Here is an 84,582-nt window from a genome sequence, read left to right as displayed (position 1 = left end):
CAAAGAATTTAAAGTTTGCTTTAAGATAATGTTATCTTGTTGAACTTTGTCTTTTTCTTGGGATAGTTTCTGGATTTGCTCTTGTAGTGAAGAAAATTTTTTAGGATCCATTATCATACAATATTCATCAATAATCTCTTTATACCATTCTACTGGAGGTATTAAATGATTAAAATCACATCCTTTTTTAATATTTATAATCAAATTATCAATATTTTCAACACACTCTTTTTCTTCTATTTCATCTCTATTATTGTATAATAAAAAACCAATTAAATCACAATACTCCAATTCTTTTTGAGAATTATTTGATTTTCCAATCTTAATTTGTAAATTTTCATCTATGTTAACCCCTCTAATATTCCATACTGTATTATCAAGACAAGGCTCAATAGATTTTGATATTTTTTTGTTTTCAAACGTAATTTCACTTTTTATTGAACGACGAGATAACCAATCTTAGGAAATTTTAAATTGTGATTTTCTATGGTCCAACAGTGAACCGCCAAGACATCAAAACCTTTATATTTAGTTGGAAATTTTAATATCGAGCCGTTATATATTCTTAAAATTTTTTCATTATACATGGAATTTGCATGAAAAGATTCTTCTATGTTTCCAATTATTAACAATAATTCACTTGCAGTACATGTATAAAGTCTATCTATGCAAGAAATCTGATTTTCATTTTTAGTAAACTTTTCAATATTTTTAACAATATTTTTTCCTAACTCACTGTTTATAACATCCAATTGATGAGATCCATCATCTCTTGTATATGAAAAAAAATTAAACTATTTTTTTATAGTATTCATACATATCTATAATGTTAAAATTAAATTTGCTCGAAAAATAACGATGAAAAGCACTACTTTTTCGTGGTTGTAAGAAAAAAATGGTAAAATTATAACTAAAATTTTACAAAATCTTAAAGAGCTTAACTCTTGATAATATTTTTTTAAATTATCAAACAATATTCTATCATCCATAACCCAAGAGTCATTTACATTAGACTCTGTGATAATTAAATCGGCTTTATTTATAATTTGTTGGTTTCTTTTCCGTTTTAATTCATATAAATTTTGTATTGAATCTGTAGCACCTAAAGCTAAATTTATTAAATTTACATTTTCTTGGCGTAATCCTTTTTGTAAACCATTAACTATCACAGAATTACTACCACCAAGCAACACTACATTATATTTTTTCATTATTTACCAACCTATATCTATTTTATATATTTTTACCATATCAAATCAATCTTAATTTTTATATTAAATTTATAATATGTTTCATTATGAAATATATTATAGTATTTTATACTTTTTTATTAATTTAATATTTATTTTTTCTACTTTATATTTAAATAATATTATAACTACATTGTAATAAACATCCAAAAAGGAGCTAACATGTTTACGCCTAAAACAAAATGTGAATTAGTTGCTCTTGTTAGAGAAGAGCTTATTGCCTTAGATGAAATCGATGTAAGCTTAATCACGGATATGTCTTATTTATTCTACTATTCTACTAGGACTAATTTTAATGGTATAGAAAAATGGGATGTATCAAATGTTAAAGATACTAAGTATATGTTTTGTAATTGTCTTAAATTTAATCATAAAGTAGAAAATTGGGATGTGCATAATGCCATTACAATGGCACATATGTTTGAAAACTGCAAACAATTTGATCAAGATTTATCAAGATGGGATGTATACAATGCTAAAACAATGGCGTTTTTATTGCACAATTGTACTAATTTTCACTATGATGTTAAAAAATTAGATATTGACAAAAACTGCAATGTTCAAAAAATACTAGGACATGAAGAAATACAAAATAAATATACTATAAACATTGATCGCAAGGTAAGCTATTGCTTACCTGCTTGGTTGATCCAAAGTCCCATAGCAATCACAACAATAACCTGCCCTAAAAACCCTTGAAATACGCTAAATAATCTTAACAAAGAACTAATAGGTGTTACATCGCCAAAACCTATCGTTAGCATAGTAACTCCGCTAAAATAATAACAATCAACCAAACCTTTTATTCTATTTTGAATTTGAGGTTTTAAATCATCATCTAAAGACCAAAAATTATGAATTCCTCTTATAGGGGTTTGAAACTGCACCTTTATAACTTTTTCTTGTAAATCTACAATATCTAAATTTTCATTTTTTTGAGTAGCAATTAACATTCTATTATAATTATCTACATCACAAGAAAAATAATACAAATTCCCATACGCAAACCATATCAAAATATAAGCATATAAAATAATAAAAAATTTTTCTTTAATATTAATCTTACTACTAAAAGCAGCCCAAATGCTAATAAGCAAAAACATCATCAATGCTATAGCTACCATAATAGGAATAATATTTAAAATTAAAAATAAAATTTCAGAAGTAATTTTACCTGTTGCATAAATAGCAAGCTCATCAAATAAAAAACTACAAAATAAAGGCACTACAGCAAGCAAAGTCCAAACAAAAAGAAATCGTTTGGTGCTTTTATGATAAATGCTAATATAATGATTTAAAAGTCTATGATGTAGCATTAGCGAATCAGCAATAAAGGTTTTTTAGCCTTAGTTAAAATATCATTTGTCAAACTACCAAATAAAATACTTTTTAACCAATGATGTGAATAAACCCCCATGATCAATAAATCTATATCATTTTGCTCACCAAAATCAAATAAAGCCTGAGTAATCTCTCCACTTAAATGCTGAGTTTGTACATTTAAATTTGCTTCTTTAAAAATTTGACTTACTTGAGCTAATAACTCACAAGAAGCTTTTTCATCTTTAGATACATTTACCACATAACGCTTTGCTTCTTTAAAAATAGGTCTTTTAATGGCTTGTTCTATGGCCTTTTTAGCTAAATTACTCCCATCATAAGCCATCATCACACTTTTAATCTCTTTAAAAGCAGAATTTACAAGCAAAATAGGCACATTTAAAGCTCTTACTAATTCTTCTGTATGAATGCCTATTTTATTTTTCTTACCTCCGCCTTTTAAACCTGCTATGGCTAATCTTATTTGATCATTGTATTCTTTTAAAACTTCTTCTAAATCTCCATCTCTTTGCACACTAAAGCATTCTTTTACGCCTTGTTCTTTTGCATAAGCACAAAATTCTTCTAAAATTCTTTGCCCTTTTTTGCAAAGATTTTCATTTTTTTGGCTTTGCTCTTCTACTAAATCTTCAATCACACACCCACTAGCACCTATGCCAAAACTACAAGCTAATTCAGCATTAGTAAAATTTGGTTCTATAGTGTATAAAAACATTAAAGGTAAATCTAGCTTTTTAGCTAAATACACCCCATAATGCAAACTTTCCCTACAAGGCTCTAAAACATCCACACAAACTAGAATTTTTTCCATTTAATATCCTTTTGTAGTATTAATCTTGTGCTTTTTGTGCTATTAAAACACCTTCTATGATTTTTTTAATATCCCCATCTAAGATATTATCAACCTGCGAAAAAGCTTCATTTGAGCGTGTATCTTTAACTTGTTGATAAGGAAAAAGCACATAAGAGCGGATTTGATGCCCCCAACCTATCTCACTTTTTTCACTTAAATTTGCTTCATCTTGTTGTTTCATAAGCTCAAGCTCATAAAGGCGTGATTTTAGCATTTTAAAAGCTGTGGCTTTGTTTTTATGTTGGCTTCTATCATTTTGACATTGCACTACTATACCACTTGGCATATGAGTTATACGCACTGCTGATTCAGTTTTATTAACATGTTGTCCACCTGCCCCGCTTGCTCTATAATAATCAATCCTTATATCTTTTTCTTCAATTTCTATTTCTATATCATCATCAAGTTCAGGATAAACCATCACACTAGAAAAACTCGTATGGCGGCGTCCTGCACTATCAAATGGAGAAGTTCTTACTAAACGATGAATGCCATTTTCAGCTTTTAAATACCCATAAGCATTTTCACCTTTTACTAAAAAGCTAACATCTTTAAGTCCTGCTTCTTCGCCTTCTTGAAAGTCGAGTGTTTCTACTTTAAAACCTTCTCTTTCACAAAATCTCAAATACATCCTATAAAGCATACTAGCCCAGTCATTACTCTCCGTTCCGCCCGCTCCTGGATGAATGGAAACTATAGCGTTTTTACCATCATTTTCCCCACTTAAAAGCATAGAAATTTCAAGATTTACAATAAGATCTTCTAGCTTGTTTGCATCTTCAAATAAAGCTTCTATAGTATCTAAGTCATTTTCACTATTAGCAAGATCAAAAAGCTCACTTGCATCATTTAAAGCATTATTTGCATTTTCATAATTTTTAAGTAAATTTGAAATTTTAGTTTTTTCTTTACCTATCACTCCTGCTTGTTTTACATCACTCCAAAAAGAAGGAGAATTTTCTAAATTTTCTATTTCTTTTAATCTTGCTTTTATCTCTTCAGGCTTGATGATAGAAGCGATATTTCCAACTTTATTTTTTAATTTTTTTAAAAGTTCGCTGTATTCGTAATTATCCATAAAAATTTTCTTTCTAATTTTGATATAATTTAATCTTATAATTTTAGCAAAAAAATAAAACATTTAAAGTGAGAAATATGCCAAAACTTTTTTTAATGTCTTTAGGTTGTAATAAAAATTTAGTTGATAGTGAAATCATGCTTGGAAGATTGAATGATTATGAAATTTGTGATGAGCCAAGCATAGCTGATGTTTTGATTGTAAATACCTGTGGCTTTATAGATAGTGCTAAAAAAGAAAGCATAAATGCAATTTTAGACTTACACGAGCAAAGAAAAAAGGACTCGTTGCTGGTTGTAACAGGTTGTTTAATGCAACGCTACCGCGAGGAATTAATGAAAGAACTACCTGAAGTTGATCTTTTTACCGGTGTGGGAGATTATGAAAAAATTGATGAAATGATACTTAAAAAAACTAATCTATTTTCAAATTCTACTTACTTGCAAGATAAAAATACCAATCGTGTGATCACAGGATCAAATTATCATGCTTTTATTAAAATAGCTGAAGGGTGCAATCAAAAATGTTCATTTTGCGCCATACCAAGTTTTAAAGGTAAGCTTAAATCAAGAAGTTTAGAAAGTATTGTAAATGAAGTAAAAGAGCTTGTTAAAAAAGGCTATAAAGACTTTTCTTTTATCGCTCAAGATACAAGTTCGTATTTATTTGATCAAGGTCAAAAAGATGGACTTTTAAAGCTTATTGAGGCTATAGAAAATATCCAAGGTGTAAAGGCTGCTAGAATTTTATATCTATATCCAACAAGCATTAGCAAAGAAGTGATAAAAAAAATCATTCAATCAAAAGTTTTTGTAAATTATTTTGATATGCCTTTGCAACACATCAGTGATAATATGCTTAAAATCATGAAACGCGGAGCTAATAAAGCTAAATTAATCGAGCTTTTAAATTTAATGAAACAAGCTCCAAATTCATTTTTACGCACAGGTTTTATAGTAGGACACCCTGGAGAGAGCGATGAGGACTTTGAAGAATTATGCACTTTTATCAAAGAATTTGGTTTTGATAGAATTAGTGTTTTTGCTTATTCTAAAGAAGAAGATACCGCAGCTTTTGACATGGAACAAATTCCTAGTAAAACCATCAATGCAAGATTAAAAGTGATAGAAAAAATCGTCGATGAATGTATAGAAAAAAGTTTTAATCAACAAGTTGGTAAAAAAACTTTAGCATTTTGTGAAGGTCAAAGCTCTGAAGGAGAATTTTTCATCGGCGCAAAAGATTTGCGTTGGGATAGAAATATTGATGGAGAAATTCTCATCAATGAAAGTGATTGTAGAGATTTAGAAATGGGTAAACTTTATGAGTGTGAAATCACACAGAGCTTAGATAAAAAACTCATTGCAAAAGCCTTAAGAAAGTTTGATGATTGATAGCAAATATTTAAATCATTTAAAGCAAGGGAAAAATCTTTTAGCATTTTCTCACGGGAGTGATTCTAGTGCTTTATTTTTCATGCTTTTAGAAAAAAATATAAATTTTGACCTTGCTTTTATAAACTACAAAACTCGTGAAAATAGCGATAAAGAAGAACAAAGCGCCAAAGAATTAGCCAAGCGTTTTCATAAAAAAATTTACATCAAAACCGCACCCAAGATAACAAAAAATTTCGAAGCTTGCGCAAGAACTTTGCGTTATGAATTTTTTGAAGAACTTTGCAAAAATCACTCTTATGATAATCTTTTACTAGCTCATCATTTAAATGATAAACTAGAATGGTTTTTAATGCAATTTTCTAAAGGTGCAGGACTTAGAGAATTGCTTGGCTTTAAAGATATTGAAAAAAGAAAACATTTTACTATCATAAGACCCATACTTGAAATTCCAAAAGAAGAAATTTCAAATTACTTAAAAGAAAACAATATTACTTATTTTCATGATGAGAGTAATAATGATGAAAAATATTTTAGAAATTTCATACGCAAAAATTTTGCCAATGAGTTTTTAAAGCTTTATCCAAATGGAGTAAAAAAGAGCTTTAAATACCTAGAAAAAGACTTAAAAGAAGAAAATATTTGTGAATTTAAAAATATTTACATTACTCATAAAGATGAAAGTTTAATCGCAAAATGCTTTAAAAAACTTGGAGTACTTTTAAGTGCTAAACAAAGACAAGAAGCTTTAAAAAGCGATGGAGTGATTTCGCATAAAATAGGCATTGTTTATATGCAAGAAAAAGTTTTGATTTTTCCTTTTGTAAGTTGTGAGAAAATGCCAAAAGAATTTAAAGAAATTTATAGAAAAGCAAAAATCCCTAAACTCTTAAGAGCATATTTATACACAAAAAATATTGATATAAAAGAACTTATGCAAGCTCTTTTATGATTTCTTCAAAAAGTTCTTTTACCCTTGCTTCTAAAAAGTCTTTAAATTCAGCACTTGTAGCTTCGGTGCGCATGATAAGATATGGACTTGTATTAGAAGCACGCAAAAGTGTCCAGCCTTCTTTAAAGGTGATTCTAACTCCGTCAATTTCATTACAATCAAGCACATTTTCAAAAGCGTTTGCTTTTACTTTTTCTTTAAATTTTTCTATGATTTGAAATTTATTTTCCTCACTAACCTTAAGCTTAATCTCTTCACTTGCATAAAGTTTTGGTAATTCTTTAACTAATTTTTCTATATCAAAACCATTTACTAAAAGCTCTAAGGTTCTTAAAAATGCATAAATTCCATCATCATAACCAAAATATCTATCTTTAAAGAAAATATGCCCGCTAAGCTCTGCTGCTATGTCGATATTTTGCTCTTTCATCATTTTTTTAATATTAGAATGTCCAGTCTTACCCATCATGATAAAACCAAATTTAGCTACCTCATCAAAAAGATTTTTAGAGCATTTTACTTCACCTAAAACTCTAGGATTTTTTATATTTTTAGCAAATAAATAGCAAAGTTCATCGCCCTTAAATACATAATCTTTACTTGCTACTACTAAACGATCTCCATCTCCATCAAAAGCAAAGCCCATTTTTGCATTTTCATTTTCTTTTAGCGCAACTTGCAATGCGTGTAAATTTTCAAGCTCTGTTGGATCGGGCGCGTGATTTGGGAAATTTCCATCAGGATTTTCAAATAAAATTTGTGCATTAAGATTTAATTTTTCCACCAAAGGTTTTATAATCACTCCAGTAGCTCCATTTGCACAATCAATAATGATTTTTTCTTTATAATCCTTAAGATGTGAAAAATGCTTAGCTAAAAAGTCTATATATAAGCTTTGAACATCATAATTTTCATATCTTAAATCATCATTGATTTCAAGTTCTAAATACTCTTGCACTTTTAAAGAAAGTTTTTTCAAATCAGCACCAAAAAAACTTTCTTTATTAATCGTGATTTTAAAGCCATTGTATTCTTTTGGGTTGTGTGAGCCTGTTATCATGATATTTGCATCAAAAATTTCATCGAAAAACAAGCTAAAATACCCCATAGGAGTTGGTGCTAAGCCTATATTAAAAACTTGCATATTAACTTTATTTAAACCACTGATTAAATAGTTAAAAAGTTCATTTGCACTATACCTTGCATCATAGCCCACACTTACTTTCTCACAACCCCTTGCTCTCATTTCTAAACCCAAGGCATAGCCTATGGCTTTTACACTTTTTTCATTTAACTCACTTGGGTAAAGCCCTCTTATATCATACTCTCTAAAAATTAAATCTAGCATTTTAATCCTTTTGTCTTCTAAGTTCTAATTTTGCTTGTTTTAAACTTTCTTCTATGTTTTCATTTTTGCTTGATAAACAAAGTTTAATTTCTAATTTTGCATTTTGATCTTTCAATTCAAAACTATATTTTTGCATAAAATTTTCAAGCATTTGAAGCTTGCTTTGCACAAAAGCTGTATTTTCATTTTCAAATACAATAATAAAATAATCCTTATCATCTTTAAAAACCCTAGTATGTAAGGCTTTTTTTAAAATCCTAGCAAATTCATGCATTATAAACTCGCCCATTTTTGAGCCTTTTTGATGATAAATTTCATTGATATTTTTTATTTCAATCAAGGCTAAATGAAAATTTTCAAGCCCTTGTGCATATCTTCTTAAGGCTTTTAAATTTGGTAAATTGGTTAAAGTGTCAAAAAAGGCTATTTTATAAGCTTTATACGCTAAAAATCCTATCAACACTAAAGAAGCAAATTCATAATAACCCAAATCAACACTATTGTAAAATAAAAATTGCATGCTCAAGCCTATATAAGCTAGTAAAAAATGAAAATCATTATTTTTAAAATATGAAAATAATAAAAATATCATTCCCACCCAAAACACACAAAAGCTTAACTCGCTAATAGGCTTAAAAAATTGTGTTGAAAGGCCAAAAATCTCACTTGTAATGCTTGCATTAAAATTAGTACTTGTGCTAAGTATTAACGCTACAAAACCCATAAAGGCCAAATACGCAAATTTAATGAGATTAATTCTTTCAAAAACAAGTTTGCTATCTTGCAAAAATACAAAAAGCACAAAAGAAAAAGGCAAAAACACCGAGATAAATAAATGCGCTTGATACTCACTTGCTACTAAAGATAAAGCTCTAGCACATAAAATCAACAAAAGTAAGAAAAAAATCTTATTTTGCTTAAAAAAATAAGCTAAAAATAAAGCTAAGATATTAAAAACCAAAGTCATACTAGGCAATGTTTTTAACAATAAATACGAAAAATCCAAAATAATAAACCTTTTTTTGTTAAAATTATAGCAAAAATATTTTAAGGATATTAATGGTAGAAGTAAAAAATCTCACTATGCGTTTTGCAAATCAACTTTTATTTGAAGATGTAAATTTAAAATTAAACCGTGGTGAAAGATATGGACTTATAGGTGCAAATGGTGCAGGAAAATCAACCTTTTTAAAAATTCTCTCAGGTGAAATAGAATCAAGTAGTGGAGAAATTTGCATAGATCCAAATTTAAAAATCGCAGTGTTAGGACAAGATCAATTTGCTTTTGAAAACTACACTATCAAAGATGCGGTAATGTGCGCAAATAAAAGATTATATGATGCACTAAAAGAAAAAGAAAAACTTTATATGAGTGAAGAATTTACCGATAAAATTAATGATAGATTAAGCGAACTTGAAATCATAACAGCAGAAGAAGATCCAAACTATGATTGTGAGCTTAGATGTGAAAAAATTCTTAGCTCTTTAAATATTAAAGATTTTAATGCTCTTATGAGCACTTTACAAAGTGCGGATAAATTTAAAGTTTTATTAGCACAAGTATTGTTTTTGGGTGCTGATGTGTTATTTTTAGATGAACCTACAAACAACCTTGACTTAGAAGCTATTTCTTGGCTTGAAAATGAGCTTTTAAGACATGAGGGAACTTTAGTAGTAATTAGCCATGATAGACATTTTCTAAATAAAGTTTGTACAAGAATTTTAGATGTGGATTTTAAACAAATACGCGATTTTGCTGGAAATTATGATGATTGGTATATGGCTTCAACCTTACTTGCTAAGCAAGCTGAACTCAAACGCGATAAAACTTTAAAAGAAAGAGAAGAATTAGAAAATTTCATACGTCGTTTTAGCGCTAATGCTTCAAAAGCCAAACAAGCTACAAGCAGAGCTAAAGCTTTAGAAAAACTTGAACTAGAAGAAATTAAAACTTCAAGCAGGCGCGATCCTAGCATAGTTTTTAGAACAAATAGAGAAATAGGAAATGAAGTTTTAGAATTAAAAGGTATTAGCAAGGCTTATGATAAAATTTTATTTGAAAATTTAGAATTAAAATTAGAAAAAGGTGATAAAATAGCCCTAATCGGTGCAAATGGTGTTGGAAAAAGCACTTTAGCTAAAATCATTGCTTCAAAATTAGAACCTGATAGTGGTCATATTCACCTTGGTGCTACCATAGAAATGGGATATTTTTCACAAGATACAACGAATTTAATTAATGAAGATTTGAAACTTTATGAATGGCTAATGAGTGAAAAATTCAAAGATTTGGATGAAATTCGCAAATGTCTTGGTAGAATGCTCTTTAGCGGAAGCGATCAAGAAAAAATGGCTTCTAGTTTAAGTGGAGGTGAAAAACACCGCTTAATGCTTTCAAAATTAATGTTAGAGCGTGGAAATTTCTTACTTTTAGATGAACCGGATAATCATTTAGATCTTGAAAGTATCATTGCATTAGGTGAAGCCTTGTATAATTTCAAAGGTTGTGTGATATGCATAAGCCACGATAGAGAACTAATTAGCGCTTTTGCTAATCGTATATGGTTTTTAGAAGATGGAAAATTAACAGACTTTAAAGGAAGTTATGACGAATTTTTAGGAGGTTTAGAATGAATTCGTTTAAGATAAAATATGCAGCTGGTTTTGGACATTTTACTCAAAATCACAGAGGTTTTGGCCCAACTATTTATGTAGAAGAAAGTATTGATTTTCAAAGTGAAAAAGATTATTTTGACTATGTTGAATTTTATGAAAAATTCAGCAAAGAAGATGATACTTATTTTCACATTTCATTTTTAGAAGATCGCCCTTTAACTTCTCAAGAATTAGAAAGTAGAAATGCTTATAGAAAACTAAGAGATGAACGCTGTAACAAAGCTAGAGAAGAGTTTATCAAAAACAATGAAATAGAAGCTGAATACTACCCAACTCATGGTGATTAAGGAATGATTTTTGCTTGTTTTTTCCTTGTAATATTTTGAAAGGAGAAAACATGCAAGTTAACCATGATAATTTATCGGTTAAAGAGTATGGATATGGTCAAAGTAGTGCCTATAAAAGCACTCAAGGAGCTAATGAAGACTTTATGTCTTTACTTAGTCAAAACAATAGCGAAAATTTAAACGAGCAAAGTATAAAACTTGATGAGCTTTTTTCAAAAGCCATGAGTCAAGATCAATTTAGCACAGAAATTTTTAGCTCAAATATGTCAAATATTTATAATTATCGTTTTAGAGGACAAAACGAAACTCCTATGCAAACTAATATAGAAGAAAAACAAGAGCCACAAAAAGATATGGTAAAAGATCTTTTAAATTCTTTATGAAAATGAAGTAAGCAAACGCTTACTTCCAAATAAGTCCACTAAATTCAAACTCTTTTGCAAATTTTTTAAATTCCTCTTCTTCTTTTGCATTAACACTTAAAATCAATTCAACATTTTCTTGAAATTTTTTTTCATATGAAATGTTATTTTTATTTAAAAAATGCTCAAATCTTGCATAAAGATAAAAAGGAATGTTTAAACTTAAAATATTTTTAGCTTCAAATTCTAAAAGCATTGCATTTAAAATAGCTTCATTTGTAGCTTCACTATAAGCTCTTACAAGACCACCTGTACCAAGTTTAATCCCTCCAAAATAACGCACTACAATCACCGCACAATTAATAAGCAAAGCTCCTCTTAAGACATTCAAACAAGGCATGGCAGAAGTTCCTTTTGGCTCACCATCATCGCTTTTATCTTCTATGATTTGATCAAATTCATTTAAATACCTATAAGCATATACAAAATGCACGGCTTTTAAATGCTCATTTCTTAGCTTTTGCATTAAAGTTTGAAAATCTTCAAAAGGACATAAAAACGACAAAAAAGTTGATTTTTTGATTTCTATTTTTGCTTGATAAATTTGATCAATAGTTTTCATTTTTTCCTTAAATTAGTTATAATATTTAAATAAAATTATAATCAAAACAACTTATAAAAATTTAAGGATAAACTATGCTTCAAACTTGTATTTTTCCTGCAGCAGGTTATGGTACTAGATTTTTACCTGCTACAAAAACCCTACCTAAAGAAATGCTACCTATACTAACTAAGCCTTTAATTCATTATGGTGTAGATGAGGCTTTAGAAGCTGGTATGGAAACTATGGGCTTTGTTACAGGGCGTGGAAAAAGGGCTTTAGAGGATTATTTTGATATTTCTTATGAACTTGAACACCAAGTCGCAGGTACTAAAAAAGAATATCTTTTAAGTGAAATAAGAACACTCATAGATCGCTGCACTTTTACTTTTACAAGACAAAATGAAATGAAAGGCTTAGGAGATGCGGTTTTAAAAGCAAAGCCTTTAGTGCAAGATGAAGCTTTTGGAGTTATTTTAGCAGATGATTTATGTGTAAATGAAGATGGGGTAAATGTCTTAGCTCAAATGGTAAAAATTTATGAAAAATACCGCTGCTCTGTTATAGCTGTGATGGAAGTTGAAGCTGATCAAGTTTCAAACTATGGGGTTATAGCAGGAAATGCTGTGGAAGAGGATTTGATCATGGTAAATTCTATGGTAGAAAAACCTGATCCAAAAAATGCTCCAAGCAACTTAGCTATCATAGGAAGATACATTCTAACGCCTGATATTTTTGGTATTTTAGAAAATACTAAAGCAGGTAAAAACGGAGAAATTCAACTAACTGATGCATTACTTTCACAAGCAACTAATAATATGGTTTTAGCTTATAAATTTAAAGGAAAAAGGTTTGATTGTGGAAGCGTAGAAGGCTTTGTTGAGGCGACAAATTATTTTTATGAGAAAAGTAAAAATGCTAAATAATACTTTATTTTTTAAAACCCAAGATTTTAAAAAAATTACCGCTTATGCAAATAGAATGAATGATGAGTTAGAAAGTGGCGATATAGGGTATTATCACTTAGTAGATACAAGCTTTGATTTAATCAAAGAAAGTAAAGAATTTATCGCAGCTAAACCTCATATAGAAAATATCGTTTTAGTAGGCATGGGTGGATCAAGTTGTGGAGTTAAAGCTTTAAAAGAGCTTTTATTTGATCAAGTAGAAGAAAAAAAACTTTTCATTATAGATAATACTTCCTCACATACTTTTACCCAAACTATGCAAAAAATAAATCCCCAAAAAACACTTTTCATTATAGCAAGCAAATCAGGCACAACTATAGAAGTGATTTCTTTATTTAAACTCATCATTGCTCATTTTGATTTTAAAAATGAAAATTTACACAAAAATTTTGTGTTTATTACTGATTTTGAGTCAAAACTTCACAAACTAGGTGAAGAATTAAACATAAAATGCTTTTTTATACCTAAAAATGTCGGTGGTAGATTTAGTGTTTTATCTGCTATTGGTATTGTTCCTTTGAGCTTTTGTGGCTATGATACTAAAGCCTTATTAGAAGGTGCAAAAGCTTGTTATGTAGATTTTTTTGAGAAAAAATGTGATCAAATTTTACAAAAGGCTTATCATTACTGCACACATAAAAGTGCGCATATTAATGTGCTTTTTTCTTATGGAGATGCCTTTAAAGGTTTTAATGAATGGTATATTCAACTAATTGCTGAAAGTCTAGGTAAAAAACAAGGCTTTAAACGCATAGGTTTAACTCCTATTGCTTTAATTGGTGCTAGAGATCAGCATAGCTTTTTACAACTTATCATGGATGGACCTAAAGATAAAACTGTTACTTTTTTAAAAATCAAAGATAGTCAAAAATCTCCTAATATCCCAAATATAAGCTTTAATCATTTGCAAAATTGTGATTTTACTAATGAAGTTAATTTGCATGATCTTTTAAACGCGCAATGCGATGCAACCATACATGCATTAATTGCTGAAAATTTAAGTGTTGATGTAATAGAACTTGAGAAATTAGATGCTTATCACTGTGGGTATTTGATGTATTATTATGAGTTATTTACTTCTGCATGTGGCATTATGCTTGGAATTAATACTTATGATCAACCTGGTGTAGAGGTAGGAAAATTAATACTCAAAAATATGTTAAGTAAATAAATTTGCTTTATTGTAAAAAAAGAGTATAATGAAAATATAATAATTACTAACATTAAAATTTATTAGATAATAATTATTCTTATTTAAGAATTTTATGTTATAATTTTAAAAATAAAAAAGGAGATAACATGTCAGTAACAAAACAATTATTACAATTACAAGCGGATGCTCATAGTTTATGGATTAAATTTCATAATTATCACTGGAATGTAAAAGGTTTACAGTTTTTCTCAATTCATGAATATACAGAAAAAGCTTATGAAGAAATGGCAGAACTTTTTGATGATTGTGCTGAGAGAGCTTTACAACTAGGAGAAAAAGCTATCGTTTGCTCAAAAACATTACTAGAAAACGCAAAAGCACCTAAGGCTCAAAAATATTGCTTTACTCCAGTAGAAGTTTTAGAGCTTATTAGAGAAGATTATAAATATCTTTTGGCTGAATTTAAAAAGCTAAATGAAGAAGCTGAAAAAGCAAGTGATACTACAACAGCAGCATTTGCTCAAGAAAATATTGCAAAATATGAAAAAGTTCTTTGGATGCTTAATTCAACTATCCAAAATACTTGCTCTATGTAAGAATTTATAATGTTTTTTGACTTGCAAAGCTTTATTGCTTTAAGTCAAAAAACAAATTTAACTTCCCAAGAAAAACTACTCTTATTAAAATTTCGTATTCATTTTGAAAAAAATATCAATTTATTGCAAAAATTATATGATTATAGTTTGGTAGCTTATTGTGCTAATGTACATTTAAATCAAAGTTTAAAAAAGAAGGTTTGCAAAAACACAAAGCCATTATAAAAGCTTTAACTAATCCTTTTTATAAAAAAGAAAAAATCCCCGTAGGTGGTTTAAACAATGCATTTTTAGCTTTAAAATTTGTAAAAATTATGAAATACTTGAGCACATCAATGAAACACACCTTCAATCTAAAATGGGTTTTAGAGCTAGTTTTATTTATGATAAAAAAAGAAAAAACTATATTTTAGCCTTTGCAGGAAGTGATTTAAATCCTTTGTGCTTTGATTTTAAAGATCTTTATAGTGATTTTTTGATTTTACTTAACAAAACTCCAAAAGATCAAATTCAATCCATGCAGTATTTTTACAATCAACTCAAACAAAAATACACCATTGATAAAAAACTCATCATCATAGAGCATTCTTTAGGAGGATATCTAGCTCAAGCTTTTGCAAGAACCTTTCCTAGCGTGGTAAAAGAAGTCTATGCCTTTCAAGCACCTGGTTTAAACCAAAACTTTCAAAATCTTTCTTATATAAATTTTCATATAAATACCACCCATAATTTAAATTTCAAAACTTACAAATGGTGGAATTTTAATTTTGTGCAAAAGCTTTATAAAAAAGATAGCAAGGAGATTTTACTACACAAGAAGCATTAAACATCATCCTAGCGTGTGTATTTATAAACTGCATGAATTATTTAAAATTCTTAACCCATAAGGGCTAAGAATTAATGCAAATCTTCATTAAGTTTTACAGCCTTTTTATTAAAAGCTGCTATCATCACTCCACTTTGAGAATCTTGTCTAAAATGCAAACCATTTAATCCTGCTAATTCTAAACCTTTGTATATATCTTTATCAAATTTAAAATCAGGATTGATTTTTTGAAGTTCTTCTTTATTTTTTAAAGCAAATTTAGTCCCTTCTAAAACAGCAATACCCGCATCAACGATACAATTATCCCCTAAAGGAATTCCAGTAACTGAATTTGCACCCAAAAGACAAGCTTTACCGATGCTAATAGCATTACCACTTGTACCACTTAAAACACCAAGTATAGAAGCGCCGCCTCCTACATCGCTACCTTCACCCACAACAGCTGAAGAACTAATGCGTCCTTCTACCATACAAGCTCCAGTTGTACCTGCATTAAAATTCACATAAGCAGCCCCTGGCATTATAGTAGTACCTGCAGCTAAAACCGCCCCCATTCTCACTTTAGAACTTTCTAAAATTCTAGTATTATCCTCAGGAATAACATGAGCTAAAAATCTTGGAAATTTATCTACATAATCAACCCTTGGATACCTTCCACTCATTTTTAAATCAATCTCATTTTCTCTTAAAAAGTCCAAATCAATAGGCTTATTATCGCTCCATGCAACATTTGGTAAAATCCCAAAAGCGCCTGTTAAATTTAAACTTCTTAAAGGTACTTTTTTATTGGAAAGCAAATAAAGTTTTAAATACACACTTTCTAAACTTTTTGGTGCTTCATCTTCAAAAATACAAACAAAAGAAAAAGCATTTTCTCTAAAATTTTCCTTTGCTGCTTTGATTGCTTCTATATTTTTATGGCCTTGCTCTTGTAAAAATGGTGCAAAGCATTCAAGCGCAAAATCCAAATCTTCTTTAATTAAAATAGCCACAAACTCACTTTCGTTAAAGTCAACATCAACCCCTCTTCTAAAAAAAGCTTCAAACATAACAGCTGCAGCGGCATAATTTTGCTCAAAATTAATCACACCAAAATTAGCTTGAAGTTTTTTATTAGGATCAACTTGACTTAGATCAAGTCTTGCTATAGCAAAAGCTTTAGGCTTTTTATAATTAATCCTTTGTTCGATTTGCTTGATTAAATTTAAAAATTCTTCTTTACTTTCTATTGACATATTTTCCTCCTTATTGTGAGCACGCACTTTTGCCATTCATTGTAGGTTGAATAGCTGAATTATCTACTTTACCTTCTTGATTAACCTTTTCTATAAATTCCCAAATTTTTTCAGCAGCTTGTAAATATCTTTTTGAACTTACACTCTCAGGCATATAAAAACTCACAGGCTTACCACTATCTCCACCTTCTCTTACACTCATTTCGATAGGAATTTGAGCTAAAACTTCACATTTATAAGCTTTTGCCATTTCTTCTGTGGTGCCTTTACCAAAGATATCATATTCTTTGCCATTATCGGGACATAAAAAGCCACTCATATTTTCTATAATACCCGCAACAGGAATGTGTAATTTTTCAAACATATCTAGCGCTCTTTTACTATCATCCAAAGACACTACTTGAGGAGTACTTACACACACACCCGCACTCACTGGCACGCTTTGAGCTAGGGTAATTTGTGCATCACCCGTTCCAGGAGGCATATCAAGCAATAATACATCAAGTTCAGGCCAAAGCACATCAGCTAAAAGTTGCTCAATCGCTTTCATAATCATAGAGCCACGCCACATCAAACCTTTACCTTCTTCTATTAGCACACCCATACTCATCATATAAACTCCATGAGATAAAATAGGACGAATTTTTTGACCTACAATTTCAGGCTTGCTTTTACTCTCACCTAGCATTCTTGGTATATTTGGCCCATAAATATCTGCATCTAAAAGTCCTACTCTTTTGCCCATTTTTGCTAAAGAAATCGCTAAATTTAAAGTTGTAGTACTTTTACCTACCCCACCTTTACCGCTTGAAATCATAAGGAAATTTTTAATTTGTGGAGCGATATTTTTACCACTTCTTGAATTGCTTTTTTCTTCAGGAATTTTTGGTTGAATGATTTCTAAATTAAGCTCTAAATTTAAATCTTTTAAAGCGTTTGCAATATTTAGTCTAAGCTCTTGTGCAATTTGAGCATTAGCTGAAACAATTTCAACTACTATATGAGCTTGATTTTCGTTTGATTCAATTTTTTTTACAAAACCAAAACTAACTATATCTTTTTTAAAGCCTGGATATATAACTTGTTTTAGTCTTTCTTCGATTTTTTCCTTCAATTTTTCTCCTTATTATTTAAAATGATTAATTCTACTAACATAAATATAAATTTTGGCTTTTATGGTGTATAATATCGTAACATTAATAAGAAATTAAGGTGTAACAAATGTTAGATATTTCCTTGATTATGCTATCTGCGGGAGAATCATCAAGATTTAATGCTCCGGTAAAAAAGCAGTTTTTACGACTAGGCGAACAACCTTTATGGCTTTATGCTACTAAAAATTTAAGTTCTTTTTATCCTTTTAAACAAATAGTTGTTACTTCTGGTAATATTTCTTATATGAAAAAATTTGCCCCTGAATATAAATTTGTCCAAGGTGGTGCAACTAGAGCACAATCTTTACTTAATGCTTTAAACATGGTTGAGAGTGAATATGTTTTAGTTAGTGATGTTGCAAGAGTTTTGATTTCTAAAAATCTTTTTAACAATATCATAGAAAATCATGACAAAGCTGATTGTATTACACCTGTTTTAAAAGTAAGCGATACTACAATTTATGCTCAAGAAGCTATTGATAGAGATAAAATCAAACTCATACAAACCCCTCAACTTTCACGCACAAGTATGCTAAAAAAAGCTTTAGAACAAAGCTCAAACTTCACTGATGATAGTACAGCTATACAAGCTATTGGTGGTAAAATTTGGTATGTACAAGGTGATGAGTTAGCTAAAAAAATTACCTTTAAAGAAGATTTGAAAAGCTTAAATTTACCAAAACCATCTTGGGATATTTTTAATGGAAATGGCTTTGATGTGCATGAATTTGGAGAGCAAAGAGCCTTGCTTTTAGGTGGAGTAAAAGTGCATAAAAATATGGGTTTAAAAGCTCATTCTGATGGAGATGTACTAGCTCATGCGCTAATTGATGCGCTTTTGGGTGCATCAGGGCTTGGAGATATTGGTGAACTTTTCCCAGATAATGATATGCAGTATAAAAACGCTGATTCTATGCTTTTATTACAAAGTGCTTATATTTTAGTGCAAAATTATGGTTTTGAGCTTGTAAATGCTGATATTACCATCATAGCTCAAACACCTAAAATGAAAGATTTTAAAGAAGCTATTGCTTTTAATATCGCTAAAACATTAAAAACCACACCAAATAAAATCAATATCAAAGCCACCACTACAGAACATCTAGGTTTTGTAGGAAGAAAAGAAGGGATTGCTGTTTTAGCAAGTGTAAATTTAAAATATTTTGATTGGATGAAATTATGAAAGTTTTAATAGTAGAAAATGAATTTTATTTAGCCCAAAGCATAGGATCAAAGCTTAATTCTATAGGTTATGATTGTGATATCATCGCAAATGTTAATGAGCTGACTCATCATGATTATGAAATCATTTTGCTTTCTACTAGTATGGCTAATTTTGAACATATTATAGAAATTTTTAAGCATAAAATCATTATTTTACTCATATCTTACATAAGTTCAGATACTGTTTTAGCTCCTTTAAAATCTGGTGCTAGTGATTACATACAAAAACCTTTCATGATAGAAGAATTAATGCGCAAGATTAAGCATTTTCAAGAATTTAAAAAAATCACCATGCTAAATAGCACCTATCAAGCATATTTAAAACATAAATTTGAAACAGCAAAACTACCAACTTTTGATTATAAAAAATTCAAATTACCTTTGATTTTAAAAACTAATAATCAAATTTTTGCTGATCATTTTGTATTTAATTATACTAACGAACACAACATCGCAAATGTTTATATAGATCTTTCACACCAGCAAAATTTAGATAAAATTTTCAAAGACAATTCTTTGTATTATTTGGTTAATTTTCAAACCCTAAAACCTTTAGAAAAAGAAAAGGTGTTAAACCTTGCTTTAAAAAAGGCTGTTATTATACATACAAGTACGAATATTGAGCATAGCAATTTTCAAATTTTAGAGCTAGGTGAAGATGAAAAAAGTTTTGAAAGTAATGGAATTTTAACCATTGATGATTATGTTAAGCATATTATCATTAGTTATCAAAATATCTTTCCTGATACGGATTTATCCAAAAAATTAGGAATTTCAAGAAAATCTTTATGGGAAAAAAGGAAGAAATATGGCATTACAAAGAAAAAATAGCATTATAATCTCAGAAGAAGAATACGAAGTTTTATGTTTCATTAAAGAAGGAATTTTTGGTTCTTTTACAAAATTGATGAACGAACAAGAAAGAGATGAATTTTTAAAAAATGAAGCAATAAACGGATATAAATTTCCCTACGCCTTAACTTTTGCTCCACACAATGAAAACAAAAAAATCATAGAAAATGCCAAAGTTAAAGACAAAATAGATTTTGTATGTAATGATCAAATAGTAGGTCACATCATCTTAGAAAGTAAATTTAAAAACGATAAAAACATTAATGATATTTTTACACCTAATACATGCTTGATTGATGATTTTGGAGAAATTTGCATTAGTGGTGAATTTGAAATTTATCACAATCGTATCAAGGCTATAAAAGAAGATTTTGAAAAAATCAAAAAAAGATTAAACCCTTCTAATATCACTGCTATTGTTTCAAGCTTTGATCCTTTTCATAGAGCACATGAGAGAATTTTAAGATGGGCTATAGAGCAATCTGATCTAGTAATTATTTTCCTTATAGAATCTTACGAAAGTAATGGTTTAAATCTAAAACTTAAAAAGCGTTGCTTTGATGTTTTTGCGCAAAATTATTTACCATCCTCTAGAGTTTTACTCATACCTTTACATAATATCAAAATTTTTGCCTCGCATTTAAATCCGGTGCTTGAGTGTGCTTTGGCTAAAAGTTTTGATTGTAATAAACTTTTTGTAGGACAAAATCACGCAGGGCTTGGAATGTATTTTAATCAAAACAGAGCCTTTACTGTACTTGATGATTTTGCAAAAGATTACAATATAGAAGTGACCATACTTCCTGAATTTGTATTTTGTGATGAGTGTAAAATGATAGTAAGCACCAAATCATGCCCACATGGAGCTCATCATCATATGAAATATCATGGCGATTCTTTAAAAAATTTACTCAGACTTGGTATCATTCCACCAGCAGTTTTTATAAGAAGAGAAATTTCTGCTTTGATTTTATCAGAGCTTTTTCCAAATCGTTTCCATAATAAACAAAATATCTATAGTAATCTTTTCCCTACGCATGGTATTTTAGAATATAGAGGCGATAAAGAATTTTATGAGCAACTTATAAAACTCCATCAAATGTCATATATGGTGTAATCATGCAAAAATTATTTTTAACTTTTTTTTATTCAGGTAGTGTTAATAAAGCTCCAGGAACTTTTGGCGCAATAGCAGCGCTAATCCCTGCTTTTTTTATTTTAAGGTATTTGGGTATAGGAACTTTGATCTTACTTGCAATTTTGCTTTTTTTAATCTCTATAAAAATCATCGATCAATACGAAAAACAAACAGGTAAACATGATGATAAGCATATTGTAATAGATGAAGTTGTAGGAGTGTTCTTAGCTTTGGCAATTTGCGGACAAAGTGTTTTTACTTTTTTACTTTCTTTTGTCTTATTTAGATTTTTTGATATCACAAAACCTTCTATCATAGGTAAAATTGACAAAAAAACCAAAGGCGGTTTAGGTGTAATGCTAGATGATGTTTTAGCAGGAATTTTCGCAGGATTATTTAGTGCTGTGATTTATGGAATTTTACTTAAATTTGATCTTTTATGGTTTGATATAAGTATTATGGAGATATTTTAATTCGTAATTTTTTGATTTAACTTCATTTATGATAAACTTCACAAACTAAAACGAAAAGGATAAAAAATGATTAAAAAACAATGTTTGGTGCTTTAGCATTAATTTCTTTTATAGCATGTGCTAATGGAGTAGATTATAAATATGATCCAAGTAGAGGTTCTAAAGGTGGTTATGATTTATTCATTAAAACTTTAAAAAAAGATTATGGCTCTAATGTTGTGATAAAAAGCCTTAAAGATGTTGATTTAAATGCTTTAAAAGAAAAACACCCTAAAGTAGCTGAAGATTTTGAATATATAAAACCGACTCAAGATGAATTAGCTAAAGAGGTTGCAAATAGACAAATACAATATGGAGATGTTGTTTATATCAACTATAAAAATGGCGATTTGAATAAACATGAAATAGTTTATGGAGCATGTGATACAAGAAAATGGAATAAAGAAAGATGTCAAAATAGTGGAGCAATTGTTGATATGGCTGAATAAAATCAACCTATCAAATGCAATATAATTTTTCTAAGATAAGATTTACTTAATCAATCTTAGAAAAACCTCAACTACAATTTTCTTATTTTCTATTACAATAAAATAATTTTAATTTTTAAAAAAAAGTTAGTATAATTACATAAGGGTGCAACGCCAAAGGGGTGCAACCCTTTAGCGTTAATTTATAAATCCACTTGCAAGCACTAAATCTTTATCGTAAAATACCGCCATTTGTCCGCTAGCAAGCCCATAAACAGGCTCTTGTAAGATGATTTTTGCACTTTTATCTTCATTAATCAAAACTTTACATGGGGTTGATCTTGATCTATAGCGTATTTTTACTTCACAATCTAATTCTTTAGCATCGATAAATAAATTAATATTATCAAGGTTAAATTCACTTATCTTAAGCTCTTCTTTTTTACCTACTATGATTTCATTTTTCTTAGGATCAATTTTTAATACAAAATGTGGCTCATGAGCCCCGCGTACCTCAAAACCTCTTCTTTTACCTATGGTATAGTGCATATAACCTTCGTGTTTTCCTACTTCTTTACCACTACTATCTCTTACAATACCTGGAATTTTAGTATCCATAAACTGATCTAAAACTTGCACATAAGTATCTTCCACAAAACAAATCTCAGAACTTTCCTTTTGTGTTGCAAAAGATTTTAAAACATCGATTGTAGAAGCAAATTTTTTTACATCTTCTTTTTTCATCTCTCCAAGAGGAAAAATCAAATACTCCAAAGCCTCTTTATCTGCATTTGCTAGAAAATAGCTTTGATCCTTACTCTCATCAACTGCAGTTTTAATCAAACCATTTTCTATCCTTGCATAATGACCTGTGGCTAATTTTTCACAACCCAAACTCTTAGCAAATTCCAAAAGCTTACCAAGCTTGATAAAGCGATTACACAAAGCGCAAGGATTTGGCGTCTTTCCTTCTTTGTAGGTATTAACAAAAGGCATATAAACTTGATTTTTAAAATCTTCTTGTAAGTCTAAAATATGATATTTAATGTCTAGAAATTTAGCAACTTTTTCAACTTTTTGTATATTTTCTTCATGATAATTAGCTTTTCCATGAAGCTTCATATAACAACCTATGATCTCATGTCCTGCTTGTTTTAACTTATAAGCAGTTACAGTACTATCTACACCCCCACTCATTGCAACAAGAATTTTCATCTTTTTCCTTTATCATTCTTATAATTTCATCTAAATCATCACTTATACTATACTTTAACTCATCATTTTTAGATATAGTTCCAAGTCCTAGTAAAGAAGTTTTGATAAATTCATCAAGAGGTTGCCAAAATTTTTGCCCAACTAAAATAATAGGAACATCCTTTTTAAAACTAAGTTGTTTAAGAGTAAGAATTTCAAAAAATTCATCTAATGTTCCAAAGCCGCCTGGGAAAATCACAAAAGCTAGACTCTTTTGAATAAGAGCCATTTTGCGAATGGCTAAGCTCTTAAAAGTGATATTATACTCTAAAAAGTCATTTGCTTTTTGCTCAAATGGTAAATGTATATTAAATCCAAAAGATTTTAAGTGTGAAGTTTGACTTTGCATAGCCCCATAATTTGCAGCTTGCATAATGCCACCGCCACCACCACTGATGATACTATAACCAAGATCTGCTAACTTCTGAGCTAATTTTGAAGCCAAAATACAATACTCATTATCTTCTTTTAAGCGTGCAGAACCAAAAAAAGTTATGCCTTTTTGAATTTTTTCTAATTCTTTAAGATAGGCAATATCTTCAATGATATATTCTTTCATCTTAGCTGTTCTAATCTTTCTTTTTTAGAGCCTATCTCAGTAATTTGCACTCCAAAGTTTCCATCTACGATAACTACTTCCCCATAAGCAATTTTTTTATCACCTATTAAAATTTCTAAAGGATCATTTGCTAATTGATCAAGCTCGATAACCGAACCTATATCCATGGTTAAAACATCTTTTAAAAGCATTTTTTTACTACCTATACGCACTCTTATAGGTAAGAGTACATCCATGATCAAACCGATATTTCTTAGCTCTTCTACATTAGCCAAGGCTTTATGATCTTGTGTATGATCTTCATTTGTTGCTACAATTTCTTCTAAGTCAGTTTTGGTTAAAATCTTATAAATTTTTTCATCAAAAACCAAAGAAATTTTTTCTTCTAAATCAGCTATTTTTACATTATATAAATATAATTTATGAAAACCACCAAGTTCTAAGCTATCTGCAACAAATTCACAATTTTCTAGACTAAACTCCATTTTTGGAATTTCTTTTTGCGCACCTAAGGTTGTAGAAAATGCTGAGATGATATTTTGTATAGCTTCTTTAGCAGCGTCCATTTCATCTTCATTAAGCTCACTGTTTTTGGAGATTTCTTCTTCTCCCATCATCCACTCACCAATTGCACTCATTAAAACTGCACTGGCTAGGATTTTAATTTTCATTTCATTATTAACGCTAAAAGTAGCGCTAACTAATGGTGGAGTCATAGAATCTTGAGAATTTACATCATACTCATAATACTCACTAAATTCAGCACTTTTTCCTGTTAAACCTTCTATTGTACTTACACATTCATTGACGAATATGCCTAAAAAATCATTGATCATCGTCTTCCTCTTCTAGTTCTTCATTATCATCATACGAATTTGCTTTTGCTCTTCTTTCATCTTCATATTTTTCAAGCATTTCTTTAATCTCATCTTTATCAGTTTTGATAAGTTCTAAGATTTTAATTGACTTTCTAAATCTATGAAGCCCCACTTGAGCTAAAAATACTTCTTTTTTATCAATAGCTACTATAGCTTTATCATCTGCACTTCTATCAAGCTTTAAAATATCTCCTTGTTTTAAATCTAAAAATTCATTTACATTGATAAAAGTCTTACCAAGCATAGCTTCATAAATTACCTCAGCACGACCGATCAAGGTTTTAAGTTCTTTATTTCTTGATTTTTTAGCCGAAGTTTCACCCATCATAATATCACGATTTGCCAAACGACTCAAAATACTTTCCAAATGCACAACAGGATAACAAATATTTACCATACCACTTGAATTTCCGATGATAATCTCCATTACCACCATGATAACAATTTCATTTTGAGAAACAATTTGCACAACATTTGGGCTTGATTCTTTTGCTTCAACACTTGGATAAATTTCAGTAACATTCATCCAGCTTTCTTTAAGTCTTTGCATAATAATACGCAAAATAGAATCAAGCAAATTGAGCTCGATTTCTGTAAGTTCTCTTAAGGCGTCAAAACTCTCTCCTTGACCACCTAAAAGTCTATCTATCATAGGAAAAGCAATGCTTGGATTAATCTCTAAAACGCAGTTTCCATCTAAAGGTTTAATTGAAAAAACGTTAAAGCTTGTTGGCGAAGGCAAAGACATCAAAAACTCACCATAAGTCATTTGATCCACCGAGTGAAGTTTAATCTCAACTATACTTCTCATCATAGATGAAATTTGCGAAGCAAGATTTCTTGCTAATTTATCATGAATCCCTTTAATAGAACGAAGTTGTTCTTTAGAAACTCTGTTTGGACGCTTAAAATCATATACTACTATATCTCTTTTATCTTCTAGCTCTTCTAATTTCGAAGAAGCTGCACTTTCATCACTATCATCATCAACAACTTCTAAAAGAGCATCAATTTCTTCTTGGGAAAGTATCTCAGCCATTAAACTAGCCTTTCTCGAATCTTCTTAAGCAAACGCTTATGAATTTGTGAAATTCTTGACTCGCTAATCTCTAAAATCTCTGCGATTTCTTTTAAATTTAATTCTTCATAATAATAAAGCTGTATTACAAGCTTCTCTCTTTCTTTAAATTCTTCCAAAACTGTATTGATTTTTTCTATTAATTCTTCTTTTTCTATTTGTTCTATGATATTGCTATCATTAAAGCAATTTAGCTGTTCATCCAAAGGCATAACAAGCGATATAGCATGAGCCGCTCTTGCTTCTTTTACCTTTTCTACTTCTAAATTTAGTCTTTGTGCTAAATACTCATCATCAGGCTCTTTTTCATTTTCTTGATAAAACTCATCTATAATAGCGTCAATATCTTTGATGATTTTTCTATTACTTCTACTCATTACATCAAGGCTTCTTAGATAATCAAGCATAGCTCCATTAACTCTTTTTCTTGCAAAACCCCAGAAATTATCATTTTGTTCTTTATCGTAACGGCGTGAGAGTTTGATCATTTCCTCTACGCCAATACTAATTAAATCATTTACATCAATACTTGCAGGCAAACGCTCTTTAAGTCTAAAAGCCATAGCTCTTAATGCTGGCATATAAGAGATGACTAAGTCATCTTGTTCTTTTTTTAGCGTAGAAGCATAGGCATTATGCGGCTGCATGTTTTACTTTTCTTTTTGAAGAGCTTTCAAGCTTTTTAAGGCCTTCACGCTCTTCTTGAAGTTTTTCAAGCAAGTAATCCATTTTCTTTTCTCTTGCGGCTAATTCTGCTATAAAACTATTATTTTCATTTTCGTATTTTTCTTTATTAAAGCTTCTACCGCTAATTTTATTAACATCTACAAAAATCATAATTACTATATGGATTAACACATAAAATACAAAAGTAATCAAACAAGTATATACAACTATCTCTACTGCATCTTCTATATTAACTATGGTAAACATTAATCCTATAAAAAAACCACAAACAGTAAAAAAAGCAACAAAATTCTCTGGTCTCATCTTTTTCCCTCAATCTAAAAACGATCCAAAAGCTTTTTGAAAAAACTCACAATGCTTTTATCTCCCACATTATTAAGCACTTTTTGTTCCAACCTATACAAAAGCTTAGAAGCTATGGCTTTGAGCTCATCACTTGCATTAGTGTCATCATCACTAAATAAAGTTCTTTTTTTAATACTAGAACTAATATCTTTACTTTGACCTAAAAATCCTAAAAATTCTAAATTTAAATTATGCTTAATGTTAATATCTGCTACTTTTTTAATGTTATCAAAAATTCTCAAAGCCTCATTTTCATTTTTAACAACATTAAACACCATTAATAAATTCTCTTTAGTCTTTGAAGTGGTTTTTATAGTAGCATAAGCATCAGTAATCGCAGCAGGATCAGGCACAGTGATGACAATAACCTCATCAGACATTTCTAAGAAATTTCCTATATTACCACCTATACCTGCTCCTGTATCAATGATTAAAAAGTCTAAATCATCTAAAATACTTGTTTGATTTAAAAATCTCTCGTAAATATTTTTATCATTATATTTTAAAATTTCATCGCCACTTTCACCTGGGATAAGCCATAAATTTGGCTTTACTTCTATTAAAATATCTTCTAGCGAGCATTCACCCTTTAAAACATGCAAAAGGTTTTTTTCTACACGCACATTTAAAATCACATCTAAATTTGCAAGCCCAATATCTGCATCAAAAAGCCCTACTTTATAACCATTTTTAGCTAGGATGTTACCCAAATTTGCACTAAAAGTACTTTTTCCAACCCCACCTTTACCGCTAGTAACTGCGATAAAATGAGTATGTTTTACATTGGAGTTTTCATTTTTTACTAGATCTTTTAATTTTTCTGCTTGATTACTCATTTTCATCCCTTCTAAAACCTTCTAACACACAACGCACTAAAAAGTCACTATTAGCCACTTCTATATCATCAGGCACTTCTTGACCTATGGAAAAAAAGCTCATCGGAGTGCTAGTTTCATAAAGCAAAGAAAATACATTTCCAAACACTTTTGTTTCATCAAATTTTGTAATGATTAAAGTGTCTATATTTAAAAATGAAAAATTATTATATGTTTCTAATAAATCTTCGTATTTTGTATTTGCTGAAAGTACCAAATTTACATCAATTTGCGCATTAGAATGCGACAAAAATTCTTTTGTTTTTTCAAGTTTTACTTTATCATACTGTGAATTTCCTGTTGTATCTACTAAAATAACCTCACAAGTATTTAAACTTCTAATTGCATCATCTAAATCATTTGGCTCTATACTATCAATAATAGGAAGTTTCATCATCTTAGCATATTGAAAAAGCTGTTCTACTGCACCTATTCTATACGTATCAAGAGTTATAATACCGGTTTTGTAGCGTCTATCTCCATAAGCATAGCGAAAAGCGAGCTTTGCTAAAGTTGTAGTTTTACCTACTCCTGTTGGACCTACTAACATCATGATTTTTTGCTTTTTAATTTCACTTTCCAAACGACATGGAAGCATATTACGCAAAAGTGAGTAAAAATACCTTTGCACTGCTTCTTGATTTGCTTTCATGGTGCTTGGCATATTTTCAATAGTCGCTTTCATAATCGCTTCTAAATGCGCTTCTTGCATACCGCTTGCTTTGGCTTGCTTATAAATACTTGCAAACTCAGGTGGTATAGCTAATTCTTTGCGTAAATCTGCCTTATCATCCCACATCATATCCACAAGTAAATTCATTTTATCATTAAGCTTGTTCATTTGTTTTTCAAAAGCTTCTATTTTTTTATCATAATTTGGATTTGGCATAGAAAAATCTTGATAGTTTGAAACCTTGCTAATTTCTGAACTAACCTGAGAAAGTTTATTTTTTAAATTTAAAAAATTATCATCTTTTTTGCTTGTATTTAAATAAGGATTAATAGGTTTTTGCTTAGCTTTTGAAGAAAAATCAAGCACTACATCTTCTTCTTTTTTTTCATCTTCAAGTTTTGGAGCTTGAATTTTAGCCTCAGGGAAACTTGCTGTATTTGGTTTTTTCTTTGGTGGCATAGGTAAATTGTTTTGCTTTAAATGTTCTTCATAATCAGCTTCTTCAATCGCTACTATAACCTCGTATAAAGGTTTTTGATTGATAGTTTTTGGACGAATTTGCTTATTAGTTACTATCAAAGCCTTATCACCATAATCTTGCTTAACCTTAGGTATAATCTCATCTGTGCTTTCAACTGTAAAAGTATGAATCAATTGTCCCATATTTTTCCTTATCTTAACAAGCCCAAAGGCAAAGTTACACTAATTCTATCATTTAGCCCTACATGAGGCACTGTGCAATACTCATCTTTACGCGCTTTTTTTGAAAAATACAACAAATCCAAATCAAGCGTTCTAGGAGCATTTTTAAAAGTTCTTTTTCTTTTGAATTTAAACTCATAAAAAAACAAAACTTTTAAAAGTGCTCTTGCATGCAAACTTGTACTTACAACCATCACTGCATTAGTAAAGTCTTTTTGCTCTTCAAAGCCAAAAGCTTTATTAATCAAAAATGGCGATGTTTGCAATACTTGCAAGCGTTTATCTTGCATTAAAAGCCTAAATAAACTCCGAAAGCGTTTTTTTTCATCTTCTATATTACTTCCAAGTCCTATAATGGCTATGTATTTTCCTCTTTTTTTTTCATTCGAATAAAAAGGAAAAAAACGAATTTTTTCTAACCTTCTAGCTCCTTTAACCAGCAAATTATAACACCACTGCCTTTTCTTTATCAAGATAGACCATGTCTTCTATCCTAATACCTAGTTTATCTTTGATATAAATTCCAGGTTCAATGGTAAATACCATACCTTCTTTTAGCTCATAATCACTTCTTGGACTAATGTTTGGTAACTCATGTATATCAAGTCCCACTCCATGTCCTAAACTATGAATAAATTCTTTTTCAAAACCTGCGTTTTTAATCACTTCTCTTGCGATAAAATCAAGCTCACTTGATCTCATACCAACGCGTGCTTTTTCTATGGCTTGAAGCTGAGCTTGTTTAACCACTTCATAAATTTGCATAATTTCTTTGTCTTTAAAATTTGGCTTATTTTTATCAAACACTATGCCACTCTCATCAAAACAAGCTGTTCTTGTGCGATCAGAACAATACCTTTGATAAACTACACCCGCATCAACTAATAACAAATCTCCATATTCTAAACATTTATCACTAGGTAAAGCATGTGCTTTAGCCGCATTTTCATTAATAGCCACAATAGGTGAAAAAGAAAGTCCTAAAGCACCTTTTTTTTGAAAAATTTCACATGCTTTAAAATGTAATTCTTTTTCACTTTTTCCATAACCTTCTTGGCTGATAAATTTAGCAAATTCTTCAAAGCATTCTTTGCCAAAATTTACAGCCTTTTGCAAAAGCTGTAATTCTTTAGCATTTTTTATAATGCGTTTATTTTTACTCAAATCTAATTTTTCTTCAAAAACGATATTTGCACTTTTACTAAGTTCTTTAAATTCAAAATAGCTAAAGTCTTTTGGGTCAAAACACACCCTATCAATTCCTGCTTTTTCTAAAAGCTCTCTAGCACTAGCAAAAAGATCTTGTGCTAAAACTACCTTAGCATTTTTTATCATTTCGCTAGCTTCAAAGCTATATCTTGCATCAGTGATGAAAAAAGCTTCATCTTCAAGTTTTAAAAACAAAGCATTATCGCAAGAATAGCCACACTCATAAAAAAGTGCATTTTCGTTTTTTAAGATAAAATTCATTGATTTGCTTGTTGCGCTTTTGCTTGAGCTGCTTTATATGCATTAATTTGATCAAAAATTTGGAAAAGTCCCATTAAAGCCATATGATAACCAAAAGGACCAAAACCTACCACACTACCTGCACAAACTGGTGCTATCATGCTTTTTTGTCTAAATTCTTCTCTTCTATAAGTATTGCTAATATGCACTTCAATCACAGGCATATTAATCGCTGCAATCGCATCGCGGATTGCTATAGAAGTGTGTGCATAAGCAGCTGCATTAATAATCACTCCATCTACACTGCCTAAGCATTCTTGAATTTTATCAACTAACTCACCTTCAAAATTACTTTGAAAAAACTCAATCTCTACATTAGCTTGTTTTGCGGCTTGTTTCATTTGCTCATGGATATCTTCCATTTTCATATTACCATAAATATGAGTTTCTCTCACACCAAGCATATTGATGTTTGGTCCTTGTATCACCATAACTTTCATAATCTAACCTTTATTTAGTAAAATTTACTATATTATAGCATTTTAAAGCTAAATTTTAGCTACAATTTCCCTTTTTAAAGGAGGTAAAATGTTTATAATAGCATCTAAAATCATCTTAACTTGCGATGATGATTTTAATATTTTAGAAAACAAAGCAGTTCTTTTTGATGATAATATTTTAGAAATTGATAGCTTAGAAAATTTACAAAAATCTTACCCACAAGCTAAGCTTATACCAACTCCAAAAGATACCTTGCTTTTACCTGCTTTTATCAATCCACACACGCATTTAGAATTTAGTGCAAATATTAGTCTATGGAAATTTGGAGACTTTTTAAAATGGCTTGATAGCGTTTTTAATAACCGCGAGCAATTAAACGAAAAAGCCAAAGAAAAATTAATCTCACAAAATATCCATAAAATGCTAAAAAGTGGCACTGCTACCATAGGAGAAATTTCAAGTTTTGGGAATGATTTAAACCCTTGTGTCAATTCACAAGCTAGAGTGGTATTTTTTAATGAAATTTTAGGCTCAAATGAAAATTTTATCCAAGCTAAAAAAGAAGAATTTTTAACTCGCTATGAAAAAAGCATGCGTTTTAAAACTTCTAAATTTATCCCTGCTATTTCAGTGCATGCACCCTACTCAACCCACCCAGAACTTGCCAAATTTGCTATAAAACTTGCTAGAGAAAATGATCATTTACTAAGCACACATTTTCTTGAAAGTAATCATGAAAACAACTGGCTAAGGTTTAAAAAAAGTGGTTTTAAAAAGAGCTTAGCTAAATTTAGCAAAAATCCTATGCCATTTTATACCCCACAAAGCTTTTTAGAGCTTTTTAAAGATCAAAGGACTTTATTTACACATTGTGTGTATTTTAAAGAATGGGATTTATTAGATAAAAATTTACACTCGATCACGCATTGTGCTTTTTCAAACAGACTTTTGAGTAAAAATACTTTTAAATTAAAATCTGCTTTAAAAAATGGTGTTAATATCCATCTAGGAACTGATGGTTTGAGTTCAAATACTTCTTTAAGTATGCTTGATGAAATGAGAGCAAATTTACTTATACATGATGATTTAGAGTTAGAAAATTTTGCTAAAATATTGCTTTTAATGGCAACAAACAAAGCCGCAAAAGCTTTAAATTTAAACCTAGGCCAAATTCAAAAAGGCAAAATAGCAGATTTTAGTCTTTTTGCTTTACCAAATAGTGTAAATTTAAAACAACTTCCTTTGCAGTTTATCTTACAAAGCAAAGAAGTGTTAAAACTTTTTATAGAAGGAAAAGAATGCAAATTATAAAATCATTTTTTAAAGGAATTGGAAAAATCATCTCTTATATCAACACTTATTTTAAAACCTTTGTATTTTTATTTATCGTGTTTTTAATCCTTACTCCAAGCGGGGATAATGTCAAACTTTCTAATGCAAACTTAGCACAAATTAATCTTAAAGGTGAAATTAGCGATGCGAGCAATCTTTTAGAACAAATTTACAAAGCCAAAGATGATAAAGCTATAAAAGGAGTTTTGCTTTTTATAGATAGCCCTGGTGGAGCTTTTGCGCCAAGTATGGAAATAGCCTTAGCTATACAAGATCTTAAAGCTAAAAAACCTGTGGTAGTCTATACAGGTGGAACTATAGCAAGTGGGAGTTACTTAAGTGCGGTGGGAGCTGATATGATCATTGCTAATCCTGCTAGCTTTGTAGGGTCTATTGGGGTAATCATGCAAGGCTTTGAAGTAAGTGAGCTTGCACAAAAACTTGGTATAAATGAGCAAACTATCAAAGCAGGAAGCTATAAAGAAGCAGGAACTTTCATGCGTAAATGGAGCGAAGATGAAAAAGACTTTTTACAAAATTTAGCTAATCAAAGCTATGAGCTTTTCACACAATTTGTAGCTAAAAATCGCAAGCTAGACTTAAACCAAACAAACTCATGGGCTGATGCGAAAGTATTTTTAGCAAACGAAGCTTTAAAATTAAAACTCATTGATAAAATAGGCAATTACGAGCAAGCCAAAAAAGAAGTAGAAAAACTAGCCAAAGTACAAAACCCTATCTGGCAAAAAGAAGATGCTATAGATAAGTTTTTAAAACGATTGGAAGAGCAAAGTGCTAGCTTTTTTGCTAACACTTTAGCACGATTTTTCACACAAGTAAGCTCACAAAAAATCTACTAAAATTTAATAATCTCATAAAATCCATAAGTATCATTTTCTAAAAAGCCTTTGTATAAAGGCTTTAGCTTTAAATCTAACTTAACATTTTCAAGAGTATTTAAATTTGAGCTTGAAAAAATCAAAAGCATATCTAACTCATCTTTAAAGGCTTTTAAAAAATTCTCCCCACCCTCATACATGATAAGCTTTGCTTTGCTAGGAATGCTTGTAAAAATTTCTCTTTCAGCTACGCTAAATAAAGGAATGTTTGGATCAAAACTTTCTAAATTTTGACGGCTCAGTATGCATAAATTTGGTGCTTTAGCTTGGGCTAGCCTTGCATCTAAAATAGGCCTATCATGTCTTATAGTTTCTCCACCTACTACAAGCAAATCAAGCTTTGAGCGTAATACATGAGCGTAAGTTCTACTTGCTTTAGAACTTACGCTTTTACCATAAACAGAGCCATTTAAAGAAAGGGCTAGTTTAAAAAATTTAAAGCTTGATTTTTGCCATTTTAAAAAAGGCTTTAAAAGCTCTTTGGCTCTTTGCTCGCAAATTCCCATATGAACTGTTATGCCTTGATTTTTTAAAAACTCTGCTCCACCACTTGCAAGCTTGTGTTCATCTTTAGTGGCAATAAAAACTTCACTAAAACCAAGTGTGCTAAAAAGTTTCGCACAAGGTGGGGTTTTGCCCTGATGATTGCAAGGCTCTAAGCTCACATAAGCACTAGCGCCTTTTAATAACCCCTGATGATTTTGACAAATAAACTCATGCAAATCGTTTGTATTTTGTGGTAAATCTAAATTTGGATTAAGTGCTTTTAAGGCTTTGCTCACTGTTTCAAGTTCTGCATGAGCCTTACCTGCTTCTTTGTGTGCTTCTATGCTTAAGATTTTGCCATTTTTATCTAAGATCACACAGCCTACGGCTGGATTAGGGTAGGTTAAAAGCTGATATTTCCAAGCTTCATCTATGGCTAAATTCATATAAAATTCGTGATTCATACTACCTTCTATCGTTTTACTTTTAAAAATATAGCAAAATATATTAACCACTTATCAATAATTTAAAATTTAAGTATAATAAAATCATGAACATTTTAAAGGATAAAAAATGAATTTATTTTTATTTAATAAAAATCTAGAAGCCTTAAACAATAAAATATTAAAAGAAAAGTTAGAAAATTTTAAACCTCAAAAATTCCAAATTCTACAAGGAAAAGATTCTCTAGATATTAATTTTATACACTATGAGGAAGGGTATACAGTATATAGCAATACCCTTAGTGAATTAAATGAGAAACTAAACTTATATAATGATAAATATCTTTTATATCCTGTGCTTTATTTTTATGGTTTTGGGAATGGAATTTTATATAAAGCTCTTTTACAAAACAAAAATAGACAAAAAATAATTATTTTTGAAAAAGAAATAGAATTTATTTATTTAAGTTTTCAATGTATAGATTTTAGTGAAGAATTAAAAGATCGCCGATTAGTTATTTTAGATATAGAATCAATTGATATTAACACATATAACAACATCTGTTCAAATAGTCCTTTTTTCAACTTTTTGCGTGTTTATTTTTTAGATATTCATTGTGATTATTATGAAAGATACCAAGAAGATATTATAAAAACGAATCAAAATATGCAAATACATATAAAACAAGCTATATTAGCAAAAGGAACCGACTCTCAAGACGCTCTCAAGGGTATAGAAAATTTTATTTACAACCTTCCGGATATTATTTCAAATTTTTCATTCAAAGAATTAATGCTTAAAAGAAAAGGTAGTTCCAAACACGCTATTATAGTTTCAACGGGTCCTTCTTTAATTAAACAACTTCCTTTGCTTAAAAAATATGCAGACAAAGCAACTATTTTTTGTGCTGATAGTGCTTATCCTATACTAGCAAAACATGACATAAAACCTGATTATGTTTTATCTGTAGAAAGAATTAAAGAAACTAGTGAATTTTTTAATAATGATTTTGGAGAATTTGATCAAGATATAATTTTTATTTTATCAAGTGTCACACATCTTAACACGGTCAAATATTTAAAACAAAATCATCGTAAATTTATATTTATCCAAAGAATGCTACCTTTGGATAAATATTTTCACTTAAAGCAATTTGAATATTCAACGGGATGCCCCAGTGTTGCAAATATGGCTTATTTTTTAGCACTAAAACTAGAATATAAAAATATCTTTTTAGTAGGACAGGATCTAGCTTATGGCAGTGATGGATCTTCACATCCAGAAGAATATCACTACGGAAAATATGATACCTATAATCCTCAAGAAATCCATTACAACTTAAAAATATTAGCTTATGGTGGCAAAAACCTTATTCCAACAACAAATACATGGATTATGTTTAAAACCGAATTGGAGAAAAAAATATTATATGCAAAAAATTTTCTTAATATAACGACATATAACTGCACCGAAGGTGGAGCTAGAATAGAGGAAACTATAGAAAAACCTTTTAAAGAAGTTTGTCAAAAAATTCTTGAAAAAGAACCAAAAAAATATTTTACCAAACTTGAAAAATCTAACCTTAATAAACAAATAGAACTTATGTTAAAGTCGTTTTACAAAGTTCATAAGGCTATAAAAATATGCAATATTTTAGAAAAAGAATGCACTCTCACTTTTAATACTTTGTATTTTTTAAGCAATAATGAGAAAAATTTTAATAATATTATAAACCAATTAGATATCTTCAAAGAAAAAATGCACAAAGTATTAATATTACGTTCTATTGCAGATTCTTTAAATGCTCAATTTGAACTCAATCTTGCTAGAATTTATATATTTAATCCAAAAACAAAAGAAGAGGCTTTCAATAAAAACCATCTTTGGATTAAAGAACACTTAGAATGGATACTCACAATAAATAGCCATATAAAAGTATTAAAAAATACTTTGAAAAAAAATATTATAAATATAGAAAATGAATTAAAAAATATGTATCTTCAAAAGTATATTTTAAAAATAGAAAAAACTAGATTGCACTATCAATTTTAATACAAAAATAAAAATGCAAAAACTGCACTTTTATTTTTTCTAATTTTTGTTCTTACTCACTAAGAAATAAATACTTGCCAGTCTTAAATTTTTTTGTAGAAAAAACAAAGACATTATTTTGCTTTAGGAAAGGATAAAATTCACACACTAAGAAAACAAATTCAATAATCAAAGCATCTTAAAAATTTTAAAACTAAGACATATATCTCATAATTTAAAAAATCAAATTTACTAAACATTTGCAAGGCTTTAATATATTGATTATACTTTTTACTTTTTTCCAAAAATATCCTAAAAATTTTTCATTTGAATTTTCTATTTGTGCTTGTATTTTATTTTCATTTAAAAAGTGAAATTCAATAATATTCATACTATTTCCCTTTAACCTACAAATATAAAAATTTGATAGATTTTTGTGTTTAAATTTAATTATACAAAAGATGAGTAAAAATTTAGATTTCTAAATTTTTACCATTGTATGAAGGTTTTAGCTTTTCTTATGTCGCTAAAATTTATAGTAGTTTTTTCTTGAGTTTCTAAATTTTCTAAAGTAATATTTTCATCATCTACAGCGATGATTTTTGCTTCGATTTTTTCTTTTTCACTAGTTGTGATTTTTACAAGTTCGTTAATGCTTTTTGCAAAATGCTCGATTTTACTAAGTTTTCTTTCAAGTCCACAGCTTGATACTTCTAAAAAATAATCCCCACTCACAGGTCGTTCTACATCAAAAATAGGCGATAAAATCTCACTAAGCCTAGCACAATCATCAAGATTTACCCCGCCTTCTTTTTGTACATAAATTCTATAAATTTTTCTACCATTTTCACTTACTAGCTCATCATCATAAAAACTAAGCCCTGCTTCTTTACAAAGTGCTTCAAGATTCATTTTGTTCCTTTTTGATTTTTTCAAATAAAGCATCCATATGGTTTTGATACTCTAATCTATCATCAAATTTAAAGTGAAAATTCGGACATCTATACCACCCTTGCTCGCTCATGCAGTAATTTTGCAAAGCACGGGCAGCTTTTTTAAGTTGATTGAGTATGATTTCTTGCTCTTGGGTATTAAAAAACATTTTATCTAAATACACAAAAGCATCGTATCTGCCTTTTTTACACTCCACATCCACTACACACAAGTTTTTTAAAGCTTCATTGTCTAAATTTGCTAAAGCTTCTGGTATAAGCTCTTTTAAAATGCTTTCTGTGCGTAGCTTTTTGATTTCTGCTGGGTTCATAGGCTTACTTGTTCCTCAACTTCTTTGTAACTTTCTATATAATCCCCCACTCTCATATCATTACAACCTTCTATGCCTACACCACATTCATAGCCTTTTGCAACTTCTCTTACATCATCTTTAAAGCGTTTGAGCGAGCTTACATTACCTTCAAATACCACAACCCCATCTCTAATAAGCCTGATTTTAGCACCACGATTGATCGTGCCTTCTGTTACCATACAACCTGCGATTTGTCCTAGTTTTGGTACATTGATCACTTGACGAATTTCAGCTTGACCAAGTTGTTCTTCAGAGATGATAGGACTCATCATACCACCTAGTAAAGCTTTTACATCATCAAGCAAGTTATAAATAACATTATAAGTTTTTATCTCTACACCTTTATCTTTAGCACGTTCTTTGATCTCACCAGTTGGACGTATATTAAAACCTAAAACGATAGAGTTTTCACTTGCACTTGCAAGCTCTATATCACTTTGAGTAATACCACCTACCCCGCTATGGATGATATTAACTTTAATCTCATCGTTTTTAAGTTTTTCCAAACTAGCCTTAATCGCTTCAAGCGAGCCTTGCACATCTGCTTTTAAGATCACAGGAAGGGCTTTTAAATTGCCTTCTTTGATTTTTGCACCAAGCTCATCTATGCTTACTTTAGTGGATTTACTTAATTCTTTTTGGCGGTTGTATTCATGGCGTTTATTAGCATATTCTCTTGCTTGTTTATCGCTATCTACGGCTATTAAAGTTTCTCCCGCGTCAGCTACTTCACTAAGACCTATGATCACCCCGCACTCACCTGGGCCTATTTCTTTTAAAGCTTTGCCTTGATCATCACTCATAGCACGCACTTTACCATAAGCTTCCCCTGCTACGACTGTATTTCCCACTCTTAAAGTACCATTTTGTACGATGATAGTAGCCACAGGACCTCTACCTTTTTGCACTGAAGATTCTATAATACTTGCTTTAGCATGGGCTTTTGGATTTGCTTTAAGCTCTAAAATATCAGCTTGTAATAATACAATTTCAAGTAAATCCTCTATACCATCACCCTTTTTAGCTGAAACTGGCACAAACTCATGACTTCCACCCCACTCTACTGGCATGATATCCATTTCTGCTAACTGAGTTTTTACCATGTCAGGATTTGCGTTTTCTTTATCCATTTTATTAATAGCGATGATGATAGGTACATTAGCTGCTTTTGCATGATTAATCGCTTCTTTTGTTTGAGGTTTTACCCCATCATCTGCAGCTACTACGATAATAACAATATCCGTTATACTAGCTCCCCTTGCACGCATAGCAGTAAATGCCTCATGGCCTGGAGTATCGATAAAAGTGATTTTTCTACCATTTTTTTCCACCATGTAAGCACCAACATGTTGAGTAATCCCTCCTGCTTCACCGCTTGCAATGCGTGATTTTCTTATATAATCAAGCAAAGAAGTCTTACCATGATCAACATGCCCCATGATAGTGATAACCGGAGCTCTTTGGCTTAAATTTTCTTCTGTTTGATTTTCATCATAATCTTTTACATAATCAAACTCATCAGCCTCATCGATGATATTAATCTCCACTCCAAATTCAGCTGCAAGAATTTCAATAGCATCCTCATCTAAAAAATCATTTTTAGTCGTCATCATACCAAGCATGAAAAGCTTAGAGATAACTTCTCCGGTGTTTTTACCAAGTTTTTCAGCAAATTCATACACACGAATTTCTTTAGGTATGCTTACACTTGTGATCGCTTCACTTTCTTTTTTCTCTACCTTTTTAGGTGATTTTTTACGACTTCTTCTTTGTATACCACCCTCGCCAAATGGATTGATAGAATTATTTAAAGATTGCTTTAAGATATTTGGTTGTTTTTTGTTTACTGGTTGCGCTGGTTTGTTTTCTTTTACGCTAAAATCAGGTAAAACCACCATATCATCATCTTCTAAAGAAATATCAGCAAAATCTTTATCTCCTAAAAGATCCATTTTAGTAGTATTTTCTTTTTTGCTTGCTACAGGATGATTTTTCTTTTCTTTTTTCTTTCTTTTTAAATTCTCATCTGAATTTGAAAAAATCATGCTAAGGCTTAGACCTTGAGTAGCTTGAGTACTAGCTTTTTCTTCTTTATTTATTTGAGTTTCTTTACTTTCTTCTTTTTTCTTTTTAACGATGACCAAGCCTCTTCTTTTGGCTAAATTTAAATTAGAACCTAGCTTTTCATCGAGTTTAATTTCTTCTTTTTTTTCTTCTAATACTTCATTTTTTATAGGATTTTCAGGTTGTTTTTCTTCTTTTTTTGTTTCATCTTTTTTTTCACTTGCTGCTTTAGCAGGACTTTTACTTTCTTTTTTGGTAGTAGTTTTTTTATCTTCTTTTTTACTTTCTTCTTTTTTAGTAGTTTTTTTTGCTGTACTTTCTTTTTTAGGCTTGGCCACTTTTTTTACCACATCTAGTATTTCGCCTGATTGAACGTATTGATAAATCGCTTCTGCGATTTCAGAAGATACTTTTTTGTTAGAGGATTTGATATCTTCTAAGCCCATTTCATTGGCTTTTTCTATAATTTCTTTACTTGTATATCCTAACTCTTGAGCAATCTCGCTAATCTTTACATCTGCCATTAAAAAATATCTCCTTTAAATCCTGCTGATTTATATTACCATGAAAATTGCCTTTGCAAGCTCTCATAAAGGCCCTTTGCAATGTTTTTTCATCTTTATCAAAACATGAATTACAAATATATAAACTCCTACCAAATTCCACTTTAGTGATAATTTGAGAATTTTTTATTTGGAATTGATGCAAACTTTGCTTTTCATAACGGCCTTTGCAAACAATGCACATTCTAATGGGTATATGATTTTTCAAAATTATATCTTTTTTTTGGAATTTTTAGCAAATTTTAAAGCCCTCATCATCAAATTCTAAAAGTTCAACTCTAAATTTAGCAAATTTATTTTTGATTTTTTCTTTGATTTTTTTAGCATCATCTTTATAAGCTAGAGTAAAAAAGCTCGAGCCTGAGCCTGAAAGCGTACTCATGAGAGCATTATTATCTAAAGCTAGTTTTTGCACCTCAAAAAGCTCGGGCAAAAGCTTCATTCTTTGGTTTTGATGAAGTTTATCCAAACTTGCATATTTTAACATGTCATATTTTTTTTCTAAAAAACAAGCAGTTAAAAATGAAGCATGGCAAAGATTAAAAACACCATCTTCTAGGTTGATTTTTTTAGCTAAAACTGCTCTTGATTTTTGAGTATTCATCGCTACATTTGGTATGGCTATAATAGCTTGTAAGTCTTTATCTACTTCTTTTTTTATAGCTAAAACTTTTTCATTATGAGTTAATGCACACACAAAACCCCCAAGTGCTGCTGGAGCTATGTTATCTGGATGGTTTTCATATTTTAAAGCTTCATTTAAAATGGTATTTTTATCTGCTTTAAATCCACTTAATTCATAAGCACAAGCAATAGCCCCAACTATTACAGCAGAAGAGCTTCCCATACCTCTAGCCAAAGGGATGTTATTTTGAAAAACAAAGCGGAAATTATCTTTTTTATCACTTAGTCTTTGATAAATTTCATAAAAAATATTAACAAAGGTATTGTTTTTTTTAAGATAGATATTATTTTCACCTTCTCCATGTATACTAATGCTAAAAAATTTAGATTTTTCAACTATGGTTTGATTAAAATATTTTAAACTCAAACCCAAGCAATCAAAACCAGGACCTAAATTTGCACTTGTAGCAGGAACTAAAATCTTCATTTTTTACCTTAATTAATCGCATCTAAAACATAAAAAGGTGTATTTTCTTTGCTGAAATTTAAACCTTTTAAACTTTGGGGCATAAAAAAATTTCCCGCTTGTGTCTTTTCTAAAACAATCTCATCATCATCTTTTTTTACAAAACATAAGTGTTTATTTACAGCTATAGGAGCGTTATCATTTAGCTCAAAAGCACTAATAGCTTTTAAAGGTATATTTTTAACTATAGCTAGGGTTTTAAAAGAAACATAAGAAATTTTTATACCCATATAAGAGCCTGGTCCATGCACGTAGATAAGCTTTTCAAACTCATATTGTGAAAGTAAATTTTGCAATATTTTTGGCAAAACTTCACTAACTTTTAAATCATTCTCAATGGTTTTTATCAATACATCATTTTCATAAATACCAAGCATCAAAGGTTTTGCTATGACATTTAAAAGCAAAGTAACCTTTTTTATGCAAAAACCTTTTCATAAACTTTATGTGCGCTTTTTTCTAAACTTACCACTTCATAGGCACTAGGATCTTTTAAAAGTTCTTTGGTTAAAAGATGATTAAGTTTGTGTGAGCCTGCATAAGAAGTATAATCTCCAAAAACTCTACATCCAAGCAAGGTTAAATCACCTATGGCATCTAAAATTTTATGGCGCACAAATTCATCTTTAAAACGCAAACCTTCAGGGTTTAAAATACGATTATCATCAATCACAACAGCGTTTTCTAAGCTTCCACCAAGACCTAAATTCATAGCTCTTAAAGCTTGAACATCCTTTAAAAAGCCAAAGGTTCTTGCTCTTGCTATTTGCTCTATGTAGTTTTGTTTGCTAAATTCAAAACAATAATTTTGCTTACCTATAATAGGATTATCAAATTCGATTGTATAGTTTATAATAGGCATATCCGTAGGACTTAAACGTACAAATTTATTACCTTCTTTTACTTCTACACTCTTTTTAATCACTAAAATTTTTTTAACCGCGTCAAGCTCTTTTATGCCTGCTTCTTCAAGCATCATACAAAAGCCTATGCTACTACCATCCATTACAGGAGCTTCATTAGCATCTAAAACTATACGTACATTGTCAATACCATAAGCATTAATCGCACTCATTAAATGTTCTATAGTAGAAACATAACCTCTATGATCACCTATTACAGTAGCCATTTGCGTATCGATGACATTTTCAGGCCTTGCCTCATAAGAAATTCCTAAATCGCTTCTATAAAACACTATACCACTGCCAGCTTCTAATGGCTCTAATTTTATACTAATAGGCCCACCCTTGTGCAAACCTATGCCAACACCTTTAACTTCTTTTGCTATTGTTGTTTGATTCATTTTTATTCACTCAAAATTCTTTTTTTGCTTGATTCTAATATATTATAGATATTTTCTTTTATCCATTTTGCATCTTGCCATTGCTCAGGACGCACTTCAACCCCTTGCACTAAAACACCAAAATGCACATGATCTCCAAGTGCTAAACCTGTAGTACCTGTAGTACCTATAACATCACCTGCTCTAACTCTATCTCCTACATTTACATCCACATTAGTGCAGTGTCCATAAAGAGTATAAATACCAAAACCATGATAAATAATAATATTTAATCCATAAATTCCATTTTCTTGCACAAATACAACTTCACCATCGTTATTGCTAATAATAGGTGCTTCTTTTATGCTTGCTAAATCAAGCCCCATATGATAAGAGCTACTAAATGCTTGATTATTATAAGAATAAAATCTATGGTCAGCATAATCAGCTACTTTTTGGCCATTTTTTAAAGGTTTGAAAAGATTAACTTTAAAATTATTAATCATAGTATCAGGAACTTTACTCGTAATATCATGAATGATAACTTCATTAGAGGCTCTTAAATCTTCATTAACAAATTTAAATTTTTCAAGCCTGCTTAATTCTCTATCTTTTGGAGCATATTTTTGTGCTAAAAATTCGATCTTACCATCTAAAAATCTATCACTTACTTTTATATTTGATACACGGTATTTTTTATTAGTAAAATAATATCTAATTCTTTGTTTGTTTACATTACCTGCTTTATCTACTGCCACTACATAAGCTCTAAAGTGCTCATCAGTAGCCTCCCAAGGAATCAAAGCAGCATAATATCCTTCTTTTACAAAAGGAGTTGCTTTAAAAATTTTGTCTTTATCAGTTGTGATATAAACTTCTTGTAAATTCTCATCACTTGCTTTAAATACCACACTACCTACTCCGCCTTGCTCGATTTGGTAAGAATTATCTAAAATTTCTACAAGCGGTTTTTTAGTATCAATGATAACTTTTACTTCTTTAAGCGCTTGATTTCCTAAAAAGAAATTCCAAAAACTACTATCACTTGCTTCTATTACAAGTTTATAAGAATCAACTTTTTCTTTATAAGCTGGTTTCGGTAATTTTAAATCAAAATGAATGCTTTTTTTATTACCTTTAACATGCTCATTAACAAGCATTTCGCCATTTAACTCATTTGCCTTAAATAAAGTAACTTTTATATCTTTTAAAGCACTTTCATCGCTTACTTCTATAGATATAGGGTCTGTTAAATTACTATAAATAATATCTGATTTTGTTTGAATCAACGGAGGATTTTTTTCAAACAACTTTGTATTTAAAACAAATACCACAAAGGCTAAAAGTATTAAAAAAACTACAAAAATCCATTTTTTATTTGATCTTTTACGCGCAAAAACCATATTTTCACTTTCAATCTATTTTTTTAAAAATATATTATTCTTTAGCAAATTAAGAGTAAATTATAAAAAATTTTATAGAATTTCTCTTAATTTATTTGCACTTTTAATCCAAGTTTCAAGCTCATTAATATCACATTTTTCTATCATTTTTTTACACTCTTGTAATTCTCTTTGAAATAAATCAATAGAATTTAATAAATTTTGTTTATTTTGCTCAAAAATACCACTCCACATTTGAGGGTTTGATTTAGCAATCCTGCACATATCTTTAAAAGAAGGACCTCCTAGATGGGCTATATTTTTTTTGTTTTCTTCTTTCATCACAAAATTTGCCAAAGAAAAGCTAATCACATGCGGTAAGTGTGAAATGATAGAAGCATGATGATCATGCGCGATACTATCCATAAATACAAGCTTCATTCCTAAATCTGAAAAAATTTCTATAGCTCTTTTTTGATGAATATGATCAGCATTTTGCACATCGCACAAAACACAAACTGCATTTTTATATAAATCTTTTATAGCTGCATTTGGACCACTATTTTCAGTTCCTGCCATAGGATGAGCTGCGATAAACTGACTTTTCAAATAAGAAGGTAAATTTTTAATAATTTCTTCTTTTGTACTTCCAAGCTCAATGATAGTACAATCTTTAGAAATGTCTTGAAATTCTTTTAAGATTTTTACAATAGCTCTTACAGGAATAGCTAAAAAAATCACATCACATTTTTTCAACTCTTCAAATGAAACAATTTTATCTATTAACTTTCTATCTAGCGCAATCTGCTCAAATTCTTTGTTTATATCATACCCACAAACTAAATCTATTAATTTATTCTCTCTTAAGCTAAGGCCTAAAGATCCGCCTATTAGGCCAAGTCCGACTATACCTACTTTCATAAATTTTCCTTAAAAAGCATTAGTTAAAAATATTTTGGTATTATAACGATTTTGTATATAAAAATTTAGGTAAAATGATGAAAAAATGGTTTGTTTTCTTTGCACTCTCAAGTTCTTTATGTGCAGCTACGATTAAAGATATCAAATTTGAAGGCTTATCGCAACTTTCTAAAGAAAGTGCTATTGCGATTTCTAAATTAAAAATAGGACAAAAAATTGATCCTGCTAGTATAGATACAGCGATTAAAAATCTTTTTGATAGAAATTATTTTAAAGATATAGTAGTAGAAGAAAAAAATGGGGTGCTAATTTTTAAAGTAATAGAAAAACCTTCCATTGGAAAAATAGATATTCAAGGTATAGCAAGTAATGATAGAAAACAAATAGAAAGCCTTGTTGGCTTAAAACCTGGAATTTTATATGATGAAAATTCAGCCAAAGAAGCTGCTGAAAAAATTAAACTTTTTTATCAAGCCAAAGGTTTTTATGATACTGTTGTAGAAATCAAAGATGAAAAATTAAGTAATTCAAGCTCATTAAAGCTTACTTTTGTTGTAAATCGTGGGGAAAATATCATCATAGAAAAAGTGCATTTGAGTGGTGCAAAAAATTTAAGTTATTCAGATATTGAACCTGCAATAGCAAATAAACAAAGAGAAGCTTTGGGTTGGATGTGGGGCTTTAATGATGGTAAGCTTAAAATCTTTGATTTGGCAAATGATAGCTCAAGAATTTCAGATGTATATTTAAAAGAAGGTTATCTTGATGTGAGTGTATCTCCTGCTTTTTTAAATACTTACACAGATACTTATCAAGCTGATTTGACTTATTTTATCAACGAGGGTGAGGTTTATAAAGTTAAAGGGATTAAAATTTTTAATCCAATTTTTAGCGATGAAGAAAATGAAGCTTTAGCAAATGATTTAAAATTAAGTGTTGGAAAAATAGTTAATATAGAAAAACTAAGAGAAGATATAAAAACCATAGAAACTAAAACAGCAGATTTAGGCTATGCTTTTGTACAAGTTATACCTGATATACAAAAAGATAAAGACAATCATGAAGCTATGATTATTTTTAAAGTCATACCAAATGAAAAAGTATATATAAGAGATGTCATCATCTCAGGTAACACCAAAACAGTTGATAGAGTTATTCGTAGAGAACTTTATCTAACCGAAGGTAATCTTTATAATAGAACTGATTTAATGGACTCAAGAAATGCCTTAAGAAGAACTGCATATTTTGAAAATGTAGATATTAAAGAACAAAGAGTAGATGATACGCATATTGATTTGATAGTAGAAGTCAAAGAAGCTTCAACTGGGGCTATCTCAGGTGGTATTGGTTATGGGACTAGTGATGGAATTTTACTTAGTGCTTCATTATCTGATGCAAATATCTTAGGTTCTGGTATGAAAGGAAGTGTAAGTATAGATAAAGGCGATGATACACTTTCAGGTAGAGTATCTTTAAGAAATCCTAGAGTAAATGATAGTGATTATTCTCTTGGAGGATCATTATATTCAGATCGTTTAGAATGGGATAGCTATAATGAGAGAAATTATGGTTTTGATATAAGTGTTGGTAAAACCTTAGGAAGATATACAAGCATAGATTTAACTTATAATCTTGAACAAAGTGATATTTACCACTTAAGCGATCGCTTAATCGCTCAAGGATATAAACTTGGAAAAACTTATAAAAGCTCCATTACTCCTTCAATAGTATTTAACAATACAGATGATTATTATCTACCAAGATCAGGTTTTATCGCTTCAACCTCACTTGAATATGCAGGCTTAGGTGGAGATCAAGAATTTATAAGCTCTACTACTAAATTTAATTATTATCAAGGCTTAGAAGAATTTATAGGCTGGGATTTAATTTATCGTTATAAAGCAAGTTTTTATAAGGTATGGGATCAAGGTTATTTACCTATCAATGAAAAATTATATCTTGGTGGTATAGGAACTATTAGAGGTTTTGATAGAAGAAGTGTAAGCCCTAAAAATGCGTGGGGCGATGAAACAGGTGGTACAGTGGCTTTTGCTAACTCTGTTGAGCTTAGCTTTCCAATCTTTGATAGAATCAAACTAAGAGGAAGTGTATTTTTTGATTATGGTGCTATAGGTGAGAGTTCTTTAAGTCAAATTCAAAGATGGAGTACAGGTGTTGGTTTTGAGTGGCTAACTCCACTAGGTGCTTTAAATTTAGTTTTTGCTAAACCATTTAACACTAACTCAAAAGATGATTTGAGCAAATTTGAGTTTATGTTGGGTGCAAGATTTTAAAAATACTAAAATCTTGCTATAATTTTGAAATTTTATTTTAGGTAGAGATAATGAATTTTTTAGATATTTTTTCTAGTATAAGACGCAAGCAAGCCGCTCCAAGTGAAGCTCCAAATCACTGGGTAAAATGTAATTCTTGTCATGCGTTAATGTATTATAAAGAAATAGAAACTTGTTATAATGTTTGTCCTAAATGTAATTTTCATATGAGATTAAACCCTTTAAAGCGCATTGAGTTACTTAGCGATGAGGGTACATTTGTAGAAATGGATAAAGACTTATATGCAATCGATCCGCTTAAATTTGTAGATAGCAAATCGTATAAAAAAAGATTAGCAGAAAATGAAGAAAAAACAGGAAGAAAAAGCGCCATAATAAGTGGCGAATGCAATATAGATGGCATTAAAACTCAATTAGTTGTTTTTGATTTTTCTTTCATGGGTGGAAGTTTAGGCTCAGTAGAAGGTGAAAAAATTCTTAGAGCTATTGAAAGAGCGATTGAGAAAAAAACCCCTGTTGTTATAGTGAGCGCAAGTGGTGGAGCTAGAATGCAAGAAAGTACTTATTCTTTAATGCAAATGAGCAAAACAAGCGCAGCATTAAAATTATTAGCAGAAGAAAAACTTCCTTATATTTCAGTATTAACTGATCCGACCATGGGTGGAGTAAGTGCATCGTTTGCTTGGCTTGGAGATATCATCTTAGCTGAACCTGGTGCTTTAGTAGGTTTTGCAGGAGCTAGAGTAATCAAACAAACCATAGGGGCTGATTTACCAGAAGGCTTTCAAAAGGCTGAATTTTTACTTGAACATGGATTAATTGATGCGATTGTAGAAAGAAGTGATCATAAAAAATTTATAGCAGACTTTTTAAGATTTTTTTCTAAAAACTAAAAAATGCAAATCAATCTTTTAAGCATTCAAAAAAACAATAACGATGAATTTAGCAAAATAGATGAGCATTATATCAAACTCATCAAAAAATTTTGCAGTTTTAATGATACTTGTATTTTTAATAATAAAATCAATCAAGCACAAAACACTAATACCATAGAAGCAAAAAAATCTTATACAAATGCACTAATTCCTTATAAAAAAGGTTTTTGTATAGCCTTAGATGAAAAAGGTAAAGAACTTACAAGTGTAGAATTTGCAAGATTATTACAAGATAAAAATGAAATTTCTTTTTTTATAGGCGGTGCTTATGGATTTGAGCAAGAATTTATTGCACAAATGCACACAAGCATAGCTCTTAGTAAAATGACTTTAGTGCATAAATTTGCCAAAACTATGCTTTTAGAGCAAATTTATCGTGCATTTTGTATTAATACAAATCACCCATATCACAAATAGGAGCGTTTATGCAAGAATTAAATCTTGAAGAATTTAAAAATATATTACTTCAAAGACAAAAAGAAATTTTACAAGAGCTTCAGGGCAATATAAACAATATCCATAATCTACAAGATAGTGAACCTAGAGATGAAGTTGATTTGCAACAAATTGACAATAGCTCTCATATCGACTTTAAAATCAATGAAAATTTAAAAGCCGAGCTAGAAGAAATTAAACATTCATTAAGCAAAATAGATAACAATACTTATGGTATTTGTGAGTATTGCGAAGATGATATTCATCCTGAAAGACTTAAGGTTAAACCTCATGCAAAATATTGCATAAATTGCCGTGAAACCCTAGAAAAAAGGAAAGAGCTATGAAAATAAGATTGTTTTTCTTTGCAAGTTTAGTTTATCTTTTAATTGTTGCAGCCTTAGTTTATAATCTAAACTTAGGAAATTACACTTTTACAATTTCTACTTTTGAATTAAATTTGCCTATTAGCTTATGGGTTATATTGCCTGCTTTGTTTTTAATGATACTAGCATTAGCACATATGAGTTTTTATGGCTTTTTAAAACATTTACAATATAAAAATCTAATTAAAGATAGTAAAAATTATGAAAATTTTATTATTGATGTTTTTTTAAAAAAAATAAGCAAGGTTAAATTTAAAACTCAAGAATTTCAAAACATAGCAAAAAACACTCAAGCTCTTTGTTTTAAAGAAAAAATTCAAAATCCTAAAATAGATGAAATTATTGATATTTTTGAACACTTAGAAAAAAAAGAATTTGTAGAATTAAAAAAATACAAGCTAGATCTAAATAATGAAATTTTTATTTTAAATAAAAAAAATCACTTTCAAAATGATAACAATTATGCTTTTTCTTTTATCAAAAACAAAGATACCTTAGCAGGCGAGCTAGAAATTTTTGCTTATAAAATGGTGCTAGAAAATGCGTCCTATAATCAAATTAAAACACTAAAAATACAAAAAAGTCAAGATGATATTTTATTACTTTTAAATAGATTTGAAAAAGAAAACTTAGAATTAAATCATGCTGAAATCGAAGTTTTACTTAGTATGAATACCTTAGATGATAAGTCATATTTACGCTGTGCTAAAATACTTTGTAAAAAAATAGAACCTCAAGTATTAATTACTTTATTTAAAAAGTTAAAAGATAATCATTCTCAGGCTTTAAGAGCTTATCTTTATACTTTAGCAGAGTTTGGTATGTATGATGAATTACTTAGTGAATTAGGAAATGATCAAAATGAGCATAAAGACTTTAGACTCTTGCTCTTTTTAAGAGAACATAATAAAAAAATAGAACTTGAAAAATTAATACAATGATAGATTTTAGCAAAAAACCTTTATTTTTAGCCCCTATGGCAGGTTTCTCAGACTTACCTTTGAGAAATTTAGTTAAACAATTTGGAGCTGATGTAACCATTAGTGAAATGATAAGTTCTAATGCCTTAGTATATGAGAGCTCAAAAACTCTTAAAATGCTAGAAAAAGCTGAGCTTGAAAATCCTTACATAGTTCAAATTGCAGGCTCAGATGAAAGCGTAATTCAAAAAGCGGTAGAAATATTAAATCGTTTTGATTTTATAGATGGGATTGATTTTAATTGCGGTTGTCCTGTAAATAAAGTTATAAAACAATGTGCAGGTAGTGCTCTTTTGCAAGATCTTAATAAATTGCAAAGAATTTTAGAACTTATCAAAAAAACAAGCAATAAAAAAATAACTAGTGTCAAAGTAAGATTAGGATTTGATAAAAAAGATCCTATTACCATCGCTAAAGCGTGTGAAAATGCTGGAGTAGATTTTATCAGTATACATGGTCGCACTAGAAAACAAATGTATAGTGGAAATGCTGATTATGAAGCCATAGCTTTAGCCAAAGAAAATATCAAAATTCCTTTAGTAGCAAATGGTGATATTAGCGCAGAAAATGCTAAAGAAGTATTTGAAATTACAAATTGTGATGCTTTGATGATAGGGCGTGCAAGCATAGGAAAACCTTGGATATTTCATGAGATAAAAACTGGTAAAAAAATAGAAAAAGCTATGAAAAATAAAATCATTTTCGCGCATTTTGAAGAAATGTTAAAGCATTATAAAGAACAAGGTATAAGCATATTTAGAAAACATTTGCATGAATATTCTAAAGGTTATGAAGATGCTTCAAATTTTAGAGATTGTGTTAATCGTATTAATGATGCAGATATTATGCGAAAATATATTCAAGAATTTTTCAATAAGGAATGATTTTTGCTTGTAAATTACCAAGCAATATGAATGAAGAGATACCATAAAACAAGGAAGGTTCATGGCAGCTCATATCAATTCAAAAGGGATTTACAAAGCATTAGGTGGCATTAGAACAAGTGCAAACAATCTAGCAGCACATGCTTCAAAGTTTAACAATCAAAGTTTAAATTTCGAGCAAGTTTTACAACAAACACAACCAAAATGTATAAGCACTTGCCTACAAAGTTCTCAAAAACAGCTTGAAAATTTACTTGAAGATATTAAAAATAGCAAGGAAGCTATTATAAAAAATACACATATTGATAGTGTAAATATCATCGCAAAATTAAGACAAGAGGCTATTATGATGTATGATATTACTCTTAAAAACCCTCTTTAATGATTTTATATAAATTATCAATATATTCATCGCTAAAATGCGATGAATTAAAATTTTCATAAAACTTCACAAGATCTTTAGTTTTAAACTCATAGCCAAAAGCACATTTTTTATGAGCGGGCAAAAAAGCTCTTACTAGTACAATGTTTTTTTGTATATGTTCATCACAATAAAAACACATAAAACTTTTATGCAAACGCCCTTCAAAATCTAAAATTTTTAAATAAGCATCCACTATAACACGTTTGCAATCTTGCTTTTCAAAACGCTTAGCACAGTCTTCTAAAAGTTCAAAGTAAAAACTATCAATTTCTTCAACATCTTTTAAATGCAAATAAAAAAGTCTAACAAATTCCTGCCAAAAAAACATTCTCTCTCTATCTAAAATCCAAGAAAAACCAATATGCAAAACATCTTTTAAGCGCGGTAAAAACCTCGAACTTTCTTCAAGCTCAAAATCAATCTTATATCCACTTAAAATATTAGAATGTCTCATTCCGTAAAATCTATAACTTTTAATAATTCTTTTAGCACTTAAAAGATAAACGATTAAATCCTCATCTTTTACACTCTGAGTGTGTAAGATAAAACCTTGCATTTTATAAAAGTTCTACGCCATAAGCTTGCAAAATTTCATAAGCACTATTTTCCAAAGACTTACTAAAGCTTGCTGTTGCATTTTTATGCAATATGATTTTTGAGTTGATACTAGCGCTTTGAGCTAAAATAATATTACTAAATACACAAATATGCGAAACCAAACCACAAAATTCTATACTTTCATAATGATTTTGTTTTAAAAAATTAGCCAATTCTAAACTGCCAAAAGCATTCTTATAAAAGATTTTTTTTGCATTTTTTAAATACATATCAAAATCACTTGGCATTTGCCAACCAAAAGTATCTTTAATACAATGATAAATAGGTAAATTTTTTCCTTCTTGAGTTTTTAAATAATTCTCATCATGCGTATCAAAAGTAAAAACAATATCACCTTGATGATTTTTTAAAAGAGTAAGAATATTATCTTTTATCTTGGTAGCTTTTTCAAAACCTAAGCTACCATCGATAAAATCATTTTGATAATCAACAACAACTAAAAGTTTAGTCATTATCCTTGACCATGAAAAAACTATCCGTGTGGATATTTTCAAATGCAGTTTTTAAGCTTGTAAATAATTTTGGATTTTCTTTTTCTAAATTTGCTAAAAGTTGCTTTGCTTCTTCTCTAGCATGAGGAAATTTTACATTTTTTTCACTTAATTTCATGCCAGGACAAAATTCATTACCAATAACTTCTAATTCATTGTTAATAGCATTTTCTCTTAGTTGTCTTTCTCTTACAAAAATCAAAGGGCGAATAACCTCTACACCTCTTTTGCTTTTATATTTTGGAGCTAGACTTCTAAGAGCGCCATTGTAAATAAAATTCATAAAAAAACTTTCCACTGCATCATCTAAATGATGGGCTATAGCTAATTTATTAAAACCATTTTCTAAGGCGTAAGTGTATAAAGCTCCGCGTCTCATTCTTGAAAAATAGCTACAAAAGCTTGAATTTTTTCTAATAGTATCGCCTGAAATTTCATAAATATTAGAATCGATAACCTCATGGTCAATACCATGTTCTTTGCAATGATTATGAAGTTTGGTATAATCTTCACCCATACCATAGCTTAAAGTTACTGCTTTAAGTTCAAACTTAAAAGGTGCATGTGCTTGCATACGCTTTAAAAGATGTGCCAAAGCTAGAGAGTCTTTCCCACCACTAAGTCCTAATAAAACCTTATCATTATCTCCTATTAAGGAAAATTTAGCATTAGCTTTAGCTACTTCTCTGATTAATTTTTTGCTTAGATTTATCATAATTTCTCGCAAATTTTTAAGACAAAATTAGCCGAAATTTTAGCAGATTTTTCTACAAACTCATCAAAGTCAAATTCAGCCTTTTCACCTGCTTTATCACTCATTGATCTTAAAATCAAACATGGAATTTTTAAAGCATCACACACCAAAGCTACACTAGCTCCTTCCATTTCACAAGCATCTGCATTGAAAATCTCTCTAATTTTTGCTTTTTTATTCTCATCACAAATAAACTCATCACCCGTAGCGATAATACCTGATTGTAATTTAACACCAAGCTCTTTAGCAATCTCTATAGCAAGATTATTTAGCTTATCATCTGTTTTTATAAAAATTTCATTGCCTGGAACATAACCAAGTGGATGACCAAAAGCTGTAATATCTAAATCATATTGAGCTAACTTTGTAGCATAGATTAAATCCCCTATTTCTAAACTAGGATTAAAAGCACCAGCTACACCTGTAAAGAGTAAAAGCTCGGCTTTAAATTTTTCTATCATAATAGCCGCACTAAGAGTGGAATTTACTTTCCCTATCTTAGAATAAGCGATTATTAATTCATGATTTTTGTATTTTGCAAGATAATAAGTATTATTTGCATATTCTATTGTTTGATATTCTTTTAATGTTTCTAGTAAAGGAGTAACCTCTTCAGGCATAGCTCCCAAAATAGCTATTTTCATTTAATTACCTTTAAAATTTCATCAATATCTTCTATTTTACTTAAGGCATAAGTTTCTTTTTGAGTGATTTTTTTATTTAAGCCCTTTAACACGCTCGCACCAAATTCTATATAAAAATCTATTTCTTCATCTATTGCCTTAATACTTTGTTTATAAAGAACAGGCTTGATAAGTTGCTCACTTAAAAGCGTTAGGGCTTGATTTTTATCATTATACACTTTTGCATTAACATTTGACACTACGCTTTTAAAGCTCTCTTTTAAAATAGATTCTAATTCTTTTGTAAGTTTTAAAGATGCATTTTTTAATAATGGACAATGACTTGCAACGCTCATATTTAAAAGCATAACTCTTTTAGCTCCTGCATTTTTAAACTCACTCTCATAAGAAGCTAAATCAGGCTTTAAACCTGCTACTACAATTTGTCCATCACAATTATAATTAGCCGCAAAAATGTTTTTTTTCTCACTCAATGCTTTTTGACAAAGTTCTTCTACCACTTTATCTTCAAGCTCTAAAATCACCATCATACCAGCTTCTATTTTAGAGCAATCTTCTTGCATGAATTGACCGCGTTTATTAACAAGTGCTATAACATCTAAAAAGCTAAATGCATCTTGGGTTGCCAAAGCACTAAATTCTCCTAGCGAATGACCTAGGCTATACTTAGCTTCTATATCAACTTGCTCTTTCAAAGCTTCATAAGCCATTAGTGAGTTTAATACTATGGCCATTTGTGTAAATTCGCTTTTATTTAAATTTTCATTTTCTTTAAAAAGCAAATTTTTAAAATCAATTTTACAAAAATCACTAGCATTATCTAACAATTCTTTTGCTTTTTTAGAGTTATCATAAAAACTCAAACCCATGCCAACACTCTGAGAGCCTTGACCTGGGAAAATAAATGCACTATTCATTAATGACCACCGCAGCAACCACCGCCACCATGCCCATGGCCTCCACAACATCCGCCACCGCCATGTCCATGATGATGATGTCCTCCATCACCACATCCACAACTTCTACTACCTGCAATAATTCCTGTTAAAATTTCATCTTCACTTGCAGCTCTAACATCTACGATATTGATTGAAAACAACAAGTCTTTTCCTGCATAAGCATGATTGTAATCAATAGTAACTTCATTTTCAGTAATTTCTCTAACAATTACTCTTACTGTATTGCCATCTTCACCTTCGCCAAAAAGCTCCATACCAACTTGTAAATCAATCCCCGCAAACTGCTCTTTTGGTAAAGTTTGCAAAGCATTTACATCATATTCACCCAAAGCATTTTCTTTTTTTATCACAATATCAGCATTACATGGGGCATTAAGCTTTTGAATTTCTTCTTCTAATCCTTCTAAAATTTGACCTTTGCCCAAAATAAAAGAAATAGGTTCAGCATAAATATTTGATTCTAAAACTTCATTAGTATTTGCATCTTTTAACTCATAAAACATTGAAACTACACTATTTTTTTCTATAGCCATTTTATCTCCTTTGTTATTTTCTATCTGGTGAAACTTTTGCTTCAGGACTATCAGGATAAGCTGTCTTTAAAGCTTTATAAAATTTATTAGCACTTTTTGGATCTCCAACCTTATCCAAACTAATAGCTGTATGATAAAGCAATTTTGGTATATAATCACCCTTAGTGCTTATAGCAAAACTTTTCTTATAAAATCCCAAAGCACCTGCGTAATCTTGCTGTTTATATCTTATCTCTCCAAGCCAAAAAGTAGATCTAGCAGGTTTATAGTGAATACTTATTAGATGCTCAAATTTTTCTTTTGCATCTTCAAATTGATTTTTATTAGTTTCATCAATTGCTTTTTTCAAAATTTCACTAGATTGTAATTTTTTCCAACTATCATCTTTTACTTCAATCACTTCTTCTTGAGTTTCATTTTCATCTTGAATGATTTCTTCGGTTTTATTATCATCACTTACAATAGGAACGACAGGGGTTACTTTTGTCTGATTTTGCACTCTAGCTATTTCAGATTGAAAAAAAGTTATAGTTTTATTCATATCTTCTTTTGAGATATAATCATCATTAATTTTATTAATCAAAGTTGTAATTTCGCTTAAAACTTTTTGAATCTCTTGATGATTTTTTTCTTGAATTTGTCTATTCTCTTCAACATAAGCTCTTAAATTTTGAATTTCTTGAGTAATATTTGCATCAAAATTTTGATAGTTTTCTTCCAATGAAAGCAATTTTGTATTAGCCTTTGAATACTGAGCATTTAAGCCCTCAGTTACACTTTGTAAGCCTTCTATATTTTCTACTGCTGTATTTATTTTACTTGTTAAATTTATATAATATTCATTTAAAATTTTTAAGCGCTCTTGATTTTCATATTGTAATTTTTCATCTTGAGTTAAGCCATAAGGTGTTTTTGTATCTACTTTTCCTGCATCAAATGCTGAAATTTCAGCATGTAAAAAAGTAGCTCCTAAAAGAGCTACTGATAATAATTTTAATTTCATTTATTTAAAACTTATTTTGATAATTTAAATTCTGCACGACGATTTTGAGCATCGCAAGCTTTTGTTCTTTCATTACATACAGGATTAGTTTCCCCATAACTTTTAACACTAATTCTATCTGCACTAACACCTTGAGCAACTAAAGATTCTTTTACTGCTTTAGCTCGTTTTAAGCCTAAAGCCTGATTATATTCATCAGTTCCCCATTCATCACAATTTCCTTCAACTACGATTGCAGCATTAGCAGCTTCTTTGTTAAAAATCTCAGCATTATCCACAATAACTTTTTGCATATCTGATCTAACATTAAATTTATCAAAATCAAAATATACATTTGCTACAGAATTTAAAGATTCAAGATTTTCAAATCTATCAGATCCACCGCTACCTTTTGAGCCATCTACACTACTTGAACTACTAACACTAGTGTTTTTAGTAGCACAACCACTTACAATAACAGCAAATGCAGCAATTGAAGCAAAAATGATTTTTTTCATTGATTTCCCCTTTTGTTTATTTAAAAATCATAATTTAATTATAACAAAAAAAATATGATTTTAGTATTTTACCAATCAATTGATTGAATTTTACCGACTTTTAAGCCATAATGAAAAGCTTTATTTGCATTAATTCGAATAACACCTAAAGCACTTTGAGAGCCTAAGTACTTAATAAACACAATACTTTCTCCATCGCTTGAAAATCTTGGAAAAAGATTTTTACCATTTGCGGTGAGTTGTCTTATGTAATCACTTTGGGTTGACATCAAATAAAGATTAAAAACTCCGCTTTGATTTACTTCTCTACTAGAATAAACCATATAGTGTTTATAGGTAGAAACCGAAGAATTATTTTTACCATGAAAAACAACTTGTTCTGTTAAATTTGAATCTAAATTTTGCATAAAAATATTTGGATAGCCTAAGCGATCAGACACAAATACAATTTTTTTATCACCATCAACAAAATTGCCATTTACATCAATACCCATATAGTTTGTAATTTGTGTCAGATTTTTTGAATCTACATCATACAAGTATACATCAGGTTGGTCTTTTGGAGCCATGGTAAGTAAAATTTTTTTGCCATCATCACTCACATCAGAAGCAACCATCATACCTTTGCTAGCAATAATTTTTGTTATATTTTTATTTTTCATATTATATTTATAAAGAGTTGGAATCTCATCTTCATAGGCAGTAAAATAAAATGCATTTTGTTCTTTATTTGCCCATTTAGGAAACAAATTTAAACCTTTTGAAATCAATACTTTTTGGTAAGTTAAAGTATAATCTGCTAATAAAATATCACTTTGCTTACTACCTTGTGTTCTAGCTATTAAAATTTTATGATCCATCCAATCAACCGGAGCAAAACCTAACTTTTTATTCATTTGAGCAATACTTCTATGTGCTAAAAATGGATACTCTTCGATAGAAAGAATTTGTTCGTAAAATCTTGTTTTAGTTTCGTTTGCGGCTAAAATTTCAACATCAATATCTAAAAGTTTGCCGTTTTTATTTAATATATAAGAAAAAATATAATCACCTTGTTTTTCATCTTGAGTTATCTCAAAATTTGAACTCACTTTTATATCATTAACAAGCATGTTATAAAAACTTTTTTTAAGATCTAAATCATTTAATTTAGACTGGTCTTTAATATAAATTTTAGGCAATTGCATACCTTTATTAACAACAGATATTGTTGCATCTTGTCCAAATAATACTGAACAAAAAAATAAAAATACTAGTATTTTTTTCATTGTTTCTCCGTTTTAAACTCAATTATATCACTAAGTTGCATTTTGATTTTTCTTATTTTACCATTTGGAGGTAAAGTTATGTATTTTCCTTCTAAATTTTGTAAAAATTCTTTTGCTTTTTTATCAAAATTATCACTATGTGCGCTAGTAGCACTTAGTAAATAAAAATAACCATTATTATCAATTACAAATTCTACCTCTATACTTAAATTACCACTAGGATTGTAAATTCTCCATCTATCTTCAAGATATTTTCTAACAGCACCTAAGAATTGATCATAAACCCCTACTTTTTGCTCCATGACAGATTGGCCTAATTCTTGATTTATTTTTAAATTTTCATTGAGTTGCTTAGAAAAATCATTGATTTTTTCTCTTTGGGCAAAAGTAGGTTTTTTTGAAGGCATAGAAGATTGCACTTTAATCGTTTTTTCTTCTTGATAGTCTTCTATTTTACCAAACAACTCATTAAAAACACTTGCTTGTTGTTCTATATTTTGCGTATTGACGCTTTTGTTTGTGGTATATTTTTGCAAAAGATTTTCTTCAAATAAGCTTTGCAAATTTTCTTTTTGCAATTCTTGTATCATATTAATTTGATTTTGATTTGCACTATCACCAAATTCTATATTAATAAAACTATTAGGATCATCAGTATATTCAATAGCTTTTGGTTTATATTCAACCAACTTAAAAAATACCAAAAAAACAACAAAAAAATAAACTAAAGTTGCATAAATAAAGGCTTTAAGATTATGTGTAGAATTTTCTTCCATTTTCTACTCAGTTTGCAAAGCAACTTTTTGGAAACCTAAATGTTTCATTGTTCTTAAAACACTCATTACATCATCATATTTTAAATTTTTATCTGCTCTGATAAAAACTGTCTCTTGAGTATTATACTGAACTTTTAAAGCATTCATATTATCCGCAAAACTTATAAAATCAAATTTATCTTTTCCTATAAAAATTTCTTTTTTTGCATTAATTGTTATAATCAAACTTTTAATATTTGGCACACTTGAAGTTTTTTGCGAACCTTGAGGAAGTTGAACTTTTTCTTCATATGTGATACTTGGTGCTGTTACCATTAAAATAGCAAGCAACACAAGCATAATATCTACCAAAGGTGTAATATTGAGTTCAGGTTTTTCTTCTAAAAACATTAACTATGCCTTTGTAGAGCTTACCAATACTTTGATCTCGCTATCTAAGATATTAATCAATTCATAGGCTTTACGTTTAATAATCAAATGAAAACTGTATGCAGGAATCGCTACTAAAATTCCACAACCTGTAGCCACTAAAGCTTCACTGATTTTAGGAGCTATAATGCTTAAAGAATTTTGCATCTCTAAGCCACCAAAAGTTTCAAGTATAGAAATAACCGTACCAAAAAGACCTATAAAAGGAGAGGTTGAAGCGATAATGCTAAGCCAAGTTAATCCTATTGTGGCTTTTTTTTCTACAGAATTTTTATAAATATTCATCTTTGTTTCATCAACTTCAACACATTTTTTTAAAATTGATGCACTTTGACTTAAATCTTTTTCGCCTCTCATTAAAGCTTCTAAAGCCTGGCTTTCATTTTGAGTCCATTTATTAATAAGCATCAACCTTGAAAATAATATACTAAAACTAAGTATAAAATACACCGAAAGCCAAGCTAATACTATATAAGTGATTAAGCTTGTATTTTCAAAAAAATGAAAAATTGCTTGAAAATCCACTATTTTTGCCTTACATTATTATCCATTTTAGCAAAAGTAGAAGCAAGTGCAATACTATCACTGCTCATAGATTTAATTAAATCTTTTGCTTCTTCTAATCTTTTTGCTATTTCACTATCACTATTTCCTCCAACCCATACAGCGCCTTTTGCTAAAACACTCACTTTAGTTTCAGAAACTTTTGCATGACCTGAATCAATAGCAACTAATTCATGAGTTGAATCTGATTTTTCTATATCTATAATTCCTGCTTTTAAAGAAGAGATTAAAGATGCATGTCCTTTTAAAACACCAAATTCACCCTCGCTTCCAGGAAGAACTACCAATCTTGCATCCCCTTGATAAATCATACCAAGGGGTGTAATGATTTCTAAAGATATTAAATCTTGCATAAATTAACCTTTTTTAGCCTTATCCACTTTACAATTATCTAAACAAACGTCTTTTCTGCTAACTTCTTTAAGTGTTTCAGCTTTTGCTATAGCTTCATCTATATTACCAACCATATAAAAAGCATTTTCTGGTAAATCATCATATTTACCTTCTAAAATACCTTTAAATCCTGCAATTGTATCTTCTAAGCTGATATATTTTCCAGGGCTACCTGTGAAAACTTCAGCAACGAAGAATGGTTGAGATAGGAATTTTTCAATTTTTCTTGCTCTTTCAACAATCAATTTATCTTCTTCGCTTAACTCATCCATACCCAAAATAGCAATAATATCTTGTAAATCTTTATATTTTTGAAGCACTGATTGTACTCCACGCGCTACTTTATAATGCTCTTCACCTATAATTTGTGGATCAAGCATTCTTGAAGTAGAATCAAGCGGATCAACAGCTGGATAAATACCTTTTTCAGCAATCGATCTATTTAAAACCGTAGTTGCATCTAAGTGTGCAAAAACTGTTGCTGGTGCAGGGTCTGTTAAGTCATCTGCTGGCACATAAACTGCTTGAACTGAAGTAATAGAGCCTTTTTTGGTTGATGTAATTCTTTCTTGGAATTTACCCATTTCACTAGCTAGGGTTGGTTGATAACCAACAGCCGAAGGAATTCTTCCTAAAAGCGCTGACATTTCTGAACCTGATTGAGAAAATCTAAAGATATTATCAATAAACATCAATACATCAAGTCCCATTTCATCTCTGAAATACTCAGCCATAGTAAGACCTGTTAAAGCAATACGATTTCTTGCCCCTGGTGGTTCATTCATTTGACCATAGCACAGTGCAACTTTATCTAATACGTTACTTTCTTTCATTTCATTATAAAGGTCATTACCCTCACGTGTTCTTTCACCAACACCTGCAAAAACTGAATATCCACTATGTTTAAATGCAACATTGTGAATTAATTCCATAATAATAACGGTTTTACCAACACCGGCACCACCAAAAAGACCAACTTTACCACCTTTAGCATAAGGAGCTAGCAAATCAACTACCTTAATACCTGTTTCAAAAATTTCGCTTTTTGTGCTTTGCTCTTCAAATGGAGGAGGATCTCTGTGAATTGACCAGTGTTTATCAAAATTGATTTCTTCGCCCTCATCAATCAAATCACCCGTTACATTAAAAATTCTTCCAAGAACTTTTTCGCCTACTGGAACGCTAATTGGATTTCCAGTTGCGACAGCTGTTAAACCTCTAACAAGACCATCTGTCATATCCATAGCGATGGTTCTTACTTTATTATCACCTAAATGTGCAGCTACTTCAAGAACTAGCTTGCATTCTTTTCCTTCTAATTCATAATTAACAATAATAGCTTCATTAATTTGTGGAAGATAGTCTTTAAATTCAACATCAACCACTGGTCCTAAAACTTGAGAAATAAAACCTTGCATCATCACTCCTAAATTTATTTCATTGACTCAACACCGCTGATGATTTCTATCAACTCGGTGGTAATAGATTCTTGTCTTGCTTTATTATAAGCTAGATTAAGCTGCTTAACTCTAGCTTTTGCATTATTGGTTGCATTATCCATGGCTTGCATTCTAGCACTATGTTCAGCTGCCAAAGAATCAACCAAAGAAAAATACATGTTATATTCAAAATAAGTTTTTAACAAATCGTTTAAAATTTCTTCATCTTCTGGTTCTAAGTCCATTAAAGATTCAGACTTTTGTTCTTCTTTACCAACAATAGCTTCTACTGGCAACAACTCATTAATACGAATTTCTTGAGAAATCATATTTTTATAACCATTGTGAATGATTACAATTTTATCTGTCACGCCATTTACAAAATCATCAACAGCTTTTTGAATAATAGCACAAGCCTTATCATAATCTGGACTTGAACTTGTATCTAAATATTTTTCCAAAATTTCTATATTTTGAAAATTAAAATATTCTATACCTGTTTTACCAATAGCTCTTAATCTTACCTTGATTTTTTTTGTTTTACAATCTTCAAGCATTTCATTTACGGCTTTAATGGTTTTAATATTAAATCCACCACACAAACCCTTATCGGCTGTGACAAAAATAATATCCATTTTTTCTATATTATCTTTTTTTCTAAAAAACGGAAGTTTGTCATCAAGCCCATCGTATTGATTGATCTTGAACGCAATTTCTGATAAAACTTCATCGATTTTTTGAGCAAAAACCTTTGATTTTTTAGCTACCTCTTCTGCTTTTCTTAATTTAGCAGTAGAGACAAGCTTCATCGCATTGGTTGTCTTTTGTGTATTGTGAACACTTTTTATTTTTCTTTTAATTTCTTTTAAATTAGACATTTAAAAACCTTATATATGGTTTGCTTTAAACTCACTCAATGCTTTAGCTAGTTTTTCTTCTAAATCTTTATCTAAAGCTTTTTTAGTTCTAATTTGCTCAAAAATTTCTGGATACTTAGCCTCAATAAATGGATATAAAGCTGCTTCAAATTCTCCAATTTTCGAAACTGTAACATCATCTAAATAACCTTTAGTGCCTGCAAAAATAATCACAACTTGATTTTCTGGTGAAAGAGGAGAATATGGAGGTTGCTTTAAAACTTCAACCATTCTTTGTCCACGCTCAAGTTGTTTTCTACTAGCTTCATCCAAATCACTTGCAAATTGCGCAAAAGCTTGCAATTCTCTATACTGAGCTAAATCAAGTCTTAATGTACCTGAAACTTGTTTTGTTGCTTTAATTTGCGCAGCACCACCAACACGAGATACAGATAAACCAACATTAATCGCAGGACGAATACCTGAGTTAAATAAATCTGTTTCTAAGAAAATTTGACCATCTGTAATTGAAATAACATTGGTTGGAATATAAGCTGAAACATCCCCTGCTTGAGTTTCAATAATAGGAAGCGCAGTCAAGCTTCCCGCGCCAAGCTCATCGCTTAACTTACTTGCTCTTTCAAGCAATCTTGAATGTAGATAGAACACATCACCAGGATAAGCCTCACGACCTGGAGGACGACGTAAAATCAAAGACATTTCACGGTATGCAACAGCATGTTTACTTAAATCATCATAAACGATCAATGCATGTCTTGAATTATCTCTAAAATATTCACCCATAGTTACCCCAGCATATGGCGCAAGATACTGTAACGCAGCAGGATCTGATGCACCCGCATTCACCACTATAGTATAATCCATTGCACCATATTCTTCAAGCTTTTTAACTACTTGAGCTACAGTACTTTGTTTTTGACCAATTGCAACATAAATACAAATAACATCCTTACCTTTTTGACTAATAATTGTATCAATTGCCACAGTTGTTTTACCTGTTTGTCTATCACCGATGATTAACTCTCTTTGTCCTCTACCGATTGGAACTAAAGCATCAATCGCCTTAATACCTGTGTGCAATGGCTCATGAACGCTTTTTCTAGCCATAATACCTTTTGCTTTTTCTTCTACAAAACGATATTCACTCGCTTCAATTACGCCTTTAGCATCAATTGGCTCACCCAAAGCATTTACAACACGCCCTATCAACGCATCTCCAACTGGAACTTTTAAAAGTTTTTTTAATCTTTTTACAGAACTTCCTTCTTTAAGTCCAAGTCCTTTACCTAAGATAACAATACCAACACTTGATTCTTCAAGGTTAAGAACCATTCCTTTTTCGCCATTTTCAAATTCAACCATCTCTCCAGCCATAACATTTTTAAGGCCATATACCTTAGCAACACCATCGGCAACTGAAATAATTTTACCAGTTTCTTCTATTTCAAGATTAAAGTCAAATTTTTCAATTCTTTCTTTTATAATAGAACTAATTTCATCTGCTTTAAATTTCATCAAATCTCCTTAAATTGCTTTTAATATATAATCATTCATCTTAGCTTTTAAGCTTTGCATTGAAAATGAAATTTCATACCCAAGTCCGTCTAAGCTAATTTTCACACTGTCATTATCACTTATTTTACTATCTAATCTAATTTTTGCATTAAATTTAAGACTAAGTTTTTCCTCTAAATTTTTAATTTCTTCTGCGCTTAATTTTTCCTTTGAGTAAACTTGTCCTAAAAATGTATTTTCTTTTGATGCTTTTTGTTCACTTAATTCTTTAGTGATTTCTGGGATTAACATCTCCCTTTTATTATCTACGATTAAATTTATAAAATTTTTAAAAGCATCACTCGGATTATCTAATAAAGAAAGTATAAATTCTAGTTTTTTTCCTTGTTTTACCTCATAAGAATTTAAAACATCTATAAATTTATTAGATGCAAAAGCTGAACTTAACTCTAATAAATTAGAATAAAAATATTCAAAATCATTTCTTTCTAATATCGCCTTTGCATAAGTTTTTGCAATCACACTTTCCATCAAGACACCTTTTTCATCATGATATTTAGAATTTCTTTTTGCTGAAGTTGTAAATTTTGATCTTCAAAAATCTCTGCTAAAACCGCTTGCACAACTTCTTTTTCCATTCTTCTTATTTCGTATTCTTTATGTTCTTCATAAGTTTTTTCTAAAGCCTTAATTTCCATTTTTGTTTCAGCTTCTATTTTATCTGTGATAATTTCCGCCTCTTTTTTTGCAAGAGCTACTGCATTGATTGCTTCTTGTTTAGCTAAGTCTAGTTTTTTCATCATTTCTAATTTATGATTTTTACTCGCAATAAGTTTTTCTTGAATTTCATTCATTCTAGAAGCAATTTTTGCAATTCTACCATTGTAAAAATTTTTCAAAGGAGTTGCAATAAAATAGTACAAAATAGCGACAAATAAAACAAAATTAACCGCTCTTGGAATAATATCATATTCGCCACTTCCATTACCTGCTGCAAAAGCATAAAAAGGAAGTACCGATAATAATGTAATTTTTTTCAACATTTATCTTCCTTAAATTTTACTCAAGCTATCTTTAAAGCTTTGTTTAAATTCTGGCATTTTTAAACGCATTTCTTCTTTTAACTCTTTTTCTTTTTCTCTTAAACTTTTAAGAAAAACAAGCATTTGATCTTCTAATTCTCTTTTTCTTGTTGATAATTCTTTTTCTTGTTTTATTTTAGCTTCTTCTATTGCTTTTGATTTAATTTGATTGATTTCATCTCTTGTTTGAATATGAATTTTTTCTAATTCACTTTCTACATTTGAAACATCATCAGAATTTTTTTTCATTTTTTCTTCATCATTTTTTATAGTTAAATCCCTAGAATCCATAAATTTAATCAAAGGTTTATAGAGCATATAATTTAAAATCGCTATCATAAGCAAAAAAATGACACCAGTGGCTATCATGATGGAAAAATGTACATCATTAAACATTAATACTCCTAAATAAATCTAAATAAAACGCGAAATTATAGCAAAATATACCTAAAAACATATTTAATTTAATGTCTTTAGAAATTCCCTAACCTCATCTTCATTTTCAAAATTTATAGTAATTTTTAAATCTTTTGCATTTACTTTTAAGCCTAAAGATTCAATTTTTTCTTTTAAATTTATTATAGATTGATATTGTTTGTTTGAAGTTGTGTTTTTTTCTAATTGATTTGTATTTTTAAAATTTTTAATTAGCTTTTCTGTATCTCTTACATTGAGCTTTTGTCCTATGATGGTATCAACTATCATTTTTTCTTCTTCTTTTTCAAGCCCCACTAAAACCTTTGCATGACCTTGTGAAATTTTACCTTCTATAATAAAATTTTGCGTTTGCTCATTTAAATTTAAAAGTCTTAAGGTATTAGCAATTTGAGGTCTTGATTTATGGATAAGATCTGCTAATTTTTCTTGAGTGATATCATGAATTTCTAACAACTCTTTATAAGAATGCGCTAGCTCTATAGGATTTAAATTTTCTCTTTGAATATTTTCTATTAAAGCAAGCTCACGTAATTTTATATCATCTACATTTAAAACTACAGCTTTAATCTGTTCTTTTTCTAAAAGCTTACATGCTCTAAATCTTCTCTCACCTGCTATTAAAATATAATCAAATTCATCTTTTTTAAAAACCACAACAGGCTGAATCAAACCATATTCTTTAATAGAACCTGCAAGTTCTTCTAAAGCTTGGGTATCAAAATTTTTTCTTGGTTGATAAGGGTTTGGGCTAATTAAATCTATATCAATTTCTTCTATTCTACCTTCATTAGAGCCTAATTCTTTTTCATAAACCTCATCAATATCAGCCAAAATACTACTTAAACCTCTTCCTAATGCACTTTTTTTTGCCATTTTTTATCCTAATATAGAATGTGCTAAATTTTGATATGCCACCGAACCCGGAGATTTTATATCATAAAGTATAATAGGCTTTCCATAGCTTGGACTTTCAGCAAGTTTTACATTTCTTGGTATGATGATGAAATCATCTTCATTATCACCTGTTCTAAATAGCTTTTGTTTGAAATTTTGCTTTAAATCTTCCACAGTATCTTTTGAAAGATTATTTTGTGAGCTATACATAGTTGGTAAAAAGCCTTTTATTTTTAGTTTTGGATTGATAGTTTTTTTTACAAATTTAATAGTGTTTAAAACCATCGCAACACCCTCAAGTGCATAAAACTCACATTGTATAGGGATGATAACACTATCGCTTGCTGCAAAAGCATTTACCGTAATGCTTCCAAGTGCAGGGGGTGAGTCAATGATAATAAAATCATAATCTTTGGCAATTTCTTTGATTTTTTCTCTTAAAATTGTTCTATATTCTCCGCTTTCTTTTACTACCTCTTGTTCAATTCCAACCAAAGAAATATTTGATGGAGCTAAGTATAATTGCGGAAGCTCGGTTTTTAAAATGATTTCAGAAAGTTTTTTCCTACCTATAAAAACATGATAAATATTATACTCATAATTACTTCTATTAAAACCAAGTCCTGTTGTAGCATTAGCTTGTGGATCAATATCTATCAAAAGAACCTTTTTTTCAGCTACTGCCAAAGAAGCCGCTAGATTAATAGCGGTAGTAGTTTTACCCACCCCGCCTTTTTGATTTGCAATAGTTATTATCTCACTCATCTTAAACTATATATCCTTTTATTATCTAACAATATAGAACCATCTTTATACAACAAAGCATCTTTTAAAGATAAAATCTTACCTTCATTATGTATAAAAAAAATTCTTGATTTTTCAAATTCTAGCATATACTTGCTAAAAATATTCTTCCATAAAATTTTCTCACCTACATAAGAAAAATACTCATTTAAAAGTTTTGTTATATCCACTTCTATGTCTAAAATTTCAGCATTAAATGGAGCATATTTAAGATTAATCCCCATTCCTACAACCAAAAAATCATTGATTTTAGAACTCATCAATCCGCCTATTTTTTTATCTTCTATATAAAAATCATTAGGCCATTTAATCCACACTTTTGAATTTTGTCTTTGCAATACTTCTTTCATTAAAAATGCAAAATATATACTAGCAGAAGCTAAAGGAAGATCTTGTGCTAATTCTTGAGTTTTTATGCAAAAAGATACATGCAAATTTCCTTGCTTACTTTGCCAAGTATTATCCCTACTACCTATACCAGCGCTTTGGATAAAAGCACAAATGGCTGTATTGTTAGCAATCTCTCCACTGCGAATTTTATCACTTAAATAAACTTGAGTTGATTCAAGTTCATCAAAATAAACTATCTTCAAGCTTTAACCTTTTTCCATTTAAATAAGTCTTAGCATCTAAAGCTTTTTTTCCACTTTCTTGTAAAGTTTTAATCCTTAAAATACCTTTTGTACATGAAAGCATAAAGCTTTCCTTTTCTACTTGTAAAATCACACCTGATTTTTGATTTTTTTCACTATCAACTAATTCTATATCTAAAAATTTCAAACCATTTTCTAAAAAAATTCCAGGCCAAGGTGTAAAAGCTAAAAATTTTTGATAGATTTCACTTGCATTATCCAAATTAATCAACCCATCTTCTTTTTTGATTTTTTTACAATGTGTAACTAAATTTTCATCTTGCTTTTTTGGGATAATTTTTTCAAAATTCAAAAGCGTAGAAATAGTAAGTTTAGCTGCTAAATTTGAAAGCATGATAAAAACCTCAGCTGAATTTTTACCTTCTATATCACATTCTATGCTTTCTAAGATTGCACCACTATCAAGCCCTTCTTCCATAAGCATAGTACAAACCCCGCTCATTTTATCCCCATTTAAAATAGCACTTTGTATAGGCGAAGCCCCACGATATTTAGGAAGCAAGGAAGCATGTAAATTGATACAAGGAGCGATATCTAAAATTTCTTTTGGTAAAATCTTCCCATAAGCAGCAACAACTATAAAGTCAGGTTTTAAGCTTTTTATTTCATTGATTATGTTTTCATCTTTTAAGCTTTTTGGAGTGAAAATTTCTATATTTAAATTATTTTCTAAAACAAATTTTTTAGTATCACTTGGAGTTAAAATTTGCTTTCTTCCCACAGGTTTATCAGGCTGGGTAAATAAAGCTTGGACATTAAACCCTTTATCAACAAGCTCTTTTAAAATACATGTTGCATAAGAGGGAGTTCCCATAAAAATGATATTTTTCATAGTGCCACTATCCTTTTTTGATAAGTTTTTATAGCTTTTTGATATGAAAGCTCAAGATAATCTTTAAAAATTTCAAAATTTTTTCTTGAAGGATTGTTAATACAAATATATCCCATATAAGCATAAATTGGATGAGGCATGATAAGATCAAGCATAGAAAAATCATAATTTAAACTAACAATCTCACCCTTTAAAGCTTTTTTATGTTTTTGATCAAAAAGATTTTGATAATCTTGATCATAAAGAGAGCAACTTAGACGAAACACACCTTCTCTATTTAAATTTGAAGCTTTATCATTTATGCCATCATTTTCTTTAATAGTACAAAAATAAACTCCGTTTTTTAAAACCTTATCAGGATTATAAAAAAAGCTATGTTCTTTATAGGTAAATTTATATACCAAACCTTTAAAATTGGACTTGATATATTCTTGGATAAAATCTATAGTTAAATTTTCACTCATCAAAGATTATTTTGATTTCTAATTTTTTTAACTTCTTCTAAAAGCATAAATTTAAGCTCTTTAAGTCCAGTTTTTTCAAGGCTTGATACTTTAATAAAAAAACTTTGTGGATTATTTTGACTTTGTAAATAAGCTTTTAACTCATTATAATCATCTTCCATTTTTTGTGCAAATTCTTCGCCTAAATTTACACTATCACTTTTTGAAAGCATTAAGCCAAAATTTCTTGCATAAAGCTTGCTTGAAAATTTTTCTAATTCTTTTCTTAAAATACAAAATTGCTCTTTTAAACTCATTTCTCTTAATGGATCAAGCACAAAAAGCAAAAAAGAAGTTCTTTCTATGTGTCTTAAAAACTCAAGTCCCAAACCCCTACCATCGCTTGCACCTTCTATAATACCTGGGATATCTGCCATTACAAAAGAATTATAATCATCTACTTCAACCATACCAAGTTTTGGAGTTAGTGTAGTAAATTCATAATTAGCTATTTCAGGTCTTGCATTAGATACTACGCTTATAAGAGTGGATTTTCCTACATTTGGAAAGCCTACAAGCCCAACATCTGCTATGAGTTTTAGCTCTAAACGCACACTTAAGGTTTTTCCTGCCACACCTGGTTGGGCATAATCTGGGCGTTGATTAGTAGAGTTTTTAAAGTGAGTATTACCAAGACCACCTTTACCGCCTTTTAAAAAGAGTTCTTTTTGGCCTTCTACTAGCATATCAAGCAAAACCTCTCCACTTTGTGCGTCAATTACTTGAGTGCCTTGAGGAACAATCAACTCTAAACTCTCCCCTCTTTTACCATTTTTATTACGACCTAAACCCGGTTGGCCATTTTGTGCTTTAAGTTCTTTTTTGCCTTTAAAATGCGCTAGGGTATGGGTATTGTTATCACATATAAAATACACATCGCCACCATTTCCACCATCACCACCATCAGGCCCACCAAGTGGAACGTGTTTTTCACGGCGAAAACTTACAGCACCTTTACCACCATTACCCGAACTTAAAACTAATTTTACATTATCTATAAACATACAATCACCAAAGTATAAATTTTTAAAATGATATTATATTTTTTTTAATATATTAAGACTAAAAAGAAGAAAAAGGCTACAAAGTAGCCTTTAAATTATGCAGGATAAACAGAAACTTTTTTTCTATTTTTATCTTTTCTTTCAAATTTTACAAAACCATCAATTAAAGCAAAAATTGTATGATCTTTTCCCATGCCTACGTTATTACCTGCATGAGTTGCTGTTCCTCTTTGGCGAATGATGATATTACCAGCGCGAACAAATTCTCCACCAAATTTTTTAACACCTAGACGACGACCTATAGAATCACGATTATTCTGAGTTGAACCTTGACCTTTCTTGTGTGCCATTCTTTACTCCTTAAGCTTTAATATCTACTACTCTAACGCGAGTAAATTGTCTTCTAAAACCGCGTTTTAATTTTGAGTCTTTTCTGCGTCTTTTTTTATAAATCACAACTTTTTTGTCTTTTCCATGAGCAATCACTTCTAAAACAACTTTTGCACCCGCAACAAACGGCGCACCTACCTTTAATTCTTTATCGCATACAGCAAGAACCTCACTTACTTCTACGCTTGATTTTGCTTCAGCTTCAAAACGATCTAGTTTAAGCTCATCACCTTGGCTTACTCTGTATTGTTTTCCACTGTGTTTTATAATAGCATACATACAGCTATCCTTTCTTAAAATATTTTGGTAGCACCATAAAGCATTATGTATAAACATAAATTTAGAAAGCTTTAGTGGTTAAAAGCGGTAATTATATCTTGATTTTATATAAAGTAAGCTTAAGACGCAAAAAAGCGTCTTAAGATTTAAACTAAAGCTCTGGTTTTGAAGTTTTTTCAGTAGCTTTTGGAAGTTGAGGATAAGTAATGCTTGGTTTTTTACCTGTTAGAGCATGTAAGAAAGTTTCTATAGAAGCTGCCTCTTTGTCAGAAATTTCTATGCCAAGTTGTACACTACCCATTTCTTTAATCGCATCTTGTAAAGAACAAATAGCGCCATTATGGAAGTATAGAGCTGTTTCGGCAATATTTCTTAAAGTTGGAGTTTTAACTAAACCATTTGCATCACCTTTAAAATCACCTACATTTGCAAATTTATATTTAGCTGCCACTTGGAAAGCTTGCATGCTACCACCTAAATTTACTCCTGTATGACAAGCTGTACAGCCTTTATCGATGAAAGTTTTTAAACCTTCTTTTTCTTTTTTACTTAAAGCTTTTGTATCACCTTCTAAGAATTTATCAAATTTAGATGGAGTTAAAAGTGTTCTTTCAAATGTAGCAATAGCATCTGCTATATTATCAAAAGTTACCCCAATTACCATATATTTTTTTAAATTCTTTAACATATTCTGGCATAGAAGAAATTTTTTCTACTGCTAATTTAGCAGGAGTTACCATTTCAGGCTCTGCTTTAATTGGTCCTTTTGCTTGATCTGCTAAAGTACCTGCTCTACCATCCCAAAATTGAGTTGAATTTAAAACAGAGTTATAAACTGTTGGCGAATTTAAATAATGAGGATTAGCAGTCCATTTGTGTCCTACAGCTGTGCTATACCATCAGCACCACCCATACCTAAATTATGACAGGTATTACAAGAAATCAAACCACTTTTAGAAAGTCTTGGTTCAAAATACAGCTTTTTACCAAGATTAGCTTTTTCTTTAGAAAACTTGCTAGCTTTAACGCCCATTTCTTTTAATAGTTTTTCAACGCCTGCTTGATCCTTTGGCAAAGGTGCTAAACCTGCTGCTTTTGCTTCATCAAGAAAAGCTTTATCGTTAGCAAAAGCAGTTGATGCAACTAATAATGAAATTTTTTTCATTATTCACTCCTAAATAAGATAAAATAAATCCTATTTAAAATAAACTTATTGAAAATATATCTATAATTTTCTTTAAATAAAATAAAAAATTTCTATTTAAAAATAAAAATTATTATAGGATAAAATATCTCTTAAATATTTATTTCAGAGTTTTTTGCTATCATTATTATAAATCTTTATAGAATTAGGATAGAAAGTAAATGGAAAATTTAATAATTTATCTTTTAGCTTATCTTATAGGTGCTATACCTTTTGGTCTTTTACTAGCTCAAATTTTTGCCAAAACAAATATCAAAAATGCAGGCAGTAAAAGCATAGGTGCTACCAATGTTTTAAGAGTAGTAAAAGAAAGCGATCCTAAGCTTGCCAAAACACTTGCTGTTGCAACAATTGTCTTAGATGCACTTAAAGGAATTGCACCTATATTAGTAGCAAAAATTTTAGGCTATGATGAAAATATCTTATGGACTATGGCGGTTTTAGCAGTATTTGGCCATTGTTTTTCTCCTTATTTAAAATTTGAAGGTGGCAAAGGAGTAGCTACTGGAGCTGGGGTTTTAGCAGTATTTTTACCTTTTGAGATTATATGTGCACTTTTGGCTTGGTTTATTATAGGTAAGGTATTTAAAATTTCAAGCTTAGCCTCACTTGGAGCTTTAATTGTTTTAATTGCAACTTCTTTTATATTTCATTATGATATGCCTGTGATTAATACCCATGCGCCGATATTTATCATCGCTTTTATAGTAGTTTATAAACACATACCAAATATTTTAAGGCTTATTGGAAAACAAGAATGCAAAGTCATATAAAAGTTAGCTTAGAATTTAAATGCATTATAGGGCTTTTGGATTTTGAAAGAATTCAAGAGCAAAAAGTCCTAATAGAATTAGAAGCTAAAAGTAAGAAATTTTTAGATTATGCAAAATTATGCACTAGAATAGAAAAAATCTATAAAAAGAAAAAATTTAAAACTATAGAAAAATCTTTAAAATATATATGCAAAGATATCAAAAAACATCATAAAAAACTTCAATTTATAAATATTACTTGTTATAAGCCCGATATCATAAAAAATGCGTGCGTTGGAGCTAGTTTAAGCAAAAAATATTAAAAATTTTTTAAAGAATTTTGAACATTTGCTTAATTTGTGTTATACTTTTGCACTAAAACTATCTTCAAAGGAATAAAATGCGTATTTTAGTTGTAGAAGATGAAGCATCGCTTAATAAAACTTTATCAAACACTTTAAATGAGTTTGGCTATCAAAGCGACACTTCAGAAAATTTTAAAGACGCTGAGTATTTTATAGGTATTAGACATTATGATTTAGTATTATCAAATTGGACTATAGGCAATAATGATGCAAGCGATTTGATCAATGCTATCAAACAAAAATCTCCAAGAACTGCTATAGTAACAATGTGTACAAAAGCAGATAAAGAAAATGAAATCAAAGCTTTAAAAGCTGGAGCAGATGATTATATAAAAAAACCTTTGGATTTTGAAATTTTAATGGCAAGAATCGAAGCTAGACTTAGATTTGGCGGGACAAATGTGATTAAGATTGATGATTTAGTGATTGATCCTGATGAAGAAAAAATCACTTATCAAGGAAAAGACATAGAGTTAAAAGGAAAGCCTTTTGAAGTTTTAACTCACCTTGCTAGACACTCTGATCAAATCGTATCAAAAGAACAACTTTTAGATGCTATTTGGGAAGAACCTGAACTTGTAACTCCAAATGTTATAGAAGTTGCAATCAATCAAATAAGACAAAAAATGGATAAACCTCTTAATATTTCCACTATAGAAACTGTGCGCCGCAGAGGATATCGCTTTTGTTTTCCTAAAAAAACTAACTAAAAAATTTTTAGAATGATTTGATCATTCTAAAAATTAAATATTTTTATCTCTTTTTAAATTAGCTATAAGTTTTTATATAGTATAAGTTTGCTTTATTATCAATAAAAGGAAAAGTATGTCACTTTTAATCACTAGAGAATGTATATCCTGTGATGCATGCAGAGAAGAATGCCCAGATGAAGCAATTTATGATAATGATCCAATCTATGTCATAGATCCTGATTTATGTACTGAATGTGTGAATGAATTTTCAGAACCAGCCTGTATAGTGGCCTGTCCAGTAGATTGTATCATACCTGATCCTGATAATGTAGAAAGTATTGATGAGCTTCGCTTAAAACATAAAAGTAAAGATATTTAATGGCTAAAAAAACAGCAGTAATTGATCTTGGTTCTAACTCCGTTCGTATGGTTGTTTTTGAAAGAACCTCAAGATATGGTTTTTTCATTTGTAGTGAACACAAAAAGAAAGTAAGACTTGGAGAAAATGCTTATAATAACAACAAAATCCTCCAAGAAGAAGCCATGCTTAAGGCTGAGAAAGCTTTGGCTTACTTTAAAGAAAAAGCTATAAAAGAAAAATGTAGAAAAATTATTGCTGTTGGAACTTCTGCACTAAGAGATGCGCCTAATGCAAAAGACTTTATTGCCAGAATAGCAAAAAATGTGGGTTTAAATATAAAATGCATTAATGGTAAAACAGAATCATTTTTAGGTGGTCTTGCTGCGTTAAATTTACTATCAAATATTCAAAATGCCACCACCATAGACATAGGTGGAGGATCAACCGAGCTTTGCTTGATTAAAGAAGGTAGAATTATAGATTGCATTTCGCTTGATCTAGGAACTGTAAGATTAAAAGAGATTTTTTATGATACTAAAAGATTAAACGCTCTAGATCAATTCATACAAGAAGCTCTAATGCAAGTTCCAAAACATTTTCAAGGTGAAAATATTATTGCCATAGGTGGAAGCTTAAGAGCATTGTCAAATTCTATAATGAAAAAAAATTCCTATCCTTTAAAAATAATCCATAATTTCAGCTACAGCTTTGAAAAAGAAAAAAATTATATAGAAAAAATTCAAAATGCAAAAAATTTAACAGATTTTGATATCAAAAAAGATCGCTTTGATACTATAAAAGAAGGTTGTGTTATATTTTTAGCCTTAGCTAAAAAACTCAAAGCTAAAAATATCATCACTTCTGCAGTAGGTGTCAGAGAAGGCGTGTTTTTATCTAATCTTTTTCAAAAATACGCCAAAATAAAAAACGACACTAATGACTTTTCGCAATTTAATGCCAAATTTCCGCCAAATTTCAACCCAAGTTTAAAATCCTTACAAGATCGCTTTGGTGTTGATTATAAAGATAAAAGTGCTTATTTTGCAAGTAAATTATTTGATGTGCTTTCACCTCTTCACAAAATAAGTTCAGATTTTAAAAAAGATCTTTTAAGCGCTGCTAAATTAGCCCATATAGGTGAAAAAATTAATTTTTATTTTGCTAATGAACATAGCGCCTATATGGCAATGAGTGGCTTAAACTTTGGCTTTTCACACAAAAAAATTTTGCTTATTGTAACTCTTTTAAAAGCCAATGGTAAAAAAATAAACCCCCTTGCCATAGAACATGTTAAAGAATTATTACCAAATAACCATATATTAGCTTGGCTTAATTTTATTCTAGCACTAGCAAAAAAACTTGCCAAAGATAGTGATGAAAATCTTGATTTTACATTAAAAAATCATACCTTATATATTTATTCAACAAAAAAACAAATTTATTTTTCAAGAGAAGAAATCAAAAAAATTTCAAAGCCAAAACTTATTGTTTTAGCTTTTAATCAATCTAATTAAGCATTTTGTTTTAAAAGTAAATTTTGCAATCTTTGTTTATTTTCTTCAAAATAAGAATCAAAGTCTTTTTCTTTTGGTTTTTGGGATGTTATGTTTTGTTCCTCGTTTTTCATCATAGCTTCACTTGTTTCTAATACCACATTAGAATTTCCTATGATCATAGTATAGCGTTTTAAGCCATACTCAAAGACTACAAGTTGGTTATGTCTATCAAGCGGTCTTTGAAAAATCAAAGTAAAATTTCTATCTAAAGGATGTTTTTGCCTTAAATACATTTTTAAAAACCAAAGTCCAACAAGCAAAAGTATCAAAACACTTACAACTAAAATATAATTTGTAAAATCATACTCTTGCATTTTTATCTCCTCATTTTTTTCTTCTAAGCTATTTTTAGTTGCTAAATTCATACCTTCTTTTTGAGCGCGTAGTCTTAATCCATACTCACCAATCGTATCTGCATTAATTTGTATCTTATCGCCAACACTTAAGGCTATAAAAGTTTTTTTACCTTCTGAAAAAATTTTTATTTTTTTAATAATGCTAGAATTTAACGTCTTATCTTCTTCTTTAATACTTTGAGCATTTAGTGTAAAGATAATAATATCGCCTTTTCTCTTTTGACTAATGCCTTCTTTATAAGGAATATCAAATGAAAAAGTAATATCCACCCTATCTTCTCTAGGATAGATATTATAATCAAGAATTTTTGCCCCAAAAAGAGGCAAAGCAAGTAGTAAAATCCAAATAAATTTCATTGCAATTCTTTTTTAAAATACTGCAATACTGATTTAGAATCTAAAATCTCATTAATTCTTATGGCAAGGTTTTTTTCATACACCATCACCTCACCTTTACCAAAAATTCTTTTATTCAAGTAAAGCTCCACACTTTCGCCTGCTGGCTTTTCAAGATCTATCACAGAACCAACTTCTAGCTTTAAGAGTTCTCTCACACTCATATTAGTCGTGCCAAGCTCACTAACAAAATCAACACTAATATCTAAAATATCTTCATAAGATTGTAATAATCCTAAATGATCTTCTATCATATTTTTTTATAACCTATTCTAAAGGAAGCATTTTTTACTTCATAAGTAAATTTTTCTTTGAGTTTAATTTTTGAAAATCCATCAATACGCCCTAAATACTCAGGAACACCTAAATGATACTCATCTTTTCCATTAGTATCATTAAGTAGCTTTTTAGCATAGCCTATGATTTGATTAGCCACTTCTTTAACTAAATCTGCCAATCCGTCTTCTTTTAATTCTTCATGCAATAAAAATTGTGCAATTTCATTTAAAGCTTGTTTTTGAAAAAACAAATAAAAACTATATTCCTCATCTTTAAAATACAAAGGTATAGAAGCCCCATAAAGTTCGCCTCTAATCACGCTTTTTTGTGAAATTTTTAATTTTAGAATATGCTCAAAAAAATGATAAATCGAATACTCAAGTGTTTTAGTCATAGCTTTTCCTTAATAAACTTATAATAAATTTATTTTACTAAATAAACCTTTAATCATAATTAATAATTAAAATATAAAATACTATAATTTTGATTTGCTAAAAGGCTTTTAATGTTTATAGAAAATTTTAATTTAGATGAAAAAGTTTTTATCATTGCCGAGCTTTCAGCCAACCATGCAAACAGCCTTGAAGTGGCTTTAAAAACCATACAAGCAGCTAAAAAAGCAGGGGCTGATGCTATAAAAATTCAAACCTACACTCCAGATAGTCTAACACTAAATTCAAACAAAAAAGATTTTATTATCGAAGGTGGTTTGTGGCATGGACGCAAACTATACGAATTATACGAAGAGGCTAAAACGCCTTATGAGTGGCATGAAAAACTTTTTGAATGTGCCAAAAATGAAGGACTAATCTGCTTTTCTAGTCCTTTCTCTAAAAAGGATGTGAATTTTTTAAAACAATTTAATCCCCCAGCTTATAAAATCGCTTCTTTTGAGGTAAATGATTATGATTTTGTGCATTATGTGGCAAAAGAAAACAAACCTACTTTGGTTTCTACGGGTATAGCTTATGAAGAAGAGCTTGAAATGGTTGTTAAAATTTTCCAAGAAGAAAACAACCCAAATCTAATTTTGCTTAAATGCACTTCGGCTTATCCTTCACAAATTTGTGATTTAAATCTAAACGCCATCAAAACTTTACAAGAAAAATTTAAAACCATAGTAGGCTTAAGCGATCATAGTGAAGGTTTTTTAGCACCTACTTTAGCAGTAGCTCTTGGAGCAAAAGTCATAGAAAAACATTTTATATTAGATAAAAGCTTAAATAGTGCTGATGCTAAATTTAGTCTTGATTTTGACGAATTTAAGCAAATGTGTTCCATGGTACGCTTGAGCAAACAAGCATTAGGCAAATCTAGCTTAACAATAGATGATAAAACCTTAAAAAATCGTCATTTTGCAAGAAGCTTATATGCGAGTAAAGATATAAAAAAAGGTGAAATTTTTACACAAGATAATGTAAAAAGCATAAGACCAAGCCTAGGCTTACATCCTAAATTTTTACCTATCATACTTGGCAAAAAAGCAAGTTATGATATAGAATTTGGACAAGCGTTAAAAAAAGAAGATTTTTTGGAGTAATTATGCAAGAAAATATTTTTAATAAAAATTTAAAAGCTCTAAATAATAAAGATTTAAAAGAAAAACTAACAAATTTCAAGCAAAATAATTTTAAAATAAAACAAGGATCTGATCCTTTAGATATTAATTTTATTCATCATAAAAGAGAACAAGCGTTATATAATAATACACTTGATGAGTTAAACGAAAAAATAAATCTATACAATGATAGATATTTATTATATCCAATATTATATTTTTTTGGTTTTGGCAACGGAATTTTGTATAAAATTCTCTTGCAAAACAAAAATAGACAAAAAATTGTTATTTTTGAAAAAGAAATAGAATTTATTTATCTGAGTTTTCATCTTTTAGATTTTAGTAAAGAGTTAAAAGACTGTCGACTAATTATTTTAGATATAAACAATATAAACTATACACATTTTCAAATTTTATGCAATAGCTCGCCGTTTTTTAATTTCTTAAGAACTTATTTTTTAGATATCCATTGTGATTATTATGAAAAATTTCACAATGACATTTTAAAAACAAACGAAACTATGCAAACTTATATAAAAAAATCTATTTTAAAATTTGGCAATTCTTCAAAAGATGCTTTAAAAGGTATAGAAAATTTTATTTATAACCTACCAGATCTTTTTTTAAATCATTCTTTTAAAGAATTATTATCAAAACGAAAAAATACCTACCAAAACGCTATTATAGTTTCAACGGGTCCTTCTTTAATCAAACAACTCCCTCTGCTTAAAAAATATGCAAATAAAGCAACTATCTTTTGCGCTGATAGTGCTTATCCTATACTAGCAAAACATAATATAAAACCTGATTATGTTTTATCTTTAGAGAGAATAGAAAAAACAAGTGAATTTTTTAATAATGATTTTGGATATTTTGATAAAGATATATTATTCATCTTAACTGAAATTGTATATAAAAACACCCCTAAATATTTAAAAGAAAACAATAGGGATTTTATTTTTATACAAAAAATAGGTGATTTTAGTAAACTTTTTCATTTAAAAGACCTGGGTAGCTTAATAAATACTCCAAGCGTGGCAAATATGGCTTATATTTCATAGCATCTTGCTTACAACACAAAAATATCATTTTAATAGGACAAGATCTAGCTTATAGTGATGATGGATTTTCACATCCTCAAGATTATCATTATAAGGCAGACTGCGAAAGTCATTATGATCGTATTCAAACCCTAGGCTATGGCGGACAAAACATGGTTAAAACACACGAAATATGGATGGTATTTAAGCATTATTTAGAAGAAGCTATTGCTGATAATAAAAAACAAAATATCCAAACCTATAATGCCACTGAAGGTGGAGCCAGGATAGAAGGAACCATAGAAAAACCTTTTAAAGAGCTTTGCAAAACTTTATTTGAAAACACTACGCCAAAATCATTCATACAACTTGACAAAATCGGCCAGAATAAAAAAAACGAACTCATGCTTAAATCATTTTATAAAACACAACAAGCCATTAAACTTTGTGAATTTTTACACAAAGAAAATTTATACATACTCAATCGTATTTGTTTTTTAATGAGTGATGAAAAAAATTTTATTAGTTTAATACAAGAAATAGAAAATTATAAAATAAAACTTATCAAAGTAGATATTTTAAAAGAGCTAACAAGCGCTATTAGTGTTCAATTTGAGCTTAATTTAGCAAGAATTCAAGTGCTTAACCCTAAAACACAAGAAGATAATTTTAACAAAATGCTTCTTTGGATTAAAGAATACTTATCTTTTATTGAAATTATTAACGAACATATTATTGCATTAAAAATAACCTTAGAAACAAATATATTAAATTTAGAAAATTTTCTGATCAAAAATAACTTTGAAAAATATGTAAATAAAATAAAAGCAACAAAACTACAAAGCTGTTGATTAATATAAAGTACATTCAATATAATTTTGTTATAATTAAAATAAAAATGGATATTAATGAATAAAGAATTATTTTTAAAAAACACTCAAGCTCTTTTTGAAGTTGATCAAATATTAGCTTATGAATTAAGAAAATTAACTAACACTCAACGGTTTCAACTTATAGAAAATAAAATTTTTGATACACACAATCAAACACTTTTAGACGAAAATCATTCTTTTGATTTTGAAAAATTTGAGCTATATCCAGTATTGTTTTTTTATGGCTTTGGTGATGGAAAATTTTTCTTAGAACTTTTAAAAAATCAACACTTAAAGCACATCGTAATCTTTGAAGATGAATTAGAAATTTTATATTTAGCCTTTCATATGATTGATTTTTCTGCATTTTTAAGAAAGGAAAAATTGATTTTATTTTTTACACCAAATATTAACACCGCTCAAATCAAAGTTTTATTTAATTATCCAAACATCAAACATACATTAAAAATTTTTAACTTTCATTTTTATAATGAATTTTACACCAATTTTTACTCATCTAACGCCCAAAATATAATGCAAACTTTACTAAATATAATCAAAACACTCATGCTCACTCGAGGAAATGACCCAAAAGATGCTTTAATAGGAATAAAACATAATGTTATAAACCTGGAAAAAATCATCACCCACACCCCTTTTAAAAGTCTAATAAAAGACAGAAAAGCAAAGGCAAAAAACGCTATAATAGTTTCAACAGGCCCTTCTTTAATCAAACAACTTCCTCTTTTAAAAAAATACCAAGAAAATGCTGTTATTTTTAGTGCTGATAGCTCTTATGCGATTTTAGCAAAAGAAGGAATCAAACCTGATTATGTTTTTTCGCTAGAAAGAGTAGACTTTACAAGTGAATTTTTTAATAATGATTTTGGAGATTTTGATAAAGATATATTATTCATAATTGCTTCTTTAACTCATCCTAAAACCATAGAGTATTTAGAAAAAAATAATAGAAATTATATACTTGTTTTAAGACCTTTATTTTTTGAAAGCAAGCTTGGCTTAAATGAGTATGGCTTTTTAGGAAATGCTATGAGTGTTGCCAATATGGCTTATGAACTTGCTGGTGCTTTAAGATTTGAAAATATCATTTTAATAGGACAAGATCTAGCCTATAGTGATGATGGCAAATCACACCCAAAAGAGCATCTATATGGTGATCAAGGAGATGAGGAAGTAGTCTATAAGGAAATAACTGCTTATGGTGGCAACGGAAAGGTTAAAACACAACTCACTTGGTATTTGTTTTTAAAAAGTTTTGAAAAAGATATTGCTCTTGTAAAAAATATCCTAAATATAAAAACATACAATGCTACAGAAGGTGGAGCTAGGATAGAAGGAACCATAGAAAAGCCTTTTAAAGAAGTTTGTGAAGAAATGCTAAAAGAAAAAATTGACAAAAACATCGCTTTAACAAAACCAAAAAATCCACAAAAAAAAATCAAACAATGTAAAGAAAAACTTATCAAACAAACAAAACAATGCGAAATATTTATTAATGAATGCAAAAAAGCTATTAAAGAAAAAAACTTGGAAAAATTAGAAAAACTGAGATTAAAGCTACCAAAAAGTGATTTTTTTTCAGATATTGTGCAAGCCAGGTGTTTTCAAAACGAATGTGAGGTTTTAAAATACAAAGTTACGAAAGTTAAAGATTTAGAATTTTTCTTAGCTCAGCAAATTGACTTTTTTGAGGAAATCATTTTATACCTAGAAAAATACAATGAGACTATTAAGGAAAATCTTGATAATAAATAACCAACATATTTATTTTTTTATTTTTTAAGCAAAACACTACGCTATTTTTATTTGAAAAAATGACGATTTTCTTTAAGTGAAAGGGTAATATGAAAACAGAAATTTTTAAAAAAAATATCAAAGCTTTAAAAGGAAGTGAACACCAGAGCTTAAAAAGAAAATTAGGTAAAATCAAAGAAGCAAAAGATTATATTTATGTTTTTGATAAAGATCCTTTAAACTGCAATATTTGTTATAAAAATTTGAAAAATATATATAAAAATCCACTAAAAGAATTACAAGAGCAAATAGAAATTTTTAATAAAAAATACCTAAGATACCCTGTGTTATTTTTTTATGGTTTAGGTAATGGAATTTTTTATAAAAATTTATTGACTAATAAAACACATGAAAGGGTTATTGTTTATGAAAAAGACATAGAGCTTATATTTTTAGTCTTTAATATGATTGATTTTTCTAAAGAGCTTTTAGAAGGAAGATTGATTGTCGTTCATACTAAAGAATTAAACTATGTTAAAGCGGATTTAATTTGTAGTTTACTAGGTTTATTTTTAAGAACTTATGATTTGCATATTCACTCATATTTTTACGAAGATCAAAAAAAAGAAATTCAATACATCAACACCTTAAATTCCAAAGTAATCAAAAATATAGCCTTACGAAAAGGAAATGACCCAGTAGATGCTATGCAAGGAGTGGAGCAATTTGTTTTAAACTTACCCAAAATGCTAACACACCCAAGCTTTAAAGAGTTAAAACAAAAAAGAAGTCGTAAAAGCAAAAATGCCATATTAGTAGCTACAGGACCATCACTACAAAAACAACTTCCTTTACTTAAAAAATATGCAAATAAAGCAACTATCTTTTGTGCTGATAGTGCTTATCCTATCTTAGCAAAAGCAGGTATAAAACCTGATTATGTTTGTATGCTTGAAAGAGATGATATAGTAGCTAAATGTTTTGATAATAATTTTGGTGATTTTGATAAAGATATAACTTTTATTTTAGCTTCTTTAGTCTATCAAGATAGTATTAATTTTTTAGAAAAAAATAAAAGAAAATATGTTTTAGTTTCTAGAGCCTATGCGTTTGCCTATTCTTTAGGGTTGCATGATTTTGGTTATGTTAGTGGAGGGATGAGTGTTGCTCATTTAAATTATGAGTTAGCTCAATCATTAGGGCATGAAAATATCATTTTAATAGGACAAGACTTAGCCTATGCTAATAATGGCAAAACACACAGCGATGGCTTTTTACATGAAAGTTATCATGAAGGAGATTTTGAACGCGATCATGGTAAATATGAAACCCTAGCATATGGTGGAAAAGGCTATGTGCAAAGCTCTGAAATATGGCTTATTTTTAAACAAATTTTTGAAAATTTATTCCACAAACAAACAAAAGTAAAAATTTATAATGCTACAGAGGGTGGAGCTAGAATAGAAGGAACCATAGAAAAACCTTTTAAAGAACTTTGCAAAAATTTACTTACTAATGAAATCAAAAAACCTTTTCCAAAAGTTCAAAAACCAAAACGCAAAGATAGTAATGAACTTATGTTACAAGCTTATAAAAAAATCAAACAACACATCAAAGCAAGTAATAAATTTTTTAAAGAGTGTAAAAGAATACACAAAGCACTTAATAATCAAAGTAAAATCCGCTACACTCCTCAAGAATTAAGTGCTCAAATAGACACTCTCAAAGCAACACTAGAAAGTCAAAAATATATTTTTTTAAGAGAAGTTATCTCTCCTTCTTTGTTCCACTTAGAAAGTACTATTTCTCAAATTTATGTTACTCCTATACATAATGAAAGTGATAAACAAAACAAACTTACAGCTTGGATACTAGCACATAAAACTTGGCTTGAAGACATTGCAGAATTAACCTTGATTCAAGAAAAAGCTTTGAAGATAGCTATCATGCCTTTGCAAGATATCTTAGAAAAAAGAAATTTAATATAAAGTGGGTAAAAAACCCACTTTGGATTTATTGTAAAAGTTTTAGAACATTTTGTTGTACAGCATTAGCCTGACTCATAGCATAAGAGCCACTTTGAGCTAAGATGTTATACTTAGAAAAGTTTGCACTTTCTGCTGCAAAGTCTACATCTCTGATGTTTGATTCAGCTGATTTGATATTTACTTGAGTTACGCTGATGTTATTAAGTGTTGCAGTAATTTGATTTTGCACCGCACCAATGTCAGCTCTGATAGCATCAAGATTTGCTGTAGCAGTTTCAACTATATCCATAACAGCCATTGCACCTTTAAGCGTAGTAACACCTGGAGCTTGATCATTTGCC

Annotated in this window: 99 protein-coding genes and 2 pseudogenes; 36 read left to right on the top strand and 65 right to left on the bottom strand. The window is 29.7% G+C overall.

What is annotated here, in order from left to right:
- The 3 genes and pseudogenes from CAMP18498_RS05065 to CAMP18498_RS05055 all read right to left on the bottom strand — a co-directional run.
- Positions 1 to 291: pseudogene (locus CAMP18498_RS05065) on the bottom strand (sugar transferase); the annotation flags it as partial.
- A 143-nt stretch (positions 292 to 434) separates the two neighbouring features.
- A complete protein-coding gene (locus CAMP18498_RS05060; protein ID WP_337197859.1) occupies positions 435 to 752 on the bottom strand; it encodes a hypothetical protein in 318 nt (105 codons plus the stop codon).
- Positions 753 to 821: 69 nt separating this feature from the next.
- Positions 822 to 1,211: a glycosyltransferase gene (locus CAMP18498_RS05055; RefSeq protein WP_337197858.1), complete on the bottom strand. Its 390-nt coding sequence runs from the start codon at positions 1,209 to 1,211 to the stop codon at positions 822 to 824.
- A 201-nt stretch (positions 1,212 to 1,412) separates the two neighbouring features.
- On the opposite strand from CAMP18498_RS05055, the gene CAMP18498_RS05050 reads away from it, so the two are divergent.
- Positions 1,413 to 1,949 (top strand): BspA family leucine-rich repeat surface protein, encoded by a 537-nt coding sequence (locus CAMP18498_RS05050; RefSeq protein ID WP_337197857.1) that lies wholly within the window; start codon positions 1,413 to 1,415, stop codon positions 1,947 to 1,949.
- On the opposite strand, the gene CAMP18498_RS05045 is transcribed toward CAMP18498_RS05050, so the two are convergent.
- From CAMP18498_RS05045 to prfB, 3 genes are read right to left on the bottom strand one after another with little or no spacing between them, the layout of a single operon-like run.
- Positions 1,877 to 2,566: a potassium channel family protein gene (locus CAMP18498_RS05045; protein WP_337197856.1), complete on the bottom strand. Its 690-nt coding sequence runs from the start codon at positions 2,564 to 2,566 to the stop codon at positions 1,877 to 1,879. The genes CAMP18498_RS05050 and CAMP18498_RS05045 overlap by 73 nt on opposite strands.
- On the bottom strand, positions 2,566 to 3,402 hold the full coding sequence (locus CAMP18498_RS05040) for a universal stress protein (RefSeq protein ID WP_337197855.1): 837 nt from the start codon (positions 3,400 to 3,402) through the stop codon (positions 2,566 to 2,568). The genes CAMP18498_RS05045 and CAMP18498_RS05040 overlap by 1 nt, the downstream gene beginning before the upstream one ends.
- Positions 3,403 to 3,421: 19 nt before the next feature.
- Complete coding sequence (gene prfB / locus CAMP18498_RS05035) at positions 3,422 to 4,522, bottom strand: peptide chain release factor 2 (RefSeq protein WP_337197854.1); 1,101 nt, start codon at positions 4,520 to 4,522, stop codon at positions 3,422 to 3,424.
- Between the two features lie 77 nt (positions 4,523 to 4,599).
- Here prfB and rimO point away from each other — a divergent pair, with 77 nt between their 5' ends.
- Together rimO and tilS are read left to right on the top strand one after the other, a co-directional pair.
- Positions 4,600 to 5,916 (top strand): 30S ribosomal protein S12 methylthiotransferase RimO, encoded by a 1,317-nt coding sequence (rimO, locus tag CAMP18498_RS05030; RefSeq protein WP_337197853.1) that lies wholly within the window; start codon positions 4,600 to 4,602, stop codon positions 5,914 to 5,916.
- Entirely contained in the window at positions 5,906 to 6,868 is a 963-nt protein-coding gene (gene tilS, locus CAMP18498_RS05025; RefSeq protein WP_337197852.1) for a tRNA lysidine(34) synthetase TilS, read from the top strand. The genes rimO and tilS overlap by 11 nt, the downstream gene beginning before the upstream one ends.
- Here the strand turns inward: tilS and CAMP18498_RS05020 are convergent.
- Complete coding sequence (locus CAMP18498_RS05020; protein ID WP_337197851.1) at positions 6,849 to 8,216, bottom strand: phosphomannomutase/phosphoglucomutase; 1,368 nt, start codon at positions 8,214 to 8,216, stop codon at positions 6,849 to 6,851. The genes tilS and CAMP18498_RS05020 overlap by 20 nt on opposite strands.
- Position 8,217: 1 nt before the next feature.
- Positions 8,218 to 9,222, bottom strand: coding sequence for a diguanylate cyclase domain-containing protein (locus CAMP18498_RS05015; RefSeq protein WP_337197850.1), 1,005 nt, complete (start codon positions 9,220 to 9,222; stop codon positions 8,218 to 8,220).
- 53 nt (positions 9,223 to 9,275) lie between these two features.
- On the opposite strand from CAMP18498_RS05015, the gene CAMP18498_RS05010 reads away from it, so the two are divergent.
- Genes CAMP18498_RS05010 through CAMP18498_RS05000 form a run of 3 tightly spaced genes read left to right on the top strand, consistent with a single transcriptional unit; the run spans position 9,276 to position 11,562 of the window.
- Positions 9,276 to 10,850 (top strand): ABC-F family ATP-binding cassette domain-containing protein, encoded by a 1,575-nt coding sequence (locus CAMP18498_RS05010; RefSeq protein ID WP_337197849.1) that lies wholly within the window; start codon positions 9,276 to 9,278, stop codon positions 10,848 to 10,850.
- Positions 10,847 to 11,179 carry a hypothetical protein gene (locus tag CAMP18498_RS05005; protein WP_039617462.1) on the top strand — a complete coding sequence of 111 codons (333 nt, stop codon included), beginning with the start codon at positions 10,847 to 10,849 and terminating at the stop codon, positions 11,177 to 11,179. Before CAMP18498_RS05010 ends, CAMP18498_RS05005 begins: the two co-directional genes overlap by 4 nt.
- A 50-nt stretch (positions 11,180 to 11,229) precedes the next feature.
- The gene (locus CAMP18498_RS05000) at positions 11,230 to 11,562 is read left to right on the top strand and encodes a hypothetical protein (RefSeq protein WP_337197848.1); all 333 of its coding nucleotides are present in this window, start codon (positions 11,230 to 11,232) and stop codon (positions 11,560 to 11,562) included.
- A gap of 19 nt (positions 11,563 to 11,581) precedes the next feature.
- Here the strand turns inward: CAMP18498_RS05000 and CAMP18498_RS04995 are convergent, their stop codons facing one another.
- Positions 11,582 to 12,163 carry an IMPACT family protein gene (locus CAMP18498_RS04995; protein WP_337197847.1) on the bottom strand — a complete coding sequence of 194 codons (582 nt, stop codon included), beginning with the start codon at positions 12,161 to 12,163 and terminating at the stop codon, positions 11,582 to 11,584.
- Positions 12,164 to 12,237: 74 nt separating this feature from the next.
- Between CAMP18498_RS04995 and galU the strand changes: the two genes are divergently transcribed.
- The 5 genes from galU (at position 12,238) to CAMP18498_RS04970 (ending at position 15,685) form a co-directional block, all read left to right on the top strand.
- Positions 12,238 to 13,068, top strand: a complete 831-nt coding sequence (gene galU / locus CAMP18498_RS04990) for a UTP--glucose-1-phosphate uridylyltransferase GalU (RefSeq protein WP_337197846.1) — start codon at positions 12,238 to 12,240, stop codon at positions 13,066 to 13,068.
- Complete coding sequence (locus tag CAMP18498_RS04985) at positions 13,058 to 14,281, top strand: glucose-6-phosphate isomerase (protein ID WP_337197862.1); 1,224 nt, start codon at positions 13,058 to 13,060, stop codon at positions 14,279 to 14,281. The genes galU and CAMP18498_RS04985 overlap by 11 nt, the downstream gene beginning before the upstream one ends.
- A 128-nt stretch (positions 14,282 to 14,409) precedes the next feature.
- A complete protein-coding gene (locus CAMP18498_RS04980; RefSeq protein WP_337197845.1) occupies positions 14,410 to 14,859 on the top strand; it encodes a Dps family protein in 450 nt (149 codons plus the stop codon).
- Between the two features lie 9 nt (positions 14,860 to 14,868).
- Positions 14,869 to 15,084, top strand: a complete 216-nt coding sequence (locus CAMP18498_RS04975) for a hypothetical protein (RefSeq protein WP_337197844.1) — start codon at positions 14,869 to 14,871, stop codon at positions 15,082 to 15,084.
- A 61-nt stretch (positions 15,085 to 15,145) separates the two neighbouring features.
- On the top strand, positions 15,146 to 15,685 hold the full coding sequence (locus CAMP18498_RS04970) for an Mbeg1-like protein (RefSeq protein WP_337197861.1): 540 nt from the start codon (positions 15,146 to 15,148) through the stop codon (positions 15,683 to 15,685).
- 71 nt (positions 15,686 to 15,756) lie between these two features.
- On the opposite strand, the gene CAMP18498_RS04965 is transcribed toward CAMP18498_RS04970, so the two are convergent.
- Positions 15,757 to 16,920 (bottom strand): tetrahydrodipicolinate N-succinyltransferase N-terminal domain-containing protein, encoded by a 1,164-nt coding sequence (locus CAMP18498_RS04965; RefSeq protein ID WP_337197843.1) that lies wholly within the window; start codon positions 16,918 to 16,920, stop codon positions 15,757 to 15,759.
- A 10-nt stretch (positions 16,921 to 16,930) separates the two neighbouring features.
- On the bottom strand, positions 16,931 to 18,034 hold the full coding sequence (locus CAMP18498_RS04960; RefSeq protein ID WP_337197842.1) for an Mrp/NBP35 family ATP-binding protein: 1,104 nt from the start codon (positions 18,032 to 18,034) through the stop codon (positions 16,931 to 16,933).
- A gap of 107 nt (positions 18,035 to 18,141) precedes the next feature.
- On the opposite strand from CAMP18498_RS04960, the gene CAMP18498_RS04955 reads away from it, so the two are divergent.
- From CAMP18498_RS04955 to CAMP18498_RS04935, 5 genes are all read left to right on the top strand, one after another.
- Positions 18,142 to 19,257 carry a bifunctional 2-C-methyl-D-erythritol 4-phosphate cytidylyltransferase/2-C-methyl-D-erythritol 2,4-cyclodiphosphate synthase gene (locus tag CAMP18498_RS04955; RefSeq protein WP_337197841.1) on the top strand — a complete coding sequence of 372 codons (1,116 nt, stop codon included), beginning with the start codon at positions 18,142 to 18,144 and terminating at the stop codon, positions 19,255 to 19,257.
- Positions 19,254 to 20,129 carry a response regulator transcription factor gene (locus CAMP18498_RS04950; RefSeq protein WP_039667971.1) on the top strand — a complete coding sequence of 292 codons (876 nt, stop codon included), beginning with the start codon at positions 19,254 to 19,256 and terminating at the stop codon, positions 20,127 to 20,129. The genes CAMP18498_RS04955 and CAMP18498_RS04950 overlap by 4 nt, the downstream gene beginning before the upstream one ends.
- Positions 20,107 to 21,267 carry a sulfate adenylyltransferase gene (locus CAMP18498_RS04945; RefSeq protein ID WP_263678432.1) on the top strand — a complete coding sequence of 387 codons (1,161 nt, stop codon included), beginning with the start codon at positions 20,107 to 20,109 and terminating at the stop codon, positions 21,265 to 21,267. Before CAMP18498_RS04950 ends, CAMP18498_RS04945 begins: the two co-directional genes overlap by 23 nt.
- 2 nt (positions 21,268 to 21,269) lie before the next feature.
- On the top strand, positions 21,270 to 21,761 hold the full coding sequence (locus CAMP18498_RS04940; RefSeq protein ID WP_337197840.1) for a phosphatidylglycerophosphatase A family protein: 492 nt from the start codon (positions 21,270 to 21,272) through the stop codon (positions 21,759 to 21,761).
- 80 nt (positions 21,762 to 21,841) lie between these two features.
- The gene (locus CAMP18498_RS04935; RefSeq protein WP_337197839.1) at positions 21,842 to 22,249 is read left to right on the top strand and encodes a hypothetical protein; all 408 of its coding nucleotides are present in this window, start codon (positions 21,842 to 21,844) and stop codon (positions 22,247 to 22,249) included.
- A 177-nt stretch (positions 22,250 to 22,426) separates the two neighbouring features.
- Here CAMP18498_RS04935 and mnmA read toward each other — a convergent pair whose 3' ends face one another.
- The 11 genes from mnmA to aroQ are packed head-to-tail and all read right to left on the bottom strand — an operon-like array spanning position 22,427 to position 31,228.
- Positions 22,427 to 23,443 carry a tRNA 2-thiouridine(34) synthase MnmA gene (gene mnmA / locus CAMP18498_RS04930; protein ID WP_337197838.1) on the bottom strand — a complete coding sequence of 339 codons (1,017 nt, stop codon included), beginning with the start codon at positions 23,441 to 23,443 and terminating at the stop codon, positions 22,427 to 22,429.
- A complete protein-coding gene (locus CAMP18498_RS04925; RefSeq protein WP_257929295.1) occupies positions 23,406 to 24,041 on the bottom strand; it encodes a TIGR00730 family Rossman fold protein in 636 nt (211 codons plus the stop codon). The genes mnmA and CAMP18498_RS04925 overlap by 38 nt, the downstream gene beginning before the upstream one ends.
- On the bottom strand, positions 24,038 to 24,877 hold the full coding sequence (gene fliY / locus CAMP18498_RS04920; protein ID WP_337197837.1) for a flagellar motor switch protein FliY: 840 nt from the start codon (positions 24,875 to 24,877) through the stop codon (positions 24,038 to 24,040). The genes CAMP18498_RS04925 and fliY overlap by 4 nt, the downstream gene beginning before the upstream one ends.
- Positions 24,867 to 25,958: a flagellar motor switch protein FliM gene (gene fliM / locus CAMP18498_RS04915; protein ID WP_337197836.1), complete on the bottom strand. Its 1,092-nt coding sequence runs from the start codon at positions 25,956 to 25,958 to the stop codon at positions 24,867 to 24,869. Before fliM ends, fliY begins: the two co-directional genes overlap by 11 nt.
- On the bottom strand, positions 25,958 to 26,644 hold the full coding sequence (locus tag CAMP18498_RS04910) for an RNA polymerase sigma factor FliA (RefSeq protein WP_039625270.1): 687 nt from the start codon (positions 26,642 to 26,644) through the stop codon (positions 25,958 to 25,960). Before CAMP18498_RS04910 ends, fliM begins: the two co-directional genes overlap by 1 nt.
- Positions 26,631 to 26,987 (bottom strand): hypothetical protein, encoded by a 357-nt coding sequence (locus CAMP18498_RS04905; protein ID WP_337197835.1) that lies wholly within the window; start codon positions 26,985 to 26,987, stop codon positions 26,631 to 26,633. The genes CAMP18498_RS04910 and CAMP18498_RS04905 overlap by 14 nt, the downstream gene beginning before the upstream one ends.
- A 14-nt stretch (positions 26,988 to 27,001) precedes the next feature.
- Positions 27,002 to 27,865: a flagella biosynthesis ATPase FlhG gene (gene flhG, locus CAMP18498_RS04900; protein ID WP_337197834.1), complete on the bottom strand. Its 864-nt coding sequence runs from the start codon at positions 27,863 to 27,865 to the stop codon at positions 27,002 to 27,004.
- Positions 27,858 to 29,240, bottom strand: a complete 1,383-nt coding sequence (gene flhF / locus CAMP18498_RS04895) for a flagellar biosynthesis protein FlhF (RefSeq protein ID WP_263727514.1) — start codon at positions 29,238 to 29,240, stop codon at positions 27,858 to 27,860. Before flhF ends, flhG begins: the two co-directional genes overlap by 8 nt.
- Positions 29,241 to 29,248: 8 nt before the next feature.
- Positions 29,249 to 29,722, bottom strand: a complete 474-nt coding sequence (gene folK, locus CAMP18498_RS04890) for a 2-amino-4-hydroxy-6-hydroxymethyldihydropteridine diphosphokinase (RefSeq protein WP_337197833.1) — start codon at positions 29,720 to 29,722, stop codon at positions 29,249 to 29,251.
- A 1-nt stretch (position 29,723) separates the two neighbouring features.
- Complete coding sequence (locus CAMP18498_RS04885) at positions 29,724 to 30,749, bottom strand: M24 family metallopeptidase (protein ID WP_337197832.1); 1,026 nt, start codon at positions 30,747 to 30,749, stop codon at positions 29,724 to 29,726.
- Positions 30,746 to 31,228, bottom strand: coding sequence for a type II 3-dehydroquinate dehydratase (gene aroQ / locus CAMP18498_RS04880; RefSeq protein WP_039625266.1), 483 nt, complete (start codon positions 31,226 to 31,228; stop codon positions 30,746 to 30,748). The genes CAMP18498_RS04885 and aroQ overlap by 4 nt, the downstream gene beginning before the upstream one ends.
- 88 nt (positions 31,229 to 31,316) lie before the next feature.
- On the opposite strand from aroQ, the gene mqnF reads away from it, so the two are divergent.
- Entirely contained in the window at positions 31,317 to 32,540 is a 1,224-nt protein-coding gene (gene mqnF, locus CAMP18498_RS04875; RefSeq protein WP_337197831.1) for an aminofutalosine deaminase family hydrolase, read from the top strand.
- Positions 32,528 to 33,421 carry a signal peptide peptidase SppA gene (sppA, locus tag CAMP18498_RS04870; protein WP_337197830.1) on the top strand — a complete coding sequence of 298 codons (894 nt, stop codon included), beginning with the start codon at positions 32,528 to 32,530 and terminating at the stop codon, positions 33,419 to 33,421. Before mqnF ends, sppA begins: the two co-directional genes overlap by 13 nt.
- Here sppA and ribD read toward each other — a convergent pair.
- The gene (ribD, locus tag CAMP18498_RS04865; protein WP_337197829.1) at positions 33,418 to 34,410 is read right to left on the bottom strand and encodes a bifunctional diaminohydroxyphosphoribosylaminopyrimidine deaminase/5-amino-6-(5-phosphoribosylamino)uracil reductase RibD; all 993 of its coding nucleotides are present in this window, start codon (positions 34,408 to 34,410) and stop codon (positions 33,418 to 33,420) included. The genes sppA and ribD overlap by 4 nt on opposite strands.
- Positions 34,411 to 34,519: 109 nt before the next feature.
- Here ribD and CAMP18498_RS04860 point away from each other — a divergent pair, with 109 nt between their 5' ends.
- Positions 34,520 to 36,442: a motility associated factor glycosyltransferase family protein gene (locus CAMP18498_RS04860; RefSeq protein ID WP_337197828.1), complete on the top strand. Its 1,923-nt coding sequence runs from the start codon at positions 34,520 to 34,522 to the stop codon at positions 36,440 to 36,442.
- A 214-nt stretch (positions 36,443 to 36,656) separates the two neighbouring features.
- On the opposite strand, the gene CAMP18498_RS04855 is transcribed toward CAMP18498_RS04860, so the two are convergent.
- The 10 genes from CAMP18498_RS04855 to CAMP18498_RS04810 all read right to left on the bottom strand — a co-directional run bounded on the left by CAMP18498_RS04855 (position 36,657) and on the right by CAMP18498_RS04810 (position 45,089).
- Positions 36,657 to 36,812 carry a hypothetical protein gene (locus CAMP18498_RS04855; RefSeq protein WP_337197827.1) on the bottom strand — a complete coding sequence of 52 codons (156 nt, stop codon included), beginning with the start codon at positions 36,810 to 36,812 and terminating at the stop codon, positions 36,657 to 36,659.
- A 98-nt stretch (positions 36,813 to 36,910) separates the two neighbouring features.
- Positions 36,911 to 37,333 (bottom strand): ribosome maturation factor RimP, encoded by a 423-nt coding sequence (rimP, locus tag CAMP18498_RS04850; protein WP_337197826.1) that lies wholly within the window; start codon positions 37,331 to 37,333, stop codon positions 36,911 to 36,913.
- Entirely contained in the window at positions 37,323 to 37,685 is a 363-nt protein-coding gene (gene rbfA / locus CAMP18498_RS04845) for a 30S ribosome-binding factor RbfA (RefSeq protein WP_039617407.1), read from the bottom strand. Before rbfA ends, rimP begins: the two co-directional genes overlap by 11 nt.
- The gene (gene infB / locus CAMP18498_RS04840) at positions 37,682 to 40,315 is read right to left on the bottom strand and encodes a translation initiation factor IF-2 (protein WP_337197825.1); all 2,634 of its coding nucleotides are present in this window, start codon (positions 40,313 to 40,315) and stop codon (positions 37,682 to 37,684) included. Before infB ends, rbfA begins: the two co-directional genes overlap by 4 nt.
- Positions 40,296 to 40,538, bottom strand: coding sequence for a DUF448 domain-containing protein (locus CAMP18498_RS04835; RefSeq protein ID WP_069099694.1), 243 nt, complete (start codon positions 40,536 to 40,538; stop codon positions 40,296 to 40,298). Before CAMP18498_RS04835 ends, infB begins: the two co-directional genes overlap by 20 nt.
- Before the next feature lie 48 nt (positions 40,539 to 40,586).
- A complete protein-coding gene (thrB, locus tag CAMP18498_RS04830) occupies positions 40,587 to 41,465 on the bottom strand; it encodes a homoserine kinase (RefSeq protein WP_337197824.1) in 879 nt (292 codons plus the stop codon).
- A gap of 8 nt (positions 41,466 to 41,473) precedes the next feature.
- Complete coding sequence (locus CAMP18498_RS04825) at positions 41,474 to 41,881, bottom strand: tRNA threonylcarbamoyladenosine biosynthesis protein TsaB (protein ID WP_337197860.1); 408 nt, start codon at positions 41,879 to 41,881, stop codon at positions 41,474 to 41,476.
- Between the two features lie 41 nt (positions 41,882 to 41,922).
- Complete coding sequence (lpxC, locus tag CAMP18498_RS04820) at positions 41,923 to 42,807, bottom strand: UDP-3-O-acyl-N-acetylglucosamine deacetylase (RefSeq protein WP_337197823.1); 885 nt, start codon at positions 42,805 to 42,807, stop codon at positions 41,923 to 41,925.
- A 2-nt stretch (positions 42,808 to 42,809) separates the two neighbouring features.
- Positions 42,810 to 44,189, bottom strand: coding sequence for a M23 family metallopeptidase (locus tag CAMP18498_RS04815; protein ID WP_337197822.1), 1,380 nt, complete (start codon positions 44,187 to 44,189; stop codon positions 42,810 to 42,812).
- Between the two features lie 72 nt (positions 44,190 to 44,261).
- On the bottom strand, positions 44,262 to 45,089 hold the full coding sequence (locus CAMP18498_RS04810; protein ID WP_337197821.1) for a prephenate dehydrogenase: 828 nt from the start codon (positions 45,087 to 45,089) through the stop codon (positions 44,262 to 44,264).
- Positions 45,090 to 45,166: 77 nt separating this feature from the next.
- On the opposite strand from CAMP18498_RS04810, the gene bamA reads away from it, so the two are divergent.
- The 7 genes from bamA to CAMP18498_RS04775 all read left to right on the top strand — a co-directional run bounded on the left by bamA (position 45,167) and on the right by CAMP18498_RS04775 (position 51,385).
- Positions 45,167 to 47,383, top strand: coding sequence for an outer membrane protein assembly factor BamA (bamA, locus tag CAMP18498_RS04805; protein ID WP_337197820.1), 2,217 nt, complete (start codon positions 45,167 to 45,169; stop codon positions 47,381 to 47,383).
- 50 nt (positions 47,384 to 47,433) lie between these two features.
- Positions 47,434 to 48,276 (top strand): acetyl-CoA carboxylase, carboxyltransferase subunit beta, encoded by an 843-nt coding sequence (accD, locus tag CAMP18498_RS04800; RefSeq protein WP_337197819.1) that lies wholly within the window; start codon positions 47,434 to 47,436, stop codon positions 48,274 to 48,276.
- A 3-nt stretch (positions 48,277 to 48,279) separates the two neighbouring features.
- A complete protein-coding gene (locus CAMP18498_RS04795; RefSeq protein WP_263678041.1) occupies positions 48,280 to 48,735 on the top strand; it encodes a 23S rRNA (pseudouridine(1915)-N(3))-methyltransferase RlmH in 456 nt (151 codons plus the stop codon).
- Between the two features lie 8 nt (positions 48,736 to 48,743).
- Positions 48,744 to 49,100, top strand: coding sequence for an RNA polymerase-binding protein DksA (gene dksA / locus CAMP18498_RS04790; RefSeq protein ID WP_087699412.1), 357 nt, complete (start codon positions 48,744 to 48,746; stop codon positions 49,098 to 49,100).
- A complete protein-coding gene (locus tag CAMP18498_RS04785; protein ID WP_337197818.1) occupies positions 49,097 to 50,080 on the top strand; it encodes a hypothetical protein in 984 nt (327 codons plus the stop codon). The genes dksA and CAMP18498_RS04785 overlap by 4 nt, the downstream gene beginning before the upstream one ends.
- Complete coding sequence (locus CAMP18498_RS04780) at positions 50,077 to 51,003, top strand: tRNA dihydrouridine synthase (RefSeq protein WP_337197817.1); 927 nt, start codon at positions 50,077 to 50,079, stop codon at positions 51,001 to 51,003. Before CAMP18498_RS04785 ends, CAMP18498_RS04780 begins: the two co-directional genes overlap by 4 nt.
- Before the next feature lie 61 nt (positions 51,004 to 51,064).
- Positions 51,065 to 51,385: a hypothetical protein gene (locus CAMP18498_RS04775; RefSeq protein WP_337197816.1), complete on the top strand. Its 321-nt coding sequence runs from the start codon at positions 51,065 to 51,067 to the stop codon at positions 51,383 to 51,385.
- Here CAMP18498_RS04775 and recO read toward each other — a convergent pair.
- From recO to CAMP18498_RS04635, 28 genes and pseudogenes are all read right to left on the bottom strand, one after another.
- Positions 51,369 to 51,983: a recombination protein RecO gene (gene recO / locus CAMP18498_RS04770; protein ID WP_337197815.1), complete on the bottom strand. Its 615-nt coding sequence runs from the start codon at positions 51,981 to 51,983 to the stop codon at positions 51,369 to 51,371. The two genes, CAMP18498_RS04775 and recO, sit on opposite strands and share 17 nt — an antisense overlap.
- A 1-nt stretch (position 51,984) precedes the next feature.
- Positions 51,985 to 52,497, bottom strand: a complete 513-nt coding sequence (locus CAMP18498_RS04765) for a cysteine hydrolase family protein (RefSeq protein WP_337197814.1) — start codon at positions 52,495 to 52,497, stop codon at positions 51,985 to 51,987.
- Positions 52,490 to 53,251, bottom strand: coding sequence for an ATP-binding protein (locus CAMP18498_RS04760; protein WP_047207926.1), 762 nt, complete (start codon positions 53,249 to 53,251; stop codon positions 52,490 to 52,492). The genes CAMP18498_RS04765 and CAMP18498_RS04760 overlap by 8 nt, the downstream gene beginning before the upstream one ends.
- The gene (locus CAMP18498_RS04755) at positions 53,248 to 53,934 is read right to left on the bottom strand and encodes a 5'-methylthioadenosine/adenosylhomocysteine nucleosidase (protein ID WP_337197813.1); all 687 of its coding nucleotides are present in this window, start codon (positions 53,932 to 53,934) and stop codon (positions 53,248 to 53,250) included. Before CAMP18498_RS04755 ends, CAMP18498_RS04760 begins: the two co-directional genes overlap by 4 nt.
- The gene (fabD, locus tag CAMP18498_RS04750; protein ID WP_337197812.1) at positions 53,931 to 54,851 is read right to left on the bottom strand and encodes an ACP S-malonyltransferase; all 921 of its coding nucleotides are present in this window, start codon (positions 54,849 to 54,851) and stop codon (positions 53,931 to 53,933) included. The genes CAMP18498_RS04755 and fabD overlap by 4 nt, the downstream gene beginning before the upstream one ends.
- On the bottom strand, positions 54,851 to 55,426 hold the full coding sequence (locus CAMP18498_RS04745) for an FKBP-type peptidyl-prolyl cis-trans isomerase (protein ID WP_337197811.1): 576 nt from the start codon (positions 55,424 to 55,426) through the stop codon (positions 54,851 to 54,853). Before CAMP18498_RS04745 ends, fabD begins: the two co-directional genes overlap by 1 nt.
- Positions 55,427 to 55,439: 13 nt before the next feature.
- Positions 55,440 to 56,429: a tetratricopeptide repeat protein gene (locus tag CAMP18498_RS04740; protein ID WP_337197810.1), complete on the bottom strand. Its 990-nt coding sequence runs from the start codon at positions 56,427 to 56,429 to the stop codon at positions 55,440 to 55,442.
- Between the two features lie 11 nt (positions 56,430 to 56,440).
- Entirely contained in the window at positions 56,441 to 56,926 is a 486-nt protein-coding gene (locus CAMP18498_RS04735; RefSeq protein WP_337197809.1) for an OmpA family protein, read from the bottom strand.
- Between the two features lie 68 nt (positions 56,927 to 56,994).
- Complete coding sequence (gene tolB / locus CAMP18498_RS04730) at positions 56,995 to 58,194, bottom strand: Tol-Pal system protein TolB (RefSeq protein WP_337197808.1); 1,200 nt, start codon at positions 58,192 to 58,194, stop codon at positions 56,995 to 56,997.
- Positions 58,191 to 58,970, bottom strand: coding sequence for a TonB C-terminal domain-containing protein (locus tag CAMP18498_RS04725; protein WP_337197807.1), 780 nt, complete (start codon positions 58,968 to 58,970; stop codon positions 58,191 to 58,193). The genes tolB and CAMP18498_RS04725 overlap by 4 nt, the downstream gene beginning before the upstream one ends.
- Before the next feature lie 3 nt (positions 58,971 to 58,973).
- Entirely contained in the window at positions 58,974 to 59,360 is a 387-nt protein-coding gene (locus tag CAMP18498_RS04720) for an ExbD/TolR family protein (protein WP_337197806.1), read from the bottom strand.
- A gap of 3 nt (positions 59,361 to 59,363) precedes the next feature.
- Positions 59,364 to 59,924 carry a MotA/TolQ/ExbB proton channel family protein gene (locus CAMP18498_RS04715; RefSeq protein WP_263683453.1) on the bottom strand — a complete coding sequence of 187 codons (561 nt, stop codon included), beginning with the start codon at positions 59,922 to 59,924 and terminating at the stop codon, positions 59,364 to 59,366.
- A complete protein-coding gene (atpC, locus tag CAMP18498_RS04710) occupies positions 59,924 to 60,316 on the bottom strand; it encodes an ATP synthase F1 subunit epsilon (RefSeq protein ID WP_012660943.1) in 393 nt (130 codons plus the stop codon). Before atpC ends, CAMP18498_RS04715 begins: the two co-directional genes overlap by 1 nt.
- Positions 60,317 to 60,319: 3 nt before the next feature.
- A complete protein-coding gene (atpD, locus tag CAMP18498_RS04705; RefSeq protein ID WP_039667925.1) occupies positions 60,320 to 61,774 on the bottom strand; it encodes a F0F1 ATP synthase subunit beta in 1,455 nt (484 codons plus the stop codon).
- Between the two features lie 14 nt (positions 61,775 to 61,788).
- Entirely contained in the window at positions 61,789 to 62,673 is an 885-nt protein-coding gene (gene atpG, locus CAMP18498_RS04700; RefSeq protein WP_337197805.1) for an ATP synthase F1 subunit gamma, read from the bottom strand.
- Between the two features lie 9 nt (positions 62,674 to 62,682).
- Positions 62,683 to 64,188 carry a F0F1 ATP synthase subunit alpha gene (atpA, locus tag CAMP18498_RS04695; RefSeq protein ID WP_337197804.1) on the bottom strand — a complete coding sequence of 502 codons (1,506 nt, stop codon included), beginning with the start codon at positions 64,186 to 64,188 and terminating at the stop codon, positions 62,683 to 62,685.
- A 9-nt stretch (positions 64,189 to 64,197) separates the two neighbouring features.
- Positions 64,198 to 64,719, bottom strand: a complete 522-nt coding sequence (locus CAMP18498_RS04690; protein WP_337197803.1) for a F0F1 ATP synthase subunit delta — start codon at positions 64,717 to 64,719, stop codon at positions 64,198 to 64,200.
- Positions 64,719 to 65,231 carry a F0F1 ATP synthase subunit B gene (locus tag CAMP18498_RS04685; protein ID WP_337197802.1) on the bottom strand — a complete coding sequence of 171 codons (513 nt, stop codon included), beginning with the start codon at positions 65,229 to 65,231 and terminating at the stop codon, positions 64,719 to 64,721. The genes CAMP18498_RS04690 and CAMP18498_RS04685 overlap by 1 nt, the downstream gene beginning before the upstream one ends.
- Before the next feature lie 9 nt (positions 65,232 to 65,240).
- Positions 65,241 to 65,666 carry a FoF1 ATP synthase subunit B' gene (locus tag CAMP18498_RS04680; RefSeq protein WP_337197801.1) on the bottom strand — a complete coding sequence of 142 codons (426 nt, stop codon included), beginning with the start codon at positions 65,664 to 65,666 and terminating at the stop codon, positions 65,241 to 65,243.
- A 63-nt stretch (positions 65,667 to 65,729) separates the two neighbouring features.
- A complete protein-coding gene (locus tag CAMP18498_RS04675; protein WP_087685083.1) occupies positions 65,730 to 66,581 on the bottom strand; it encodes a ParB/RepB/Spo0J family partition protein in 852 nt (283 codons plus the stop codon).
- Between the two features lie 3 nt (positions 66,582 to 66,584).
- Entirely contained in the window at positions 66,585 to 67,367 is a 783-nt protein-coding gene (locus CAMP18498_RS04670; RefSeq protein WP_012660935.1) for a ParA family protein, read from the bottom strand.
- Positions 67,364 to 67,999: a biotin--[acetyl-CoA-carboxylase] ligase gene (locus CAMP18498_RS04665; protein ID WP_337197800.1), complete on the bottom strand. Its 636-nt coding sequence runs from the start codon at positions 67,997 to 67,999 to the stop codon at positions 67,364 to 67,366. The genes CAMP18498_RS04670 and CAMP18498_RS04665 overlap by 4 nt, the downstream gene beginning before the upstream one ends.
- Complete coding sequence (gene fmt / locus CAMP18498_RS04660) at positions 67,980 to 68,891, bottom strand: methionyl-tRNA formyltransferase (RefSeq protein ID WP_337197799.1); 912 nt, start codon at positions 68,889 to 68,891, stop codon at positions 67,980 to 67,982. The genes CAMP18498_RS04665 and fmt overlap by 20 nt, the downstream gene beginning before the upstream one ends.
- Positions 68,888 to 69,355 carry a DUF6194 family protein gene (locus CAMP18498_RS04655; RefSeq protein ID WP_337197798.1) on the bottom strand — a complete coding sequence of 156 codons (468 nt, stop codon included), beginning with the start codon at positions 69,353 to 69,355 and terminating at the stop codon, positions 68,888 to 68,890. The genes fmt and CAMP18498_RS04655 overlap by 4 nt, the downstream gene beginning before the upstream one ends.
- Positions 69,355 to 70,398 carry a GTPase ObgE gene (gene obgE, locus CAMP18498_RS04650; protein ID WP_337197797.1) on the bottom strand — a complete coding sequence of 348 codons (1,044 nt, stop codon included), beginning with the start codon at positions 70,396 to 70,398 and terminating at the stop codon, positions 69,355 to 69,357. Before obgE ends, CAMP18498_RS04655 begins: the two co-directional genes overlap by 1 nt.
- Before the next feature lie 95 nt (positions 70,399 to 70,493).
- Positions 70,494 to 70,748 carry a 50S ribosomal protein L27 gene (gene rpmA, locus CAMP18498_RS04645; RefSeq protein ID WP_002862355.1) on the bottom strand — a complete coding sequence of 85 codons (255 nt, stop codon included), beginning with the start codon at positions 70,746 to 70,748 and terminating at the stop codon, positions 70,494 to 70,496.
- 10 nt (positions 70,749 to 70,758) lie between these two features.
- Positions 70,759 to 71,067 (bottom strand): 50S ribosomal protein L21, encoded by a 309-nt coding sequence (gene rplU, locus CAMP18498_RS04640; RefSeq protein WP_039617324.1) that lies wholly within the window; start codon positions 71,065 to 71,067, stop codon positions 70,759 to 70,761.
- Positions 71,068 to 71,218: 151 nt separating this feature from the next.
- Positions 71,219 to 72,232 (bottom strand): annotated as a pseudogene (locus tag CAMP18498_RS04635) (cytochrome-c peroxidase).
- Positions 72,233 to 72,432: 200 nt separating this feature from the next.
- On the opposite strand from CAMP18498_RS04635, the gene plsY reads away from it, so the two are divergent.
- From plsY to CAMP18498_RS04610, 5 genes are all read left to right on the top strand, one after another.
- Positions 72,433 to 73,044 (top strand): glycerol-3-phosphate 1-O-acyltransferase PlsY, encoded by a 612-nt coding sequence (plsY, locus tag CAMP18498_RS04630; RefSeq protein ID WP_263678371.1) that lies wholly within the window; start codon positions 72,433 to 72,435, stop codon positions 73,042 to 73,044.
- Entirely contained in the window at positions 73,029 to 73,346 is a 318-nt protein-coding gene (locus CAMP18498_RS04625; RefSeq protein WP_173787072.1) for a dihydroneopterin aldolase, read from the top strand. The genes plsY and CAMP18498_RS04625 overlap by 16 nt, the downstream gene beginning before the upstream one ends.
- Before the next feature lie 77 nt (positions 73,347 to 73,423).
- Positions 73,424 to 74,098 (top strand): homeostatic response regulator transcription factor HsrA, encoded by a 675-nt coding sequence (hsrA, locus tag CAMP18498_RS04620; RefSeq protein ID WP_039667907.1) that lies wholly within the window; start codon positions 73,424 to 73,426, stop codon positions 74,096 to 74,098.
- Positions 74,099 to 74,213: 115 nt separating this feature from the next.
- Positions 74,214 to 74,459, top strand: a complete 246-nt coding sequence (locus CAMP18498_RS04615; protein WP_337197796.1) for a YfhL family 4Fe-4S dicluster ferredoxin — start codon at positions 74,214 to 74,216, stop codon at positions 74,457 to 74,459.
- Positions 74,459 to 75,955, top strand: a complete 1,497-nt coding sequence (locus tag CAMP18498_RS04610) for a Ppx/GppA phosphatase family protein (RefSeq protein ID WP_337197795.1) — start codon at positions 74,459 to 74,461, stop codon at positions 75,953 to 75,955. The genes CAMP18498_RS04615 and CAMP18498_RS04610 overlap by 1 nt, the downstream gene beginning before the upstream one ends.
- On the opposite strand, the gene CAMP18498_RS04605 is transcribed toward CAMP18498_RS04610, so the two are convergent.
- From CAMP18498_RS04605 to CAMP18498_RS04595, 3 genes are read right to left on the bottom strand one after another with little or no spacing between them, the layout of a single operon-like run.
- Entirely contained in the window at positions 75,952 to 76,710 is a 759-nt protein-coding gene (locus CAMP18498_RS04605; RefSeq protein WP_337197794.1) for a hypothetical protein, read from the bottom strand. The genes CAMP18498_RS04610 and CAMP18498_RS04605 overlap by 4 nt on opposite strands.
- Positions 76,707 to 77,003 (bottom strand): flagellar motor switch protein FliN, encoded by a 297-nt coding sequence (gene fliN / locus CAMP18498_RS04600; protein WP_012660919.1) that lies wholly within the window; start codon positions 77,001 to 77,003, stop codon positions 76,707 to 76,709. The genes CAMP18498_RS04605 and fliN overlap by 4 nt, the downstream gene beginning before the upstream one ends.
- Positions 77,000 to 77,422, bottom strand: a complete 423-nt coding sequence (locus CAMP18498_RS04595; RefSeq protein WP_337197793.1) for a hypothetical protein — start codon at positions 77,420 to 77,422, stop codon at positions 77,000 to 77,002. Before CAMP18498_RS04595 ends, fliN begins: the two co-directional genes overlap by 4 nt.
- 111 nt (positions 77,423 to 77,533) lie before the next feature.
- On the opposite strand from CAMP18498_RS04595, the gene pseI reads away from it, so the two are divergent.
- The 5 genes from pseI to CAMP18498_RS04570 all read left to right on the top strand — a co-directional run bounded on the left by pseI (position 77,534) and on the right by CAMP18498_RS04570 (position 84,241).
- Positions 77,534 to 78,568 carry a pseudaminic acid synthase gene (gene pseI, locus CAMP18498_RS04590; RefSeq protein WP_337197792.1) on the top strand — a complete coding sequence of 345 codons (1,035 nt, stop codon included), beginning with the start codon at positions 77,534 to 77,536 and terminating at the stop codon, positions 78,566 to 78,568.
- A gap of 2 nt (positions 78,569 to 78,570) precedes the next feature.
- Positions 78,571 to 79,647: a motility associated factor glycosyltransferase family protein gene (locus CAMP18498_RS04585; protein WP_337197791.1), complete on the top strand. Its 1,077-nt coding sequence runs from the start codon at positions 78,571 to 78,573 to the stop codon at positions 79,645 to 79,647.
- A 152-nt stretch (positions 79,648 to 79,799) separates the two neighbouring features.
- On the top strand, positions 79,800 to 80,477 hold the full coding sequence (locus CAMP18498_RS04580; protein ID WP_337197790.1) for a hypothetical protein: 678 nt from the start codon (positions 79,800 to 79,802) through the stop codon (positions 80,475 to 80,477).
- Positions 80,478 to 80,534: 57 nt separating this feature from the next.
- Complete coding sequence (locus CAMP18498_RS04575; protein WP_337197789.1) at positions 80,535 to 82,274, top strand: motility associated factor glycosyltransferase family protein; 1,740 nt, start codon at positions 80,535 to 80,537, stop codon at positions 82,272 to 82,274.
- Positions 82,275 to 82,363: 89 nt separating this feature from the next.
- Positions 82,364 to 84,241 (top strand): motility associated factor glycosyltransferase family protein, encoded by a 1,878-nt coding sequence (locus CAMP18498_RS04570; protein ID WP_337197788.1) that lies wholly within the window; start codon positions 82,364 to 82,366, stop codon positions 84,239 to 84,241.
- Between the two features lie 25 nt (positions 84,242 to 84,266).
- Here the strand turns inward: CAMP18498_RS04570 and CAMP18498_RS04565 are convergent.
- Positions 84,267 to 84,582: flagellin (locus CAMP18498_RS04565; protein ID WP_337197787.1), on the bottom strand; the 316-nt coding region annotated here is incomplete at its 5' end.

The organism is Campylobacter sp. W0066.2 (assembly GCF_024723515.1).
Lineage (GTDB): Bacteria > Campylobacterota > Campylobacteria > Campylobacterales > Campylobacteraceae > Campylobacter_D.
The sequence above is the reverse complement of the archived record's forward strand: the minus strand, read 5'-3'. Positions and strand labels throughout refer to the sequence as shown.

Coding starts and splice junctions, on each gene's coding strand:
- CAMP18498_RS04765 (WP_337197814.1), bottom strand. CDS start 52,497: ATGACTAAACTTTTAGTTGTTGTTGATTATCAAAATGATTTTATCGAT.
- bamA (WP_337197820.1), top strand. CDS start 45,167: ATGAAAAAATGGTTTGTTTTCTTTGCACTCTCAAGTTCTTTATGTGCA.
- CAMP18498_RS04935 (WP_337197839.1), top strand. CDS start 21,842: ATGTTTGGTGCTTTAGCATTAATTTCTTTTATAGCATGTGCTAATGGA.
- obgE (WP_337197797.1), bottom strand. CDS start 70,398: ATGTTTATAGATAATGTAAAATTAGTTTTAAGTTCGGGTAATGGTGGT.
- CAMP18498_RS04775 (WP_337197816.1), top strand. CDS start 51,065: ATGGCAGCTCATATCAATTCAAAAGGGATTTACAAAGCATTAGGTGGC.
- CAMP18498_RS05020 (WP_337197851.1), bottom strand. CDS start 8,216: ATGCTAGATTTAATTTTTAGAGAGTATGATATAAGAGGGCTTTACCCA.
- CAMP18498_RS04575 (WP_337197789.1), top strand. CDS start 80,535: ATGAATAAAGAATTATTTTTAAAAAACACTCAAGCTCTTTTTGAAGTT.
- CAMP18498_RS04835 (WP_069099694.1), bottom strand. CDS start 40,538: ATGTGCATTGTTTGCAAAGGCCGTTATGAAAAGCAAAGTTTGCATCAA.
- atpG (WP_337197805.1), bottom strand. CDS start 62,673: ATGTCTAATTTAAAAGAAATTAAAAGAAAAATAAAAAGTGTTCACAAT.
- rimO (WP_337197853.1), top strand. CDS start 4,600: ATGCCAAAACTTTTTTTAATGTCTTTAGGTTGTAATAAAAATTTAGTT.
- sppA (WP_337197830.1), top strand. CDS start 32,528: ATGCAAATTATAAAATCATTTTTTAAAGGAATTGGAAAAATCATCTCT.
- CAMP18498_RS04760 (WP_047207926.1), bottom strand. CDS start 53,251: ATGATAAATCTAAGCAAAAAATTAATCAGAGAAGTAGCTAAAGCTAAT.
- CAMP18498_RS04670 (WP_012660935.1), bottom strand. CDS start 67,367: ATGAGTGAGATAATAACTATTGCAAATCAAAAAGGCGGGGTGGGTAAA.
- CAMP18498_RS04940 (WP_337197840.1), top strand. CDS start 21,270: ATGCAAAAATTATTTTTAACTTTTTTTTATTCAGGTAGTGTTAATAAA.
- rbfA (WP_039617407.1), bottom strand. CDS start 37,685: ATGAACCCAGCAGAAATCAAAAAGCTACGCACAGAAAGCATTTTAAAA.
- CAMP18498_RS04740 (WP_337197810.1), bottom strand. CDS start 56,429: ATGAAATTAAAATTATTATCAGTAGCTCTTTTAGGAGCTACTTTTTTA.
- CAMP18498_RS04745 (WP_337197811.1), bottom strand. CDS start 55,426: ATGGCTATAGAAAAAAATAGTGTAGTTTCAATGTTTTATGAGTTAAAA.
- mnmA (WP_337197838.1), bottom strand. CDS start 23,443: ATGAAAATTCTTGTTGCAATGAGTGGGGGTGTAGATAGTACTGTAACT.
- CAMP18498_RS04720 (WP_337197806.1), bottom strand. CDS start 59,360: ATGTTTTTAGAAGAAAAACCTGAACTCAATATTACACCTTTGGTAGAT.
- CAMP18498_RS04810 (WP_337197821.1), bottom strand. CDS start 45,089: ATGAAAGTAGGTATAGTCGGACTTGGCCTAATAGGCGGATCTTTAGGC.
- CAMP18498_RS05010 (WP_337197849.1), top strand. CDS start 9,276: ATGGTAGAAGTAAAAAATCTCACTATGCGTTTTGCAAATCAACTTTTA.
- CAMP18498_RS04580 (WP_337197790.1), top strand. CDS start 79,800: ATGGTTAAAACACACGAAATATGGATGGTATTTAAGCATTATTTAGAA.
- flhG (WP_337197834.1), bottom strand. CDS start 27,865: ATGAGTAATCAAGCAGAAAAATTAAAAGATCTAGTAAAAAATGAAAAC.
- CAMP18498_RS05000 (WP_337197848.1), top strand. CDS start 11,230: ATGCAAGTTAACCATGATAATTTATCGGTTAAAGAGTATGGATATGGT.
- CAMP18498_RS04625 (WP_173787072.1), top strand. CDS start 73,029: ATGCAAAGTCATATAAAAGTTAGCTTAGAATTTAAATGCATTATAGGG.
- CAMP18498_RS04950 (WP_039667971.1), top strand. CDS start 19,254: ATGAAAGTTTTAATAGTAGAAAATGAATTTTATTTAGCCCAAAGCATA.
- CAMP18498_RS04680 (WP_337197801.1), bottom strand. CDS start 65,666: ATGTTTAATGATGTACATTTTTCCATCATGATAGCCACTGGTGTCATT.
- CAMP18498_RS04595 (WP_337197793.1), bottom strand. CDS start 77,422: ATGACTAAAACACTTGAGTATTCGATTTATCATTTTTTTGAGCATATT.
- CAMP18498_RS05040 (WP_337197855.1), bottom strand. CDS start 3,402: ATGGAAAAAATTCTAGTTTGTGTGGATGTTTTAGAGCCTTGTAGGGAA.
- fliN (WP_012660919.1), bottom strand. CDS start 77,003: ATGATAGAAGATCATTTAGGATTATTACAATCTTATGAAGATATTTTA.
- CAMP18498_RS05050 (WP_337197857.1), top strand. CDS start 1,413: ATGTTTACGCCTAAAACAAAATGTGAATTAGTTGCTCTTGTTAGAGAA.
- atpA (WP_337197804.1), bottom strand. CDS start 64,188: ATGAAATTTAAAGCAGATGAAATTAGTTCTATTATAAAAGAAAGAATT.
- thrB (WP_337197824.1), bottom strand. CDS start 41,465: ATGAAGATTTTAGTTCCTGCTACAAGTGCAAATTTAGGTCCTGGTTTT.
- fliY (WP_337197837.1), bottom strand. CDS start 24,877: ATGATCAATGATTTTTTAGGCATATTCGTCAATGAATGTGTAAGTACA.
- tolB (WP_337197808.1), bottom strand. CDS start 58,194: ATGAAAAAAATACTAGTATTTTTATTTTTTTGTTCAGTATTATTTGGA.
- CAMP18498_RS05055 (WP_337197858.1), bottom strand. CDS start 1,211: ATGAAAAAATATAATGTAGTGTTGCTTGGTGGTAGTAATTCTGTGATA.
- CAMP18498_RS04570 (WP_337197788.1), top strand. CDS start 82,364: ATGAAAACAGAAATTTTTAAAAAAAATATCAAAGCTTTAAAAGGAAGT.
- CAMP18498_RS04995 (WP_337197847.1), bottom strand. CDS start 12,163: ATGAAAACTATTGATCAAATTTATCAAGCAAAAATAGAAATCAAAAAA.
- lpxC (WP_337197823.1), bottom strand. CDS start 42,807: ATGAATCAAACAACAATAGCAAAAGAAGTTAAAGGTGTTGGCATAGGT.
- plsY (WP_263678371.1), top strand. CDS start 72,433: ATGGAAAATTTAATAATTTATCTTTTAGCTTATCTTATAGGTGCTATA.
- CAMP18498_RS04905 (WP_337197835.1), bottom strand. CDS start 26,987: ATGAGACCAGAGAATTTTGTTGCTTTTTTTACTGTTTGTGGTTTTTTT.
- CAMP18498_RS04755 (WP_337197813.1), bottom strand. CDS start 53,934: ATGAAAATAGCTATTTTGGGAGCTATGCCTGAAGAGGTTACTCCTTTA.
- CAMP18498_RS04815 (WP_337197822.1), bottom strand. CDS start 44,189: ATGGTTTTTGCGCGTAAAAGATCAAATAAAAAATGGATTTTTGTAGTT.
- CAMP18498_RS04615 (WP_337197796.1), top strand. CDS start 74,214: ATGTCACTTTTAATCACTAGAGAATGTATATCCTGTGATGCATGCAGA.
- recO (WP_337197815.1), bottom strand. CDS start 51,983: ATGCAAGGTTTTATCTTACACACTCAGAGTGTAAAAGATGAGGATTTA.
- CAMP18498_RS04860 (WP_337197828.1), top strand. CDS start 34,520: ATGAATTTATTTTTATTTAATAAAAATCTAGAAGCCTTAAACAATAAA.
- mqnF (WP_337197831.1), top strand. CDS start 31,317: ATGTTTATAATAGCATCTAAAATCATCTTAACTTGCGATGATGATTTT.
- CAMP18498_RS04785 (WP_337197818.1), top strand. CDS start 49,097: ATGAAAATAAGATTGTTTTTCTTTGCAAGTTTAGTTTATCTTTTAATT.
- fabD (WP_337197812.1), bottom strand. CDS start 54,851: ATGAATAGTGCATTTATTTTCCCAGGTCAAGGCTCTCAGAGTGTTGGC.
- CAMP18498_RS04855 (WP_337197827.1), bottom strand. CDS start 36,812: ATGAATATTATTGAATTTCACTTTTTAAATGAAAATAAAATACAAGCA.
- rimP (WP_337197826.1), bottom strand. CDS start 37,333: ATGAATCTTGAAGCACTTTGTAAAGAAGCAGGGCTTAGTTTTTATGAT.
- aroQ (WP_039625266.1), bottom strand. CDS start 31,228: ATGAAAGTTATGGTGATACAAGGACCAAACATCAATATGCTTGGTGTG.
- atpC (WP_012660943.1), bottom strand. CDS start 60,316: ATGCAAGATTTAATATCTTTAGAAATCATTACACCCCTTGGTATGATT.
- flhF (WP_263727514.1), bottom strand. CDS start 29,240: ATGGGACAATTGATTCATACTTTTACAGTTGAAAGCACAGATGAGATT.
- CAMP18498_RS04780 (WP_337197817.1), top strand. CDS start 50,077: ATGATAGATTTTAGCAAAAAACCTTTATTTTTAGCCCCTATGGCAGGT.
- CAMP18498_RS04605 (WP_337197794.1), bottom strand. CDS start 76,710: ATGAAATTTATTTGGATTTTACTACTTGCTTTGCCTCTTTTTGGGGCA.
- rplU (WP_039617324.1), bottom strand. CDS start 71,067: ATGTATGCTATTATAAAACACAGTGGAAAACAATACAGAGTAAGCCAA.
- CAMP18498_RS04610 (WP_337197795.1), top strand. CDS start 74,459: ATGGCTAAAAAAACAGCAGTAATTGATCTTGGTTCTAACTCCGTTCGT.
- CAMP18498_RS04955 (WP_337197841.1), top strand. CDS start 18,142: ATGTTAGATATTTCCTTGATTATGCTATCTGCGGGAGAATCATCAAGA.
- CAMP18498_RS04885 (WP_337197832.1), bottom strand. CDS start 30,749: ATGAATTTTATCTTAAAAAACGAAAATGCACTTTTTTATGAGTGTGGC.
- hsrA (WP_039667907.1), top strand. CDS start 73,424: ATGCGTATTTTAGTTGTAGAAGATGAAGCATCGCTTAATAAAACTTTA.
- CAMP18498_RS04985 (WP_337197862.1), top strand. CDS start 13,058: ATGCTAAATAATACTTTATTTTTTAAAACCCAAGATTTTAAAAAAATT.
- rpmA (WP_002862355.1), bottom strand. CDS start 70,748: ATGGCACACAAGAAAGGTCAAGGTTCAACTCAGAATAATCGTGATTCT.
- atpD (WP_039667925.1), bottom strand. CDS start 61,774: ATGCAAGGTTTTATTTCTCAAGTTTTAGGACCAGTGGTTGATGTTGAA.
- CAMP18498_RS04675 (WP_087685083.1), bottom strand. CDS start 66,581: ATGGCAAAAAAAAGTGCATTAGGAAGAGGTTTAAGTAGTATTTTGGCT.
- CAMP18498_RS04725 (WP_337197807.1), bottom strand. CDS start 58,970: ATGGAAGAAAATTCTACACATAATCTTAAAGCCTTTATTTATGCAACT.
- CAMP18498_RS04910 (WP_039625270.1), bottom strand. CDS start 26,644: ATGCAGCCGCATAATGCCTATGCTTCTACGCTAAAAAAAGAACAAGAT.
- ribD (WP_337197829.1), bottom strand. CDS start 34,410: ATGAATCACGAATTTTATATGAATTTAGCCATAGATGAAGCTTGGAAA.
- CAMP18498_RS04795 (WP_263678041.1), top strand. CDS start 48,280: ATGCAAATCAATCTTTTAAGCATTCAAAAAAACAATAACGATGAATTT.
- CAMP18498_RS04690 (WP_337197803.1), bottom strand. CDS start 64,719: ATGGAAAGTGTGATTGCAAAAACTTATGCAAAGGCGATATTAGAAAGA.
- CAMP18498_RS04975 (WP_337197844.1), top strand. CDS start 14,869: ATGTTTTTTGACTTGCAAAGCTTTATTGCTTTAAGTCAAAAAACAAAT.
- infB (WP_337197825.1), bottom strand. CDS start 40,315: ATGGCAGATGTAAAGATTAGCGAGATTGCTCAAGAGTTAGGATATACA.
- galU (WP_337197846.1), top strand. CDS start 12,238: ATGCTTCAAACTTGTATTTTTCCTGCAGCAGGTTATGGTACTAGATTT.
- CAMP18498_RS04585 (WP_337197791.1), top strand. CDS start 78,571: ATGCAAGAAAATATTTTTAATAAAAATTTAAAAGCTCTAAATAATAAA.
- fliM (WP_337197836.1), bottom strand. CDS start 25,958: ATGGCTGAGATACTTTCCCAAGAAGAAATTGATGCTCTTTTAGAAGTT.
- CAMP18498_RS04945 (WP_263678432.1), top strand. CDS start 20,107: ATGGCATTACAAAGAAAAAATAGCATTATAATCTCAGAAGAAGAATAC.
- CAMP18498_RS04655 (WP_337197798.1), bottom strand. CDS start 69,355: ATGAGTGAAAATTTAACTATAGATTTTATCCAAGAATATATCAAGTCC.
- CAMP18498_RS04685 (WP_337197802.1), bottom strand. CDS start 65,231: ATGTTGAAAAAAATTACATTATTATCGGTACTTCCTTTTTATGCTTTT.
- prfB (WP_337197854.1), bottom strand. CDS start 4,522: ATGGATAATTACGAATACAGCGAACTTTTAAAAAAATTAAAAAATAAA.
- pseI (WP_337197792.1), top strand. CDS start 77,534: ATGTTTATAGAAAATTTTAATTTAGATGAAAAAGTTTTTATCATTGCC.
- CAMP18498_RS04925 (WP_257929295.1), bottom strand. CDS start 24,041: ATGAAAGAATATATCATTGAAGATATTGCCTATCTTAAAGAATTAGAA.
- CAMP18498_RS05005 (WP_039617462.1), top strand. CDS start 10,847: ATGAATTCGTTTAAGATAAAATATGCAGCTGGTTTTGGACATTTTACT.
- CAMP18498_RS04965 (WP_337197843.1), bottom strand. CDS start 16,920: ATGTCAATAGAAAGTAAAGAAGAATTTTTAAATTTAATCAAGCAAATC.
- dksA (WP_087699412.1), top strand. CDS start 48,744: ATGCAAGAATTAAATCTTGAAGAATTTAAAAATATATTACTTCAAAGA.
- CAMP18498_RS04980 (WP_337197845.1), top strand. CDS start 14,410: ATGTCAGTAACAAAACAATTATTACAATTACAAGCGGATGCTCATAGT.
- CAMP18498_RS05045 (WP_337197856.1), bottom strand. CDS start 2,566: ATGCTACATCATAGACTTTTAAATCATTATATTAGCATTTATCATAAA.
- CAMP18498_RS04825 (WP_337197860.1), bottom strand. CDS start 41,881: ATGCTTGGTATTTATGAAAATGATGTATTGATAAAAACCATTGAGAAT.
- fmt (WP_337197799.1), bottom strand. CDS start 68,891: ATGAAAAATATCATTTTTATGGGAACTCCCTCTTATGCAACATGTATT.
- CAMP18498_RS04735 (WP_337197809.1), bottom strand. CDS start 56,926: ATGAAAAAAATCATTTTTGCTTCAATTGCTGCATTTGCTGTTATTGTA.
- accD (WP_337197819.1), top strand. CDS start 47,434: ATGAATTTTTTAGATATTTTTTCTAGTATAAGACGCAAGCAAGCCGCT.